Annotated in this window: 109 protein-coding genes, 4 tRNA genes, 2 pseudogenes and 1 riboswitch (2 of these 116 only partly in view); of the genes and pseudogenes, 46 read left to right on the top strand and 69 right to left on the bottom strand. The window is 72.7% G+C overall.

Going from position 1 to position 110312, the window contains the following annotated elements; all coding sequences use genetic code 11:
* The 6 genes from ACIP9H_RS05205 to ACIP9H_RS05180 form a co-directional block, all read left to right on the top strand.
* Positions 1–608 carry the 3' portion of an MFS transporter gene (locus tag ACIP9H_RS05205; protein ID WP_401583158.1) on the top strand. 805 nt of this gene lie to the left of the window's left edge, so the window shows 608 of its 1413 coding nt (coding positions 806–1413); its start codon lies off the left edge, out of view; it ends in the stop codon at positions 606–608.
* 31 nt (positions 609–639) lie between these two features.
* Positions 640–840, top strand: coding sequence for a hypothetical protein (locus tag ACIP9H_RS05200; protein ID WP_401583156.1), 201 nt, complete (start codon positions 640–642; stop codon positions 838–840).
* A gap of 17 nt (positions 841–857) precedes the next feature.
* Positions 858–1223, top strand: coding sequence for a type II toxin-antitoxin system death-on-curing family toxin (locus tag ACIP9H_RS05195; protein ID WP_401583154.1), 366 nt, complete (start codon positions 858–860; stop codon positions 1221–1223).
* Positions 1224–2068: 845 nt separating this feature from the next.
* Positions 2069–3871 (top strand): DEAD/DEAH box helicase, encoded by a 1803-nt coding sequence (locus ACIP9H_RS05190; protein ID WP_401583152.1) that lies wholly within the window; start codon positions 2069–2071, stop codon positions 3869–3871.
* Between the two features lie 297 nt (positions 3872–4168).
* Complete coding sequence (locus ACIP9H_RS05185; protein ID WP_360906141.1) at positions 4169–4834, top strand: helix-turn-helix domain-containing protein; 666 nt, start codon at positions 4169–4171, stop codon at positions 4832–4834.
* 58 nt (positions 4835–4892) lie between these two features.
* On the top strand, positions 4893–5681 hold the full coding sequence (locus ACIP9H_RS05180) for a S16 family serine protease (RefSeq protein WP_401583150.1): 789 nt from the start codon (positions 4893–4895) through the stop codon (positions 5679–5681).
* A gap of 10 nt (positions 5682–5691) precedes the next feature.
* Here the strand turns inward: ACIP9H_RS05180 and ACIP9H_RS05175 are convergent, their stop codons facing one another.
* From ACIP9H_RS05175 to ACIP9H_RS05145, 7 genes are all read right to left on the bottom strand, one after another.
* Positions 5692–6972, bottom strand: coding sequence for an MFS transporter (locus ACIP9H_RS05175; protein WP_401583148.1), 1281 nt, complete (start codon positions 6970–6972; stop codon positions 5692–5694).
* Between the two features lie 24 nt (positions 6973–6996).
* Positions 6997–7602: a helix-turn-helix domain-containing protein gene (locus tag ACIP9H_RS05170; protein ID WP_401583146.1), complete on the bottom strand. Its 606-nt coding sequence runs from the start codon at positions 7600–7602 to the stop codon at positions 6997–6999.
* 66 nt (positions 7603–7668) lie between these two features.
* On the bottom strand, positions 7669–8649 hold the full coding sequence (locus ACIP9H_RS05165; RefSeq protein ID WP_401583145.1) for a glycine betaine ABC transporter substrate-binding protein: 981 nt from the start codon (positions 8647–8649) through the stop codon (positions 7669–7671).
* Positions 8646–9512, bottom strand: coding sequence for an ABC transporter permease (locus tag ACIP9H_RS05160; RefSeq protein WP_401957566.1), 867 nt, complete (start codon positions 9510–9512; stop codon positions 8646–8648). Before ACIP9H_RS05160 ends, ACIP9H_RS05165 begins: the two co-directional genes overlap by 4 nt.
* The gene (locus ACIP9H_RS05155; protein ID WP_401583141.1) at positions 9509–10750 is read right to left on the bottom strand and encodes a betaine/proline/choline family ABC transporter ATP-binding protein; all 1242 of its coding nucleotides are present in this window, start codon (positions 10748–10750) and stop codon (positions 9509–9511) included. Before ACIP9H_RS05155 ends, ACIP9H_RS05160 begins: the two co-directional genes overlap by 4 nt.
* On the bottom strand, positions 10743–11390 hold the full coding sequence (locus ACIP9H_RS05150) for an ABC transporter permease (protein WP_360906134.1): 648 nt from the start codon (positions 11388–11390) through the stop codon (positions 10743–10745). The genes ACIP9H_RS05155 and ACIP9H_RS05150 overlap by 8 nt, the downstream gene beginning before the upstream one ends.
* 45 nt (positions 11391–11435) lie before the next feature.
* Positions 11436–11912 carry an Lrp/AsnC family transcriptional regulator gene (locus ACIP9H_RS05145; RefSeq protein WP_360906165.1) on the bottom strand — a complete coding sequence of 159 codons (477 nt, stop codon included), beginning with the start codon at positions 11910–11912 and terminating at the stop codon, positions 11436–11438.
* 146 nt (positions 11913–12058) lie between these two features.
* Between ACIP9H_RS05145 and hppD the strand changes: the two genes are divergently transcribed.
* A complete protein-coding gene (hppD, locus tag ACIP9H_RS05140) occupies positions 12059–13204 on the top strand; it encodes a 4-hydroxyphenylpyruvate dioxygenase (RefSeq protein WP_401583139.1) in 1146 nt (381 codons plus the stop codon).
* A 151-nt stretch (positions 13205–13355) separates the two neighbouring features.
* Complete coding sequence (locus tag ACIP9H_RS05135; RefSeq protein ID WP_401957562.1) at positions 13356–14723, top strand: FAD-binding oxidoreductase; 1368 nt, start codon at positions 13356–13358, stop codon at positions 14721–14723.
* 25 nt (positions 14724–14748) lie between these two features.
* Here the strand turns inward: ACIP9H_RS05135 and ACIP9H_RS05130 are convergent, their stop codons facing one another.
* Positions 14749–15240, bottom strand: a complete 492-nt coding sequence (locus ACIP9H_RS05130; RefSeq protein WP_401583136.1) for an SsgA family sporulation/cell division regulator — start codon at positions 15238–15240, stop codon at positions 14749–14751.
* A gap of 413 nt (positions 15241–15653) precedes the next feature.
* Between ACIP9H_RS05130 and ACIP9H_RS05125 the strand changes: the two genes are divergently transcribed.
* The 3 genes from ACIP9H_RS05125 to ACIP9H_RS05115 all read left to right on the top strand — a co-directional run bounded on the left by ACIP9H_RS05125 (position 15654) and on the right by ACIP9H_RS05115 (position 18363).
* Positions 15654–16916 carry an RDD family protein gene (locus ACIP9H_RS05125; RefSeq protein WP_401957559.1) on the top strand — a complete coding sequence of 421 codons (1263 nt, stop codon included), beginning with the start codon at positions 15654–15656 and terminating at the stop codon, positions 16914–16916.
* A gap of 63 nt (positions 16917–16979) precedes the next feature.
* On the top strand, positions 16980–17633 hold the full coding sequence (locus tag ACIP9H_RS05120; protein ID WP_401583133.1) for an RDD family protein: 654 nt from the start codon (positions 16980–16982) through the stop codon (positions 17631–17633).
* Between the two features lie 79 nt (positions 17634–17712).
* Positions 17713–18363 (top strand): RDD family protein, encoded by a 651-nt coding sequence (locus ACIP9H_RS05115; RefSeq protein ID WP_401583131.1) that lies wholly within the window; start codon positions 17713–17715, stop codon positions 18361–18363.
* A 79-nt stretch (positions 18364–18442) separates the two neighbouring features.
* On the opposite strand, the gene ACIP9H_RS05110 is transcribed toward ACIP9H_RS05115, so the two are convergent.
* Positions 18443–18718 carry a hypothetical protein gene (locus ACIP9H_RS05110; RefSeq protein WP_401583130.1) on the bottom strand — a complete coding sequence of 92 codons (276 nt, stop codon included), beginning with the start codon at positions 18716–18718 and terminating at the stop codon, positions 18443–18445.
* Positions 18719–19073: 355 nt separating this feature from the next.
* On the opposite strand from ACIP9H_RS05110, the gene ACIP9H_RS05105 reads away from it, so the two are divergent.
* Both ACIP9H_RS05105 and ACIP9H_RS05100 read left to right on the top strand, forming a co-directional pair.
* On the top strand, positions 19074–21392 hold the full coding sequence (locus ACIP9H_RS05105; RefSeq protein WP_401583128.1) for an immune inhibitor A domain-containing protein: 2319 nt from the start codon (positions 19074–19076) through the stop codon (positions 21390–21392).
* Between the two features lie 75 nt (positions 21393–21467).
* Positions 21468–21797 carry a hypothetical protein gene (locus ACIP9H_RS05100; RefSeq protein WP_360906125.1) on the top strand — a complete coding sequence of 110 codons (330 nt, stop codon included), beginning with the start codon at positions 21468–21470 and terminating at the stop codon, positions 21795–21797.
* Between the two features lie 14 nt (positions 21798–21811).
* Here the strand turns inward: ACIP9H_RS05100 and ACIP9H_RS05095 are convergent, their stop codons facing one another.
* Entirely contained in the window at positions 21812–22405 is a 594-nt protein-coding gene (locus ACIP9H_RS05095) for an isochorismatase family protein (protein WP_401583126.1), read from the bottom strand.
* Between the two features lie 71 nt (positions 22406–22476).
* Positions 22477–23811 (bottom strand): nicotinate phosphoribosyltransferase, encoded by a 1335-nt coding sequence (locus ACIP9H_RS05090; RefSeq protein WP_401583124.1) that lies wholly within the window; start codon positions 23809–23811, stop codon positions 22477–22479.
* A gap of 82 nt (positions 23812–23893) precedes the next feature.
* Here ACIP9H_RS05090 and clpS point away from each other — a divergent pair, with 82 nt between their 5' ends.
* The 8 genes from clpS to ACIP9H_RS05050 all read left to right on the top strand — a co-directional run bounded on the left by clpS (position 23894) and on the right by ACIP9H_RS05050 (position 29717).
* On the top strand, positions 23894–24205 hold the full coding sequence (clpS, locus tag ACIP9H_RS05085) for an ATP-dependent Clp protease adapter ClpS (protein WP_401583123.1): 312 nt from the start codon (positions 23894–23896) through the stop codon (positions 24203–24205).
* Between the two features lie 91 nt (positions 24206–24296).
* The gene (locus ACIP9H_RS05080) at positions 24297–24872 is read left to right on the top strand and encodes a DUF2017 domain-containing protein (protein WP_401583122.1); all 576 of its coding nucleotides are present in this window, start codon (positions 24297–24299) and stop codon (positions 24870–24872) included.
* A gap of 387 nt (positions 24873–25259) precedes the next feature.
* Positions 25260–26693 carry an amino acid permease gene (locus tag ACIP9H_RS05075; RefSeq protein WP_401957551.1) on the top strand — a complete coding sequence of 478 codons (1434 nt, stop codon included), beginning with the start codon at positions 25260–25262 and terminating at the stop codon, positions 26691–26693.
* An 84-nt stretch (positions 26694–26777) separates the two neighbouring features.
* Positions 26778–27203 carry a Mov34/MPN/PAD-1 family protein gene (locus tag ACIP9H_RS05070; RefSeq protein ID WP_401583118.1) on the top strand — a complete coding sequence of 142 codons (426 nt, stop codon included), beginning with the start codon at positions 26778–26780 and terminating at the stop codon, positions 27201–27203.
* 66 nt (positions 27204–27269) lie between these two features.
* Entirely contained in the window at positions 27270–27374 is a 105-nt protein-coding gene (locus ACIP9H_RS05065) for a putative leader peptide (protein ID WP_319664451.1), read from the top strand.
* Positions 27375–27492: 118 nt separating this feature from the next.
* Positions 27493–27780 (top strand): MoaD/ThiS family protein, encoded by a 288-nt coding sequence (locus tag ACIP9H_RS05060; protein WP_401583116.1) that lies wholly within the window; start codon positions 27493–27495, stop codon positions 27778–27780.
* Positions 27780–28730, top strand: coding sequence for a PLP-dependent cysteine synthase family protein (locus tag ACIP9H_RS05055; RefSeq protein ID WP_401583114.1), 951 nt, complete (start codon positions 27780–27782; stop codon positions 28728–28730). Before ACIP9H_RS05060 ends, ACIP9H_RS05055 begins: the two co-directional genes overlap by 1 nt.
* 234 nt (positions 28731–28964) lie before the next feature.
* Positions 28965–29717 carry an MBL fold metallo-hydrolase gene (locus ACIP9H_RS05050; protein WP_401583112.1) on the top strand — a complete coding sequence of 251 codons (753 nt, stop codon included), beginning with the start codon at positions 28965–28967 and terminating at the stop codon, positions 29715–29717.
* 85 nt (positions 29718–29802) lie between these two features.
* Here ACIP9H_RS05050 and ACIP9H_RS05045 read toward each other — a convergent pair whose 3' ends face one another.
* On the bottom strand, positions 29803–31056 hold the full coding sequence (locus tag ACIP9H_RS05045) for a PTS transporter subunit EIIC (RefSeq protein ID WP_401583110.1): 1254 nt from the start codon (positions 31054–31056) through the stop codon (positions 29803–29805).
* Positions 31057–31175: 119 nt separating this feature from the next.
* Positions 31176–32501, bottom strand: coding sequence for a PTS transporter subunit EIIC (locus tag ACIP9H_RS05040; protein ID WP_401957546.1), 1326 nt, complete (start codon positions 32499–32501; stop codon positions 31176–31178).
* A gap of 140 nt (positions 32502–32641) precedes the next feature.
* Here ACIP9H_RS05040 and ACIP9H_RS05035 point away from each other — a divergent pair, with 140 nt between their 5' ends.
* The 4 genes from ACIP9H_RS05035 to rdgB all read left to right on the top strand — a co-directional run bounded on the left by ACIP9H_RS05035 (position 32642) and on the right by rdgB (position 34800).
* Complete coding sequence (locus ACIP9H_RS05035; protein WP_360906114.1) at positions 32642–32875, top strand: PTS glucose/sucrose transporter subunit IIB; 234 nt, start codon at positions 32642–32644, stop codon at positions 32873–32875.
* An 88-nt stretch (positions 32876–32963) separates the two neighbouring features.
* A complete protein-coding gene (gene rph, locus ACIP9H_RS05030; RefSeq protein WP_401957543.1) occupies positions 32964–33710 on the top strand; it encodes a ribonuclease PH in 747 nt (248 codons plus the stop codon).
* A 57-nt stretch (positions 33711–33767) separates the two neighbouring features.
* Complete coding sequence (locus tag ACIP9H_RS05025) at positions 33768–34175, top strand: hypothetical protein (protein ID WP_401583106.1); 408 nt, start codon at positions 33768–33770, stop codon at positions 34173–34175.
* A 16-nt stretch (positions 34176–34191) separates the two neighbouring features.
* Complete coding sequence (gene rdgB / locus ACIP9H_RS05020; RefSeq protein WP_401583104.1) at positions 34192–34800, top strand: RdgB/HAM1 family non-canonical purine NTP pyrophosphatase; 609 nt, start codon at positions 34192–34194, stop codon at positions 34798–34800.
* 48 nt (positions 34801–34848) lie between these two features.
* Here rdgB and ACIP9H_RS05015 read toward each other — a convergent pair.
* The 5 genes from ACIP9H_RS05015 to ACIP9H_RS04995 all read right to left on the bottom strand — a co-directional run bounded on the left by ACIP9H_RS05015 (position 34849) and on the right by ACIP9H_RS04995 (position 39021).
* Positions 34849–34931: transfer RNA gene (locus ACIP9H_RS05015), tRNA-Leu, on the bottom strand.
* Between the two features lie 51 nt (positions 34932–34982).
* Positions 34983–35858, bottom strand: a complete 876-nt coding sequence (locus ACIP9H_RS05010) for an HNH endonuclease signature motif containing protein (RefSeq protein WP_401957540.1) — start codon at positions 35856–35858, stop codon at positions 34983–34985.
* Positions 35859–36434: an HNH endonuclease signature motif containing protein gene (locus tag ACIP9H_RS05005; protein ID WP_401957537.1), complete on the bottom strand. Its 576-nt coding sequence runs from the start codon at positions 36432–36434 to the stop codon at positions 35859–35861.
* A gap of 194 nt (positions 36435–36628) precedes the next feature.
* A complete protein-coding gene (locus ACIP9H_RS05000) occupies positions 36629–37486 on the bottom strand; it encodes a fumarylacetoacetate hydrolase family protein (RefSeq protein WP_401957534.1) in 858 nt (285 codons plus the stop codon).
* A gap of 227 nt (positions 37487–37713) precedes the next feature.
* Positions 37714–39021 carry a DUF445 domain-containing protein gene (locus ACIP9H_RS04995; RefSeq protein ID WP_401583098.1) on the bottom strand — a complete coding sequence of 436 codons (1308 nt, stop codon included), beginning with the start codon at positions 39019–39021 and terminating at the stop codon, positions 37714–37716.
* 178 nt (positions 39022–39199) lie between these two features.
* On the opposite strand from ACIP9H_RS04995, the gene ACIP9H_RS04990 reads away from it, so the two are divergent.
* Both ACIP9H_RS04990 and ACIP9H_RS04985 read left to right on the top strand, forming a co-directional pair.
* Complete coding sequence (locus tag ACIP9H_RS04990) at positions 39200–40513, top strand: SGNH/GDSL hydrolase family protein (protein ID WP_401957531.1); 1314 nt, start codon at positions 39200–39202, stop codon at positions 40511–40513.
* A gap of 64 nt (positions 40514–40577) precedes the next feature.
* Positions 40578–41690, top strand: coding sequence for an aminotransferase class V-fold PLP-dependent enzyme (locus ACIP9H_RS04985; protein ID WP_401583096.1), 1113 nt, complete (start codon positions 40578–40580; stop codon positions 41688–41690).
* 36 nt (positions 41691–41726) lie between these two features.
* On the opposite strand, the gene ACIP9H_RS04980 is transcribed toward ACIP9H_RS04985, so the two are convergent.
* Genes ACIP9H_RS04980 through ACIP9H_RS04970 form a run of 3 tightly spaced genes read right to left on the bottom strand, consistent with a single transcriptional unit; the run spans position 41727 to position 44299 of the window.
* Entirely contained in the window at positions 41727–42695 is a 969-nt protein-coding gene (locus ACIP9H_RS04980; RefSeq protein ID WP_401957528.1) for an ATP-binding cassette domain-containing protein, read from the bottom strand.
* 7 nt (positions 42696–42702) lie between these two features.
* Positions 42703–43506 carry an ABC transporter permease gene (locus tag ACIP9H_RS04975; RefSeq protein WP_401583093.1) on the bottom strand — a complete coding sequence of 268 codons (804 nt, stop codon included), beginning with the start codon at positions 43504–43506 and terminating at the stop codon, positions 42703–42705.
* A complete protein-coding gene (locus tag ACIP9H_RS04970) occupies positions 43499–44299 on the bottom strand; it encodes an ABC transporter permease (RefSeq protein WP_401583225.1) in 801 nt (266 codons plus the stop codon). The genes ACIP9H_RS04975 and ACIP9H_RS04970 overlap by 8 nt, the downstream gene beginning before the upstream one ends.
* A gap of 311 nt (positions 44300–44610) precedes the next feature.
* Between ACIP9H_RS04970 and ACIP9H_RS04965 the strand changes: the two genes are divergently transcribed.
* Positions 44611–46854 (top strand): transglycosylase domain-containing protein, encoded by a 2244-nt coding sequence (locus ACIP9H_RS04965; RefSeq protein WP_401583091.1) that lies wholly within the window; start codon positions 44611–44613, stop codon positions 46852–46854.
* Between the two features lies 1 nt (position 46855).
* Here the strand turns inward: ACIP9H_RS04965 and ACIP9H_RS04960 are convergent, their stop codons facing one another.
* The 3 genes from ACIP9H_RS04960 to ACIP9H_RS04950 form a co-directional block, all read right to left on the bottom strand.
* On the bottom strand, positions 46856–47176 hold the full coding sequence (locus tag ACIP9H_RS04960) for a DMT family transporter (RefSeq protein ID WP_401583224.1): 321 nt from the start codon (positions 47174–47176) through the stop codon (positions 46856–46858).
* 34 nt (positions 47177–47210) lie between these two features.
* Positions 47211–47272: riboswitch (guanidine-III (ykkC-III) riboswitch) on the bottom strand.
* A gap of 7 nt (positions 47273–47279) precedes the next feature.
* Positions 47280–47582: a GroES family chaperonin gene (locus ACIP9H_RS04955; RefSeq protein WP_389243518.1), complete on the bottom strand. Its 303-nt coding sequence runs from the start codon at positions 47580–47582 to the stop codon at positions 47280–47282.
* A gap of 46 nt (positions 47583–47628) precedes the next feature.
* The gene (locus ACIP9H_RS04950; protein ID WP_360906101.1) at positions 47629–47952 is read right to left on the bottom strand and encodes a DUF3618 domain-containing protein; all 324 of its coding nucleotides are present in this window, start codon (positions 47950–47952) and stop codon (positions 47629–47631) included.
* A 100-nt stretch (positions 47953–48052) separates the two neighbouring features.
* On the opposite strand from ACIP9H_RS04950, the gene bcp reads away from it, so the two are divergent.
* On the top strand, positions 48053–48520 hold the full coding sequence (gene bcp, locus ACIP9H_RS04945; protein ID WP_401583089.1) for a thioredoxin-dependent thiol peroxidase: 468 nt from the start codon (positions 48053–48055) through the stop codon (positions 48518–48520).
* Positions 48521–48551: 31 nt separating this feature from the next.
* On the opposite strand, the gene ACIP9H_RS04940 is transcribed toward bcp, so the two are convergent.
* The 13 genes and pseudogenes from ACIP9H_RS04940 to ACIP9H_RS04880 form a co-directional block, all read right to left on the bottom strand.
* Positions 48552–49196, bottom strand: coding sequence for a class F sortase (locus ACIP9H_RS04940; protein WP_401583087.1), 645 nt, complete (start codon positions 49194–49196; stop codon positions 48552–48554).
* A 3-nt stretch (positions 49197–49199) separates the two neighbouring features.
* Complete coding sequence (locus ACIP9H_RS04935) at positions 49200–50111, bottom strand: hypothetical protein (RefSeq protein ID WP_401957523.1); 912 nt, start codon at positions 50109–50111, stop codon at positions 49200–49202.
* Positions 50112–50219: 108 nt separating this feature from the next.
* Positions 50220–50999 (bottom strand): HAD-IIA family hydrolase, encoded by a 780-nt coding sequence (locus ACIP9H_RS04930; protein ID WP_360906097.1) that lies wholly within the window; start codon positions 50997–50999, stop codon positions 50220–50222.
* Positions 51000–51078: 79 nt separating this feature from the next.
* A pseudogene (locus tag ACIP9H_RS04925) lies at positions 51079–52621 on the bottom strand (alkaline phosphatase family protein).
* A gap of 123 nt (positions 52622–52744) precedes the next feature.
* A complete protein-coding gene (locus tag ACIP9H_RS04920; protein ID WP_401957519.1) occupies positions 52745–53863 on the bottom strand; it encodes a 2-aminoethylphosphonate ABC transporter substrate-binding protein in 1119 nt (372 codons plus the stop codon).
* Positions 53860–54657, bottom strand: coding sequence for an ABC transporter permease subunit (locus ACIP9H_RS04915; RefSeq protein WP_401583080.1), 798 nt, complete (start codon positions 54655–54657; stop codon positions 53860–53862). The genes ACIP9H_RS04920 and ACIP9H_RS04915 overlap by 4 nt, the downstream gene beginning before the upstream one ends.
* The gene (locus tag ACIP9H_RS04910) at positions 54644–55480 is read right to left on the bottom strand and encodes a 2-aminoethylphosphonate ABC transporter permease subunit (protein WP_401583078.1); all 837 of its coding nucleotides are present in this window, start codon (positions 55478–55480) and stop codon (positions 54644–54646) included. Before ACIP9H_RS04910 ends, ACIP9H_RS04915 begins: the two co-directional genes overlap by 14 nt.
* Positions 55473–56534 carry an ABC transporter ATP-binding protein gene (locus ACIP9H_RS04905; RefSeq protein ID WP_401957516.1) on the bottom strand — a complete coding sequence of 354 codons (1062 nt, stop codon included), beginning with the start codon at positions 56532–56534 and terminating at the stop codon, positions 55473–55475. Before ACIP9H_RS04905 ends, ACIP9H_RS04910 begins: the two co-directional genes overlap by 8 nt.
* Position 56535: 1 nt before the next feature.
* The gene (locus ACIP9H_RS04900) at positions 56536–57207 is read right to left on the bottom strand and encodes a phosphonatase-like hydrolase (protein WP_401957513.1); all 672 of its coding nucleotides are present in this window, start codon (positions 57205–57207) and stop codon (positions 56536–56538) included.
* Between the two features lie 5 nt (positions 57208–57212).
* Positions 57213–58334, bottom strand: a complete 1122-nt coding sequence (locus tag ACIP9H_RS04895) for a TIGR03364 family FAD-dependent oxidoreductase (protein WP_401957511.1) — start codon at positions 58332–58334, stop codon at positions 57213–57215.
* A 144-nt stretch (positions 58335–58478) separates the two neighbouring features.
* The gene (locus ACIP9H_RS04890) at positions 58479–59231 is read right to left on the bottom strand and encodes a GntR family transcriptional regulator (RefSeq protein WP_401583071.1); all 753 of its coding nucleotides are present in this window, start codon (positions 59229–59231) and stop codon (positions 58479–58481) included.
* Between the two features lie 138 nt (positions 59232–59369).
* Positions 59370–60401, bottom strand: coding sequence for a hypothetical protein (locus tag ACIP9H_RS04885; RefSeq protein ID WP_401957508.1), 1032 nt, complete (start codon positions 60399–60401; stop codon positions 59370–59372).
* A gap of 80 nt (positions 60402–60481) precedes the next feature.
* A complete protein-coding gene (locus ACIP9H_RS04880) occupies positions 60482–61600 on the bottom strand; it encodes an ROK family transcriptional regulator (protein WP_401957506.1) in 1119 nt (372 codons plus the stop codon).
* Positions 61601–61656: 56 nt separating this feature from the next.
* Between ACIP9H_RS04880 and ACIP9H_RS04875 the strand changes: the two genes are divergently transcribed.
* The gene (locus tag ACIP9H_RS04875) at positions 61657–62727 is read left to right on the top strand and encodes a Gfo/Idh/MocA family oxidoreductase (protein ID WP_401583068.1); all 1071 of its coding nucleotides are present in this window, start codon (positions 61657–61659) and stop codon (positions 62725–62727) included.
* Between the two features lie 801 nt (positions 62728–63528).
* Here ACIP9H_RS04875 and ACIP9H_RS04870 read toward each other — a convergent pair.
* The 3 genes from ACIP9H_RS04870 to ACIP9H_RS04860 form a co-directional block, all read right to left on the bottom strand.
* On the bottom strand, positions 63529–64077 hold the full coding sequence (locus ACIP9H_RS04870; protein ID WP_401957504.1) for a hypothetical protein: 549 nt from the start codon (positions 64075–64077) through the stop codon (positions 63529–63531).
* A gap of 133 nt (positions 64078–64210) precedes the next feature.
* Positions 64211–64594: an STAS domain-containing protein gene (locus tag ACIP9H_RS04865; RefSeq protein WP_360906086.1), complete on the bottom strand. Its 384-nt coding sequence runs from the start codon at positions 64592–64594 to the stop codon at positions 64211–64213.
* Positions 64595–64669: 75 nt separating this feature from the next.
* Positions 64670–65389, bottom strand: a complete 720-nt coding sequence (locus ACIP9H_RS04860) for an ANTAR domain-containing protein (RefSeq protein ID WP_401957502.1) — start codon at positions 65387–65389, stop codon at positions 64670–64672.
* Positions 65390–65559: 170 nt separating this feature from the next.
* Between ACIP9H_RS04860 and ACIP9H_RS04855 the strand changes: the two genes are divergently transcribed.
* A complete protein-coding gene (locus ACIP9H_RS04855; RefSeq protein ID WP_401583062.1) occupies positions 65560–66594 on the top strand; it encodes a glycoside hydrolase family 6 protein in 1035 nt (344 codons plus the stop codon).
* A gap of 39 nt (positions 66595–66633) precedes the next feature.
* Here ACIP9H_RS04855 and ACIP9H_RS04850 read toward each other — a convergent pair whose 3' ends face one another.
* The 6 genes from ACIP9H_RS04850 to ACIP9H_RS04825 all read right to left on the bottom strand — a co-directional run bounded on the left by ACIP9H_RS04850 (position 66634) and on the right by ACIP9H_RS04825 (position 74595).
* Positions 66634–68562, bottom strand: coding sequence for a galactose oxidase-like domain-containing protein (locus tag ACIP9H_RS04850; protein ID WP_401957498.1), 1929 nt, complete (start codon positions 68560–68562; stop codon positions 66634–66636).
* Positions 68559–70373: a glycosyltransferase family 2 protein gene (locus ACIP9H_RS04845; protein ID WP_401957495.1), complete on the bottom strand. Its 1815-nt coding sequence runs from the start codon at positions 70371–70373 to the stop codon at positions 68559–68561. Before ACIP9H_RS04845 ends, ACIP9H_RS04850 begins: the two co-directional genes overlap by 4 nt.
* A gap of 394 nt (positions 70374–70767) precedes the next feature.
* Positions 70768–71892 carry a PP2C family protein-serine/threonine phosphatase gene (locus tag ACIP9H_RS04840; protein WP_401957492.1) on the bottom strand — a complete coding sequence of 375 codons (1125 nt, stop codon included), beginning with the start codon at positions 71890–71892 and terminating at the stop codon, positions 70768–70770.
* Positions 71893–71950: 58 nt separating this feature from the next.
* On the bottom strand, positions 71951–74050 hold the full coding sequence (locus ACIP9H_RS04835) for a SpoIIE family protein phosphatase (RefSeq protein ID WP_401957490.1): 2100 nt from the start codon (positions 74048–74050) through the stop codon (positions 71951–71953).
* 153 nt (positions 74051–74203) lie between these two features.
* Positions 74204–74276: transfer RNA gene (locus ACIP9H_RS04830), tRNA-Lys, on the bottom strand.
* Positions 74239–74595, bottom strand: a complete 357-nt coding sequence (locus ACIP9H_RS04825; RefSeq protein ID WP_401583223.1) for a LuxR C-terminal-related transcriptional regulator — start codon at positions 74593–74595, stop codon at positions 74239–74241. The genes ACIP9H_RS04830 and ACIP9H_RS04825 overlap by 38 nt, the downstream gene beginning before the upstream one ends.
* On the opposite strand from ACIP9H_RS04825, the gene ACIP9H_RS04820 reads away from it, so the two are divergent.
* The 3 genes from ACIP9H_RS04820 (at position 74584) to ACIP9H_RS04810 (ending at position 76097) form a co-directional block, all read left to right on the top strand.
* Positions 74584–75219, top strand: coding sequence for a hypothetical protein (locus ACIP9H_RS04820; protein ID WP_401583052.1), 636 nt, complete (start codon positions 74584–74586; stop codon positions 75217–75219). The genes ACIP9H_RS04825 and ACIP9H_RS04820 overlap by 12 nt on opposite strands.
* 352 nt (positions 75220–75571) lie before the next feature.
* A complete protein-coding gene (locus ACIP9H_RS04815; protein ID WP_401583050.1) occupies positions 75572–75718 on the top strand; it encodes a hypothetical protein in 147 nt (48 codons plus the stop codon).
* 306 nt (positions 75719–76024) lie between these two features.
* Positions 76025–76097 (top strand) — tRNA-Lys (locus ACIP9H_RS04810).
* Between the two features lie 55 nt (positions 76098–76152).
* Here the strand turns inward: ACIP9H_RS04810 and ACIP9H_RS04805 are convergent.
* Positions 76153–76908, bottom strand: coding sequence for an IclR family transcriptional regulator (locus ACIP9H_RS04805; protein WP_401583048.1), 756 nt, complete (start codon positions 76906–76908; stop codon positions 76153–76155).
* Between the two features lie 219 nt (positions 76909–77127).
* Positions 77128–77287 (bottom strand): annotated as a pseudogene (locus ACIP9H_RS04800) (L-cystine ABC transporter ATP-binding protein YecC); the annotation flags it as partial.
* Positions 77288–77758: 471 nt separating this feature from the next.
* Between ACIP9H_RS04800 and ACIP9H_RS04795 the strand changes: the two are divergent.
* Positions 77759–79243 (top strand): NAD-dependent succinate-semialdehyde dehydrogenase, encoded by a 1485-nt coding sequence (locus ACIP9H_RS04795; protein WP_401583046.1) that lies wholly within the window; start codon positions 77759–77761, stop codon positions 79241–79243.
* 50 nt (positions 79244–79293) lie between these two features.
* Here ACIP9H_RS04795 and ACIP9H_RS04790 read toward each other — a convergent pair whose 3' ends face one another.
* Together ACIP9H_RS04790 and ACIP9H_RS04785 are read right to left on the bottom strand one after the other, a co-directional pair.
* The gene (locus ACIP9H_RS04790; RefSeq protein ID WP_401583044.1) at positions 79294–80385 is read right to left on the bottom strand and encodes an LLM class flavin-dependent oxidoreductase; all 1092 of its coding nucleotides are present in this window, start codon (positions 80383–80385) and stop codon (positions 79294–79296) included.
* 67 nt (positions 80386–80452) lie between these two features.
* Complete coding sequence (locus tag ACIP9H_RS04785; protein ID WP_401957484.1) at positions 80453–82405, bottom strand: putative bifunctional diguanylate cyclase/phosphodiesterase; 1953 nt, start codon at positions 82403–82405, stop codon at positions 80453–80455.
* A 423-nt stretch (positions 82406–82828) separates the two neighbouring features.
* Here ACIP9H_RS04785 and ACIP9H_RS04780 point away from each other — a divergent pair, with 423 nt between their 5' ends.
* The gene (locus ACIP9H_RS04780) at positions 82829–83989 is read left to right on the top strand and encodes a M6 family metalloprotease domain-containing protein (protein ID WP_360906069.1); all 1161 of its coding nucleotides are present in this window, start codon (positions 82829–82831) and stop codon (positions 83987–83989) included.
* A gap of 3 nt (positions 83990–83992) precedes the next feature.
* Positions 83993–85282, top strand: coding sequence for a M6 family metalloprotease domain-containing protein (locus ACIP9H_RS04775; protein WP_401957481.1), 1290 nt, complete (start codon positions 83993–83995; stop codon positions 85280–85282).
* On the opposite strand, the gene ACIP9H_RS04770 is transcribed toward ACIP9H_RS04775, so the two are convergent.
* The 7 genes from ACIP9H_RS04770 to ACIP9H_RS04740 form a co-directional block, all read right to left on the bottom strand.
* Positions 85283–85358, bottom strand: a tRNA-Lys gene (locus ACIP9H_RS04770).
* A gap of 73 nt (positions 85359–85431) precedes the next feature.
* On the bottom strand, positions 85432–85959 hold the full coding sequence (locus ACIP9H_RS04765) for a bifunctional DNA primase/polymerase (protein ID WP_401957478.1): 528 nt from the start codon (positions 85957–85959) through the stop codon (positions 85432–85434).
* 144 nt (positions 85960–86103) lie between these two features.
* Entirely contained in the window at positions 86104–86472 is a 369-nt protein-coding gene (locus ACIP9H_RS04760; RefSeq protein ID WP_401583036.1) for a hypothetical protein, read from the bottom strand.
* An 87-nt stretch (positions 86473–86559) separates the two neighbouring features.
* The gene (locus ACIP9H_RS04755) at positions 86560–87900 is read right to left on the bottom strand and encodes an AAA family ATPase (RefSeq protein ID WP_401583035.1); all 1341 of its coding nucleotides are present in this window, start codon (positions 87898–87900) and stop codon (positions 86560–86562) included.
* Positions 87897–89444 carry a hypothetical protein gene (locus ACIP9H_RS04750; RefSeq protein WP_401957476.1) on the bottom strand — a complete coding sequence of 516 codons (1548 nt, stop codon included), beginning with the start codon at positions 89442–89444 and terminating at the stop codon, positions 87897–87899. The genes ACIP9H_RS04755 and ACIP9H_RS04750 overlap by 4 nt, the downstream gene beginning before the upstream one ends.
* Positions 89435–90469, bottom strand: coding sequence for a hypothetical protein (locus ACIP9H_RS04745; RefSeq protein ID WP_401957641.1), 1035 nt, complete (start codon positions 90467–90469; stop codon positions 89435–89437). Before ACIP9H_RS04745 ends, ACIP9H_RS04750 begins: the two co-directional genes overlap by 10 nt.
* A gap of 115 nt (positions 90470–90584) precedes the next feature.
* Positions 90585–91514, bottom strand: coding sequence for a phosphatase PAP2 family protein (locus tag ACIP9H_RS04740; protein ID WP_401583031.1), 930 nt, complete (start codon positions 91512–91514; stop codon positions 90585–90587).
* A 243-nt stretch (positions 91515–91757) separates the two neighbouring features.
* Here ACIP9H_RS04740 and ACIP9H_RS04735 point away from each other — a divergent pair, with 243 nt between their 5' ends.
* Entirely contained in the window at positions 91758–92456 is a 699-nt protein-coding gene (locus tag ACIP9H_RS04735; protein ID WP_401583030.1) for a TetR/AcrR family transcriptional regulator, read from the top strand.
* Between the two features lie 119 nt (positions 92457–92575).
* Here ACIP9H_RS04735 and ACIP9H_RS04730 read toward each other — a convergent pair whose 3' ends face one another.
* The 5 genes from ACIP9H_RS04730 to ACIP9H_RS04710 all read right to left on the bottom strand — a co-directional run bounded on the left by ACIP9H_RS04730 (position 92576) and on the right by ACIP9H_RS04710 (position 96843).
* Positions 92576–94066 (bottom strand): cellulose binding domain-containing protein, encoded by a 1491-nt coding sequence (locus tag ACIP9H_RS04730; RefSeq protein ID WP_401583029.1) that lies wholly within the window; start codon positions 94064–94066, stop codon positions 92576–92578.
* Between the two features lie 144 nt (positions 94067–94210).
* Positions 94211–94456, bottom strand: coding sequence for a hypothetical protein (locus ACIP9H_RS04725; protein ID WP_401583027.1), 246 nt, complete (start codon positions 94454–94456; stop codon positions 94211–94213).
* Positions 94457–94467: 11 nt separating this feature from the next.
* A complete protein-coding gene (locus ACIP9H_RS04720) occupies positions 94468–94761 on the bottom strand; it encodes a hypothetical protein (protein WP_401583025.1) in 294 nt (97 codons plus the stop codon).
* A gap of 16 nt (positions 94762–94777) precedes the next feature.
* Positions 94778–96169, bottom strand: coding sequence for a sensor histidine kinase (locus ACIP9H_RS04715; protein ID WP_401583024.1), 1392 nt, complete (start codon positions 96167–96169; stop codon positions 94778–94780).
* Positions 96166–96843: a response regulator transcription factor gene (locus ACIP9H_RS04710; RefSeq protein WP_401583022.1), complete on the bottom strand. Its 678-nt coding sequence runs from the start codon at positions 96841–96843 to the stop codon at positions 96166–96168. Before ACIP9H_RS04710 ends, ACIP9H_RS04715 begins: the two co-directional genes overlap by 4 nt.
* 110 nt (positions 96844–96953) lie before the next feature.
* On the opposite strand from ACIP9H_RS04710, the gene ACIP9H_RS04705 reads away from it, so the two are divergent.
* Positions 96954–97520 carry a hypothetical protein gene (locus ACIP9H_RS04705; protein ID WP_401583021.1) on the top strand — a complete coding sequence of 189 codons (567 nt, stop codon included), beginning with the start codon at positions 96954–96956 and terminating at the stop codon, positions 97518–97520.
* A gap of 12 nt (positions 97521–97532) precedes the next feature.
* Here ACIP9H_RS04705 and ACIP9H_RS04700 read toward each other — a convergent pair whose 3' ends face one another.
* Positions 97533–98387 (bottom strand): spermidine synthase, encoded by an 855-nt coding sequence (locus tag ACIP9H_RS04700; RefSeq protein WP_401583019.1) that lies wholly within the window; start codon positions 98385–98387, stop codon positions 97533–97535.
* Positions 98388–98418: 31 nt separating this feature from the next.
* The gene (locus ACIP9H_RS04695) at positions 98419–98889 is read right to left on the bottom strand and encodes a hypothetical protein (RefSeq protein ID WP_401957468.1); all 471 of its coding nucleotides are present in this window, start codon (positions 98887–98889) and stop codon (positions 98419–98421) included.
* Between the two features lie 156 nt (positions 98890–99045).
* Between ACIP9H_RS04695 and ACIP9H_RS04690 the strand changes: the two genes are divergently transcribed.
* Entirely contained in the window at positions 99046–100389 is a 1344-nt protein-coding gene (locus tag ACIP9H_RS04690; RefSeq protein ID WP_401583017.1) for a tetratricopeptide repeat protein, read from the top strand.
* Between the two features lie 214 nt (positions 100390–100603).
* Here ACIP9H_RS04690 and ACIP9H_RS04685 read toward each other — a convergent pair whose 3' ends face one another.
* The 4 genes from ACIP9H_RS04685 to ACIP9H_RS04670 all read right to left on the bottom strand — a co-directional run bounded on the left by ACIP9H_RS04685 (position 100604) and on the right by ACIP9H_RS04670 (position 105865).
* A complete protein-coding gene (locus tag ACIP9H_RS04685) occupies positions 100604–102574 on the bottom strand; it encodes a hypothetical protein (RefSeq protein WP_401583015.1) in 1971 nt (656 codons plus the stop codon).
* A 23-nt stretch (positions 102575–102597) separates the two neighbouring features.
* Entirely contained in the window at positions 102598–103419 is an 822-nt protein-coding gene (locus tag ACIP9H_RS04680) for a nucleic acid/nucleotide deaminase domain-containing protein (RefSeq protein ID WP_401583013.1), read from the bottom strand.
* 51 nt (positions 103420–103470) lie between these two features.
* On the bottom strand, positions 103471–104043 hold the full coding sequence (locus ACIP9H_RS04675) for an SUKH-4 family immunity protein (protein ID WP_401583012.1): 573 nt from the start codon (positions 104041–104043) through the stop codon (positions 103471–103473).
* Positions 104044–104110: 67 nt separating this feature from the next.
* The gene (locus tag ACIP9H_RS04670; protein ID WP_401583011.1) at positions 104111–105865 is read right to left on the bottom strand and encodes a nucleic acid/nucleotide deaminase domain-containing protein; all 1755 of its coding nucleotides are present in this window, start codon (positions 105863–105865) and stop codon (positions 104111–104113) included.
* Between the two features lie 191 nt (positions 105866–106056).
* On the opposite strand from ACIP9H_RS04670, the gene ACIP9H_RS04665 reads away from it, so the two are divergent.
* The 6 genes from ACIP9H_RS04665 to ACIP9H_RS04640 all read left to right on the top strand — a co-directional run bounded on the left by ACIP9H_RS04665 (position 106057) and on the right by ACIP9H_RS04640 (position 109902).
* Entirely contained in the window at positions 106057–106827 is a 771-nt protein-coding gene (locus ACIP9H_RS04665; protein ID WP_401583009.1) for a GNAT family N-acetyltransferase, read from the top strand.
* A gap of 51 nt (positions 106828–106878) precedes the next feature.
* Positions 106879–107676, top strand: coding sequence for a Scr1 family TA system antitoxin-like transcriptional regulator (locus tag ACIP9H_RS04660; protein WP_401583008.1), 798 nt, complete (start codon positions 106879–106881; stop codon positions 107674–107676).
* Entirely contained in the window at positions 107673–107951 is a 279-nt protein-coding gene (locus tag ACIP9H_RS04655) for a DUF397 domain-containing protein (protein ID WP_401957462.1), read from the top strand. The genes ACIP9H_RS04660 and ACIP9H_RS04655 overlap by 4 nt, the downstream gene beginning before the upstream one ends.
* Before the next feature lie 54 nt (positions 107952–108005).
* Positions 108006–109034: a LacI family DNA-binding transcriptional regulator gene (locus ACIP9H_RS04650; RefSeq protein ID WP_401583004.1), complete on the top strand. Its 1029-nt coding sequence runs from the start codon at positions 108006–108008 to the stop codon at positions 109032–109034.
* Positions 109035–109154: 120 nt separating this feature from the next.
* Positions 109155–109343 (top strand): hypothetical protein, encoded by a 189-nt coding sequence (locus tag ACIP9H_RS04645; protein WP_360906048.1) that lies wholly within the window; start codon positions 109155–109157, stop codon positions 109341–109343.
* A gap of 55 nt (positions 109344–109398) precedes the next feature.
* Positions 109399–109902 (top strand): pyridoxamine 5'-phosphate oxidase family protein, encoded by a 504-nt coding sequence (locus ACIP9H_RS04640; RefSeq protein WP_401583002.1) that lies wholly within the window; start codon positions 109399–109401, stop codon positions 109900–109902.
* Between the two features lie 7 nt (positions 109903–109909).
* On the opposite strand, the gene ACIP9H_RS04635 is transcribed toward ACIP9H_RS04640, so the two are convergent.
* Positions 109910–110312 carry the 3' portion of an isocitrate lyase/phosphoenolpyruvate mutase family protein gene (locus ACIP9H_RS04635; protein ID WP_401583001.1) on the bottom strand. The gene runs 377 nt beyond the window's last position, so only the last 403 of its 780 coding nucleotides appear in the window; the start codon falls outside the window, past its right edge; it ends in the stop codon at positions 109910–109912.

Here is a 110312-nt window from a genome sequence, read left to right as displayed (position 1 = left end):
TCGGACTGCTGCCGCGCGGCACGTTCCGCGCGGCGCGCGGGCTGCCGTCGGTGGTCCTGCTGCGCGGAGTCGCCTCGGGCACCTTCCTCGGCGCCGAGACCTTCGTGCCGCTCATGCTCGTCACGCAACGGCACCTGTCGCCGACCCTCGCCGGACTCTCCCTCGCCTCCGGCGGCATCACCTGGGGCATCGGGTCCTGGATCCAGGGGCGCCCCCGCCTCGAACCGCACCGGGACCGCATGGTCGTCATCGGCATGTTCCTCATGGCCGCCGCCACGGCCGGCGTCGCCCTGCCGCTGATCGGCGCCGCCCCGGTCTGGAGCTCCGCCGCCGCGTGGGCCGTGGGCGGCCTGGGAGCGGGCCTGGTCATCTCCTCCCTGAGCGTCATCCTCTTCAAGCTCTCGCCGCCCTCCGAGGCCGGCGCCAACTCCGCCGCGCTCCAGGTCTCCGACGCGCTGGCCAGCGTCGTCCTGGTCGCCGCCGCGGGCACCACGTTCGCCGCCCTGGGCGGCGCGAGGGGCGCCTTCGCCGCCGTCTTCCTGCCCCTGGGCGTGCTCGGCCTCGCGGGCGTCGCCGTGGCGGCACGGCTCCGTCCGAAATCGGGGTGAGTCGAACCCGCCGGGCGGCTACCGTCGCGGTGTGAAAGAGCTGACCCTCGTCTTCACCGACGCCGAGTGGGAGTCCCTCGACGACCTGGCCGACGCGCACGGCGTCACGGTCGCCGAACTCGTGCGCACGGCCGTACGCGCCTACCAGGGGGCCGACACGGCCCCCGTCACGGCATCCGGGGAAGCCCTCGCGGACGCCCACGCGGAACTGCTGCGCAGGCTCGGGGAGTGAGTGTGCGCCATCTCACTGTGGCCGAGGTCACGGAGCTCGCCCGCCTCGCGTGCGGTGGCCTGCCGCCGGCCGTGCGCGAGCCGGGCCTGTTCGCGTCGGCCGTCCACCGGCCGCGCGCCCGCATGTTCGGCGTCGCCGCGTACCCGGACCTCTACGCGGGCGCGGGCGCCCTGCTGCACGGCATCGCCGCCAACCACCCGCTCGTGGACGGCAACAAGCGGACCGCGTGGCTGGCGGCGGCGGTGCTTCTGGATATCAACGGGGTTGATCTGCGGTCGGCTGACCAGGATGCGGCCTACGATCTGGTGATCGCGGTGGCGTCCGGCGCGGTCGCGGAGCCGGTGGTGATCGGGCAGGCCCTGCGGGGCTTGGCGGCTCGTTAGGTTCTTTCCCCGCCCTCCCGCCCGTGTGCCCTGTGAAGTCAGGGCGCCCCGACGCGCGTTGTGTGGGGGCCGGGTGCGGGCCCTCCGGGGCTGCCATTCTGGACAGCACATTTAGGTGCCTCAGGCACCCGGCCTGATCACCCCGGGCCATGCACCCAAATATGCTCCAGTGTCCAGAACGCCACCCCTCCGACCCCGCCCCCTCAGGTCTCGTCACGCGCCTGATCCCCGGTGGGGGGTGTAGACGGCACCGTGCCCAGGCCGCTCGTTGGCGCTGCGCGGCCGTCACCTGTCGGCACTTGGACCGCGCCGGATCGCCAATGCACCGGGAAGTGCCGCGAGAGGATCGCGAGGCCGCCCAGCGCTGCCGGCTGATCATCGACCGCAGCCGACCGTGCCGCACCGACGGGTGACCTGGCCGCCTTCCTACCCCCGCCGGGGATCGGGCGCGAGTGCCCACCTGCGGACACCCCTCGGCCGAAAGGCTGCTGGCCCGATTCCGTCGCGCTGACTGCGACCCGGGCCACGGCCGCCTCCATATCCACCACCGGGGATCAGGCGCTTGACAAGACGGAGGGGGCGGGGTCGTAGGGGTGGATGTTCTGGACGTTCGGCATATTTGTGTGCGGTATCCGGGGTGAACGATGGTGGGTGCTGGAAACGCACGTAAATATCCGGTCCAGGACGTGCAGCCCCGGAGGCCCCGGACCCGGCCCGCACACCACTTGCGCCGGGGCGCCCAGACTTCCTGGGGCACACGGGTGGGAGGGCGGGGAAAAACCCTGGACGCCGCCCCCGGGTAGGCTGTGACGGCCCCCCGACCCCCAACCCGTCACCCGGAGCCCGTGACTACCACCGCCCCGCACAGCGCCAGCGCCTCGCACCACCTCTCGCCCGCGTTCCCCGGACGCGCCCCCTGGGGCACCGCCGGCAAGCTGCGCGCCTGGCAGCAGGGCGCGCTCGAGCGGTACATCGAAACGCAGCCGCGTGACTTCCTGGCGGTCGCGACCCCGGGCGCGGGCAAGACGACCTTCGCGCTCACCCTGGCCTCGTACCTGCTCCACAACCACCTGGTGCAGCAGATCACCGTGGTCGCCCCCACCGAGCACCTGAAGAAGCAGTGGGCGGAGGCGGCCGCGCGGATAGGCATCAAGCTGGACCCGGAGTACAGCGCGGGCCCGGTGGGGCGGGACTACCACGGCGTGGCGGTGACCTACGCGGGTGTGGGCGTGCGTCCGATGCTGCACCGCAACCGGTGCGAGCAGCGCAAGACCCTGGTGATCCTGGACGAGATCCACCACGCGGGCGACAGCAAGTCGTGGGGCGAGGCGTGCCAGGAGGCGTTCGAGCCGGCGACCCGCCGGCTCGCGCTGACGGGTACGCCGTTCCGTTCGGACACCAATCCCATCCCGTTCGTGACGTACGAGGAGGGCAACGACGGCATCCGCCGTTCCTCCGCGGACTACACGTACGGCTACGGGAACGCGCTCGCGGACGGTGTCGTCCGCCCTGTGATCTTCCTCTCCTACAGCGGCAACATGCGCTGGCGGACGAAGGCGGGCGACGAGATCGCGGCGCGTCTGGGCGAGCCGATGACGAGGGACGCGATCGGGCAGGCCTGGCGCACCGCGCTGGCTCCGACGGGCGACTGGATCCCCAATGTGCTGCGCGCGGCGGACACCCGGCTGACGGAGGTCCGCAAGTCGATCCCGGATGCGGGTGCGCTGGTGATCGCCACGGACCAGGAGTCGGCGCGGGCGTACGCGAAGCTGATCCGGGAGATCACCGGCCACAAGGCGACCCTGGTGCTGTCCGACGACGCGAACGCCTCGTCCCGCATCGAGGAGTTCAGCGCGAGCGAGGACCGCTGGATGGTGGCGGTCCGCATGGTGTCGGAGGGCGTCGACGTGCCGCGTCTGGCGGTGGGCGTGTACGCCACGACGATCTCGACGCCGCTGTTCTTCGCGCAGGCCGTGGGCCGTTTCGTGCGGTCGCGGCGGCGCGGTGAGACCGCGTCGGTGTTCGTGCCGACGATCCCGATGCTGCTGGACTTCGCCAACGAGATGGAGGTCGAGCGCGACCACGTCCTGGACCGGCCGAAGAAGGAGGGCGAGGAGGACCCGTACGCGGAGTCCGAGAAGGAGCTCGCCGAGGCCGAGAAGGAGCAGGACGAGGAGACGGGCGAGCAGGACATGCTGCCGTTCGAGGCGCTGGAGTCGGACGCGGTCTTCGACCGGGTGCTGTACGACGGCGCCGAGTTCGGCATGCAGGCGCATCCGGGCAGCGAGGAGGAGCAGGACTACCTGGGCATTCCGGGCCTGTTGGAGCCGGACCAGGTGCAGATGCTGCTCCAGCGGCGTCAGGCGCGGCAGATCGCGCACAGCCGCAAGAAGCCGGACGCGGAGGCGGATCTGCTGGAACTGCCCGCCGAGCGGCGCCCGGTGGTCAGCCACAAGGAGATGCTGGAGCTCCGCAAGCGGCTCAACACCCTTGTGTCGGCGTACAACCACCAGAGCGGCAAGCCCCACGGGGTGATCCACAACGAGCTGCGCCGGGTGTGCGGCGGCCCGCCGAGCGCGGAGGCGACGGCGGGGCAGCTCAACGAGCGCATCAAGAAGGTCCAGGAGTGGGCCACCCGGATGCGCTGACCCCGGTTAGTGACGGGCTGTCAGGTGTGCTGTGAATCTTGCGGTGTGACGTGCCGTCGGCGGGAGGATTTGCGTTCGACGGGTCGGCACGCCCGGTCGCATGACCGGATTGTGGACGAAGTCTTCCGCTGAGCGGTACGCATCGCTACCGTTCCGGTCACCCAACGCGCCGTGGCCCGCAGCCTCGGGGCGCAGCCGGTACCGCCAGACCGACCGGTGGCTTCTCCGCGCCCTGCCGTGGGACCGGCATGCTTCCCGCCGTGAGAGAGGTGCCACCACTCACGAGAAGGGGGCGTCGTGACCGCGGAGACGTCTCAGACGCTCGACCGGGGCCTGCGGGTCCTGAAGCTGCTGGCCGACACCGACCACGGGCTCACCGTCACCGAGCTCGCCATGAAGCTGGGCGTCAACCGCACGGTCGTCTACCGCCTGCTGGCCACGTTGGAGCAGCACTCGCTGGTCCGCCGCGACCTCGGCGGCCGCGCCCGGGTCGGCCTCGGCGTGCTGCGCCTGGCGCACCAGGTGCATCCGCTGCTGCGCGAGGCCGCGCTCCCCGCACTGCGCTCCCTGGCCGAGGACATCGGCGCCACGGCCCACCTCACCCTGGTCGACGGGACCGAGGCCCTGGCCGTGGCGGTCGTCGAGCCCAGCTGGACCGACTACCACGTCGCCTACCGCACCGGATTCCGGCACTCCCTGGACCGCGGTGCCGCGGGCCGCGCGATCCTCGCCGGGCGCAACACGCAGCCGTACGAGCCCGACCCGCGCTGCGCGGAGGGGCCCGGCTACGTCCTGACCCACGGCGAGCTGGAGGCCGGCGCGAGCGGCGCGGCGGCCCCGCTGGTGGGCGTACCCGGGATAGAGGGGAGCGTCGGGGTGGTCATGCTCGCCGACTCGGTGCCCGAGCGGGTCGGGCCGCGGGTGGTGGAGGCGGCGGTGGAGGTCGCGGACGCCCTGCGGTAGCGGGTGCGGGGGAGGCCCGTGGCGCGTCCCACCCGGCGCGGTGAACTACATTCACCCCATGCCCTTCGCCACCGCCCGCAGCCGGACCCTCGCCGTGTGCGCGGCCCTCGTCGTCGCCCTGCTGGCGGTCGCCGGGTTCGCCCCCCTGCCGATCTCGATCGTCGTGCCGGGGCTGACGGCCGACGTGCTCGGCAGCGACCAGGGCCAGCCGGTGATCACCGTCAGCGGCACCCCGACGCGGGACACCTCCGGCCAGCTGCGGATGACGACGATCGCCGCGACGAACCCGGACGCCGTGGTGCGGTTCGGCGATGTGCTGAAGGCGTGGTTCGCCACCGACCAGGCGGCGATGCCGCGGGACGCGGTCTACCCGACCGGCGGCAGCGTCAAGGAGATCGAGAAGCACAACCAGGCGGAGATGACCGAGTCGCAGGACGCCGCGACCACGGCCGCCCTGGCGCACCTCGGGCTGTCGCCCTCCAAGGTGAAGGTCGGCCTCCATCTCGCGGACGTCGGCGGGCCCAGCGCCGGGCTGATGTTCAGCCTGGGCATCATCGACAAGATCAACGGCAACGGTCACGGCGGCGACCTCACCGGGGGCCGCCGGATCGCCGGTACGGGGACGATCACGCCGGGCGGCCAGGTCGGCGCGGTCGGCGGTGTCCCGCTCAAGGAGCAGGCCGCCCGGCGCGACGGGGCGACCGTCTTCCTCGTGCCGAAGGGCGAGTGTGCCGACGCCAGGGCCGAACTCCCCAAGGGGATGCGCCTGGTGCCGGTGACCACGCTCGACGGCGCGATCGACGCCCTCAAGGCGCTCGAGAGCGGCGGCAAGGTCCCCAGCTGCTAGGGCGGCGGCCCTAAGTGCGGCGGGCGTCCATCGTGCGCCAGGAGGGGAAGACCAGCGGGCACAGTGTCGCCGCGAGGTAGACCGCGCCGACGGCGAGCAGTGCGGCCGGCAGCCCGATGCCGTCCACCAGGAAGCCCGCCGCGAGGCCGCCCATCGGGGTGGTGAGCAGGACGCCGGCGCCCAGGGTGCCCAGGGTCCGGGTGCGCAGTTCGTCGGGGATGTGCTCGAACGTCACCGTGGACAGGATCGGGTTGAGCGCCCCCGCCGCCAGGCCGCCGATCAGCATCGTCGCGGCCAGGGCGCCCCATCCGGGCACCCAGGCGGCGACCGCGAACCGCGGCGCCCCGCACAGCAGGAAGCACACGGTGTAGACCGGCCACCGGGGCAGCCGGTGGCCGAGTGCGCCGTAGGCCAGCGCCCCGGCGAGGGCGCCGGCTCCGAAGAGGCCGGAGAGCAGGCCGAGTTGGACCGAGCCGCCGAGTTCCCGTTCGGCGTGCACGGGCAGCAGTACCGAACTCCAGCCCACGTCGAGGCCGTTGGTGACCATGACCATGAGCGTGATGGCGAGCAGCAGCCGGCTGCGGACGAGGAAGACCAGGCCTTCGCGCAGTTCGGCGCGGTAGGTGCGAAGGGAGGCCGGTGCCGCGTCCCGGGCCGGTTCGGCGCCGCGCAGACCGCGGATGCCGAAGGCGATCAGCAGGGCGGAGACTCCAAAGGTCGCCGCGTCCACCAGCAGCACCGCCTCCGCGCCCAGGACGGCGATGAGCACCCCGCCGAGCGAGGCGCCCAGCATGCGCGCCCCGCGTGAGGCGCCGTCGAAGTAGCCGGCGGCGCGCCCCAGCGGTGTCCCGGCGCGCTCGGCGAGCACGGGCAGCAGCACGTCGCGGGCGGTCTCGCCGGGGGCGTGGAAGAGCCCGCTGACCGCCATGAGCGCGCACAACTGCCAGAAGCGCAGCACCCCGGCGAAGTGCAGCAGCGGGATGGCGGCCACGGCGACCCCGCACACCGCGTCCGAGACCACCGACGTCCTGCGCCGACCGAAGCGGTCGATGACCGGTCCGCCGCCGAGCGCGGAGACCACGACCGGCAGTGTCCCGCAGAAGGCCGCCAGTCCCGCGCGGGCGGCGCTGCCGGTGGTCTGGAGCACGAACCACGGGACGGCGAGCACGGTGAGCGCGTTGCCGCTGATCGACACGACGTTGGCGGCCAGCACGAGCCGCAGCGGCCGTGGATCGGGTGCGGGCCCGGTGGCCCGTTCGGTGCCGTCGGATATGCCGGTTCCGGTGTCCATGCGGGTCCCCCGTGGTCGGTGCGGTCAGTCCGCGGCGCGCGGAAAGGCGTGCAGATGGACGTGGACGAGCGCGGCGTCGTCGCCGTCGGGCCGTTCGGTGTCCGTGTCGCGGTAGCGCTCCACCACGGCGTGCAGTTCGGCCCGCAGGGCGCGGGCCTGTGCGGGCGTGAGCCGCAGGGCGAAGTCGCTGAGGTCGAAGGCCTCGCGCCACTGCGGCGGCCAGTCGTCCAGGGTGTCGAGCCAGGTCCGCAGTTCGTCGGCGTGGGCCGCGGCGACCTCCCGGCCGAACAGGCCGATGGCGGCGCGTACGTCGGGGTCCTCGTGGGCGAGGAAGCCCGCCGCGTTGAAGCGGGTGCCGGTGTGCGCGGCCTTCCACCAGCGTTCGCGGGCGGTGCCGCGTCCGGGGTCCTCCTCCACGAACCCGTACGTCGCCAGCTGCCGCAGGTGGTAGCTGGTGGCGCCGCTGGACTCGCCGAGCCGGGCCGCGAGCCCGGAGGCGGTGGCGGGGCCGTACTCGCGCAGGGCGGCGAGCAGCCGGATGCGCAGCGGGTGCGCGAGTCCGCGCAGGGTGCGCGGGTCGAGGCTGATGACGTCGGGGCCGGGCGCGTCGGCGGTGGGTTCGTCGGGCACGCGTCCACCGTAGAGGGTGCAAAGAGTTCTTTGCAACGACTTCTTTGCGTCCCGCCGCGGGGCCGCTCAGCCCTCCGTGATGAAGCCCTCCTTCACCAGCCACTCCTTGGCGACCGCGCGCGGGTCCTCGCCCTCCACGTCGACCTTGGCGTTGAGCTCGCGTCCCACGGCCGTGGTGAGCCTGCGCGAGATCGGGTCCAGCAGGTCCCGGATCGCCGGCCAGCGCTTGAGGGCCTTGCTGTTGACGACGGGCGCGGCGTCGTAGTTGGGGAAGAAGTGCTTGTCGTCCTCCATGACCTCCAGGTGCAGGGAGGCGATCCGGCCGTCCGTGGTGTAGACCTCGCCGAGCAGGCAGGAACCCGGCTTCGGGATCTGGGTGTAGATGACGCCGGTGTCCATCTTGCGGATGTGGGAGGCGGGCAGGTTCATGCCGTACGCCTTCACCATGCCGGGCAGCCCGTCGTCGCGGGAGGCGAACTCGTTGTCCACGCACAAGGTGACGGCCGACGGCTTCCGGTGCGAGAGCGCGGCGACGTCGGACAGGGTCCGCAGGCCGTAGGGGCGGTTCTTCGCCCGGGTGGTGGCGAGCGCGTAGGTGTTGTCGAGGGTGGACGGCGGCAGCCAGGTGATGCCGTTCCTCAGGTCGGCGTCGTGGACGGCCTGCCACTGCGCCCGCGGGTCGGTGATCGGCTCGTCGTTGCCGAGGTAGGTGATCCAGGCGGTGCCGGTGTACTCGTACATGGCGTCCGCGTCGCCGGACCGGACGGCCTCGCGGGCCCCGATCGAGCCCTGGATGTTCGTACGGTCCACCACGTCGGCGCCCGCGGCCTTGAAGACCAGCCCGATCATCGAGCCGAGGACGATCTGCTCGCTGAAGCTCTTGGACGTCACCGTCAGCGTCGCGCCCTTCAGCGGCAGGCCCCGGCCGAGGCTGCCGGGACGGACGTCGTCGGCCAGCGGGCTGCCGCTCTTGAGCCCGCAGCCCGGCGCCGCGGCCAGCAGCGCCGCGCACGAGGCCAGGGCAACGGTCGTGCGGCGGCGGCTCATGTGTCCTCCAGGCCGCGCGGGCGCATCATCTGCTCGGCCAGCGAGGCGAGCCAGTCCACCAGCAGCGCCAGCACCACGGTCAGCACCGAGCCCAGGATCAGCACCGGCATGCGCTGGGTGACGATACCGGTGGTGATGATGTCGCCCAGGCCCCCGCCGCCGACGAAGGTGGCGAGCGTCGCCGTGCCGACGTTCAGCACCAGCGCCGTGCGCACCCCGGCGAGGATCAGCGGTACGGCCAGCGGCAGTTCGACCCGCGACAGGGTGCCCAGTGCCGACATCCCGATGCCGCGCGAGGCCTCGACGAGCGTCGGGTCGATCGCCCTGAGCCCCGCCATGGTGTTGGACAGCACCGGCAGCACGGCATAGACGACCATGCCCACCAGGGCCGTGCGTGGCCCGATACCGAGCCAGATCACCAGCAGCGCCAGCATCCCGATGGCCGGGGTCGCCTGCCCGACGTTGGCGACCGCGGTCACGACGGGCGCCGCGGCCCGCAGCCCGCGCCGGGTCAGGGCGGTGCCCAGCGGGATCGCGATGACCAGCACCCAGAAGGTCGACCAGGCGGTCAGCTCGACGTGCTGCCACAGCCGCACCCGGACGGTGTCGCCCGCCAGGGCGTTCGCGGCGATGGAGTCGAGGTGGACCGATGTGATCCACACATAGGTGGCGACGAGCACGGCGGCCAGCACGGCGGGGGTGACCACCAGGTGCCGCCAGGTGGGCCGCCGCCCGTGCGGGGCGCCGGGCGCGGACGGCTCCCCTGACTCGCCTGATTCCCCTGATTCACTGGGATCCCCACCCTCCTCCTGGGCGGCCGGCGGAGGGCCGGCGGCGTCCGCGGCGCCCCTGCGGCCCGTCATGCGCGGGCTCCCGGCTCGTGGTCGGCGCCCTCCTGCTCCGCCCGGGTCTGCGGGGCCCGCAGCTCCTCCAGGTCGTGCCGGTGCTCCAGCGCCGCCAGCCGGTCGGCCTCCAGCATCTCGTGGACGGAGTTGAGCAGCGTCTCCATGTCCACCACGCCGGTGAACTCCCCGCGCCGGCCGGTGACCGCGACCCGCCCGCTGCTGTCGGTCAGCACCGCCTCCAGGGCGTCCCGCAGCGTCGCGTCCCGGGTGACCGTGTCGCCCACGAGCGTCCCGGCGCGGGCGAGCGAGCCCTTGGCCCGCATGAGGTCGCCGCGCCGCAGCCACTTGTAGGGGCGGCCCTTGCGGTCCAGCAGCAGCAGTTCGTTGGTCAGGCTCGACGCCCGCAGCCGGTCGAAGATCGACTGCAGCGGGTCGTCCACGCTCACCGTCGGGAAGTCGGCGACGCCCACGTCGCGGACCCGGGTGAGGTTGAGCCGCTTCAGGGCCGCGCCCGCACCGACGAAACCGGAGACGAAGTCGTCGGCCGGGTTCGTCAGGATCGCCTCCGGGGTGTCGAACTGGGCGATGTGGGAGCGTTCGCGCAGCACCGCGATGCGGTCGCCGAGCTTGATGGCCTCGTCGAAGTCGTGGGTGACGAAGACGATGGTCTTGTGCAGTTCGTGCTGGAGCCGGATCAGCTCGTCCTGGAGGTGGTCGCGGGTGATCGGGTCGACCGCGCCGAACGGCTCGTCCATCAGCAGCACCGGCGGGTCGGCGGCCAGCGCCCGCGCCACGCCCACCCGCTGCTGCTGGCCGCCCGACAGCTGGCGGGGGTAGCGGCCCCGGAACTCGCGCGGGTCCAGGCCCACCAGGTCCAGCATCTCGGCGACCCGCTCCCGCACCCGGGCCCTGGACCAGCCGACCATCCGGGGGACGAGCGCGATGTTCTCCGCGACCGTCATGTGCGGGAAGAGCCCGGAGGACTGGATCGCGTAGCCGATCTTGCGGCGCAGCTTCACCGGGTCCATGTCGGTGACGTCCTCGCCGCCGATGCGGATGCGCCCGGAGGTCGGCTCGATCAGCCGGTTGATCATCTTCAGGGTGGTGGACTTGCCGCAGCCGGACGGCCCGACGAAGATCACCGTCTCGCCCGCCTTGATCTCCATGGACACGCTGTCCACGGCCGGTTCCGCGCTGCCCGGGTAGCGCTTGGTCAGCTGCTCCAGCTCGATGGTCGCGCCCGCCGCCTCAGCCACGGATCCCCCTCGGGATGGTCAGCCGCCCGATCAGCACATAGGCGGCGTCGAAGAGCAGCGCGAGGACGACGATGCCGATCGTTCCGGCCAGCACCTGGTTGAGGGCGTTGGCGCTGCCCAGCGAGGCGATGCCGCGGAAGATCTCGTTGCCGAGGCCCGGACCCGAGGCGTACGCGGCGATCGCGGCGATGCCCATCAGCATCTGCGTCGCCACCCGGATGCCGGTCAGGATCGGCGGCCACGCCAGCGGCAGTTCCACCCGGGCCAGCGCCGCCGGGCGCGACATGCCGATCCCGCGGGCGGCGTCCACCAGGGCCGGGTCGACCCCGCGCAGGCCCACGATCGTGTTGCGCACCACCGGCAGCAGCCCGTACAGCGTCAGCGCGGTGACCGTCGGCGGGACGCCGAGGCCCAGCCAGGGGATCAGCAGACCGATCAGCGCCAGGGAGGGAATGGTGAGGATCGTCGCGGTGGAGGTGACGGCCAGGCCCGCGGTCCAGCCGCGGCGGTAGCTGAGCACGCCCACCGCCACCCCGATCGCGGTGGCCAGCACCATGCACTGGAAGACCAGGCTGGCCTGCTGGTAGGCGTCGGCCAGCAGTTGCTCGCGGCGGCTGGTGAGGTACGCCCAGAAGCTCATCCGGCCTCACCACCTGCCTGCCTCGCCCGCCGCCGGCGGCGCCGGTCACGGTTCCGCGTCCCGTGCCGCCTGCTCGACCAGCGGGATGATCCGCAGCGGGACCGGATTCTCCATGACGATCGCGGTGGCGGCCCGCACGATGCCATCAAAGCCCACAACCCGGTCGATCACACGTTGGAGATCGGCGTTGGACCGGGCGACCAGGCGGCAGAGCATGTCCCCCTGGCCGGTCGTGGTGTGCAGCTCCAGCACCTCCGGCACCGCCCTCAAGTGCGCGCGCACATCGGGGCCTTGGCCCTGCTTGATCTCCAGCGTCGCGAACGCCGTCACCGGATAGCCGAGCGCCGCCGGGTCCACCTGCGGGCCGAAGCCCCGGATCACCCCATTGGCCTGAAGCCGGTCCAGCCGCGCCTGCACGGTGCCGCGGGCCACGCCGAGCCGCCGGGAGGCCTCCAGCACGCCGATCCGCGGCTCCCGCGCGAGGAGCGCGATCAGCCGGCCGTCCAGTCGGTCGATGCCCATGATGTCCCGCCGCCCTCGTGTGGTCGCCGCTGTGACAGTGGTCACTCTGTGCAGAATGCCGCCCGTTATGCCCGAACCGCTGTACAGATTGCTCACTCGTTCCTGGAACTATTGCGCACCTTGGCCCCCGGGGCGAGGCTGGCGCCATGACTGAGACCCTGGATCACACCCCCGGCACCGCAGGCGACGCCGACCCGTTCCCGGTCAAGGGGATGGACGCGGTCGTCTTCGCGGTGGGCAACGCCAAGCAGGCGGCGCACTACTACTCGACCGCCTTCGGCATGAAGCGCGTCGCCTACTCCGGACCGGAGAACGGCAGCCGCGAGACCGCGTCGTACGTGCTGGAGTCCGGCAGTGCCCGGTTCGTGTTCACCTCCGTCGTCCGGGCCGCGACCGACCACGGCCGCTTCCTGGAGCAGCATGTGGCCGCCCACGGCGACGGCGTCGTCGACCTGGCGCTGGAGGTCCCCGACGTCCGCGCCGCCTACGACTACGCCCTCGCGCACGGCGCGACCGGGCTGGAGGCGCCGCGCGAGGTCTCGGACGAGTACGGCACGGTCGTGCTGGCCGCCATCGCCACCTACGGCGAGACCCGCCACACCCTCGTGGAGCGCGGCGGCTACAAGGGCCCGTACCTGCCCGGCTACGTCGCCGCCGAGCCGATCGTGGAGCCGCCGGCCAAGCGCTTCTTCCAGGCGATCGACCACTGCGTCGGCAACGTCGAGCTCGGCAGGATGAACGACTGGGTCGCCTTCTACAACCGCGTCATGGGCTTCACGAACATGAAGGAGTTCGTCGGCGACGACATCGCCACCGAGTACTCCGCCCTGATGTCAAAGGTCGTGGCGGACGGCACGCTGAAGGTCAAGTTCCCCATCAACGAGCCGGCGATCGCGAAGAAGAAGTCGCAGATCGACGAGTACCTGGAGTTCTACGGCGGCCCCGGCGTCCAGCACATCGCGCTCGCCACCAACGACATCGTCGCCAGCGTGCGCGCCATGCGCGCGGCGGGCGTTGAGTTCCTGGACACGCCCGACTCCTACTACGACACCCTCGGCGAGTGGGCCGGCGACACCCGCGTGCCGATCGAGACCCTGCGGGAGCTGAAGATCCTCGTAGACCGGGACGAAGACGGCTACTTGCTGCAGATCTTCACCAAGCCCGTCCAGGATCGCCCGACCGTCTTCTTCGAAATGATCGAGCGCCACGGTTCGATGGGCTTCGGCAAGGGCAACTTCAAGGCCCTCTTCGAAGCGATCGAGCGCGAGCAGGAGCGCCGCGGCAACCTCTGATCCCTTCGCCGTGAATTCCGGCGCCGGACCGCCCCCCGCGGGGGAGGGCGTGGTCCGGCGCCGGCCGCGTCCCCGGTCCCGGGAGCCCGCCGCCGCGGGATCGCCGGTCGGCGTCCTTCCCCGCCGCCCCCGGCGGTGCGAGGCTGTGGGCATGGGTGATCTCATCGAACGGCTGCGCGCCGGGCTTCCCGCCGAGGCGATCCTCACCGACCCCGACGTCACCACCTCCTACGCCAACGACATGGCGAGCTTCTGCCCGGCCGGAGCGCCGGCCGTCGTCTGCCTGCCGCGGACCGTCGAGGAGGTCCGGCACATCATGCGGACCGCCACCGCGCTGCGGGTGCCCGTGGTGCCGCAGGGCGCCCGCACCGGCCTGTCGGGCGCGGCCAACGCGTCCGAGGGCTGCATCGTGCTGTCGCTCACCAGGATGAACCGTGTGCTGGAGATCGACCCCGTCGACCGGGTCGCGGTCGTCGAGCCCGGGGTGGTCAACGCCGCGCTGTCCCGTGCCGTCGCCGAACGCGGGCTGTACTACCCGCCCGACCCCTCCAGCTGGGAGCAGTGCACCATCGGCGGCAACATCGGCACCGGATCCGGCGGCCTGTGCTGCGTGAAGTACGGCGTCACCGCCGAGTACGTGCTCGGGCTGGACGTGGTGCTCGCCGACGGGCGCCTGATGCGCACCGGGCGCCGTACCGCCAAGGGCGTCGCGGGCTACGACCTGACCCGGCTGTTCGTCGGCTCCGAGGGCAGCCTCGGCATCGTCGTCCGCGCCATCCTCGCGCTCAAGCCGGCCCCGCCCGCCCAGCTCGCGATGGTCGCCGAGTTCCCCTCCGCGCAGGCGGCCTGCGCCGCGGTCTGCGACATCATGTCGGGCGGCCATGTGCCGTCCCTGCTGGAGCTCATGGACGGCACGACGGTGCGCGCGGTCAACGCCATGACCGCGATGGGCCTGCCCGAGTCGACCGAGGCCCTGCTGCTGGCCGCCTTCGACACCCCCGACCCGGCCGCCGACCTGGCCGCGGTGGGGGAGCTGTGCCTGGCCGCGGGCGCCACGCAGGTCGTCCCCGCCGAGGACGCCATGGAGTCCGAAATGCTGCTCCAGGCACGGCGGATGGCGCTGCCCGCGCTGGAGCGGGTCTCCACCGCCACGATGATCGACGACGTCTGCGTGCCGCGCGGCCGGCTGGGCGCCCTGCTCGACGGGGTCGCGGCCGTCGCCGCCGAGCACGAACTGACCATCGGTGTCTGCGCCCACGCCGGCGACGGCAACACCCACCCCGTCGTCTGCTTCGACGCGGCCGACCCGGAGGAGTCCCGGCGGGCCAGGGAGTCCTTCGACGCGATCATGGCGCTCGGGCTCGAACTCGGCGGCACGATCACCGGCGAACACGGCGTGGGCGTGCTGAAGAAGGAGTGGCTGGCCCGCGAACTCGGCCCGGTGGGCATGGAGATGCAGCGCGGCATCAAGGCGGTGTTCGACCCGCTCGGCATCCTCAACCCCGGCAAGCTGTTCTGAAGGCCGCGCCCGCACCGGCGCCCGGCTAGGCCTCCGGGGACTCGTCCAGCCCCGACCACGGATCGCGCAGCCACAGGTCGTCCCGCGGCTCACCGGCCGTGCCCGCGGTCGGGGCCAGCAGTTCGTCCAGGCGCTCGTCCATGGCCAGGTGGTCCAGCTCCGTCCCCGGCGGCACCACGCGCAGTGTGCGCTCCAGCCACGCCGCCACCGGCATGGACGCCGCCTCCAGCAGCGCGTTCCCGTCCGGTGAGCTCAGCGCCATGCAGATGATGCTGCGCCCGTCGGTCTTGGTCGGCCAGATCCGCACGTCCCCGTGGCCGCAGGGCCGGAACACCCCCTCGACGAGCAACTCCCGCGCGAAGGTCCAGTTCACCGGGGACTGCGACCCGATGTGGAAGGCGATGTGCACGGCGAAGGGGTCCTCGACCCGGTAGGCCAGCCGGGCCGGCACGGCGATGCTGCGCTCCGGCGACAGCACCAGGTTCATCTCCAGTTCCCGTTCCACCACGGTCTGCATGGCGTCGTCGTCCTTTCCTCGGCACAAGGCCCCTGGCGGTACTGCGCGGCGAGGTGCTGCGCGGGGCCCGCACCGGGAGAGAGCGCATTGGGCACTCACCATTACGCGGCTTCCCATGATCGGGAAGACTTTTCCCGAAGGTGTGACGGCAGTTGCATGCATGCGATACACACATGGTTCGCCGGTCGCGGCACGGCATGGCCTGACGACGGGTCACCCGCTCCCCTGGGCACCCGTCAAGCGGGAAGCGTAGCCGGTCCGGTGCGATGAAATGCCCTGGATTGCGGATCCTGGGCCGGGCCTCGTTTCTTTCTTCCGGATGGTGCGTTCTTCGTTAATGTCCTCCTTGGACCGCCGGGCGGCGGACCGGCCGAGCGCGTGGCCGTGACGGGACGTGATGGGAGTTGCCACCGATGACCTCCGGAATCAGCGGCGGGAGTGTGCCCGGCCCCGGGTACTACCCGGACCCGTCCATCCCGGGCTACATCCGGTACTGGAACGGTTCCTCGTGGGTCCCCGGCACGAGCCGCCCCGCGCCGCAGCCCGGTGAGAACCTCGCGCCGCCCACCGGTGCCCCGCTGCTCGTCCCCGGCCCGGCGGTGGCCGCCGCCCCTCCGGCACCCGTGGCGCCCGCCCCTCCCGCGCCGCCGGTGCGCCGCACCCCCGCGGTGGACGAGTCGGGCCCGATGTTCCTCGACGAGGACCCGCAGGCGCCCGCCGTCGAACGCGGGCCGTCCGTCTCGCAATGGGCGGCCGACCCGGCGCGGCAGGAGCCGTCCCCGCGGATCTCGTGGGGCGCGCAGGAGCACGGGGGCGCGCCCCAGGCCGCCGCGTCCGCCCCCGTCGCCCCCTCCGCCCCGACCCCCGCTCCCACCCCCACGTCCGCCTCCGTCTCCGCTCCCGCTCCCGCCCCGGCACCTTCACCGGTCCCCGCGCCCCCGCCGGCCCCCGGGCCGGCGCCCGCCCCGGCCATCGCCTCCGCGCCCACCGCGGGCGCCCCCGTGGCACGGGGCGCGAACCCCGTCCCCTGGGCCCAGCAGGTGCAGGAACTGGCCCGCCAGGGACAGCCCCAGGTGCCCGCGCAGAACGGCACCGCGGGCAGCGGCGGCGGGACCGGCGGACAGGCCCCCGGCACGCCCGCGCCGCGGCGGCCCGTCGCCGACGACCCGTTCGCCTCCGCGCGGGAACAGGCGCGTCCCGGCCCGCTCGGCAAGCGGCTGCTCGCCCGGGTCGTGGACTCGCTGCTCACGGGCGCGGTCGTCGCCGCGGCCGCCGTGCCACTGGGCACCGCCGCGTACGAGCACGTCCAGGACAAGATGGACGCCGCCCGGCTGTCCGGCGGGACGGTCACCGTGTGGTTCCTCGACGGCACGACGGCCACGCAGCTCGGCATCGTCCTCGGTGTCGCGCTCGTCGCCGGTGTGCTGTTCGAGGTGCTGCCGACCGCCAAGTGGGGCCGCACCCTCGGCAAGAAGCTGTGCGGCCTGCGCGTGCTGGACATCGAGGACCGGCACGCACCCGGCTTCGGCAGGTCGCTGCTGCGCTGGCTCACGCGCACCGTGCCGGCCGCCCTGCTGATCGGCTTCCTCGGCCTGCTGTGGTGCGCCTTCGACCGCCCGTGGCGCCAGTGCTGGCACGACAAGGCGGCGCGCACCTTCGTGGCCGCGGACCGCTGAGAACCGCCACCCGAACGGACCACGCCGGAGGCGTCCCCACGGCGTCCGGGTTTCACTCGGGGCATGAGCACCGACCGGCCCGAGGACCCGTTCGCGAAGCCTCCCGAGGAGCCGCAGCAGCCCTCCCCGCCGCCGCCGTCCGGGACTCCGCCGGCGAGCGGCGGGCCGTACGACCAGCCGCCCCCGGTCTACCCGGGCGGCCCCTACGGCGGCGCCCCGCAGGGCGGTCCGTACGACACCCCGTACGGCGGTGCGCCCACGCCCGACCCGCTCGCGGGGATGCCGCCGCTGGCGCACCGGGGCCGCCGGCTGCTCGCCCGCATTGTCGACGGACTGATCATCGGCATCCCCGTCTACGCGATCACCTGGGCGTTCTGGGGTGCCTACGACTACACCAGCGGTTACGGCAAGGGCTTCGCCGAGGGCGTGATCTACGCGGTGGTCTACCTCGTCTACCAGGTGCTGATGCTCACCCGCTACGGGCAGAGCCTGGGCAAGAAGCTGCTCAAGGTGCGGGTCGGCATGCTGGCCGACGGCACCAACCCCTCGACCCCGGCGGCGCTCAAACGCGAGGCGGTCTACTCCCTGGTGCCGGTCATCCCGTGCTGCGGCTCGATCTTCTGGATCATCGAGGTGCTGTGGTGCACCTGGGACAAGCCGTACCGGCAGTGTCTGCACGACAAAGCCGGGCAAACCGTGGTGGTCTCCGCGGCTTGAGACATCACCGCGACGATCGTCGCAGGGCCGTGACGTATTGCCACTATGCGACGTCATGCCCGGCTGATTTACTCACTCTATGAGTTCGAATCAACCGCCCGGTTACGGTTACCCGCAGGGCGGCTCGGGGGGTCAGGATCCGTACGGCCAGAATCCGTACGGCCAGCAGCCTCACCCTCAGGGCCAGAACCCCTATGACCAGCAGCAGCCGCCGCCGTTCCCGCAGCAGCCCGCGTCGCCCTACGGCTACCCGCAGGCGCCGCCCGCCGGTTACGGCCAGATGCCCGTGGACCCGGCCCTGGCGGGCATGCCGCCGCTGGCCGACAGCGGCCAGCGCTTCCTCGCCCGGCTGATCGACTTCGGCATGTTCTTCGTGGCGCTGATCATCCTCCTGGTGGTCACGGGCACGTCGGTCATGGACACCGGTGCCTTCCTCGTCATCGAACTGCTCGTCTTCGGCGGCCAGTTCGTCTACGAGGCGCTGATGCTGCAGTCCACCGGCCAGACCATCGGCAAGAAGGTCATGAAGATCCGCGTCGCGAAGCTCGCGGACGGCAGCGCGCCCGGCTCTGCGGCCTGGGCCCGCGCGGCGGTGTACTCCTTCATCGGCATCGTGCCCTGCGTCGGCGTCATCCTCTCGCTGCTCAACGTGCTGTCGCACCTGTGGGACAAGCCCTACCGCCAGTGCTGGCACGACAAGGCGGCCAAGACCGTCGTCGTCAAGGTCTGACCGACGGCAAGGACATGTACGACGGCCCCGGAGCGAAGACTCCGGGGCCGTTGTCGTGCCGGGGGGTGCGGCGAATCGCTCAGCGGTGCAGCGAGTGCTCCTCGACGCGCGGTTCGGCGGTGCCGCGCACCCGTGGGCGTGGGACCGGCGTGGCGGCCGGCGCACTGCGGGCGCGACGGCCGGCGGCCGGCAGGGGCGCCGTGACGGCGACCAGGACGCCGAGCAGCAGCCCGGCGGCCGCGATGACCGCGACGCCGGTGCCCGAACGTGCCTCGGACAGCAGCAGCATCGCCAGGGTCGAGAGCACCACGGTCGCGGAACCGTAGGAGATCTGGGCGGGGGTGGGACGCGGCATGGCAGATCCGTCCTCGTGTACGTCGATGGTGTCGAAGCGTCGGCCAGGGCGGTCTTTCGGGTGGCTCACAGGTGGCACGCCGTCCACCGACTCTACGTTTCGGGATGCCCGGACGGAACATCCGGTAAGCGTGACCTAACCCACGGTACGGAAGCATGGGGGGCGCAGGGGGTCGCATCGCGATCTTCGGAGGACCCAACTCTGTTCGCCGTTCAGCCGCTTGGGCAGCCCGGAACGTCCGCTATGCGCAACGGACCGGTCGCTCACCGTACTTGTCGGTCATGACCAAGTCAAGATCTGTCTTTTCTCACGTCACTCCGGTGCAATGGCCTCACCCTAGGGAGGTCAAATCACAGTGATAAGCCACCGACGGACCATCAGATCCGCCGCTCTGGCCGTGGCGATCGCCGCAATAGGTGCCGGCGCCTTCCCCGTCGCGGCAGCCCAGGCCGACTCTCAGGCCGGCGCCGTGCGGAAGGACCCGGCTCGGGCGGAGCGGGTCGCGCACGACCTGAAGGGCCCGCTGAGCGAGCGTCAGGCGTCCCAGCGCCAGCAGGCGATCGAACAGGTCATATCCGGCAAGTCCAAGGTCGAGGACCGCGGCGCCTCGGGCGTGGTGAAGCTCGGCAGGAACAAGTACGTCGAGCTCAAGCGCGAGAAGACCGACAAGATATTCGTGATCCTCGCCGAGTTCGGGGACAAGGCCGACCCCGCCTACGGCGGCACCACCGGTCCCGCGCACAACTCCATCGCCAAGCCGGACCGCCGCAAGGACAACAGCACGGCGTGGCAGGCGGACTACAACAAGCAGCACTTCCAGGACCTGTACTTCTCCAAGGCCTCCGGCAAGGAGTCGATGGCGAAGTACTACGAGAAGCAGTCCTCCGGCCGCTACTCCGTCGCCGGCGAGGTCGCCGACTGGGTCAAGGTCGACTGGAACGAAGCCCGTTACGGCAGCAACAAGTGCGACACCTGCACCTGGAACCTCGTCGCCGACGCGGTGAACAAGTGGGTCGACGCGCGCAGGGCCGCCGGTGACTCCGCCGCCCAGATCAAGGCGAAGCTGGCCGAGTACGACCAGTGGGACCGCTACGACTACGACGGCGACGGCAACTTCAACGAGCCCGACGGCTACATCGACCACTTCCAGATCGTGCACGCCGGTGAGGACGAGTCCGCCGGCGGCGGCGCCCAGGGCGAGGACGCGATCTGGGCCCACCGCTGGTACGCCTTCGGCACCGACGCGGGCGCGACCGGCCCGGCCGGCAACCTGCTCGGCGGCACCCAGATCGGCGACACCGGCGTGTGGGTCGGCGACTACACCGTGCAGCCCGAGAACGGCGGCCTCGGCGTCTTCGCCCACGAGTTCGGCCACGACCTCGGTCTGCCGGACCACTACGACACCACCAACACCGCCGAGAACTCCACCGGCTTCTGGACGCTGATGTCCTCGGGTTCCTGGCTCGGCACCGGCAAGGACGCCATCGGCGACCTGCCCGGCGACATGACCGCCTGGGACAAGCTCCAGCTGGGCTGGCTGAACTACGCCACCGCCAAGGCCGGTGCGAAGTCGACCACCACCCTCGGCGTCTCGGAGTACAACACCAGGAACAAGCAGGGCCTGGTCGTCACGCTCCCCGAGAAGACCGTGACCACGGAGCTCGCCACCCCGGCGGAGGGCACCAAGCAGTGGTGGAGCGGCAGCGGTGACAACCTGAGCAACACCCTCACCCGCACGGTCGACCTCACCGGCAAGTCCTCGGCGAGCCTGGCCCTCAAGGGCTGGTACGACATCGAGGAGAACTACGACTACCTCTACACCGAGGTGTCCACCGACGGCGGCGCCACCTGGAACGCGGTCGACGGCACCGTCGGCGGCGCCCCGCTCCCGCGCGACGCCAGCGGGAAGCCGGCCCTGACCGGCACCGCGGCCTCCTACCAGGACATGGTGTTCCCGCTCGGCGCGTACGCCGGCTCGTCGGTCAAGCTCCGCTTCCGCTACCAGAGCGACGGCGGCGTGGCCCAGAAGGGCTTCCTGGCCGACGCGATCACGCTGACCGCGGACGGCGCGACCGTGTTCAGCGACGGCGCCGAGAACGGCGACAACGGCTGGACCGCCGACGGCTTCACCGCCAAGGGCTCCACGTTCTCCTCGGAGTACCCGCAGTACTACATCGCCGAGAACCGCCAGTACGTCTCGTACGACAAGACCCTCAAGGTCGGCCCGTACAACTTCGGCTGGGCCGCGCCCAAGGACAACTGGGTCGAGCACTACGCCTACCAGAACGGCCTGCTGGTCTGGCTGTGGGACACCTCGATGAACGACAACAACGTCAGCGCGCACCCGGGCGCGGGCAAGATCCTCCCGATCGACGCCCACCCGAAGCCGCTGCTGTGGAAGGACGGCACGCTGCAGCGCAACCGCGTGCAGGCCTACGACTCCACGTTCACCACGTCCCGCACCGACGCCATCACCCTGCACAAGAACGGCGTCGCCACCCGGATCCCGAGCCAGCCCGGCAACCCGGTGTTCGACGACAAGAACACCTACTGGTCCTCCGCGAACCCGACCGGCGGTGTGAAGGTGTCCCCCACCAACACCCGCATCTCGATCGAGCACGAGGCCCGGGACGGCAGCACTATCACGATCAAGGTCGGCCCGTCCCACAAGTGATCGCACACCGCTCGAAGTGACCTGATCGGCCCCCGTCCCCTGGTGGACGGGGGCCGATCCGCAGATCATGTGCGTATGGCCAGCGGCGGGTTCACCAGGCTCCCGAGCGGCGACGTCATCGTCGCCCTCCGGCTGCCCTCGCCCGGCGGCTCACCCGACGACCACATACGGGTGATCGTCGTCTCCGCGAACCGGCAGCGCGCCCTCACCCGGCTGCGTAACCTGGGCTTTCGCACCGCCCGTCTCGCGGGCAACCTCGAACCGCCCACCGGCGACGAGATCAACGCCGTCCTGCACCACCCCGACGGCCTGGTCTGGCGCCGCATCCCCGCCGCCCCCGCCGAGCCCTGGCAGTCCATCGCGGCCCTGCTGGGCCCGACCGCCCGGCGCCCCGCCGCCCACTAGGACCGCGGCACGACCTACGCCGCGCCCACGACCGGCTTGCCCGTGAGCTCCGCGCCGGCGGCCCGCAGCTCGTCCGTCGCCCGGTCCGTCGTCTCCCGCATCACCCCGGCCGTCAGGTCCAGCAGCACCCGGGTGCGCAGACCCGCCCGGACCGCGTCCAGCGCGGTGGCCCGCACGCAGTGGTCCGTGGCGATGCCGACCACGTCGACCTCGCTCACCCCGTGCGCGCCCAGCCACTGCGCCAGTCCCGTGCCGTTCTCGTCGGCGCCCTCGAAGCCGCTGTACGCGCCCGAGTAGTGGCCCTTGTCGAAGACCGCGTCCACCGCGCCGGAGGCGACGGCCGGCGCGAAGTTGGGGTGGAAGCCCACGCCCTCGGTGCCGGCCACGCAGTGCACCGGCCAGGTGTGGATGTAGTCCGGCCGCTCGGAGAAGTGGTCGCCGGGTTCGATGTGGTGGTCGCGGGTCGCCACGACATAGCGGTAACCGGCCGCGGCGTCCCCGATGAGGTCGGTGATCGCGGCGGCCACCCCCGCGCCGCCGGCGACCGCCAGGCTGCCGCCCTCGCAGAAATCGTTCTGCACGTCCACGACGATCAGTGCCCGGTGCATCAGGGATCCGTCCTTCCGTTGCTCGCGGTCCATCGACTGTACGTACCGCGTCCCGTTCGCGGCAGGGGGCCTCACCAGCCGGCGTACTCCGTGGGCAGGGCCGGCTCGCCGCGGGAGAGCTGAGTCGCCGACAGGGGCAGACCGGCGCGCGCCTCGACGTGCCGCAGGCGCGCGGCCTCCAGCGGTTCCCGGGCGACGACCTCGCCGCCGGTCACCAGCGGCACCAGCAGCTGCCGGTCCGCCAGCGCCGCCGGCACCGGACCGGTGCCGACCACCTCGGCCTCCGCGACGCCGTCGGCGTCCAGCCGGCGCGCCGCCCACTTGCGGCCGCCGACGCTGGTCTTGCCGCCCATCGACTTCTTGGCGACCGGCACCAGGGGCGCGTCGGGGGCGTCGGAGGCGGCTCGGGCGACCAGTTTGTAGACCATCGAGCAGGTCGGGTGGCCGCTGCCGGTGACCACGGAGGTGCCCACGCCGTACGCGTCGACCGGCGCCGCCGCCAGCGAGGCGATGGCGTACTCGTCCAGGTCGGAGGTGACCACGATCCGGGTGTCCTTGGCGCCGAGGTCGTCCAGTTGCTGCCGCACCCGGTGGGCGAGCAGCAGCAGGTCGCCGGAGTCGATGCGCACCGCGCCGAGCTCGGGGCCGGCGATCTCGACGGCCGCGCGGACCGCCTCGGCCACGTCGTAGGTGTCGACCAGCAAGGTCGTGCCCCGGCCCAGCGACTCCACCTGGGCGGTGAAGGCGTCCCGCTCGCTGTCGTGCAGCAGGGTGAAGGCGTGAGCGCTGGTGCCGATGGTGGGCAGGCCGTACCGGAAACCGGCGGCCAGATTGCTCGACGAGACAAAACCGCCGACGTAGGCGGCGCGCGAGGCGGCCACCGCCGACAGCTCGTGCGCCCGGCGGGCGCCCATCTCCATCAGCGGACGGCCGGCCGCGGCCACGGCCATCCGGGAGGCGGCGGCCGCGATGGCGCTGTCGTGGTTGAGGACGGACAGCACGACGGTCTCCAGCAGGACGGCCTCGGCGAAGGAGCCCTCCACCCGCAGGATCGGCGAGCCGGGGAAGTACACCTCGCCCTCGGGGTAGCCGGCGACGTCGCCGCGGAAGCGGTAGTCCGCCAGCCACTTCAAGGTGGCGGCGTCGACGACCCGCTCGCGTTCCAGGAAGCCGAGGATGCCGTCGTCGAAGCGGAAGTTCTCCACCGCGTCGAGCAGGCGGCCGGTGCCGCCCACGACCCCGTACCGCCGCCCCTCGGGCAGCCGGCGGGTGAACACCTCGAACACCGAACGGCGGTCGGCCGCGCCGCTGCGCAGCGCCGCCTGCAGCATGGTCAGCTCGTAGCGGTCGGTGAAGAGCGCGGTGGAGGGGACGGCCACGGGCAGCCCCAGGTCTGCAGAGCTCATGGCGAGGATGCTACCCCCAACTCTCGTCAGAGTGACGATTTCTCGGGGGCCGGTTTCCCTGCGGGCGCGATCTGGTGACAGCATGGGACCCGTGAGTGTCGCCCCCGCAGAGATCGAACGGACCGAGTCGAGCGAGGCCCCCTTCGAGGCGCCGTCCCCGGACGTTCCCTGGGTGACCGTCGTCCACAACGACCCGGTCAATCTGATGAGCTATGTGACGTACGTCTTCCAGGCGTACTTCGGGTACCCGAAGGACAAGGCCACCAAGCTGATGCTCGACGTCCATCACAAGGGTCGCGCCGTGGTCTCCAGCGGCACCCGCGAGGAGATGGAACGCGACGTGCAGGCGATGCACGGATACGGGCTGTGGGCCACGCTCACCCAGGACCGCTGAGCACCACCGCACCGCTGCGCGGCACGACCGGACGCACCGCCGATCCCGCAGACCACCACCGCCGAGCACCATGAGGACGGCTGAGACACACATGCCCGGGTACTTCGAGTCCACGCCCGGTGGCACCGCCGCCGTCGCGCTCGACGAGGTCGAGATCTCCATCCTGCGCAACCTGGCCGTCCAGCTCCTGGAGCTGATCGGGCCCGGCGACGGCGACAGCGGCACCGGCGACGGCGAACCCGCCGACCCGTTCGCCGGCCTCTTCGAGGACGGCCCGACCAAGCCCCCGCAGGACCCGGCCCTGGCCCGGCTGTTCCCCGACGCCTACGAGGAGACGGCCGACTCGGCGGAGTTCCGCCGCTTCACCGAGAACGACCTGCGCGCCCGCAAGCGCGGCGACGCCCTCGCCGTGGTGCGCAGCCTCGACGCGCTGAGCCCGGGCCGCCGCGGGGGAGCGGTGCTGACCCTGACCGAGGCCGAGGCGCTGCAGTGGCTCGGGACCCTCAACGACCTGCGGCTGACGCTGGGGTCCCGGCTGGAGGTCACTGACGACGAGGAGAACGAGCTCTACCACCTCCCCGACTCCGACGAGCGCAAGCCGCTCGTCCTCGCCTACCTGTGGCTCGGCGGCCTCCAGGAGAGTCTGGTGGCCACCCTCCAGGTGTGATCGCGGAGCCCGCCGCCCGGGCTCCGCACCGCCCTCCCCCGGCACCCCCGCGTCGGCCCGCCGTACGCCCGTCGTCCGCCCTCCGTCCGCCCTCCGTCCGCTCAGAGGGCGCTCAAATCCGGATAACGATCGCGTCACCGCGGGCGGCCGCATTCCCGTTCGGCGCACCTTTTGTCCGCTTCTCCCTGAGGCGTATGACACATTTGCGCTGCGTGCCCGACGCCCGCCCCGTGATACGAATCCTCGACCACCGGCCGCGACGCCACCCCAAGTCGCGGTCGGTCGCGTGGCCGGTCGACCCCGGCGTGCACCTCCAGCCATCCGGGGGGATCGGAGCCCTGCCGAGCCGTACACGGCCGGCCGGGCATGGAGAAAGGCACAGCAGACATGACCTCGACGCAGGTCGAGCACGAATCCGGCAGCGGGGCCGAGGGGACCGCGACAGCGGAGGGCTACAAGCGGGCGCTGAACGCCCGCCAGGTCCAGATGATCGCCATCGGCGGCGCCATCGGCACCGGCCTCTTCTACGGCTCCAGCACCGGCATCGCGAACATCGGGCCCAGCCTCATCGCCTGCTACGCCGCCGCCGGCGTGGTGATCTTCTTCATCATGCGGGCCCTCGGCGAACTCCTCACCTACCGCCCCACTTCCGGCAGCTTCGCCGACTACGCCCGCGCGTTCTTCGGGCCCTTCACCGGCTTCGCCACCGGCTGGTCGTACTGGGCGCTGTGGGTCACCGCGTGCATGTCCGAGGTCACGGCCGCCGGCGCGTACATCAACTTCTGGTGGCCGGCGATCCCCGTCTGGTCCACCGCCGCCGTCGCCCTCGTGGTGCTCTTCGTCGCGAACCTGGTCTCCGTCAAGCTCTTCGGCGAGCTGGAGTTCTGGTTCTCCTGCATCAAGGTCACCGCCATCATCGCCATGATCGTCATCGGCGTCGGGGTGCTCACCTTCGGCTTCTCCTCCGCCGGCGACACCGCCTCGGTCACCCACCTGTGGGCCGACGGCGGCTTCGCCCCCCACGGCGCCTGGCAGGCCATGCTCGCCATGCAGGGCGTCATCTTCGCCTACCTCGGCGTCGAACTCGTCGGCATCACCGCGGGCGAGGCCGAGAACCCCAAGCAGACCCTGCGCAAGGCGATCAACACCCTCCCGGTGCGCATCGGCATCTTCTACGTCGGCGCGCTGATCGTCCTGCTGTCGGTCTTCTCCTGGACCAAGTACACCGCCGGCGTCAGCCCGTTCGTGCAGGTCTTCGCCCAGGTCGGCATCCCCGGAGCGGCCGGGATCATGAACTTCGTGGTCCTCACCGCCGCGCTGTCCTCGTGCAACTCCGGCATCTACTCCACCGGCCGCATGCTGCGCGGCCTGGCCGTCAACGGCGAGGCACCCCGTTCCATGGGCAACCTCAGCGGCCGGAGCCTGCCGCTGCCCGCACTTGTCGGATCGACCCTGGTCATGGGCATCGGCGTGATCGTCAACGTCGTCTCGCCCGACAAGGCATTCCTCTACATCACCTCGGTCGCCACCTGCGCCGGACTGTGGACCTGGACCATGATCCTCGCCGCCCACCTGCGGTACCGGGCCCGGGTCCGTGCCGGGCTGCTGCCCGCCTCCGACTTCCGGATGCCGGGCGCCCCCGTCACCAACTGGCTCGCCATCGCGGCCCTGCTGCTCGTCGTCGTCCTCATGGCGATCGACCCCGACACCCGGCTCGGCCTGTACGTGTGGCTCGTGTGGTTCGCCGTGCTCGCCGTCGGCTACCAGGCCGCCAAGCGGCGCACCCCCACCGACCAGCCACTGGCCTTCGCCCAGGAGTAGCCCCGACGGCCGGCCCCCGGGCCCGGTGTCCGGCAGTCGGTCTCCGTACTCCCGTACGGAGACCGACTGCATATCCTGACGACCATGCTGACCCTCACCCGTGCCCTGCACGACGCCCTCGTCGCCCACGCCCGTGCCGACCACCCCGACGAGGCGTGCGGCGTCATCGCGGGACCGGCCGGCAGCGACCGGCCCGAGCGGCACATCCCCATGCTCAACGCGGCCCGCTCACCCACGTTCTACGAGTTCGACTCCGGGGACCTGCTCAAGCTCTACCGCGACATGGACGACCGCGACGAGGAACCGGTGGTCGTCTACCACTCGCACACCGCCACCGAGGCCTACCCCTCGCGCACCGACATCTCCTACGCCAATGAACCGGGCGCCCACTACGTGCTGGTGTCCACCGCCGACACCGACGACGCCGGGCCCTTCCAGTTCCGTTCCTTCCGCATCGTGGACGGCCAGGTCACCGAGGAACCCGTCGAGATCGTGGACTCCTACGCCTGAGACGGCCACGTCCGCATCATGGGACGACCACCTCTGGCGGCCGGGGGGAATCGATACGATGACCCCATGGTTCTCCACGACGTGAGCGACAAGGCGCCGGGCACCCTGCTCGTGGCGCGGCTGTACGTCGACCTGTGCCGCCTCGCCGGCGCGGCATGTCCCCGCCCCTGACGCGCCGACCCCGCCCGCGCGCTCCGGGCCGCCCACCGGACCCCGTCCGCCGGGCCGCGCACACCGGGACGCCGCACCGCCGCCCGCACCACACGAGCCCTTCCGACTGGAGCCCCGCATGGCCATCGAGGTCCGCATCCCGACCATCCTTCGCAGCTACACCGGCGGCGCCAAGGCCGTCGACGGCAGCGGCAGCACGATCGACGAGCTCCTCACCGACCTCGACACCCGCCACACCGGCATCCGCGAGCGCATCGTCGACACCGCCGCCGGCGGCGACCTGCGGCGCTTCGTGAACGTCTACCTCAACGACGAGGACGTCCGCTTCCTCGACGGCATCTCCACCAAGCTGACCGACGGCGACAGCGTCACCATCCTCCCCGCCGTCGCGGGTGGAATGGCCTGATGCGGTACGACAGCCCGCTGGCAGCCGTCGGCAACACCCCGCTGGTACGGCTGCCGCGCCTGTCCCCGTCCGCCGAGGTCGGCGTCTGGGCCAAGCTGGAGGACCGCAACCCCACGGGCTCCGTCAAGGACCGCCCGGCCCTGCACATGGTCGAGCAGGCCGAACGCTCCGGACGCCTCACCCCCGGCTGCACCATCCTGGAGCCCACCTCCGGCAACACCGGCATCTCCCTGGCCATGGCCGCGAAGCTCAAGGGCTACCGCATGGTCTGCGTCATGCCCGAGAACACCTCCTCCGAGCGCCGCGAACTGCTCGCCATGTGGGGTGCCGAGATCATCCCCTCCCCGGCCGCCGGCGGCTCCAACACCGCCGTACGCGTCGCCAAGGAACTGGCCGCCGAGCACCCGGACTGGGTGATGCTCTACCAGTACGGCAATCCCGACAACGCCGGCGCCCACTACGCGACCACCGGCCCCGAGATCCTCGCCGACCTCCCCTCCGTCACCCACTTCGTCGCCGGTCTCGGCACCACCGGCACCCTCATGGGCGTCGGCCGCTACCTGCGCGAGAAGGTCCCCGGCGTGCAGATCGTCGCCGCCGAGCCGCGCTACGACGACCTCGTCTACGGACTGCGCAACCTCGACGAGGGCTTCATCCCCGAGCTCTACGACGAGTCCGTCCTCACCACCCGCTTCTCCGTCGGCTCCGCCGACGCCGTCGCCCGCACCCGCGAACTGCTCCAGCAGGAGGGCATCTTCGCCGGGGTCTCCACCGGCGCCGCCCTGCACGCCGCCCTCGGCGTCGCCCGCAAGGCCGAACGCGCGGGCGAGCGCGCCGACATCGTGTTCGTCGTCGCCGACGGCGGATGGAAGTACCTGTCGACCGGCATCTACACCGCCGAGTCCACCGAGGCGGCCGTCGCCGCCCTCCACGGCCAGCTCTGGGCCTGAACCCCGCCCGCACCCCTCAGCGGCGCCCCCGTCCCGGCGAAGTTCCGGCGGCGAGGGCGCCGTACTGGTGATTCCGCCCACAACGGGGCTCCGCAGAGGAGCACGGGCAGCCCGGGCGCCTTACGCTCAAGCACATGGCGGGTCGCACCCGCCCTCCCCCCATTCCCGTACGGAATGGGGCATCGTGGCGCGCCACCGCAAGACCCCCGGAACAATCCACGGAGGTTTCTGCACATGAAGCTCACCGTCGTCGGCTGCTCGGGGTCGTTTCCGTCCGCGGACTCGGCCTGCTCCAGCTACCTCGTCGAGGCCGACGGCTTCCGGTTGCTGCTCGACATGGGCAATGGCGCCCTCGGCGAGCTGCAACGCCACTGCGGTCTCTACGACCTCGACGCCGTCCTGCTCAGCCATCTGCACGCCGACCACTGCATCGACATGCTCGGCTACTTCGTCGCACGCTACTACCGCCACGAGGGCGGCCCCGCCCACGCCATCCCCGTCCACGGGCCGGAAGGCACCGAGCGCCGCCTCGCGAGCGCCTACGGGGACGTGCCCGACGAGAAGTGCATGAGCGAGGTCTTCGACTTCCGCACCCTCGAACCCGGTGCGTTCCGGCTCGGCCCCTTCACCGTCACCGCGGCAACGGTCAGCCACCCCGTCGAGGCCTACGGCTTCCGCATCGAGCACGCCGGCCGCACCCTCACCTACTCCGGTGACACCGGCCGCAGCGACGCCCTGGCGACCCTGACCGAGGGCACCGACCTCTTCCTGTGCGAGGCCTCCTTCACGCACGGCAAGGAGGACATCCCAGGCCTGCACCTCAACGGCCGCGAAGCCGGCGAGTACGCCGACCGCGCCGGCGCCGGACGCCTCGTCCTCACCCACATCCCGCCGTGGACCGACCCCCAGGTCAACCTCGACGACGCCCGCGCGGTCTACGACGGCCCGGTCGAGCTGGCGAAGGCGGGCGCGGTCTACGAGATCTGACGCCGCCGGTACGCCCCCGGCACGCACGGGGCCCCCGGAACCTGGTCGGTTCCGGGGGCCTCGTGCGTCTGCGCGGCCGCGGTCGCTAGGCCTTGGTGAGGTCCTCGATCTCCTCCTCGGGCTCGCGGCCCGGGGTGGGGAGATTGAACTTCACGATCGCGAAGCGGAAGACCACGTAGTAGACGACCGAGAAGCACAGGCCGATCGGGATGATCAGCCATGGCTTGGTCGCCAGGTTCCAGTTCAGGATGTAGTCGATCGCGCCGGCCGAGAACGTGAAGCCCGCGTGGACGCCGAGCGCCCAGGTGACCGCCATCGACACCGCGGTCAGCACCGCGTGGATGGCGTAGAGCAGCGGCGCGATGAACATGAAGGAGAACTCGATCGGCTCCGTGACGCCCGTGACGAACGAGGTCAGGGCGAGCGAGAGCATCATGCCGAGCACGGCCTTGCGGCGCTCGGGCCGGGCCGAGTGCGCCATGGCCAGGGCCGCGGCCGGGAGGCCGAACATCATGATCGGGAAGAAGCCGGACATGAACTGTCCGGCGCTGCCGTCACCGGCGAAGAACCGGGTGAGGTCGCCGTGCACGACGGTGCCCGCGGAGTTGGTGAAGTCACCGAGCTGGAACCAGGCCACCGAGTTCACGAACTGGTGCATGCCGATCGGGATCAGACCGCGGTTGATCAGGCCGAAGAGCGCGGCGCCGACCGAGCCGAGCCCGGTCATCCACTCGCCGAAGTTGCTGATGGCGTCGCCGATGGGCTCCCAGACCAGACCGAAGAAGACACCGACCAGGGTGCCGACGAAGGCCATGATGATCGGCACGAGGCGCCGGCCGTTGAAGAAGCCGAGCCAGTCCACCAGCCGTGTGCGGTGGTAGCGCTGCCACAGGACGGCGGCGAGCAGGCCCATCACGATGCCGCCGAGCACGCCCGGGTTGTTGTACGTGGCGGCGATGTCCGCGCCGCTCTGGACCTTCGCCTCGGTGACCGGGAAGGCCTTCAGGACGTTGTTGTAGACCAGGAAGCCCACGAGAGCCGCGAGCGCGGTCGAGCCGTCGGCCTTCTTGGCGAAGCCGATGGCCACGCCTATGCAGAACAGCATGGGAAGGTTGTCGAAGACGGCGCCGCCCGCGGTGGCGAAGACGGACGCCACCTTGTCCCAGCCGAGGCCGTCGGCCCCGAAGACATCGGGCTGTCCCAGGCGGAGCAGGATGCCCGCCGCCGGCAGGACGGCGATCGGCAGCTGGAGGCTGCGGCCGACCTTCTGCAGGCCTTGGATAAGGCCGGAGCCCCGCTTCTTTGCTGCGGGAGCCGCCGTCGGGGTGGCGGTCGTCATGGAGTTCCTCCTGGTCTGAACCACTCAGTGGTGTAGACCAGTCTTAACACGCACTTGACGCGCAGAGGAACGTTTGGCTCCGTGTGGTCTAGACCACATTTCGGAGCGTGGCGGCTCCGCTACGCCTTGAGGTTGTCCTGCGCCATCTCCTCCGCGACCTCCACCGGCTCCCGCCCCGGCGTCGCCAGGTCGAACCGCGTGATCACCAGCCGGAACAGCCCGTAGTAGACCGCCGCGAGCACCAGCCCGATCGGGACGACCAGCCACGGCTTCGTCGCCAGCGACCAGTTCACGACGTAGTCGATGAGACCCGCCGAGAAACTGAAACCGTCGTGCACCCCCAGCGCCCAGGTGACCGCCATCGAGACCCCCGTCAGCACCGCGTGGATCGCGTAAAGCGCCGGCGCGATGAACAAGAAGGAGTACTCCACCGGCTCCGTGATCCCCGTGACCAGCGAGGTCAGCCCCACCGACAGCATCAGGCCGCCGACCTCCTTGCGGCGCTCCGGGCGGGCGCAGTGCGTGATGGCCAGCGCCGCGGCGGGCAGCGCGAACATCATCACGGGGAAGAAGCCCGACATGAACTGCCCCGCCGTCGGGTCGCCCGCCAGGAACCGGTTGACGTCCCCGTGCGCCACCTGCCCGTCCGGCTTCGTGAAGCTGCCGAACTGGAACCACACGAACACGTTCAGGAACGTGTGCAGACCCACCGTGAGCAGCGCCCGGTTCGCCACCCCGAAGATGCCCGCGCCCCACGACCCCAGATCGCTCAGCCACTGGCTGAAGCTCGTCAGGCCGCTGCCGACCGGCGGCCACACCCACAGCGACAGCGCCGCGAAGGCGATCGCCACGAAGGACATGATGATGGGCACCAGGCGCCGCCCGTTGAAGAAGCCCAGCCAGTCCACCAGCCGCGTGCGGTGGTAGCGCTGCCAGAAGAAGGCGGTCAGCAGTCCGATCACGATCCCGCCGAACACCCCGGGATCCTGGTACGCGGCGGGAACCGCCGCCGACGGCGTGCCCGGTGGGACGCAGGCACCGCTGATCGCGCTCGCCTGCGTGAAGACCGTGCCGGGCGGGCAGTCCTGCGGGAACTGGTGCAGCACCCCGTAATAGACGAGAAAACCCACGACCGCCGCCAGGGCCGTCGAACCGTCCGCCTTCTTCGCCATGCCGATCGCGACACCCACCGCGAACAGCAGGGGCAGCCCCAGTGAGCCGTCCAGCAGCGCGCCGCCCGCGCCGTTGAACACCCTCGCCACGTTGTCCCAGCCCAGGCCCTCCGCGCCGAACACGTCCGGCTGCCCCAGCCGGTTCAGGATGCCCGCCGCCGGCAGTGCCGCGATGGGCAGTTGCAGACTGCGCCCCATCTTCTGCAGCCCCTGGAAGAGCGTGCCCGTCCACCTGCGGCCGGGGCGCGGACCTGCGGCGGCGTCCGAGCTCATGGTCACTACCTCCTGGCGGGTAATGTGGTGTAGACCAGTTGCGGCGCGGCTGTGTCAGAGATGCATCCCCGCAAATGCGGTCCACCCCTGCACTACCGTGTGAAATCGGACCGAACGGCCGAGACAACCAGGAGCTACAGATGGCCAGCAAGGCAGAGAAGATCGTCGCCGGGCTCGGAGGACTCGACAACATCGAGGAGATCGAGGGCTGCATCACCCGACTCCGCACCGAGGTCGCCGACCCCTCCCTCGTCGACGAGGCCGCGCTCAAGGCCGCCGGCGCCCACGGCGTCGTCAAGATGGGCAACGCCATCCAGGTCGTCATCGGCACCGACGCCGACCCCCTCGCCGCCGAGATCGAGGACATGCTCTGACCCCGGCCCCCCACAACTGATCACCCGCACGGGGCCCGTTCCGCAACCGGCACGGGCCCGCGGCGCACATACGACTAGGCTCGTCGCCATGTCTCGTATCGACGGCCGCACACCCGACCAGCTCCGCCCCGTCACCATCCAGCGCGGCTGGAGCAAGCACGCCGAAGGATCGGTACTCGTCTCCTTCGGTGACACCAAGGTCCTCTGCACCGCCTCCGTCACCGAAGGGGTGCCCCGCTGGCGCAAAGGCAGCGGCGAAGGCTGGGTGACCGCCGAGTACTCCATGCTCCCGCGCGCCACCAACACCCGCGGCGACCGCGAATCCGTACGCGGCAAGATCGGCGGCCGCACCCACGAGATCTCCCGCCTCATCGGCCGCTCCCTGCGCGCCGTCATCGACCACAAGGCCTTCGGCGAGAACACCGTCGTCCTCGACTGCGACGTCCTCCAGGCCGACGGCGGCACCCGCACCGCCGCCATCACCGGCGCCTACGTCGCCCTCGCCGACGCCGTCACCTGGATGCACGGCCGCAAACTCCTCCGCGCCAAGGCCCAGCCCCTCAACGGCACCGTCAGCGCCGTCAGCGTCGGCATCATCGACGGCGTCCCCATGCTCGACCTCCGCTACGAGGAAGACGTCCGCGCCGAGACCGACATGAACGTCGTCTGCACCGGCGACGGCCGCTTCGTCGAGGTCCAGGGCACCGCGGAAGGCCAGCCCTTCGACCGCAAGGAACTGGGCTCCCTGCTCGACCTGGCCGTCGCGGGCTGCGCCGAACTCGACGCCCTGCAGCGCGCCGCACTGGAAGAGCTCGAACAGACCACCAAGAACTGACCAAGAACAGGTCTGCGGAACGCAACCCGGGCGGCGGTCCGGTGCGTGTGTACTGACATGCACTCACGCACCCGCCGCCGCCTCGCCGCACTCGCCGCCGCCACCGCCCTCGGTGCCGCCGCCCTCACCGGCTGCGGCGCCGCCGACGCCATCGACGCCGTCGACAAGGCCCTCGACTGCGCCACCGTCGCCGCCCAGGTCGCCGGCGACGTCCAGAACCTCCAGAACGCGGTGAGCAACGCGGGCAACGACCCGCAAAGTGCCGCCACCGCACTCGACCAGATCGCCGACCACCTGGCCACCCTCGGCGACAAGACCGACAACGCAGACGTCACCAAGGCCGTCGACGACCTCCAGAAAGCCGTCGACAACGCCCGCGACGCCGCCGACGCCGGCCGGACCCCCGACGTCACTCCCGTCGCCGACGCCGCCGCCGGACTCACCAAGATCTGCGCCCCCGGCTGACCGGGATAATCGGACCATGCCGCACACCCGTCTGGTCCTCGCCACCCGCAACGCCCACAAGGTCGCCGAGCTCCACGCCATCCTGGCCGACGCCGGACTCGGCGTGGAACTCGTCGGCGCCGACGCCTACCCCGAGATCCCCGACGTCAAGGAAACCGGCGTCACCTTCGCCGAGAACGCCCTCCTCAAGGCCCACGCCCTCGCCCAGGCCACCGGCCTGCCCGCCGTCGCCGACGACTCCGGCCTCTGCGTCGACGTCCTCGGCGGCGCCCCCGGCATCTTCTCCGCCCGCTGGGCCGGCAAGCACGGCGACGACCGCGCCAACCTCGCCCTCCTCCTCGCCCAGCTCTCCGACATCGACACCCCCCACCGCGCCGCCCACTTCATGTGCGCCGCCGCCCTCGCCCTCCCCGACGGCACCGAACACGTCGTCGAGGGCCGCCTCCTGGGCACCCTCCGCTTCACCCCCGAGGGCACCGGCGGCTTCGGCTACGACCCGATCCTCCAGCCGCTGGGCGAGTCCCGCACCTGCGCCGAACTCACCCCGGCGGAGAAGAACGCCATCAGCCACCGCGGCCAGGCCTTCCGGGGGCTGGTGCCGGTGGTGCGGGAACTGGTGGGGTGAAAAGGCGAAGGGCCACGTCGGAGCGACCGACGTGGCCCTTTCTGGAGGTGTGGCCGGTGGGATTCGAACCCACACGAGCGAAGCTCACCCGGACCTAAACCGGCGCGCGTCTGCCATTCCGCCACGGCCACCAGCCGCCTATATGGTACTGGCTCGGCGTCTCCACAGCCGTGCCGTTGACCTCACATCTGCTGGTCCGGCATCCGCCCCACGGTCGCCCGAGGGTCGCGCCCGGCAAAAGTTGCGGTCTGGCTGTGGCAGGAGGGGCACAGGTACCGGAGATTGCCGATCCGGTTGTCGAGCCGGTCACCGTTGACGTGATCGATCTCCAACGCGATGGGCAGGCCCTGCCACACGGGACCCGTGCCGCAGGCGCCGCACACGTAGGCCAGGCCCACTTCCTGCAATGCCCTGTGGAGCTGGCGACGGCTCGTGCGTGGACTGCCGGCGTCGAGCCGCCGCAGGATGTCCTCCGCGGGCTTGCGCCTCTGCGACGGGATGCCGCGGGCGTGCGCCTGCCCCGTGAAGTGCGCGGTGGACAGCCCGTGTTCCGCGATGGCGCGTTTGATCCTCCTCCTGCACGTCCCGTTGTCGGGCAGGCCGAGGCTCCGGATGATGCCGGCGAGGCTCGTCGACCCGTTGACCGCCGCGCGGAGTTCGTCAGAGCCGATCACTCTGGGCCCGCTCGTCGCGGGCTGAGAGAAATGGGAGGTGTCCACGCCGAAATGGGCGAGCCTGCGGGCGATGTGCCGGTAGGCGCTGTCGTACGGGGCCACGTCCAGGTGCTCCAGGATCTCCCGGATGGAACCGCAGCGGGACGTGGCATCCTCGAGGATCTCCTTTGTGTACCTGCGGGGCTGCTTGCGGGGCAGCGGTTCGTCGACGAAATGGCTCGTGTCGATGCCGTAGTGCTTCAATCGCTCCCGCAAATAGGCCAGAAGACCGCTGCCGAGCGGCTGAGCGAGCCGCCGGAGCATGTCGACGAGACTGGTGGACTCCGCCGCACAGCGCGAGAGGGAGGCCCGGGTGTAGCCCGGGCTGTCGTAGAGGCGCGACATCTACCGGACCGCCCCCGGACGCTTTCGGCCGCGATAGGTGTCCGTGGCCGCATGGCAGTTGGGGCAGAGGAGCCGCAGGTTCCCGGGGCGGTTGTCCCACCAGTCCCCGTTCACGTGGTCGACCTCCAGACGCAGGGGCCGGCCGTTCCGCTCGGGTCCGGTACCGCACATCGCGCATCTGTCCCGGACGCCGCTGCTGAGCAGATACCGGTGCAGCCGGTGGCTGGCGATGCGTCCGTCCACCGGCGTGCCGAGCACCAGCCGATCCGCCAGCCGAACCCGCGGACGGCGTGGCCCGGCGTTCGGCGTGAAGTGCGAGGTGTCGATGCCCAGTCGGGCGATGCGGCGTCCGATGTGTGCCTGGTTGCCGCCGACCGGGCTGATGCCGAGCCGGCGCACGACGTCCGCGATGCTCGTCGACTCCCGGACGACGGCTCGTAGCCGCTGCTCGGTGTGGCGGACCCCTTCCTGCTCGAAATGCGTGCAGTCGATCTCCCAGGTGGCGAGCAGCTTGCGCAGGTAGGCGCGGCTGCCGTTCGTGGGTGTCCCGCCGAGCGCGGTGATCGTCTCCGACAACGACCGGCAATCCGCGACCGCCCGTTCGACGAGCTCCCGTGTGTACCTGACTGCCACATATCCCCCATGCGATCTGGTGTTGCACTTTCGCACGGAATAACGACCCGTTCGTACGACGGTTACGCCGTCCGGGAAAGGCCGAAGGGCGCCCGGCGCACATCGCGCCGGGCGCCCTTCGGGGAGGGCCGGGAGGGCTACGCGTCCTTGAGGACCTGGCGCTGGCGGCCGAGGCCGTCGATCTCGAGCTCGACGACGTCGCCGGCCCGGAGGTACGGCTTGGGCTCGGGGCGGCCGAGGGCGACGCCGGCCGGGGTGCCGGTGTTGATGACGTCTCCGGGGTAGAGGGTCATGAACTGGCTGAGGTAGCGGACCACTTCGGCGACCGGGAAGATCTGGTCGGCCGTGGTGCCGTCCTGCTTGAGGTCGCCGTTGACCCACAGCCGCAAGGCCAGGGCCTGCGGGTCGGGGACGTCGTCGGCGGTGACGAGCCAGGGGCCGAGGGGGTTGAAGGTCTCGCAGTTCTTGCCCTTGTCCCACTGGCCGCCGCGCTCGATCTGGAAGGCGCGTTCGGAGACGTCGTGGGCGACGGTGTAGCCGGCGACGGCGGCGAGGGCCTCCTCGGGGGAGGCGGCGTAGCGCAGTTCGCGGCCGATGACGACGGCGAGTTCGACCTCCCAGTCGGTCTTGAGGCTGCCGCGGGGGACGAGGACGGTGTCGTCGGGGCCGACGACGGTGTCGGGGGCCTTCATGAAGAGGATCGGCTCGCTGGGGATGGCGGCGCCGGTCTCGGTGGCGTGGTCGTGGTAGTTGAGGCCGATGCAGACGATCTTGCCGATGCCGGCGAGCGGGGGGCCGGTGCGCAGGTCGTCGACGTCGAGGGCGGGCAGGGTGCCGGCTTCGGCGGCCTCGCGGATGCGGTCGAGGGCGGCGGGGTCGGCGAGGAGGGTGCCGTCGATGTCGGGGGTGAGGGCGGACAGGTCGCGCAGGACGCCGTCCTGGTCGAGAAGGGCCGGGCGTTCGGCTCCGGCGGGGCCGACTCGCAGCAGCTTCACGAGACTCTCCGGTGGGTCGAGGGAGGGCGGATGGTTCGTTTCCGATGGGGACGGTCATCGGAGGTCTTGGGTGATCCTCCAGCGGAGGGGGTGCCGCCCGCAACCCCCTGCCCAGGGTGCGAACGGTGCGGCCGGGCATGCTCGGCGGTGGTCCAGGTGGTGGAGCGTGCGGCGTGTGGAACTCCGAGGCAATGGACCCCGGGGATTCCTCCGATGTCTGGCTGTCGCTATCCCGCGAGGACTCGCGACACCGTGTAGATGACCAGGCCCGCGAGCGCGCCGACGACCGTGCCGTTGATGCGGATGAACTGCAGGTCGCGGCCGACGTTGGCCTCGATCTTGCGGGTGGTCTGCTCGGGGTCCCAGCCGGCGATGGTGTCGGTGATCAGGGCGGTGATCTCGTCCCGGTAGGTGGTGACGACGTAGGTGGCGGCGTCCTCCAGCCAGCCGTCGATCTTGGCGGTGAGCCGGGGGTCCTCGGTCATGCGTGCGCCCAGCGACAGCAGGGACGCGCGGGCGCGCATGCGCAGTTCGCTGTGCTCGTCCTCGGCCGCGGCGACGATCATGCCGCGCACCGAGCCCCATGCGGACTCGATGAGGTCCTGCACTTCGTGGCGTTCGATGAGGTCCTTCTTCAGTCGTTCCACGCGCCTGCGGGTGTCGGGGTCGGACTGGAGCTCGGTGGCGAAGTCGGCGAGGAAGGTGTCGAGGGCGCCGCGTGCCGGGTGTTCGGGCATGTCGCGCATCTCGGCGGTGAAGCGCACCAGTTCCTTGTAGACGCGTTCGCCGACCTTGCGGTCGACGAAGCGCGGGGTCCAGCCGGGCGCGCCGCCCTGGACGGCGTTCATGACGGAGTCGCCGTGCTCGGTGAGCCAGTCGTGGGCGCGTACGCAGACGAGGTCGACCATCCGGCGGTGGCCGCCGTCGGCGACGATGCGTTCCAGCATCTTCCCTATGCCTGGGGCGATCTCCTGGGCGTCGGCGCGGCGGGTGATGGCTTCGCCGACGACGGCCTGGACGTCGGAGTCGCGCAGTACGGTCAGGGCGCCGCGCAGGGCGGCCGCGCCCTGTTCGGTGACGCGTTCGGCGTGTTCGGGGTCCTCGAGCCAGGTGCCGAGGCGGTGGGCGATGCCGACTTTGCGGAGCCGGGTGCGGACGACGGTCTCGGACAGGAAGTTCTCGCCGACGAAGTCGCCGAGGGTGCGGCCGAGGGCGTCCTTTTTGGTGGGGATGATGGCGGTGTGCGGGATGGGCAGGCCGAGCGGCCTGCGGAAGAGGGCGGTCACGGCGAACCAGTCGGCGAGCGCGCCGACCATGCCGGCCTCGGCGGCGGCGGCGACGTAGCCGCTCCAGGCGCCGGCGCCGGCGGATTCGGCCCATTTGGCGAGGCCGTACACGAGGGTGGCGGCCAGCAGCAGGCCGGTGGCGATCACCTTCATGCGGCGGACGCCGCGCCGCCTGCCCTCGTCGGCGGGGCTGTAGGAGAACGCCGGAGTCGCGTTCTGGCCCGTTCCGGTCACCGGAGTCCTCTCCATCCGTTGCCCTCGTTTCCCTTTTGCGTATTGCGCACGCCACACTCACCAGTTGGAACGAACAACGGGTTCCCGCCGTCCGACAGAGCAGACGGGCAGGTCCGGCGTTCTCCATGGGATCATGAGTGGGGGCGGATCGCGCCGGTTTCCGATACCCCCCTGCCCAGGAGTTGAGCACTGCGTGGCCAGAACGACCGGTTATGCCCTGCTCGCCGCACTCGCCGCCCTGGTGGTGGTCGTTTCGACGGCGATTTTCGTCATCGTCGGCCGTGTGGACGTCTCGGCGCGTACGGGGCGTCCGTCCCTGGCGGCCGGGGGCGCGGGGACCGCCGCGCCTGCGGCCGCGGGTTCGTGGGTCGGTACGTGGTCCGCGGCTCCGGCCGACGGGGAGCCGGGTACGGCGGACGGATACCCCGGATGGTCGATCCGCAACGTGGTGCGCACCAGCGTCGGCGGTGTCTCGGTGCGGGTGCACCTGTCCAATGCGTTCGGTGCCGCGCCGCTGGTGTTCGCGCACGCGAGTGTGGCGCGGTCCGCCGGGGGCGGGGCGGCGGCGGTCCGGGGCACGATGCGGGCGCTGACGTTCGCCGGGCAGGAGTCGGTGACGGTCCCGGTGGGCGGGGGTGTTGTCAGCGACCCGGTGCAACTGGCGGTGCCGGAGCGGGCCGATCTGCTGGTCACGACGTATGCGGCGCTGCCGTCGGGGCCGGTGACGTTCCATCCGGAGGCGCGGCAGATCTCGTTCATGGCGCGGGGGGAGCACACCGGGCAGGTCTCGGGCCGGTCGTTCAGGACGCCGAGCCCGTACTGGCGGTATGTCAGCGCGGTGGACGTCCTCAACGCGCGGGCGGCGGGTTCGGTGGTGTTCCTCGGCGATTCCATCACGGACGGGTTCGCCTCTTCGGTCGGCGCGAACCACCGCTGGCCCGACTACCTGGCGGACCGTCTGTCGGATGCGGCGGATCCGCGGCTGCGGCTGGGTGTCCTCAATGAGGGCATCAGCGGCAACCGGGTGCTGCGCGACGGCTTCGCCGGGTCGGGGCAGGGCGCGTTGCGCCGGCTGGAGCGTGACGCGCTGTCCCAGACGGGGGTGCGCACGATGGTGGTGGAGCTGGGCATCAACGACATCATCCGGCCGCCGCAGCAGGGCAGCGCGGACGCCGTGGTCGCCGGGCTGCGGGAGATCGTGGCGCGCGGTCACGCGCGCGGGATCCGGGTGATCGGCGGGACGCTGCTGCCCTTCGAGGGCCACGGGATGTACGGTCCGGCGACGGAGGCCGTGCGGGAGCGGGTCAACGCGGCGATCCGGGCGGGCACGGTGTACGACGCGGTGATCGACTTCGACAAGGCGCTGCGTGACCCGTACCGTCCGACGAGGATGCTGCCCGGCTACGACTCCGGTGATCATCTGCACCCCGGCGACGCGGGCTACCGCCGGATGGCCGAGGCCGTCCGGCCGGCGCTGCTGCGGGGTTCCGCCGCCACGAAGGTGTGACGGGGGGAGGCCCGGGGGCGGGGCGGGGTGTGCACGGACTTCACGAGCAATTCAAAGGACGGCGATGACGGATCTCGCGGGCGGTCTGCCCGGTTACGCCGAGCGTTTCACCGAGCCCGAGGGCTATCTGGACTTTGCCCGCTACGGGCCGCCTTCGCGGGATGTGCTGGCGGCGACGGCGGCGGCGCTGGCCGAGTCCGCCGAGGCGGATCACACCACCGTCAACGAGCTGATGCGGGCGGAGCCGCGGGCGCGGGCGGCGGCGGGCCGGCTGGCGGGTACGGACGCGGCGCATGTGGCGCTGCTGCCCAATGCCTCGACGGGGTTGTTCCACGCGGCGTTCGGTCTGGCGGGGGGCGCGGTCCTGGTGCCCGCGGCGGACTTCCCGGCGAACCACTATCCGTGGCGGCGCAGTGCGGCCCTGGGCCGTGCGGTGCCGCGCTGGCTGGATGCGGCGCCGACCGCGGACGCGGTGCGGGCGGCCCTGACGGACGAGGTGGTGGCGGTCTCGGTCAGTGCGGTGGACTTCCGTACGGGCTACCGCGCCGATCTGGCGGCGCTGCGCGAGGTGATCGGCGACCGGCTGCTGATCGTCGACGCCATGCAGGCGTTCGGTGTCGCGGAGCTGCCGTGGCAGGCGGCGGACGTCGTGGTCGCGGGCGGCCAGAAGTGGCTGCGGGCGAGCTGGGCGACGGGTTTCGCCGCGTTGTCGGACCGGGCCCTGGAGCGGCTGGAGCCGACGCTCTCGGGCTGGACGGGCGTGACGGACGTCGCGGTCTTCGACGATGTGGAGCATCCGCCGGCGCCCGACGCGCTGCGTTGGAGCATCACCAATCTGAGCCCGGTGACGGCGGCGGCCTTCGCGGTGGCGCTGGAGCTGGTGGAGTCGTCGGGGGTCGCCGCGATCGAGGCGCATGTGGCGCGGCGGGTGGACGAGCTGATCGAGGTGGTGCGCGCGGCGGGCGGCGAGGTGCTGTCGCCGGTGGCGCGGGAGGAGCGGGCGGGCATCGTGTCGTTCGCGGTGCCCGGCACCGATCCGGAGCGGATCGCGAAGGCGCTGCACGAGCAGGGGGTCACGCCGTCGGTGCGGACGGACTCGGTGCGGTTCTCGGCGCACGCGTCGACCACGTCGGGCGCGGTGGAGCGGGTGCGGGCGGCGCTGGGTTCGCTGCGCTGATCCCCCTGGGCTCCCCCTGGGCGGTTGCCGGCGGCGTCACACGGGGGCGCCGCCGGTGGCGTACATGCGGGCGATGACGTCCTCGATGGCGGGTTCGCGCACCGACAGGTCGACGACGCCGTGCCGGGCGGCGAGTTCGGCGACGAGGGGTGCCGCGCTGGCGGTGGCGGGGAAGGCGATCCACTGGCGGGGGCCGTCGACGCGGGCGCAGCGGGCGCCGGGGAGTTCCACGGGCGGCAGTTCGTGTGCGAAGTCGACGACAAGGGTGCGTTCGCTCTCGCCGATGGCGTGCAGTCCGGCGAGGCCGCCGTCGTACATCAGGCGGCCGTGGTCGATGACCATGACGCGGCGGCACAACTGCTCGATGTCGGTGAGGTCGTGGGTGGTGAGCAGGACGGTGGTGCCCTGCTCGGTGTTGACGTCGCGGAGGAACGCGCGGACCTTGGCCTTGCTGACGACGTCGAGGCCGATGGTGGGTTCGTCGAGGTAGAGCACTTCGGGGTCGTGCAGCAGGGCGGCCGCGATGTCGCCGCGCATGCGCTGGCCGAGGGAGAGCTGCCGCACCGGTACGTCCAGCAGCGGGGCGAGGTCGAGCAGTTCGACGCAGCGGCCGAGGTTGCGGCGGTAGCGCGCTGCCTCGATGCGGTACATACGGCGGACCAGTTCGTAGGAGTCGCGCAGGGGCAGGTCCCACCACAAGGTGGTGCGCTGGCCGAAGACGACGCCGATGCGGCGGGCCAGGCGGGCGCGTTCGCGGGAGGGGTCGATGCCGGCGACGCGCAGTCGGCCGGCGCTGGGGGTGAGGATGCCGGTGAGCATTTTGATGGTGGTGGACTTCCCGGCGCCGTTGGGGCCGATGTAGCCGATCATCTCGCCGGCGGGGACGCGGAAGGTGAGGCCGTCGACGGCGCGTACCTGCCGGCGTTCGCGGCGCATCAGGCCGGTCTTGCGGCGGACGTCGAAGACCTTCTCGACCTGGTCGAGTTCGATGACGGGGGTGGTCATGGCGGTATCAGCTCCCGGTGCTCCGGTACGAACGCAGGGCGGTCCGCCACAGGGCGCCGGCGAGCGCGCAGCACGCGGCGGCGACCAGGGGCGGGGCGAAGTCGACCCAGCCGGGCAGGTCGAGGGGGTCCTGGCGGCCGAGGACGCGCAGGGCGGGCAGCCAGTTGACGAAGGCGAGCGGCACGACGAAGGTGACGCCGCGCACGAGGTCCTTGGCGAAGACGGAGGGCGGGTACTGGAGCACGGTGTTGCCGCCGTAGGTGAAGGCGTTCTGCACCTCGGAGGCGTCGCCGGCCCAGAACTGGAAGGCGGCGCCCGCGATGAAGACCGCGGCGAAGATGGCGGCGCCGCTGAGCACGCTGACGGGCAGCAGGACGATCGTCAGCGGGGTCCACGCGATGTCGAGCCGGGCCAGCGCCCAGCCGAGCACGAGCAGCCCCTGGACGACGCGGCCGATGCGGCGCAGCGCGAACCGGTCGGCGGCGACCTGGGCCAGGACGGGCACGGGCCGTACCAGCAGGGTGTCCAGCGTGCCGTCGCGGATGCGGCTGCCGAGCCGTTCCATGCTGCCCATGGCCAGGTCGGCCAGGCCGAGGGAGGTGCCGGCGGTGCCGTAGAGCAGGGCGATTTCGGGGAGGCTCCAGCCGCCGAGGCTGTCCACTTGCGAGAACATCAGCAGGATGACGACGAAGTCCAGTGCGGTGGCGGCGAAGTTGCCGAGCGCGGTCATCACGAAGGACGCGCGGTAGGCCATGGTGGAGCGGATCCACATCCCCACGACGAGTCCGTAGGTGCGCAGTGCCTCAGCCACCTTGGACCACCACCTTGCGGGTCGCGGCGGACTGCAGGAGCCGGCCGGCGCCGAGCAGGGCCACCGCCCAGCCGGCCTGGAAGGCCAGGCTGCCGGCGAGTGCCGTGCCGGTGCTGCGGCCGAGCAGGATGTCGGCGGGGACCTGGAGGAGCGAGGAGAAGGGCAGCGCGCGGGCGACGGCGCCCAGGGCCGCGGGGAAGGCGTTGAGCGGCAGCAGCATGCCGGAGAAGAACATCGTGGCGAGCGAGGCGACGGTGACCACGCCGCTGCCGTCGAGCAGCCAGAAGGCGCTGAGGACCACCAGGTAGCGCAGGGCGAAGCTGACGACGGCCCCGAGGAGCACCGACAGCAGGAAGAACGCCCAGGTGAGGGGTGAGGTGGGCAGGGCGAGGCGGAAGGCGAGGGCGCCGCAGGCCATCGGTACCACGCCGCGGGCGAGCAGTTGGTGGGCGGCCCGGCCGAGGTCGGCGGCGAGCCACCAGGCCTGCAGGTCGGCGGGGCGGGACAGGTCGACGGCGACGTCGCCGCTGCGGATGCGGTCGATGAGTTCGTCCTGGAAGCCGCCGCCCAGCAGTGCGCAGGCGGCGATGAGTGCCTGGCCGGTCCAGACGTACGTCAACGCCATGGACTGGTCGTACCCCCCGAGGTGGGGTCGTTCGTCCCAGAGGGCGATGTAGGTGTAGGCGATGACGAAGCCGTAGACCGTGTTGGTGAAGATCCCGGCCACGGTCGCCGTCCGGTAGGTGGCGTGCCGGCGGAAGCCGCTCGCCGCCACGGCGGCGTACAGGCGCATCCTGCTCCCGACCTTCCCGTTCGTGCCGTTCATGCTGTTCGTGCTGTTCTTGCCGGGCCCGGTCCGTGCCGTCCGGAGCGGGCGCAAGCGCACGACGCTACCGGCCGCCGTCACGCGCTGCCACGGGTTTTTCACTCCGTGGTGGGGTCCGCGGTGTGCTCCAGAGCTGTCACAGCCCTGTCACGGACGCGCGCCATTGCACCGTTTTGTCCCGAAGGTGCGTGAGTGTCCGCCGGGTCGTACGGCACGATTGACCCAAGATGTTCCGCCGCGGCACAACCCTCGGCGGCCGCGGAGGAGTCAGTACAGACATGAGCAGCAGCAACGCTTCCCCCGGCGGCGGGGGAACCGCGCCGTCCGGAAAGAAGCCGAAGCGCACCGGAATCCGCAGACTGATCCCTGGCTGGAAGACGGTGGTCGGCACCTTCCTGCTGGTCGTGCTGGCCTGCGCCGGGGCCTTCGTCATCGGGTACCAGCTGGTGGAGATCCCCAAGGCCAACGCGGGGGCGGTCGCCCAGAGCAACGTGTACCTGTACTCCGACGGCAGCCAGCTGGCACGCGACGGCCAGGTCAACCGGGAGAACGTCGACCTCGGCCAGATCGCCAAAACCGCCCAGTACGCCACGCTCGCCGCGGAGGACCGCAACTTCTACAACGAGTCCGCGGTCAGCCCCAAGGCGATGATCCGCGCGGCCTGGAACACGGTCACCGGCAAGGGCAAGCAGTCCGGTTCGACCATCACCCAGCAGTACGTGAAGAACTACTACCTGAACCAGGACCAGACGGCGGTCCGCAAGGCCAAGGAGTTCTTCATCGCGATCAAGCTCGACCGCGAGAAGAGCAAGAGCGAGATCCTCCAGGGCTACCTCAACACCAGCTACTACGGCCGCAACGCCTATGGCATCCAGGCCGCCGCCCAGGCCTACTTCGGCAAGGACGCCGACCAACTCGGCACGGCCGAGGGCGCCTACCTCGCCACGCTGCTCAACGCCCCCAGCGAGTACGACGTGATCGCCCACCCGGAGAACCGGACGCAGGCGCAGGCCCGCTGGAACTACGTCCTGGACGGCATGGTCAAGGAGGGCTGGCTGAGCGGGACCGAGCGCGCCTCGCTGAGGTTCCCGACCCCGCTGAAGGCCAAGCCCGCCACCAGCCTGTCCGGCCAGCGCGGCTACCTGGTCGAGGCGGTCAAGGACTACCTGGCCTCGGCGCACATCCTCGACGAGGAGACGCTGCGCTCCGGCGGCTACCGCATCACCACGAGCATCGACCGCAAGAAGGAGGACGCCTTCGTCAAGGCGGCCGAGGAGCAGCTCCTGGACAAGCTGGACCCCAAGGCGCACAAGACCGACCAGTACGTGCGGGCCGGCGGTGCCTCGATCGACCCGGCGACGGGGAAGGTCGTCGCCATGTACGGCGGCATCGACTACACCAAGCAGTTCGTCAACAACGCGACGCGCCGCGACTACCAGGTCGGCTCCACCTTCAAGCCGTTCATCTTCGCCTCGGCCGTCCAGAACGACTCGACCACGCAGGGCGGCCGGCGCATCACGCCGTACACGACCTACGACGGCACCAACAAGCGCGAGGTCGTCGGCCCCAACGGCCGCACCGGCTACGCCCCGGCCAACGAGGACGACGTCTCCTACGGGCCGATCACCGTCACCCGCGCCATGGACAAGTCCGTCAACGCCGTCTACGCCCAGATGGCGCAGGACGTCGGCGCGGACGACGTCAACAGCACGGTGCGGGCGCTCGGTGTCCCCGAGCAGGTCAAGCTGGTCAGCACCCCGGCGATGGCGCTCGGCACCATGGAGGCCAGCCCGCTGGACATGGCCCAGGCCTACGCCACGCTCGCCAACCACGGCCGGTACATCCCGTACACCATGGTGGTGAAGGTCACCAAGAACGGCGAGGACCTGAGGCTGCCCGAGCGGGCGCCGCGGCAGGCGGTCAGCCGGGAGGCGGCCGACACCACGACCTCGATCCTGCGCTCGGTGGTGCAGGGCGGCACCGCCACCGCCGCCCAGGCCTCCGGCCGCCCCGCCGCGGGCAAGACCGGCACGGCGGAGGAGGACAAGGCCGCCTGGTTCGCCGGGTACACCCCGAACCTGGCCACCGTGGTCGCCGTGATGGGGCAGGACTCGCAGACCGGCGCCCAGAAGCAGCTGTACGGCACCACCGGCCTGGACCGGGTCAACGGCGGCGGCTTCCCGACGCAGATCTGGGCGCAGTACACCGCGGGCGCGCTGAAGGGCACCCCGGTGGAGGGCTTCCACCTGCGGCTGGAGCCCGGCGCCTCGGAGCCCCCGGCCACCTCGGCCCCGCCGGCCAGCTCCGCCCCGCCGTCCTCCTCGGAGCCCCCGCAGACCCCGTCCGAGCCGCCGGCCACGACCAGTGGGCCGCCGACCTCGTCGGAGCCGCCGCAGTCCCCGTCCGAGCCGCCGGCCAGCAGCTCCCCGCCGCCGAGCGAGGGCGGCCCCGGAGGCGCCGAGCTGCCGATCGGCGGCCCGGTCGGGGGGGACGACGGAGGCGGCGGGGGCGGCTTCCAGTAGCTCAGTGACCGGAGGTCGCCTTCAGCCCGACGACGGCCACCAGCAGCAGGCAGATGAAGAAGACCCGGGCGGCGGTCGCCGGCTCACCGAGCACCACGATGCCGAGCACCGCCGCCCCGGCCGCCCCGATCCCGACCCACACCCCGTAGGCGGTGCCGATCGGCAGCGTCCTCGCCGCGTACGACAGCAGCAGCATGCTGGCGACGATGCCGAACCCGGTGCCCAGGCTCGGCCACAGCCGGGTGAAACCGTCGGTGTACTTCATGCCGACCGACCAGCCGACCTCCAGCAGGCCGGCCAGACACAGCAGGACCCATGCCACGACGAGCACCTCCGTGATCATTGAAGACTCAGGCGGTGCGTCGTCTTTGCATGGGCCCTGGTACGGCGCGTCTCGTCAGGGGGATGAGAGCGACGATAGCAAATCAGAGGTAAAGACCGGTGGAGTCCTCCGAGCCCTGGAGCCGCTCGGCGGCCACCGCGTGCAGGTCCCGCTCCCGCATCAGCACGTAGGCCGTGCCCCGCACCTCGACCTCGGCGCGGTCGTCCGGGTCGAAGAGCACCCGGTCCCCGACCTCCACGGTGCGCACGCTCTGGCCGACGGCGACCACCTCGGCCCAGGCCAGCCGCTTCCCGACGGCCGCCGTGGCGGGGATCAGGATGCCGCCGCCGGAGCGGCGCTCCCCCTCGGGGGTGTCGGAACGGACCAGCACACGGTCGTGGAGCATGCGGATCGGAAGCTTGTCATGCGATGGCGAACTCACAGGTACGACGTTACCGGCGTCGTCTGCGCAGCGAGAGGCCGGCCACCACAGTGACCAGTGCCACGGCCGCCACCGCGACCGGCACGATGCGCTCCACGCGCGGCGCGCCCTCCTCGGTGACGAAGTGCCCCCGGATCTCCGTCACGCCCCGGTTGACCGCCACGTACGCCCGTCCGGCGGTGCGGTCCACGGCCGACGCGACCTTCGCCTTCGTGTCGGCGGCGATCGTCGCCGGGTGCACCCGCACGGCGATCTCGTCCAGGGTGGCGGCCAGCTCCCGCCGCTTCAGGGCGATGTCCGCCTCGATCTGAGCCGGGCTCCTGCCATCCGACACCGTGCAGCCTCCATCGTTGTCTCGACCGGTACCGTGCAGACAGTCTGTCAGTCCGCTCGTGCCGGCGCCCGTCGGCACCCCGAACCGGAGAACTGCACCCATGAGCGAGCGCCTCCAGCCCGGCGACACCGCACCCGCCTTCACCCTGCCCGACGCCGACGGCAACGAGGTCTCCCTCGCCGAGCACGCCGGCCGCAAGGTCATCGTCTACTTCTACCCCGCCGCGCTCACCCCGGGATGCACCAAGCAGGCCTGTGACTTCACCGACAACCTCGACGTCCTCGCGGGCGCCGGCTACGACGTCATCGGCGTCTCGCCCGACAAGCCCGAGAAGCTCGCGAAGTTCCGCGAGAAGGAGTCGCTGAAGGTGACCCTGGTGGCCGACCCCGACAAGTCGGTCCTGACCGCGTACGGCGCCTTCGGCGAGAAGAAGCTGTACGGCAAGGTGGTGACCGGCGTGATCCGCTCCACCGTCGTCGTCGACGAGCACGGCAAGGTCGAGCACGCCTGGTACAACGTCAAGGCCACCGGGCACGTGGCCAAGCTCATCCGCGACCTGGGCGTCTGACGCCCCCTCGGGCCGCCGCGGCGCCACCGGCTCAGGCCCGGGTGTGCGAGCCGGTCAGTGCCGCGTAGACCACGACGTTGGCCGAGTAGCTCTGGGTCGCGCGGTCGAAGGTGCCGCCGCAGGTGATCAGCCGCAGCTCGGGGCGGACGCCCGAGCCGTACACCCGCTCCGGGCGGAAGCCCTCCTTCGGGACGATCTCCACGCCCTCGACGGTGAACTCCGCGACCGAGCCGTCCGAGCGGTTGACCTCCACCAGGGTGCCGGGCGTGACGGTGCTGAGGTTGTAGAACACCGCGGCCCGGGTGCGGGTGTCCACATGGCCGACGACGAGCGCCGCGCCCGCGTCGCCGGGCGCCGGGCCCGCGCCGAACCAGCCCGCCACCCCGGGCGAGGTGAACGGCGGCGGGTCGACGGCCCCGTCGGCGGTGAGCCCGCGCACCACGAGCGGGGCGTCGATGCCGGCCGAGGGGATGCGGATGCTGAGCGGCCGGGCGTGGTGGAGCGGGGTGTGCGCGGCGTAGACCGGGGTGGGGCGCCCGTCCGCCCCGGGCGCGGACGTGGCGGTGACCCCCGGGGCGCCCATGGCGTCCCCGGGGGCCGGGTGGACGTAGCCCTTCAGCCACGCCGCGAAGAGCACGACCGCGGCCGTGGCGGCCGCGACGGTCCGTCCCTGCACCGCTCAGTCCCGGCTGCGGCGCCGGTGCATCACCAGGCCGGCCGCCCCCGCCACGGCCAGCACACCCGCGGCCACGGTGCCCGGCACCCCGGCCGGCTGCGGGGCGGAGGCCGCGTGCCGTGCCACGCCGGCGGCCATGGCACCGCCACCCGCGGGGACCGGTGCGGACGGGAAGCCGCCGTCCCCGGTGCCCTCGCCGACCTCGATCTGGCCCTCGTGCGACTGGCCGTTGCACTCGATGGAGACCTTGTACGAGCCGGACGCCAGCCCGGAGCGCACCACCGCGGAGGCGTACATGCCGCCGTCCGAGGCCGGGGCGAGCCGTACGGGAGCGACGAAGGCGGAGGAGCTGACGGTGCCCGACTGGGCGCGGTCGCACTCCTGGGTGCGGACGTCGACGTCGCCGCCCGGGCCGACGGAACCGGGGTTGACGGTCACACCGCCCCCGCCGACGACACCGCCGCCGCCGACGACGACACCTCCTCCCCCGCCCCCGCCCCCGCCCCCGCCGCCTCCGCCGCCCCCGCCTCCGCCGCGGCCGCCTTCACCACCGTCGTCGTCACGTCCGCCGTTGTCGCGGCCGTTGTCGTCCCGGTTGCCGTTGTCCCGGTTGTTGTCGCGGCCCCCGTTGTCCCGGCTGTTGTCGCGGCCGTTGTCGTCCCGGCCCCCGTTGTCGCGTCCGCCGTCGCCCCGGTCGCCGTTGTCGCGTCCGCCGTCCTGCCTGCCGAAGTCCTGGCGGTCGCCGCCCTGGGCTCCGCCGCCCCCGCCGGCCGCGCGCTCCCACAGCCGGCTGGTGGCGTCCCCGCTCCCGGCCGGGCCGTCGTCCGCGACGGCGACGGGACCGCAGACGGCGATCACCGCCACCGCCGCGGCGGCGCACAGGGGAATGCGGGCGGCGTCCCTGACAGAGCCCATGATGAAAACCTCCACTCACCCGGGCTCACGTTGTCGGATCGGTCGGCCCCGGTACTTCGAAGGTCTCTTTTCTGACGGGCCGCCGCATGCGGGGCTGCTCCGGTCGGGTCAGACGAGGTCCACCAGATCGGCGATGGACTCCACCACACGCGAGGGCCGGTAGGGGAAGCGGTCGATGTCGGCGGGCCGCGTCAGCCCGGTGAGGACCAGGAAGGTCTCCATACCCGCCTCGAGGCCCGCCAGCACGTCGGTGTCCATCCGGTCGCCGATCATCGCGCTGGTCTCGGAGTGCGCCTGGATGGCGTTGAGCCCGGCGCGCATCATCAGCGGATTGGGCTTGCCGACGAAGTACGGGTCCTTGCCGGTGGCCTTGGTGATCAGGGCGGCGACCGAACCGGTGGCGGGCAGCGCGCCCTCGGCCGAGGGGCCGGTCTCGTCGGGGTTGGTGGCGATGAACCGGGAGCCGTTGTTGATCAGCCGGATGGCCTTGGTCAGCGCCTCGAAGCTGTAGGTGCGGGTCTCGCCCAGCACCACGTAGTCCGGCTCGACGTCGGTCAGCACGTAGCCGATGTCGTGCAGCGCGGTGGTCAGGCCCGCCTCGCCGATGACGTACGCGGTGCCGCCGGGCCGCTGCTCGTCCAGGAAGCGGGCGGTGGCCAGCGCGGAGGTCCAGATGTTCTCCACCGGGACGTGCAGGCCCATGCGGGTCAGCCGCGCGTGCAGGTCGCGCTGGGTGTAGATGGAGTTGTTGGTGAGGACCAGGAACGGCTTCCCCGACTCCTTGAGGCGCTTGAGGAACGCGTCGGCGCCGGGGATCGGGGTGCCCTCGTGGATCAGGACTCCGTCCATGTCGGTGAGCCAGGACTCGATCGGCTTGCGTTCTGCCATGGGACGGACTCCTGCGGTGCGGCGGGGTGCTGAGGTGAGGGGGCGCCGGCACGTCGTCGTGCCGGCGCCCCCAGCCTAGTCAGGCGGTGGAGACCTTGACCCCGTCGATGACCCAGTACCAGTTGTTGGCCCCGGTGTAGCGGAAGCGGAAGCTCACGCTGGAGGCGTCCGCCGGGACGGCGACCGTCACGGACTGGGGCTGCGAGACCACGTCGGAGGTGTAGCTCTTGACGGCGGTGGGGGTGCCGCCGTTGAAGGAGGCCAGGATCTGCGCGGTCTGGGCGCCCTCCTGGCGGTAGAAGGTGGTGAAGGACAGCGTGACGCTGCTCCTGCCGGTCACGGCGTACGCGGGGGTGACCAGCGTGGAGTCGTAGCCGCCCGAGTGGGACGTGTCGTCCCACTCGTCGGAGTCGGCGACGGCGAACACCCCGCGGGAGCGGACGTTGAGCTCGCGCCACTGGTCGCGCTGCGAGCGGGACCAGAACTCGTCGGTGGCGAAGGACCAGCCCCGCCACTCGGTGACACCGCCGGTGCCCATCGCGTTGTTCACCACCGACCAGCCGCTGGGGGGCGGTGTGCGTGAAGCCCAGGACGGAGGCCGGGATGCCGGTCTCGTCGACCCGGCCGCCCAGCGCGGGCAGCAGCGCGTCGAAGGGGTCGGTGGAGCGCTCCTGCACGGGCTTGCCGTCCAGGCCCCACGCGGGGTCGGGGACGATGCCCAACTGCTGGAAGACGGTGGCCGCGACGTCCACGAGCCGGGTGTCGGCGGGCCGCGCGCCCGCGGCGATCCCCGGCCCCTGCGCCAGGACGAAGGTGCGCCGCTCCTCGACGGTGCTGCCGCCGTGGCCGCCCGCGTCGAGGTGCCCGTGGTCGGTGGCGACGATGACGGTCCAGCGCTCGGAGGCGTACGTGGGGCGGGCCTTGACCGCCGCCAGCAGCCGGCCGACGTAGCCGTCCTGGACGTCGATGGCGTCCAGGTACGTGCTGCTCGCGGCGCCCACCGCGTGCGCGACGACATCGGTGTTGCCGAAGTAGACGAAGGCGACGTCCGGGTTCTGGTCGCGCAGCACGCGCTCGGCGTCGTCGGCGATGTGGGCGTCGTGGAGCGGGTAGCCCTCGGCGTCGCCGTCGTAGACGTTCTTGCCGTCGGCGCCCGCGGTGACGGTGCCCTCGGTGTCCAGCGGCTTCCAGTCGACGGCCGCGTACGTGGACAACTGCGGCCGCACCTGGGCGAGGCGGGCCAGGAAGCCGGGGTAGCGGGTGTAGTTCTTGCCGGCGAAGGTGTTGTCCCTCACCCCGTGCTTGTCGGGCCACACACCGGTGGAGACGGTGGACCAGCCGGGGCCGGAGGACGTGGCGGCCATCGGGGAGGCGTAGAGCAGGCTGAGCCCGTAGGTCCCGTTCGCCATCAGGGACTTCAGGTGCGGCGCCTTGGCGGCGTCGATCCGGTCGTGGCGCAGTCCGTCCATGCCGATGACCAGCACCTTGTCGGAGCTGGTGCCGTTCGGGAGGGTGGGGGCGGCCGCGCGGGCGAGCCCGGCGAGCGGGCCGCCGGCGGCGACCAGGGCGGCGCCTGCGGCGGAGGCGGTGAGCACGGTGCGACGGGACATGCCGTTCGGCATGACGGTCCTCCAGACGAAGGGTCGTGCACGTCGGATGCGGACAGCCGAACGCCCCTGGCGGGGCAGGGGCGTCCGGGTCGTGCTGTGCGTGCTGTGCGTGGTGCCGGGGGGTGCCGCGGTCGGTCAGCTGCCGGTCGCGTCCTGCCAGGCCTTGACGTAGGTGTCGAGGTTGGTGTCGATGTCGGCCCAGTCCGGCTGGAAGACCTCGACGCCCTGGAGGATCCCGGCCAGCGCCTTGGCGTTGGCGTCGTCGGCCTTCACGTCGGAGCGCGCGGCGAAGCCGCCGCCGATGGAGCTGACCTGCTTCTGGGCCTCCTCGCCGAGCATGAAGTCCAGCAGCTTCTTGCCGTTCTCCGAGTGCGGGGCGCCCTTGACCAGGCCGCCGGCGTACGGCAGCGCGAAGGTGGTGGGCTTGCCGCCCTGGGCGGCCGGGAACCAGATGCCCAGGTTCGGCATCGACTTGGCCTGGGCGAAGTTCATCTGGACGTCGCCGTTGGCGACCAGGATCTCGCCCTTGTCGACCTTCGGCGCCAGCTTGCCGGTGGAGGAGGACGGGCCGACGTTGTTGGCCTGGAGCTTCTTGAGGTAGTCCATGGCCTGGTCCTTGCCGCCGAAGTCGTGCATCGCCTTGATGACGACCGCGGTGCCGTCGCCGGCGACGCCCGGCGTGGAGTACTGGAGCTTGTTCTTGTACGTGGCGTCCAGCAGCTCGTCCCAGGTGGTGGGGGCGGTCTTCAGCTGCTGCTTGTTGTAGACGAAGCCGAAGTAGTTGTTGACGACCGAGGTCCATGTGCCGTCCGTGGACTTGTCCGGGGCGGCGACCGTGTCGGCGCCCTTCGGGGTGTACTTCTCCAGGAGGCCCTTGGCGTCGGCCTGCTGGATGAAGGGCGGGAGGGTGACCAGGACGTCGGCCTGGGTGTTGGACTTCTCGCGGACGGCGCGCTGCATGACCTCGCCGGAACCGCCCTCGACGTAGCGGACCTTGATGCCGGTCTGCTTCTCGAAGTCCTTGAAGATCTGGTCGTACCAGCCGTCGCCGTTCTCGCCCTTGAGGCCGTCGGCGCTGTAGACGGTGACCTCCTTGGCGTCGGAGGCGGAGGAGTCGCCGCCGCAGGCGGTGAGGGCGCCGCCGAGGACGAGGGAGGAGGCGAGGACGGCGATCGGGGCGCGCAGGGCGCGACGGGGGACGCGGGTGACGCGGGGGACGGAGGACATGGCGGGACTGATCTCCTTGAGGGTCATCGGTAGGAGGCTTTGGTGCGGATGCGGGAGAGAGCGAGCAGGACGAGCAGCGTCGTGCCCATGAGGACCACCGCGAGGGCGGAGCCGGTGAACGGCGAGCCGCGGTCGGTGGCGCTGAAGACGAGGACCGGCAGGGGCAGCCAGTCGGGCGGGTAGAGCATCATCGTGGCGCTCAACTCGCCCATGGACAGGGCGAAGCAGAGCCCGGCCGCCGCCCCCAGGGAGGGCAGCAGCAGCGGCAGGCGGACCCGCCACAGCACGTACCAGGGGCGGGCGCCGAGGCTGGCCGCGGCCTGTTCGTAGGCGGGGTCGAGACGGCCGAGGGCCGCCGTCACCGACTGGTGGGCGAAGGCCGTCACCAGGACGGTGTGGGCCAGGATCACGATCGTCCGGGTGCCGTTGAGCAGCACGGGCGGCTTGCTGAAGGCGACCAGCAGCGCGAGTCCGGCGACCACCGAAGGCACCGCGACCGGCAGCATGAACAGCAGGTCCATCACCCGCCGGGCCCGGCGGCCCAGCGCGTGCGCGGACAGCGCGGCCCAGGTGCCCGCGGTCAGCGCCAGGACGCTCGCGGCGGCCGCGGTGGCCAGACTGGTCGTCAGGGCCTGCAGCGACTCGCCGCGCACGGCGGCGTCGTAGTGGTCCAGGGTCGGGCCGGACGGCAGCGCGCCGCTCCAGTGGCCCGCGAAGGACGCGGCCACCAGCACCAGCAGCGGCAGCGCGAACAGCGGCAGGAAGAGCAGGGCGAACAGCGCCCACGCGGCCCAGCGGCCGCCGCGGCTATGCACCAGCACGTCGGCTCACCGCCCGGTAGATGCCGTACAGCGCCAGCGAGACGGCGACGTTGACGGTGGCGACGACACAGGCCGCCGGGTAGTCGGACTCCAGGATCGCCTTGGTGTAGACGAGCATCGGCAGCGTGGTGACGCCCTTGGCGCCGGTGAAGAGCACGATGCCGAACTCGTTCAGGCACATCACCAGGACCAGGCTCCCGCCGGCCGCCAGCGCCGGCAGCGCGTCGGGGAGGATCACCTGCCGCACGATGCGCGGGGCGCGGGCGCCCAGCGAGGAGGCGGCCTCGATCTGCGCGGGGTCCAGCTGCCCGAAGGCGGCCAGCAGGGGGCGCATCACGAAGGGCGTGAAGTACGTGACCTCCGCGAGGATCACGCCCCACGGTGTGGTCAGGAAGGCGAACGGCCCCTCGGCGGCGCCGGTGGCGTCCGTCCACAGCCCGTTGGCCATGCCCGCCGACCCGTACACGAAGACCAGCGCCAGCGTGATCAGGAAGGACGGGAAGGACAGGAAGACGTCGACGAAGCGGGCGACCGCGCGGGCGCCGGGGAACGGCACGAAGGCGATCACCAGGGCGAGGACGAAGCCCAGCAGCAGGCAGCCGGCCGTCGAGGCGGCCGCGATCCACACGGTGTTGCCCAGCGCCCGCCGGAAGACCTCGGAGCCGAAGACGTCGCCGTACACGGCGAAGGAGTGCCCGCCGGTGTCGGGGGACACCGACTGCCACACCAGCAGCACCAGCGGGTACAGGAAGGCCGCCGCCAGTGCCGCGACGGGGACGCCCGCCCACAGCAGGCGGGGCGCCCAGGGGCGTGCCTCAGCCATCGCGGTCACCGCCCCCGGTGCCCGCGGGCAGCAGGACGGCGTCGTCGGGCGCGAAGTGCACGGTGACGGTGTCGCCGGGGGCGGGCGGGTCGCGCAGCTCGGTGACGTCGGCCATCAGCTGGTGGCCCGCGGTCTCCACCAGCAGGCGGTGGGTGGCGCCGCGCCACTGGATGCCGGTGACGGTGCCGGGCAGCGGGTTGGGCCCGTCGCCCAGGCCCACGGCGTGCGGGCGCACGCAGAGCGTGGCCTCGGCGCCGGGGGCCGCCTCGCCGGTGGGGGCGAGCAGGTCGTGCTCCGCGAAGCGGACCGCGCCGTCCTTGCCGACGGTGACCGGCAGCAGGTTGGCGTTGCCGACGAAGGACGCGGTGAACTCGGTGCGCGGGCGCCGGTACAGCTCCTGCGGGGTGCCGACGTCCCTCAGCCGGGCCCGGTCCATCACCGCGATGCGGTCGGCCAGGGTCAGCGCCTCGATCTGGTCGTGGGTGACGTACAGCATGGAGACGTCGGGCAGTTCGCGGTGCAGGCGCGCCAGTTCGGCCAGCATCCCCGAGCGCAGTTTCGCGTCGAGCGCGGACAGCGGCTCGTCGAGCAGCAGCACCCGGGGGCGTACGGCCAGGGCGCGGGCGATGGCGACGCGCTGCTGCTGGCCGCCGGACAGCTCGCGCGGGTAGCGCCGCGCGAACTCGCCGATGCCGGTCAGCTCCAGCGCCTCGGCCACCCGTTGGGCGGTCTCGGCGCGCGGCACTCCCTGCGCCCGCAGCCCGAAGCCGACGTTCTTGTCGACGCGCATGTGCGGGAAGAGGGCGTAGCTCTGCACGACCATGCCGATGCCGCGCTTGTACGGCGGCAGCTTCGTCACGTCGCGGCCGTCGATCCACACCCGCCCGCGGGCCGGGGTGACGAAGCCGGCGACGGCGCGCAGCGCGGTGGTCTTGCCCGAGCCGGAGGGGCCGAGCAGGGCCATCACCTCGCCGGGTTCCACGGTGAGGTCGAAGGAATCCAGGACGGTGGTGCGGCCGTAGGCCACCGTCACGTCCTCGAACCGTATGCCCATCTCAGACCTTCGCCAGCAGGGCGGGAAGCGCGGCGACGGAGTCCAGGACGTGGGTGGCGCCCGCCTCGCGCAGCGCCGCCTCGTCGTGGGCGCCGGTCAGCACGCCCGCCACGACGAGTGCGCCGGCGCGGACGCCGGAGAGCATGTCGTACGCCGTGTCGCCGGCCACCGCGATCTCGCGGACGGAGTCGGCGGCGCGGGTGCGCAGCAACGCGGTGAGCACCATGTCCGGGTAGGGGCGGCCGCGGCCGCCCGCGTCGGCCGGGCTCAGGGTGAGGTCGGCGATGTCCTGCCAGCCCAGGGCGGCCAGGATCGCGTCCTGGGTGGTGCGGGAGAAGCCGGTGGTCAGCACCACGGTGCGGCCCTGCTCGCGCAGGGCGGCGATGGCCTCGGCCGCGCCGGGCAGCGGCGCGCAGGCGCCCGAGTCCACGAGGTCCGCGTAGGCGAGCTCGAACTCGGTGTTGGCGCGCTGCGCCTGCTCCTCGGTGCCGAACAGGGCGCGGAAGACGGAGATCTTGGACTCGCCCATGGTGCGGCGGACGTAGTCCAGGTCGGGCTCGGCGCCCAGGCGTTCGGCGGCCCGGACGAAGGCCCGCTCGACCAGGCCGTCGTCGGCGACGGTGGTGCCGGCCATGTCGAGCACGACGAGCGTGGGGGAAGTGCTGTCGGTCATTGTCGTTACCAGCCGATCTCGTTGGCGGTGTCCTCGCCGATGGCGGGGGAGCAGGTCATGCCGCGGCCGCCGGGTCCGGTGACCAGCCACACGCCGTCGGCGACGTGCTGCCGGTGCACCACCAGGGACGGGTCGGTGCACTGCGCGTACACCCCGGCCCAGCGGCGGCGCACGCGCGGCAGGGGGCGGCCGAGCAGCGCTTCCGCGGCGGCGGTGAGGTGGTCGTAGGGGTCCTCGGTGACGTCGAAGGCGAAGGGCTCGTCGTACTCGTGGGTGTCGCCGATGGTCAGCCCGCCGTCGAGGCGCTGCACCATGAGCAGTTGCATGCGGTGCTCGGCGGCGACCGGCGGCTGGGGCTGCCCGGCGCGCAGGGCGTCGAGCGCGGTGCCGGCGTAGGCGGGGTAGTAGCGGAAGCTGTCGGCGTCGGCGACCGAGGTGGTCAGCGGCTCGTCCAGCGGGTCGGTCTGCGCCATCTGCAGGCGGACCCGGCGCACCGGCAGTCCGGGGCCCGCCAGTTCGCGGACGAGTCCGGTCAGGTGGGCGCCGGTGGCCAGCACGACGGTGTCGCCGTGGTGGGTGTCGCCGTGGTCGTCGCGGACGGTGCCGGGCGCGACGTCGCGGACCTCGCGGCCGGGCAGGAAGGTGTAGCGGCCGGTGGCGGCCAGGTGCGCGCGCAGCGCGGGGAGGGCGACGCGGGACTCGACGGCCGCGTCACGCTCGCACAGCAGGGCGCCGGTGAACTCGCCGCGCAGCGCCGGGTTGCGGTGCCGGACCTCGGCGGCGTCGAGCCACTTCAGCCCGCGCGCGGCGGCCTCGGGGGAGGCGAGGACCTGATCCGCGACGGCGCGCTCGGCCTCGGTGCGCACCACGGTCAGCGAGCCGTTGGCGCGGAAGCCGACGCCGGGTACCCGCTCGCCGATGCGCTGCCACAGCTCGCGGGCGCGCTGCGCCGTCTCCAGTTCGGCGCCGGAGGCCCGGCCACCGACCCAGACCAGGCCGAAGTTGCGGACGGAGGCGCCGCGGGCCTCGGTCTCCCGTTCCAGGTGGACGACTTCGTGTCCGCGGTCGACGGCGTGCCAGGCGTGAAGGGTGCCGAGTGCTCCGGCACCCACGATCAGGACTCTCATGCGGACCACAGTCGTGCGGCCGGCGGGCGCGGTCGGGTCCGGTTTCTGAACCGGTCGTGAACGGACCCGCAATCTTGGACTAGACCCGTTATCTTTTCGTGACTTTATAGGCCCTCTGGAGGAGGGTGCAAAGGGTTCTCCGTGTTACGTACGGGACAAATGGGTCGTGAAACTGAAGCGGTCCCCGCGGTACAGCGACCGGACCCGCTCCAGCGGCGCACCCTCGGTGTCCCGGCTGTGGCGGTGCAGCAGCAGCATGGGCAGCGCGGGAGGGGTGCCGATCAGCAGCGCCTCGCGCGGGGTCGCCAGCACCGTCTCGATCCGCTCGTCCGCGTCGCCGAACTCCACGCCCACCCGCTCGCGCAGATACGCGTAGAAGGAGGAGTCCGGGTCGAACTCCACGTCCAGCCGCGGCACGCGCTCCACCGCGACATAGGTGCTCTCCAGGCCCACCCGCTCCTCGTCGGCGAGCAGGACGCGCTCCATGTGCCACACCGTGCCGCCCGCGGCGATGCCCAGCTGCCCGGCCAGCACCTCGTCCGCCGCGATCCGGTCGAGCGCGGTCAGATTGCGGCCCGGCACCCGCCCCTGGCGGCGCACGCCCTCGGTGTAGCTGGCCAGCGACAGCGGCTGCTCCAGCTTCGGGCCGGCGACCACCGTCGCGCGGCCGCGGCGGCGCAGCCGCCCCTGGATCAGCAGCTCGCGCAGCGCCTGCCGCACGGTCTCCCGTGCCACGCCGAACCGGGCGGCGAGCTCCCGTTCCGTCGGCAGCGGCACCCCCTCGCCGAGCTCGCCGAGCAGCTCCTCCAAGCGCGTCTTGACGACGAAGTACTTGGGAAGCCGGCCGTGCTCGGGGATGCCGGCGCGGGCCGGCGCACCCGCCTGGGTGTCGTTCACACGGCGAATCCTCGCAGATCGGAGCGGGGCGGACGGCCGCCGGTACCGGGCGCGGAAGGCGGCAGGGGGCGCCGCGCCGGGCGGCGTTCACCGGCCGATCACCCACCGGGGGGCGGGAGTTCGCGGCCGGTGCGCCGGTCACCTCCGGCGGCCGACCCTCAGCACGACCCCGCCCGCCAGCAGCAGCGCACCGGCGCCGATGAGGAGCAGGGCGGGCCTCGGGTCCTGGGCGGGACCGGTGTCGGCCAGGCCGGGCGGGTGGGTGCGGGTGCGCGGCCCGGCGGAGGCGGCGGGGGTGTCCGGAAGCCGGCTGCCTGCGGTCTCCCGCGGGCCGGGGTCCCCCTCGTCGCCCTTGCCGGTGACCGCGCCGCCGGGGCGGCCGGGGGTGGTGCCCGGGCCCGCACCGCCGCCCGCGCCGGGGCTTGCGCCGGGGCCCGCGCCGGGACGTTCGGCCGGGTGTCCTCCGGGCCCCTCACCGGGGCGTACGCCGGGGTGTTCCCCGGCCCCCGGATGCCCGCCGCCCGCCCCAGGGGCCGTCCCGGTGCCGCCCGGCGCCGGGCCGCCGGCGGTCTCCCGGGGAGTGCCCGGGGCTGTCGGCGGCACGGCTCCGGAGCCGTCCCCCGGCGGCGCGACGGTGAAGCGGTACGGCGCCGACTCGCCGACCCAGTCGCCGTCCGCGCCGCGTCGCTGCACGACGGTGGCCGAGGCCTCGACCGGCCCCGGCGGCGCGTCCGGGGTGAAGCGCAGCCGCAGCGCGACACGTACCGTGCGGTGCGCGGGCAGGACCACGCCGGGGTCGTGCTCGCCCACCACCGCGATGTTCTCGTCGTTGCCGGTGTGCGCCACCGGCACCGGCCGCCAGCGCGCCCCGCCGGACCGGCCGGCCCCCTTCGCGCCGCCCGTCGCGGACGTGCGGTACTCCAGGCGCACCTGGCGTGCGGTCAGCTTGCGGTCGCGGTCGACGAGGACGATGACCGGGTGCACGTCGCGCCGGGCCCGCCCGGTGGTGTTCTCCAGCTCCACACGGAACTCCCGCGCCGCGGCGCCCGCCACGAAGGCCGGTGGGCCGTCCTTCAGCCGGGCCCGCACGGGGAAGGGTTCACCGGTCGCCTGGGCCGAGGCCAGCACGACCGAGGCCGCCGCCATGGCAAGAGCGCTGCGCCACCTCATGGGCAGCGAAGCTCCCACGTTCGTACGCTCATATGCGTGTACGACGCGGGGCGGTCCCCGGCGGCTACCCGTACGGGCGGTCAGCCGCCCGCCGTCTGGCCGAACAGCGGGGCCAGGGCCAGCAGCGCCGCGCCCCGGGCGACCGCGTGCGCGCCGTCCGGGACGAGGGAGACGGGGACGGTACGGCCCGCCGACCGCCGCGTGCGGGCGTCCATGGCGGCGCCGACCTCGCGCCGGAACAGCTCGGGCCGCGCCAGTACGGTGCGCCCGCCGAGGACGACGCGGTCGATGTCGAGCAGCGAGACCAGGTTCGCCGCGCCGAGCCCGAGCAGCCGGGCGGCCCCGGCGTGGTCGCCGCGGCCGACGGCGGCCAGGCAGAGCGCCTCCAGGCAGCCGCGGTTGCCGCAGGCGCACCGCGGCCCGTCGAGGGCGACCGCCTGGTGCCCGAACTCCCCGGCGCCGGTCCGGGCGCCGCGGTGCAGCGCGCCGCCGAGGACCAGGCCCGCGCCGAGCCCGCTGCCCAGGTGCAGGCAGCCGAAGGAGTCCCCGGCGCCGGTGCGGTCCGGCGGCGACAGCACCGACAGGGCGGCGGCGTTGGTGTCCTTGTCCAGGACGACGGGCAGCCCGAGGCGTTCGGCGAGCGCGTCGCGCAGCGGGTAGCCGTCCCAGGCGGGGAAGCCGGTGATGCGCAGCAGCGCGCCCGTGCCGTGGTCCAGCGGTCCGGGGGAGGCGACCCCGGCGCCGAGCGCCGCGCCGTCCGCGCCCGGGGTGTCCGCGACGGTGGCGTGCACCAGGCGGGCGACCGCCCGCAGCACCTCGTCGGCGGGCCGGCCGAGGTCGAGGGGGGCGGTGCGGGCGTCGGTGGTCTCTCCCGCCAGATCGGCCAGGAGCACGGTGACCTCGTCGCGGTCCAGGTGCACCCCGACCGCGTACCGGGCGCGCCGGGCCAGCCGGAGCAGGGTGCGCGGCTTGCCGCCGGTGGGGGCGCCGCGGCCGGCCTCGTCGACCAGCCCGTCCGCGCGCAGCCGCGCCACGATCTTGCTGACCGCCTGCGGGGTGAGGCCGGTGCGGTCGGCGAGCTCCAGCCGGCTGATCCCCGCGCCGTCGGCGACGGTCGCGGTGCGGAGCAGCCCGAGCACCAGCGCGGTGTTGTGGCTGCGCAGCACCGGCAGGTTGGCTCCGGCGGTTCCGTTGTTCACCTGCCCATTGTCGGGCACGCTTGCGCTTTCGCAACAGCGTTGCTTAAGTGGGGCGCATGGCTTCCGCACCCCTTCGCGTCGCACTGGTCGGCTACGGCCTGGCCGGCTCGGTCTTCCACGCCCCGCTGATCTCCGCCACCGACGGCCTCGCCCTCGACACCGTCGTCACCAGCGACCCCGAGCGCCAGGCGCAGGCCCGCGCCGCGTACCCGGACGTCCGCCTCGCCGCGTCCGCCGACGAGCTCTGGAAGCGCGCGGACGAGCTGGACCTGGTCGTCGTGGCCTCGCCGAACAAGACCCATGTCCCGCTCGCCACGGCCGCGCTGGAGGCCGGGCTGCCGGTCGTCGTCGACAAGCCGCTCGCGGCCACCGCCGCCGAGGGGGACGCGCTCGCCGCCCTCGCCGCCGACCGCGGACTGCTGCTGTCGGTGTTCCACAACCGCCGCTGGGACAACGACTTCCTCACCCTGCGCGGACTGCTGGAGCGCGGCGAACTCGGCGAGGTGTGGCGCTTCGAGTCCCGCTTCGAGCGGTGGCGGCCGAACCTCAAGGGCGGCTGGCGCGAGTCCGGCGACCCCGCCGAGGTCGGCGGTCTGCTCTACGACCTCGGCAGCCACCTGGTCGACCAGGCACTGACCCTCTTCGGCCCCGCCGAGAGCGTGTATGCCGAGCGGGACGTGCGCCGTGCCGGCGCCCAGGCCGACGACGACACCTTCGTCGCCCTCACCCACGCCGGCGGGGTCCGCTCCCACCTGTGGATGACCGCCACCACCGCCCAGCTCGGCCCGCGCTTCCGGGTGCTGGGCAGTACCGCCGGTTACGTCAAGCACGGCCTCGACCCGCAGGAGGCCGATCTGCGCGAGGGCGCCCGCCCCGCCCCCGGCGGCGTGTGGGGCACCGAGCCGGAGTCCGCGTGGGGCCTGCTGGGCGCCGGCGACGACGTCCGTCCCGAGCCGACGCTCCCCGGCGACTACCCCGCGTACTACGCGGCTGTCGCCGCCGCCCTGCGCGACGGCACGGAGCCGCCGGTCACGGCGGCCCAGGCCGCCGCGACGCTGGCGGTCCTGGAAGCGGCCGCCGTCTCGGCCCGCGAGGGCCGCACGGTGCGGCTCGCGCCCCGCGCCTGACGGGGGCGCCGGTGGGGCGGCGCCTGCACGCCGTCCGGGACGGCATGTGTACCGCCGCTCACCGGGGCCCGGGCCGCCACGAGGCCACCGGTGCTCGTGAGGGGGGAGCCCTCACTGACGGGCCCGCGGGCTGGACGCGCAGCGCCCGGGGGCGGCGCCTGTACCTGCGCGCGCGGTCGAGCAGTCGTTCCTCCCCGGGTTGCCGTCACAGCCGGGTGGTTCCGTCGGTGCTCCGATTGCCCGGCCCGCGGTGCACCCCTCACGGCCGCCGGCCGGGTGCGGACAGCGGACAGGTCGGCGGGTGGCGTTGTCGGCGGTGTGGTGCACTTGCGCGTCGTTCAGCGGTTGTTCGTCCCCGGCACGCCGCTGTGCGCGACGGCACCGGGCCGGAGGCCGCAGCGGCGCCGGCGCTGCCCTCGTGGCCGCCGGTCGGGCGGAAGCGGACGAGGGCGAGGGTCGCGCCGACCAGGGACGGCTCCGGGTTGCTGGTCGCTGTGGCGCGGGCGACCGTGATGCCGGGTGTGTCTTGGCCCGGGAGGGCTGCGGGGTGCGGGTCGCGTCCCGCGGTTGAGGCGGGCGTCCGCGAGCTGCGGTTGCTCGCTGCTGTGCGCGACGGCTCCGAGATGCCGATCGCCGCGGCGCAGGCCGCGGCGACGCCGGGGGCGCTGCCCTCGTGGCCGCCGGACCGTGGTGGCGCTGTCTGCGCACCGTCCGGGGGCGTCAAGCGAGCCCCGCGGTTGACGGCGGCCCGGTCGCCCGGCCTGCGGCGCGCTCCCCTCGCGGCCGCCGGCCGGGCGCTCCTCACCCTCGGGTGCCCGGACCGCGGGAGTGGTCCGGCGCGTCCGGGGGAGAACGATGGGCCGGCGGCGTTCCGCCCGGTTCGGGCAGGCGGGTGCGGAAGCGGACCAGGACGGCGCCGTCGGCGGTGTGGTGCACCTGCACGCCGTCCAGCGGTTCCTCGTCCCCGGCGCCCGCGAGCTGCCGGCACAGCCGGGTGGTCTCGGCGGAGGACGGCGGTTCCGGCGGCGCCCCGCCGTCGTGTGCGGACGGCTGGTCGTAACCGGTGTCGGTGACGCACACCGAGCAGTGCCCGTCCTCCACGCCGAGCGTGACGCGGAAACGGCGTGCCCGGCCGTGCGTGACGACATAGCCGCAGGCCACCAGTACGGCCTGGGCGATCCGGGCGCCGGCCGGGCCGCAGGAGAGGGTCTCCAGCGCGGCACGGCTCAGGCGTGCCGCGAGCGCGTCGCTGCCGGGTGTGCGGCGCAGCGAGCAGGTCCAGGAGACGTCGAGGGCGGATCTCTTCGGATCGGACAGGGACAGTCGTGAGGAGGCCGCGAGCTTGGCCATGGCCGGACCACGTCCTGTGGGCGTAGGAGGCTGCTCTGCCGGCGACCGGGGTCCCGGGCCGCCCTTTCCGCCAGGCTAGAACAGCCGATCTCGGCCCTGCCAGGGCGCGTTGGGGGCGCGGACGGGGCGCGCCTCAGGCCCCGGGACCCGTCGGTCCCGTCCCGTCCGGCCAGTCCGGCAGGATGGTGAAGTACTGGGTCAGCCGCGTCGTCCGCAGCGTCCGCAGGGTGAACCCGTCCCGGCACACCAGCCGTACGCGCCCCTGCTGCTGCTCCGCGCGGCGGCGCGCGCGCACCAGCGCGGACAGTCCGCTGCAGTCGATGAAGTCGACCGGCCGCAGGTCGACCACGATGTCGGGGCGGTCCGTCCCGGTGAGCAGGTCCAGCGCGGCGGAGACCCGCGGTGCGGTCAGCACGTCCACCTCGCCGTCGAGGGTGACCACCGTGCTGTCGCCCTCCGCGCGGCGGCGGACCGAGGCGATGGACGGGGTGCTCGTCAGGAGGGAGGTGTCGGACATGGGCACCACCCTAGGGCAGACGGACCGTCAGCTTCCCCCTTATGGCCAGGGCTTGACAATCGGCGACCGGGCGGGTCAGGGCGTGCCGTCCCGCAGCCGGTCGGTGTCGAAGCCGCCGGCCACCACGCGGGTCGCCAGCTCCGCCACGCGCATCCGGTGGCTGCGGGCGTACCGGCGCAGCGCGGCGAACGCCTCGTCGACGCCCACACCCCACCGCTCGGCGAGCAGCCCTTTGGCCTGCTCGACCGCCACCCGGCTGTCGAGCGCCCCTTGCAATTGCTCTGCCAGCAGCGTCTGTTCACGCCGGGCGCGGTGCTGGAGCACTCCGACGGCCGCCGCGTCCGCGAGCGCGCGGGCCAGTTCCACGTCCTCCTCGGGCGGCTGCCCGGGGCCCGCGCGCAGCACGCCCAGCGCGCCTATCACCTGCGGGCCCCGGCGCAGGGGCACCGCGTACGCCGCGTGCAGACCGGCCTCGCGGGCGCGGGGCGCGAAGCGCGGCCACAGCTCGTCGCAGCGCGCCAGGTCGGGTACGACCGTCGTGGCCGCGCACCGGTAGCAGTCCAGGCACGGCCCTTCCTCGTCGAGGGCGGGCAGCAGGTCCGGGACCGCGCCGGAGGCGGCGGCGCGCAGCGTGCCGTCCGGGCCGGCGAGCAGCGCTCCCGCCGCGCTCGCGTCCAGCAGTTCCACGCAGGCCGCGGCCACGCGCCCGAGGTGCGCGTCCAGGTCGAAGTCACTGCCCAGGGTGTCGGCGAGCCCCACCAGGACTTCGGCGAGGCGGTGCGGGTGTTCGGTCACGACGTGCTCCCGCCATCGTCGGCCACGGCTCCGCCGGGATTCTGCCATGCCGGAGACCCGCGGCATTCGACAGGGAAAACGGCAACTGCCCTGTTCTGAGGGCACTTTGACGGCGCGGTATGTCAGGATTGACGCAGACCGGTCCCGTCCCGCCATCCAAGGGGGAGTGGATGCACGGAACCTCCACCGGCCCGTCGCGCAAGGCCGCCCGCGCGGCGTTCGCCGCCGGGCTGCTCGCGGCGGCCCTCGCCGGCTGCTCCCGCGGCGACGATCCCGCGGGGGCCGGACGGGACGAGCCCGCACGCCGCGGCACCCCCATGGCCGGCGCGCCCTTCTGGGTCAACCCGGACACCTCCGCCGCGCGTCAGGCCGGCCAGTGGCGCGCCGCCGGCCGCGCCGCCGACGCCGCCCTGCTGGAACGGATCGCGGGCCGGCCGGTCGCCGAGTGGATCGGCCCCGACGACCCGCGCGGCCGGGCCGAGGGCCTGACGCGCGCCGCCGAGGACGCAGGCCGCACCCCCGTGTTGGTCCTCTACAACATCCCGCACCGCGACTGCGGCCAGTACTCCAGCGGCGGCGCCGCCGACGCGGAGGCGTACCGCACCTGGGTGGACGAGGTCGCGGCCGGGATCGGCGACCGCGAGGCCCTGGTGGTCCTGGAGCCCGACGCGCTCACGCACCTGGTCGACGGCTGCACCCCCGGACGCTTCGCGCGGGAGCGCTACGCCCTGCTCGGCCACGCCGTCGACGCCCTGGGGGCACTGCCGCACACCGCGGTCTACCTGGACGCGGGCAACGCCGGCTGGGTGCGCGACCCCGCGCGGCTGGCCGATCCGCTGCGCCGGGCGGGCATCGGGCGGGCCGACGGCTTCGCCCTCAACACCTCGAACTTCTACACCACCGAGGCCAACACGGCCTACGGCACGCAACTGTCGGGACTGCTCGGCGGCAAGCACTTCGTCATCGACACGAGCCGCAACGGCCGCGGCCCGTTCGACGGCGGTCACGACGAGGCCTGGTGCAATCCGCCCGGCCGGGGTCTGGGCACCCCGCCGACCACCGACACCGGCAGCGAACTGGTCGACGCCTATCTGTGGATCAAGCGCCCCGGCGACTCCGACGGCACCTGCAAGGGCGGCCCCAAGGCCGGCCAGTGGTGGCCCGAGTACGCCCTGGGACTGGCCCGGCGCGCGGCGTCGTCCTGAGACACCGCGCGCCGGGCCGGCCGCCACCGGCGGATGCGGTCAGGAGACCTTGACCCAGCGCGCCGCGGACGGCGTGCCCTCCTCGTCGGTGACCACGACCATGTACCAGCCCGGCGGCACCAGCGACGGGTCCTGCGGCACGGTCAGCCGTACCGATCCCTTGCCGCGCGCGATGTCCAGCGCGATCGACCGCTGCTCGGTGTCGGTGGCGTGGGTGACCGCGCTCGGCCGGATGAGCCGCGCCGTGTCGATGTGGTCGGCGTACCGGGTCGGGAAGGTCATCGAGCCGCCGCGCTCCACCGACCGCGGGCCCTCGCCCAGCGAGGGCTTGGAGTCCCGGTGGAGATAGGGCGGGGTGTAGATCTCCACGCGCTGCTCGAAGAAGCCCGGCGTGGTGTCGGCCGCGTCCCCGTACAGCGGGTTCGAGCCGAAGACCGCCACCCGGCCGTCGGGCAGCAGCAGGGCCTCGGCGTGGTAGTCGCGTCCCACGGCCGGGTCGGCGGCGTCCTTGAAGACGTTGCGCACCGGGTCGTAGATCTGCGCCGTGAGGATGTCGCTGCCGCCGCGCCCCCGGTAGTCGCGGGAGCCGCCGGTGGTGAAGACGGTGTCGTCCGGCAGCAGCACGCTGTTCAGGTAGCGCGTGGGCTCGGGCAGGTCGGGGCCGTCGGTGTACGCGGGTCGGACCGCGTTCAGGTCCACCACGGCGGTGCGCGCGGTCGAGGACCGGGACTCGCCGACCCCGCCGCCGCCCAGCACCATCACCTTCTGGTCCTGCGCGGGCGCCAGCAGCACCGAGGCGGCCGTCTCCAGGTCCCCCGGGTCGCGGAGCCCGGCCACCGGGGTGAAGCGGTTGGTCCGCAGGTCCCACAGGCCCGGGACGCGGCCCTGGTCGGCCGGGCCGTAGCCGGCGTTGGCCCCCGAGTAGAAGATCTTCTCGCCCTGCATGAGGAAGAGCGCCGGGTAGGTCGGGAAGTAGCGCGTGGTGGTGTAGCTCCATGTGCGCGTCCGGGGGTCGTAGATCTCGTTCTTCCCGGGGACGACCTGGCCGATGTCGTCGAGGCCGGAGACCGACAGCACCCGCCCGTCGGCGAGCGTGACCAGGGTGGGGTACCAGCGGGCCTCGTTCATGGGGTCGACCGGGATGTAGCGTTCGACGACCGGGTCGAACTCGTAGGCCTCCTTGATCCCCTGGAAGTCCTTCTTGTCCAGGCCGAGTTTGGTGGCCAGCCCGTAGAGGTTGTCCCGGTCCCGGCCCTCCAGGCCCCGGATCCCGTACTGGGCGGCGGTGTTGACGATCCCCGCCTCGCCCTTGACCAGCGACTGGACGAAGACCCGGACCTCGCTCGCGGTGACCGTGACCTTGCCGGTGCGCCTGTCGGTGGTCTTCTTCGCCCGCGGCACGGTGACCGGGAACTCCGAGCGGAAGGTGCGGCCGTTCTCGTTGTTGACGAAGACCGTGCCCTGCGGGAACGTCCGGGGCGCGTCCGGGTTCTCGTTCTTGATCAGCATGGCGCCGCCCGCCCGGTCCACGGCCTCCTTCAGCTTCTCGTAGCGGGCGGTGCCGCCGGCCACCAGCAGCCGGCCGTCCGGCAGCTGGGTGTGGCCGGCGCAGAACATGTCCTTGGGGGTGTCGATCTCCTTGAAGGTGTTCTTCACCGGGTCCCACAGGACGCTCTTGAACGACTTGGCCCCGAAGTTCGTCTCGTCATTGCCGGAACCCGCGATGAGCAGCACTTTCCCGGTGTGCAGCAGCGCGGCGTGGATGGCGTTGATCCGGTACTTCCTGGGGACGTCCAGCTGCTCCCAGTGGCCGTACGCGGCCTTGTACTCCGGCTGCTCGATCTTGTAGTCGTGGTAGGTCGAGGTGGTCCAGCCGTAGAGCGCGGGCGCGTTCATCCCGGCCAGGACGCTCACGGCGGTGCTCCCGATGGCGATCTTCCGCAGTCGGCGGCTCGGTCGGTAGGTCATCGGGCGGCGCTCCTGGTACGGGCGGACGACAGCCACCAGACGGCGACCGGCGCGGCGGCGAGCAGCAGCGCGAGCACCGCCCAGGTGCGCATCGCGGCGTGGGTGTGGCCGTTGAAGAAGCTCGCGGCCAGCGACCCGCCGAACACGAGCGTCCACAGGATGTGGGTGCGGAAGGTGGTCAGCAGCCGGTCGGGGCTGGCCGAGTCGCCCTTGGGCGTGACCACGAAGCGGCTCTTGCGGCGCAGCACGGCGTCGATCAGCGAGCGGGCGTAGATCGGCGCCGACAGCGCCGACATCACCATGCCGGCCGCTCCCGAGGAGCCCTCGGGCTCGTGCGGGCTGACGTTGTGCCGCCGGTTCCACACGTACAGGCCGATCTGGAGGGCCGCGGCGTCGCTGTAGAGCATCATCCAGACCTCGGAGTCGATCTGGACGCCGGAGGCGCCGAGCCCCAGGAACAGGGCGCAGCTGAGACCGCCGAGCATCCAGTTGACCGCCGTCATCGGGTAGTAGACGACCATCAGCGTGTAGTTGAGCAGCCTGCCCGGGGACAGGGCGAAAGGCAGCCGCCAGAACTGCTTGATCAGCGTCTCGTAGGTGCCCCGGCTCCAGCGCAGCTGCTGGGTGAAGAAGTCGGTCCAGGAGGACGGGCCCTCCCCGACGGCGAGCACGTCCGGGGTGTAGACCGAGCGCCATGTGCGGCCGGTGGCGGGATTGCGGTGGCGGTGCAGTTCGAGGCCGGTGGCCATGTCCTCGGTGATCGAGTCGTACAGACCGCCGATGCCCTTGATGGCGCTGATCCGCACGGCGTTGTTGGTGCCCACGAACATCGGGGCGCCGTAGGCGTTGCCGGCCCGCTGGATGAGGGCGTGGAAGAGGAACTGCTGGCTCTCGGCGGCCTTGGTCACCGCGGTGTCGTAGTTGCCGTACACCTGCGGGCCGACGACGAAGGCGACGTCGGGGTCGCGGAACCAGCCGAGCATCCGCTCCAGGAAGTTGGGGAGCGGGACGTGGTCGGTGTCGACCGAGGCGAAGAACGTGTAGTCGTCGCCGTGCGCGTCCAGCCAGGCGTTGTAGTTGCCGTGCTTGGTTCTCGCGCGGAAGGAGCCGGTGGGCCGGTTCCACTTCTCCACGCCCTTGCGGGAGAAGTGGTGCACCCCCAGCCGGTCGCACAGCCGCCGGACCTCGGGGTCGTCGCCCTCGTCGAGCAGCCACACGTCCAGCGTGCCGCGGTGGCGCAGCCGGATCGCGGCCTCCAGGGTGGCCCGCACCATCTCCAGGGGCTCCTTGCCCGGGACGAAGGTGGTGAGGAAGGCGACCTTGGTGCCCTCCTCGGGGACCACGGGCACCGGGTCGCGGGCGACGAGGGTCGCGTGCGCGTTCGACGTCACGTTGATCAGCCGGAAGAGCTCGATCAGGCCGATGGATATCAGCATCACCGTGTCGCAGGCGGTCATCCAGCCCGGCGCGTGCTCCCGGCGGGTCCAGTGCGCCGGCTGCAGCAGCCAGGCGAGCAGTACCGCGGAGAGCACCGGGGCCGCGCCGAGCAGCAGCGCCGCGCGGATCCGGTGCGGCTCCTCGGCGAGCAGGCTGCGGTAGCGCACCCGGTAGGGGACGCCGGGTTCCGGCTCGGTGAGCGGGCCGGCGAGTCTGCTGTAGTGCTCGTAGTCGTACCGGGGTGCCACCGCGCCGGGCCTCGGCCGGGACGGGCCCGGGCGGGTCTGGTGCGGGATGACGGGCGCGGTGCCGGGCGCGCCGGTACCTGGGTGGTCGGTGGTGTACTGCTGGGCGCCGGTCGGTGTCGGCGGCATGGGAATGCTCCCCCCGAAGCAACTGCGCCGCTCGCGCGGCGATGATGTCCCGGGCGTTGCGGCCCCCCGCCCCCCGGGGTGTACACGCGTGTGCGGTCCGCCGCCGGTCCCGCGATGCCGCTACGGCTCGTCGCGGAGGCGACCGCGCTGGGTCACGCCGGTGGCCCACCCCCCTCGCCGGGGCCGTCTCCCCTTGGCCCCGCTCGGTCAAAGGCGCCGAAACGGACCTCCGTCCTCCCGTTTCGGGCAGATAGATTCCGTTTGGCGCTTAGATGTCGTGCGCCCCCAGCCTTCCTGAATGCCCGTCTTGATCGCAAGGTGGGAATAGAGTCGCTAACCGGCCAAATGAGCGATTTGGGACGTCTGTTCGGTCGTTCGGCCGCTCGGGCGACGCTCAGGAGCGGGCGACCAGCATGAGCAGCGCGTCGTCGGAGAGGCCGCCGCCGGTGTGCCGCAGCAGGTCCGCGTAGAGCCGTTCGACGGCCGCCTCCAGGTCGCCGGCCGAGTCCGCGGCCAGCCGCGCCGCGCGCTCGGCCAGCGGGTAGAACGAGCCGTCCGCGACGCTGCGCGCCTCGATCACCCCGTCCGTGCACAGCACCAGGACGTCGTCCGGGCCCAGCGTCTCCTGCCAGGGCCGGGGCGGCAGCCCCGTCGCGAACTGGGACAGCCCGAGCGGCACCCACGGATCGGGCGGGTCGAGCGAGGTGACCGTGCCGTCCGGGGCGACCCGCAGCGGGGGCACATGGCCGTAGTGCAGCAGTCCCACCTGCCCCGGGTCGTTGAACTGGAGGAACAGCGCCGTGGTGAACTCACCCGGGGCCATGTGCCGGGCCACGCTCGCGTCCACCCGCTGCGCGACCCGGGTCAGCGTCTCCTCGTCGTACGCCGCCTCCCGGAAGGAGCCCAGCGTGACCGACGCCGTCTGCACCGCGTCCAGCCCTTTGCCGCGCACGTCGCCGATGAGCGCGCGCACGCCGTGCGGCGTCTCCACCACGGTGTACAGGTCGCCGCCGATCTGCGCGGTGTCGGCCGCCGAGACGTAGCGCACCGCCAGCCGCAGGTCCCCCACCACCGGCCCCGGTGGCAGCAGCAGCGCCCGCTGCGCGGCCTCGGCGACCGAGTGGACGGCGGCGAACACCCGCCGGCCCTGTTCGTAGCGCCATGCGATGTAGGTGCCGAAGAGCGAGACCACGACATAGGCGACGAGCTGCGCCCGCAGCAGCGTGCCGGTGTCCGGCAGGCGCACCTCGTCGTACGGCAGCAGCGCCAGCTGCGCGACGAGCCCGGCCGCGCCGACGCCGAGCGTGCGCCGCCAGGTCGTGGAGACGCTCGCCAGTGCGGGCGCCATGACCATCATCGGCGCGAGGTAGATCTGCGGGCCGCTCAGCCAGTCGCTCAGCGAGATGCCGATGATCAGCAGCAGGGGCAGCAGGATTCCGCTGCCGACCGGTACGACCGAATCGAGGACCCGCAGAGCGGGTCCGCCGCTGTAGGGCTTTCTCCTGCGTGACGACCTCACCTTTCGAACATAGACAGACAATGCGGGCAGTGGGAAACCCGGGCGGCGGCTGCCGCCGTCACGGCACGGGCGCGGCGACCGGGCCCATCCGGGCCAGCAGCAGGGCGATGTCGTCGTCCGCCGACTGCTGCAGGGTGCCCAGCACCAGGTCGCAGGTGTCCTCCAGGGACCGGTGGCGGGTCTTGAGCTTGAGGACGCGCATCAGCGCCCGCAGCCCCACGTCCAGGGACTGCCGGCGGTCCTCCACCAGCCCGTCGGTGAACAGCGCCAGCACGGCCCCCTCGGCGAGCTCCCGCTCCACCATGCGGAATCCGATTCCGCCGACGCCCAGCGGCACCCCGTTCGGGATGTCGATCAGCTCGGCACGACCGCCGGGCGGCACCAGCACCGGCGGCAGGTGCCCCGCGGTGGAGAACTGGCAGCGGCCGGTCCCCGGGTCGCACACCGCGTAGACGCAGGTGGCGATGAAGTCCCCCTCGGCGCTGCCGATGATGTCGTCCAGGTGCCGCAGCAGCTCGTTCGGCGCCAGGTCGAGCTGGGCGAAGGCCCGGGTGGCGGTGCGCAGCTGCCCCATGATCGCGGCGGCGCGCAGGCCCTTGCCCATCACGTCGCCGACGATCAGGCCCACTTTGCCGTCCTTGAGCGGCAGGACGTCGAACCAGTCCCCGCCGACCTCCCGGACCGCGGGTATGTAGCGGGTGGCCATCTCCATCCCGTCCACCGTCGGCGGCTCGTGCGGGAGCAGGCTCCGCTGGAGGGTGAGGGCGGCCAGCCGCTCGCCCGCGTACAGCCGCGCGTTGTCGATGGATATCGCGGCCCGGGCCGCCAGCTCCACCGCCAGGGTGCGGTCCTGGTCGTCGAAGGGCTTCTGGTTGCGGGTGCGGTAGAGGCCGATCACACCGAGCACCTCGCCGCGCGCTATGAGCGGCGTGGCCAGGTACGAGTGCACCCCGGCCCGGCGCAGCAGCGCGGCGGCCCGGTCGTCGCGGGCGATCCGGCGCAGCATGCGGCTGCTCACCCGGTGCACCACCACCGGCTGCCCCTCCCGCACCGCCCGGGTGATCAGCCGGTCGGTCGGGTACGAGGCCGGCTCGCCCACCGGGTCGACGGCCCCGATCGCCTCGCCGGCGTCGGCCGCGGTGACGGCCAGGGCCCGGAATTCGGCGGTCTCGCCGGAGGCCACCCGGGACACCGTCTCGCCGCGCATCACCGAGTCCAGCACGTCGACGGTGGCGATGTCGGCGAGCATCGGCACCACGACCGAGGCCAGTTCCTGCGCGGTCTGCTGGAGGTCCAAGGTGGTGCCGATGCGGGTGCCCGCCTCCGCGATCACCGCCAGCCGGCCGCGGGCGGCCGCGATCTCCTCGGCGGCGTGATGCCGCTCGGTGAAGTCCGCCACCGAGGTGGCCAGGCCCAGCACCCGCCCGGTGGGGTCCTCGATCCGGTAGTACGAGATCGACCACGCGTGGTCCCGCCCCAGGTCGGCGTAGGTGCGGCCGACCGTCTCCAGGTCCAGCAGCGGCTCCCCGGTGTCCAGGACGCGCCGCATCGCCGCCTCGATGCCCACGGCGTCGATGCCCGGCGAGACCTCGCGCATGGTGCGTCCGAGCATCGACGCGGCCGACAGGCCGTACATGCCCTCCAGGGCCTCGTTGACCCGCACGATGCGCAGCTCGTTGTCGAAGACCGCGAGCCCGATGGGCGACTGGTCGACCAGGCTGCTCGACAGGCCCATGTCCGTCTCGACTCGGCGGACGGTCGTCAGATCGGCGCCGAGCCCCAGCGCGAAGACCCCGCCGTCGACGTCGAGCATGCGCATGTTGCGGAACTCGATGTCACGGACCGTGCCGTCGGCGTGCACGATGGGAAACACGCCCTGCCACACCGCACCCGCCCTGACCTGCTTGAACAGCTCGGTGACCAGTTCCAGCTTCGCGGGCTCCACCATGAGCAGCCCGGCGTTCTGGCCCAGCGCGTCGGCCGCGCTGTAGCCGAACAGCCGCTCGGCCTCGGGGCTCCACAGGACGATCCGGCCGTGCCGGTCGAGGACCATCGCCGCGACCCCGAGAAGGTCGAGCAGGCCTCCGGGCGAAGGGGTCCCGGGAGCTGGCCGGGCCTCCCTGTCCGTACCGGGCGGCGTTGCGTCGTGTGCGTGCATGGCCTCCTCGTAGGCCCGCTGGAGCCCCCACTGGAGCCCCTGCCTCGTCGTTACGGCATATTTTCGCACCGAGTCCCCGAGGATGCCGCCTGTTGGTTCGCGGGCACGACGAACGAAGGCGCCCCTCCCGGAGGAGGGACGCCTTCATGTCTGTGCGCCGCCAGGGACTCGAACCCCGAACCCGCTGATTAAGAGTCAGCTGCTCTGCCAGTTGAGCTAGCGGCGCTCACCGACAGAGAGGATCCTACCTGACCACCGGGGGTGCCCCCGACCACGTCCTCCAGCAGTGCGGGGTCGTCGTCCAGCCACCCCAGGCGGACCATCTTCACCCCGGCCTGGAAGCGGCTGTCGGCCCCTATCTGCTGCATCAGCTCCGCCACGATCCGCCGTACCGTCCGGTCGGACAGCCCCAGCTTGCGGCCGATCGCCTCGTCCGTCAGCCCGGAGGCCAGCAGCCGGACGACCTCCCGGTGCCGGGCGGCGGGCGCCGCGCCCACGTCGTCGGTGAACAGGTCCGACGCGGACGCCCAGCAGTGCTCGAACATCTGCCGCAGCACGCCGACCATCGCGGGGCTGCGCAGCACCATGGCGGAGCCGCCGGCGCGGTCGTCCGGCCCGAGGGCCGGCACCACGGCGAGCGCGTGGTCCACGATGATCATCTTCATGGGGAGGGTGGCCGCGGTGCGCACCTCGCCGCCGTCGTTCACGAAGGTCCGCAGGTGGGTGCGTATGTTCGGCACCGCCGCCGCGGTGGCGAGGTAGATGGAACGCTGGCGTACGCCGCGGCCGAGCGCCTCGCGGTTGCGGTCGTCGCCCAGGTGCTCCTCCTGCACACTCGCGTGCATGGAGAGGATCTCGGTGGTCACGGTGCTGGCGGCCTCGTCCAGGATCGCCGCTATCTGCGCGGGCTGTGCGGCGACCTCGATGCGTGCCTCGGCCAGTTGCCGGATGTGGACCGGTTGGAATTCGGCCGCCAGCTGACTCAGCGCGAGATGGGTGTCGGTGATGGCGTTCACCAGTTCATCGGTCCGGCGCCGGCCGCCCTCGATGAGTTGTGCCATCGCCGTCGCGGGGGAGTGCACCGACCAGCCGCTGCGCGCACCGGGGAACTGCGTGGCCAGGCCCAGGGCCGCCAACGAGTCCAGCGTCGCGTCCAGTTCGCCCTGTGACCAGCCGGTGAGCGCACAGACGCTTTCTGGTGTCCAGTCGGCGTCGGCGAGCGCCAGAGCGTAGAGTTCCTGCGCCCGGGCGCGCAGAAGGTCGTCGGTCACTGCTCGCACCCCCAATGCTTCACGTCACCCCCGGCTTCGATCAGGTTAAGGGTCGGCGCTCGCGTATGGACCCATCGGGGGCCATCCGGTCCCATGTGTCCGCATAGGGCCATGTCCGAATCCGGAACGTGAAAAGTGGAGACCCGTGGCTCGGCGTCCGACAGAATTCAGTCAGTCGTACGGTTCCCCCAGACCGGACCGACACCCCCTAAAGCACCACCCCAGCTCACACCCCCAGGACAGGCCTGCCATGACTAGCTTCCGTCGCAACGCCCTTCGTGCAGTTCTGGGCGTCGTCGCCGCCATTACGTTGGGGCTGATCGGCGCGACAACTGCCTCCGCGCAGCCTGCTCCAGGCGACATCGTCTGGCACACCGCCAACGACATCGTCTGGTAGCACCCTGGGCCGTCCCACAAAGACAACACCCCCCCAAGCGCAACAAACCCCCCAAGAGCAGTACCCCGCAACACCCCCCAAGTGCTACACCCCTCCCCCCACGCTGATGGGCCCGGCATACCTCCCCCCTCTTGCCGGGCCCTTCAGCACGCCCCGGAAACAGGGCGACCGCGGGCACCCGCCGAGGTGCCCGCGTTTTGGCGCGATGTCGTCGGTGCCGCACAGCCGTGTGCCCCCGCGCCTCGCGGTCCGGAGGGAGTGGTCATGAGCACCCTCTCCGACCCCGTATGATTGTCCCGTTCGCACGCGCCGCTAGCTCAACTGGCAGAGCAGCTGACTCTTAATCAGCGGGTTCGGGGTTCGAGTCCCTGGCGGCGCACAGCACAAGGGCGCCCCTCCTCCGGGAGGGGCGCCCTTCTGTGTCCCGTCGGACGTCAGAGCGCGAGCGAGAGCAGCACGGGGGCCGCCCGCTCGTTCAGGGTGTCGGCGGCGCCCTTGAGGCGGTGGGCCTGGGTGACGGGCAGGGAGAGCGCGAGGCAGCCGACCGTCGCCCCGATGGTGACCGGGATGGCGGCGCAGACCGTGCCGATCGCGTACTCCTGGAGGTCCAGGGTGGGCGCGGTGGCCGGCTGGCTCTCCAGCTTCGTCAGCAGGATCTTCTCGCTGATCGTGGTCTTCGAGGTCAGCCGTACGGTCTTGTGCCGCGACAGGTGGTCGCGGCGGCCGTTGTGGTCGAGCTGGGTGAGCAGGCACTTGCCGACCGCGCTGGCGTGCGCGGCGGAGCGGAAGTCGACCCACTCGTTGACCTTCGGCGCCGCGGGGCCGTCGGCGAAGTCGACGATCTTGACTTCGCCGTCGTCGTACCGGCTGAAGTAGACCGCCGCGCCGACCTCGTCGCGCAGGGTCATCAGCACGTTCTTGATCTTCTCGGCGAGCGCCGTGTCGCGGCTGGCGCTGCCCAGCAGGACGAGCGATTCACCGACCGCGTACCCGCCACCGGGCAGGGCGTTGAGATAGCGCTCCCGATTGAGCATGGCGAGCAGTTGCGAAAGATATCCGATGGGCACGCCGATTTCGCGGGCGAGCTGCTCGGCGCTGACGCCGTGCCGGTGCTTGTCCACGGTCTCCAGCACGCGCAGCGCGTGCTGGACGGCGTAGACCGGCGCGACCTGTCGGTGCTCAAGCGCCACGGTGTCCCCCTACAGGTGTGACCGTTTGCGTCCTTGCTGTGGCTGCTGGTCACGGCCACCGCGCACGACGGACGGGACCCGGCAGCCGGGCCGCATTCCACGATAGCCTCAAAGCGGTTTCGAGTAGAGCCCGTTGAAGCTTTGTCTGAACGCCTTCGGACGTATATGCAGGAACGCGCCACTCTGGCATATGCCCCGGGCACGGACCACTTTCTCTCGGAGCACCGCACCGAGGAATTCCCGGGTCCTGCGGTGCTCCGGGGAGCCGAAAATCCGCTCCGGCGCACCCGACTCCACCACCCTCCCGCCGTCGAACATCAGCACACGGTCGGAGACGTCCCGGGCGAACCCCGTGGGTGACGCACAGCAGGGAGATGTCGCACCGCGGGCGCGCGGGCGGACGGCCACCCGCCGCTGCCGGCCGCCGGAGAGCGCCCGGCGGCGCTCGCCGCCGTCGGCGCCCAGGCCGTGCACGGCTGACGTCCGCAGGGCTCGGGGCGAAGGAGACGACAAGCCGAACGCGCCCGGCCCCTGCGGAAGGTGAGGCCGCGGACGGCGATCGGCGACGTCGGCGGGGTGGCCTTCGGCAGCCGCATCCGCTGCCACAGCGTCATGTCCGGTGTGACGGCGGCCGCCGCCCGCCCCTTCGGCACCGCCTCGATCGCGCCGCGCGTACGACCGCCGAACCGTACGCCTCCGCCCGGGTGGTGTCGCTGCGCTCCGGTAGTTCGTCGCCGTGCGGTACCCGACCGCACGAGGGCCGCGCCTACCCCGGCGCACGGGAGGCATTCATGCGAGTGTGGAGGGGTACCCGACTGCGCGGACCGTTCGCGAGAGGCAGGGAGCCGCGATGAGCGACAGCACCGACATGAGCGCCAAGCGCGAGCAGCTGGTCGTGGAGCGGGTACCGAAGGGGCTGCTGATCGGCGGCCGGTGGCGGCCGGCGAAGGACGGCCGGGAGTACGAGGTGGAGGACCCCTCGACCGCGCAGCCGCTGTGCGCCGTGCCCGACGCCGGTGCCGAGGACGCGCGTGCCGCGATGGACGCGGCCGCCGCCGCCCAGGCCGGCTGGGCGGCCACCGCGCCGCGCGAGCGCGGGGAGATCCTGCGGCGCGCGTACGAACTCATCGTCGAGCGGCAGAACGATCTCGCGCTGCTGATGACGCTGGAGATGGGCAAGCCGGTCGCCGAGTCCCGCGGCGAGATCCTCTACGCCGCCGAGTTCTTCCGCTGGTTCGCCGAGGAGGCGGTCCGCATCGACGGCGGCTGGGCGACGGCGCCGGACGGCAACGGCCGGATCTGGGTGATGCGGCAGCCGGTGGGACCGGCGCTGCTCATCACCCCGTGGAACTTCCCGATGGCCATGGGCACCCGCAAGATCGGGCCCGCCGTCGCCGCCGGCTGCACGATGATCGTCAAGCCGGCCCATCAGACGCCGCTGTCGATGCTGGCCCTGGCCGAGATCCTCGGCAATGCCGGGCTGCCCGACGGCGTGCTGGGCGTGCTGACCACCTCACGGCCCGGCGAGGTGTCCACCCCGCTGCTGGAGGACCCGCGGCTGCGCAAGCTCTCCTTCACCGGCTCCACGGGCGTCGGGCAGAAGCTGATCGGGCAGAGTGCGACGGGCGTGCTGCGCACCTCCATGGAGCTCGGCGGCAACGCCCCGCTGATCGTTTGCGCGGACGCGGACCTGGAGAAGGCGGTGGAGGGCGCCGCGATCGCCAAGATGCGCAACATCGGCGAGGCCTGCACCGCCGCCAACCGCATGTACGTGCACCAGGACCTGGCCGAGGCGTTCACCGGGCGGCTGGCCGAGAAGCTGGGCTCCATGGTCGTCGGCCGGGGCACCGAGCCGGACGCGCAGGTCGGCCCGCTCATCGACAGCGCCGGCCTCGGCAAGGTCGACCGCCTGGTGCGCGACGCCGTGGGCACCGGGGCCCGCGTGATCACCGGCGGCGAACCGCTGTCCGGCCGGCCGGGTTACTTCTACCCGCCGACCGTGCTGGCCGACGTCCCCGCCGACGCGGCGATGCTCCGCGAGGAGATCTTCGGGCCCGTCGCGCCCGTCGTCACCTTCACCGACGACGACGAGGCGATCCGGCTCGCCAACGACACGGTCTTCGGCCTCGTCTCCTATGTCTTCACCGAGAGCCTGCGGCGCGGCATCCGCTACGCCGAGCAGCTGGAGACGGGCATGCTCGGCCTCAACAAGGGCGTGGTGTCCACCCCCGCGGCGCCCTTCGGCGGCGTCAAGCAGTCGGGCATCGGGCGCGAGGGCGGTTTCGTCGGTATCGACGAGTACCTGGAGATCAAGTACGTCGCCGTCGACGTGTGACGCGGGCCGCCGGGCCGGGGTACTGCCCCCGGCCCGGCCGGCGCCGGTGGTCAGGCCGTGGGCAGTCCGTAGGCGTCGGCGACCAGTTCGTACGAGCGCAGGCGGGCCTGCGGGCTGTGCGCGTTCACGGTCAGCATCAGCTCGTCCGCCCCCGTGCGCCGCACCAGCGCGTTCAGCCCGTCGCGGACCTGCTCGGCCGTGCCGTGCACGATGTTGACCAGCCAGGAGTCGACGAACTCCCGCTCGGCGGGGCTGAACTCGTACGCCTCGGCCTCCTCGGGCGTCGGGACGAGGCCGGGGCGCCCCATGCGCAGCCGCAGCATCGACAGCGCGCCGGTGAGCACCTGGCGGGCGGCCTCCTTCTCGTCGTCCGCCGCGAGGGCCGCGACGCCGATGAGGGAGTACGGCTTGTCCAGGACCGCGGACGGCCGGAAGGACTCGCGGTACAGCTCCAGCGCCGGCACCGTGTTCGCCGCGGAGAAGTGGTGCGCGAACGCGAAGGGCAGGCCGAGGGCGCCCGCCAGCCGGGCGCTGAAGCCGCTGGAGCCCAGCAGCCACACCGACGGCCGCGCGGGCGACTGCACACCGCCGGGCGAGGTGCCCTGCACGGGGCCGGGGATGGCGTGGATGCGGGCGTACGGGTGGCCGCTCGGGAAGTCGTCGTCCAGGAACCGCACCAGCTCGGCGAGTTGCTGCGGGAAGTCGTCGGCGCTCTCGTTCAGCCGGTCGGTGCGGCGCAGCGCGGCGGCGGTCGCGCCGTCGGTGCCCGGCGCGCGGCCGAGTCCGAGGTCGACCCTGCCCGGGGCGAGCGCCTCCAGCGTGCCGAACTGCTCGGCGATGACCAGCGGGGCGTGGTTGGGCAGCATGACGCCGCCCGACCCCAGGCGGATGCGCTCGGTGTGCGCGGCGAGGTGGGCGAGGATCACGGCGGGCGAGGACGAGGCCACCCCGGGCATGGAATGGTGCTCGGCGACCCAGTAGCGCTCGTAGCCGCGGGCCTCGGCGAGCCGGGCCAGTTCGACGCCGGTGCGCAGCGCGTCGCTCGCGGTCAGGCCCGCGCCGACGGTCGCCAGGTCGAGCACGGACAGGGGCACGGGTGCGGTGCCGAGGGCGCTGCCTCGCACGGGGTCGTTCGTCTCCACGGCGGTCGGTCGCCTCCTGGCCGGTCGATGCTGCGTACGGGCAGGCACAACCGGAGAGCGGCTCCGCCTATTCCCCCGGTTCTCCCCGGTCGCCGCTCGCCCGGTCCCCGCCGCCGTCCCGCCGCAGCTCGGCGATCCGCTCCGGGGGGACGGGGCGCGAGTACAGCCAGCCCTGACCGGTGTCGCAACCGATCCGCCGCAGCCGCTCCGCCTGCTCGGCGTTCTCCACGCACTCGGCGGTCACGGTCAGCCCGAGCCGGTGGGCGAGCTGCACCAGCGCCTCGACGATCGTCTCGTCGGCGGGGTTGGGGTGCAGGGTGTCGCGGAAGCCCCGGACGAAGGTGCCGTCGAGCTTCAGCGTGGAGACCGGAAGCCGGCTCAGGTAGGCCAGGTTGGAGTAGCCGGTGCCGAAGTCGTCGATGGCGATGTGCACGCCCATCTCGTGCAGGGCGTGCAGGGCCTGCAACGGCCGGCCCGCCGAGCCCATCACCGCCGACTCGGTCAGCTCCAGTTGCAGCAGCTCGGGCGGCAGCCCGGTGTCGTCCAGGATCTCCGCCACGTCCGCGACCAGGTCGGAGTCCCAGACCTGGCGTACCGCCACATTGACGCTGACGAAGATCGGGTCGTCCGGGTGGTCCTTCTGCCACTGCCGTGCCTGGCGGCACGACTCGGCGAGCACCCAGCGGCCCAGCTGGACGATCGAGCCGTTCTCCTCGGCCAGCGGGATGAACCGGTTCGGCCCAAGCAGCCCGAAGTGCGGGTGCTCCCAGCGCACCAGGGCCTCGACGCCGCGCAGCGTGCCGCTGCCCAGCTCGACCAGCGGCTGGTACTCCAGGACGAACTCCCCGCGCTCCACTGCCTGCCGCAGCGTGCTGGACAGCGCCTGCTTGGTCATGCGGTGCGCGTTGCGCTCGGGGTCGAACAGCGTCCAGCGCGCCTTGCCGTCCGCCTTCGCCCAGTACAGCGTGGTGTCGGCGGCCTGCATGATGCCGGTGGCCGTGGTCCCCGACGCCTCCCGTTCGACCACGCCGATGCTCGCGGAGACCGCCAGCCGGTGCCCGGACAGGTCGAACGGGTGCTGCAGCGCGGTCAGTACGGACTCGGCGAGGGCGGTGGCCTGCCCGGTGCCGGTGGAGTCCTCGACGAGGACGGCGAACTCGTCGCCGCCGAGCCGGGCGACGAGCGTCCCGCTGCGGCCGAGCCGTGCAGCGCAGTCGGTCAGCCGTTCCGCGACGGCCTTGAGCAGCCGGTCGCCGGTCCGGTGGCCGAGAGTGTCGTTGATGGCCTTGAAGCCGTCGAGGTCGAGGTAGCACAGGCCGATCCGGCCGGTCCGGCTGCCGGCACCCTCCAGCGCGGTGGCCAGGCGTTCGAAGAACAGCTGGCGGTTGGGGAGTCTGGTGACCGGGTCGTGCATGCGCAGATGCCGCAGCTGCTCGCGCAGTTCGTGCCGTTCGCCGAGGTCCTCCACGGACAGCAGCCCGCCGCCGGGGACGGGCACCACGACGACCTCGGCCCACACGGTGCGGCCGTCCGGCCCGCGGACCGGCCGTGTGCGGCGCAACTCCTCGCGGCGGCCGGTGAGTACGGCCTCGTACTCGGCGTACTCCGCTCTCGCCGCGTTCGCGGGGCCTTCGGTGTCCTCGGGGCTCTCGGCGGACTCGGCGGACTCGGTGGACTCGACGTGCCTCGTGCCCTCGGCGTGCCCGGTGTGCTCCGCCGGTCGTGCGTGCTCTGTCTGCGGGGCCGGCGGAGCGCCCCCCGCGAGGCCGACCAGTTCGGCGGCGGTGAGCGCGGTGAGCCGCACCGGGTCCGCGCCCAGCAGCTGGCCGAGCGCCGGATTGGCCTCACGGACCCGCCCGTCGGGGCCGATCAACGCCATCGGCAGTCGCGCCACGTTGAAGGCGGCGCGGTAGTCGTGGGCCTCGGAGGCTGACCGTTCCGGGGCCGGAGCATGACACTGAGTGACTGTGGGGGCCGTCGTCTCGGGGTCGAGGTCGGGGCCTCCCGCGGGTCCGCCCATCGCTGACTCCCGTATTGCTGTCGTCTCGCACACATGGCCGTGGAGGGATCGGATGTCCGCCAAGGGGCGGTGTTCATGCTGGAAATGTGCCGATCATAGAGGTTTCCCGAATGGCGCGGCCACCGCCGTCGCGGTGATTCTCGAAGTGCGGAGTGTGGCGTTGGTCATTTCTCATCGCGTCGTGAATTGAATTGATCGTTTTTCGTCACTCATTACGCACTGTAGTGATCGGACGGTAACCCGGGCGGAGCAGCACAAGGGGGCGAACCACCGCAAAACATAGCAGCGTGATGTGGGTGTCCCGACACCGTCCGGGAGGTCCACGTGCCGCTGCCAGGGCTACCCATACGTGCGCATCGGCGTGTTCGCAGGAGTGACTCCCGGCGCGCCGACCGTCGCGCACTGCGGGCCGCCGTCGCGGCGATGAGCGTGTTCGCCGCCGTGGTCGCCTGGACCCTGGTCACCGGACCCTCCGCGGGGGGTGCCGGCGGCGAGGTGTGCGTACTGCCCCGGGGCACCGCCCACCACTCCGAGGGCGTGTCGTCCAGGGACCCCTCCTATCCGCGGGCCCACGGGGACGTCGACGCGGTGATGATCTTCCTGTCCTTCCCCGACGCGCGGCCCAGCCTCACCCCGGACCAGCTGGCGGAGGACCACTTCCCGGCCACCGCCCAGTACTTCGAACGCGCTTCCTACGGTGCCTTCCGGCTGCGGCCGCACGTCGTGCCGGTCTGGCTGCGCATGCCGCTGCCCTCCACCGCGTACGCGATAGCACGCGACTGGGGCTCCCCCGTGCGCTCGCGCTTCCTCACCGACGCGGTGGCGGCCGCAGACCGGCGCGTGGACTTCCGCCGCTACAAGGTCGTCTACCTCGTCGCCGACCCCGACGCCCCCGGCGTCGACCCGGACGCCACCAAGGTGGTCAGCCTCGGCTCGCCGCTGCACGCGGACGGCGTGGAACTGCGCCGCTTCGTCACCGTCTTCGAGAGCCACCCGCCGGACGTCAACGTGCTGGCGCACGAGACCGGCCACGCCTTCGACCTGCCCGACCTGTACTACCGGCCGCCGGCCGGCAGCCGTGCCGACTGGGACACCCACGTCGGGGACTGGGACATCATGGGCAGTCAGTTCGGACTGGCACCGGACCTGTTCGCCTGGCACAAGTGGAAGCTGGGCTGGCTGCGCTCCTCGCAGGTCCACTGCGTCGTCGACAGCGGCACGCACACCTACCGGGTCACCCCCGTCGAACGGGCGGGCGGCACCAAGCTCCTCGTCGTGCCCGCCGGGCTCAAGTCCGTCGTCGCCGTCGAGGTCCGCGCGGCCACCGGCAACGACCGGCTGACCTGCACCGAGGGCGTCCTGCTGTACCGGGTCCGGGCCGACGTCGCCTCCGGGGACGGGCCGGTGGACGTGATCGACGGCCACCCGCGCACCTCCCGCTGCTCGCCGGTCTCGGTGTACCCGCCACTGGCCGACGCGCCGCTGCGCGCGGGCGAGGGGTACCAGGTCGGCTCCGACTCCCGGATCGACGTCATCGCCCGCCACCAGGACGGTTCCTGGACCGTCCGGGTCACGCAGGGCTAGGCGGTGCGCGGATCGAGGGCGCTGGCCGTGACGGCCTGCGTGCTGCTCTTCGCGGCGGGCAGCAGCGCCGTCACCCGGAGCGGTACGGCCGCCGGCCTGCCGCCCGCCGACCGTCCCTGCGCCCTGCGCGCGGCGCCGGGCACGGCCATGTCCGAGGGCTTCGGCGACGGCGGGCACGACTTCGCCGCCGCCACCGGCGACGTGCGCGCCCTCACGCTCATGGTCGACTTCCCCGACAAGCGCGCCCCCTACCCCGCGGAGGAGCGCTACCGCGAGTTCTTCCCCGCGGTGCGGCAGTGGTTCCACCGGGCCTCGTACGGCAGGCTGCGCTACGCCTCCACACCGGTGCTCCGCTGGATCCGCATGCCCCGCCCCTTCTCCGCGTACGGCATAGGGCGCGGCTACGGCTGGAACGCGCACACCGCGATGATGCGCGACCTGCTGCGGGTCGCCGACAAGTCGATCGACTTCTCCGGCTACAGCCTGGTCAACGTCCTGGTCACGCCCAACGCGGGCCCGCCCGCCGACCAGGCGGTGCTGTCCGTCACCTGGACCGGCGCCGCCGCGGCCACCACCGACGACGGAGCCCGCCTGGACCGGGTGTCGCTGATATACGGTCACGACCAGTCGGGCGCGCGGGTGCTCAGCCACGAGAACGGCCATGCCTTCGGGCTGCCCGACCTGTACTCCGTCGACGCGTTCGGCCGCACCGACCGCCTGGCCGGCCAGTGGGACAGCATGTCCCTGGACTGGGGGCTCCAGGGCGACCTGTTCGCCTGGCACAAGTGGCGTCTGGGCTGGCTCGACGACGCGCAGGTCCTGTGCGTCCGCGACGCCGCGACGCACCTGGTGCGGCTCTCCCCGGTCGAGGTCGCCGGCGGCCGCAAGGCGGTGGTCGTCCCGCTCGGCCGCACCAGTGCCTACGTGGTCGAGGCCCGTGCCGCCCGGGGCAACGACGCCGAGGCGTGCCGTGAGGGCGTGCTCGTCTACCGGATCCGCACCGACGTCGACTCCGGCCACGGTCCCGTCACCGTCCGCGACGCCCACCCGGCCACCACGGCCTGCGAGTACAGCAGCGCCTCGTTCAACTCCCTGAACGACGCGCCGTTCCGGCCCGGCGAGCACTTCGCCGACCCCGCCTCCGGGCTCACCGTCGAGGTCCTCGCCCACGACCCGGACGACGACGGCTGGACGGTGCGGGTCACCAACCGCCACCCGTGGCGGACGGAGAAGGCGCGGGCCGCCGCGCACACGGCGACGGGCGCCCTCCGAAGGGAGGACGCCCGTCGATGATGGTGCGCCGCCAGGGACTCGAACCCCGAACCCGCTGATTAAGAGTCAGCTGCTCTGCCAGTTGAGCTAGCGGCGCTCGCTCACGTCGTAGAGATTAGCATCCGCTTGCGGGCCGGTAAAAATCGATATTCGGATGCCCGTCCGGCCGGTCAGCAGGCCGCCCGTACGCAGGCCCACAGCACCTCGGCGGCGCCCGGGAGCCAGGGGCGGCGGGTGTCGGGGGCGACGAGCCAGCGGGAGCGGGCGGTGGAGCAGTCGGCATAGGGCGGGGGCAGGGACACCGAGTCGCCCTCCCCGTGGCAGAGCAGGGGCGGCACGGGTCTGCCCCACTCCTCCCAGGCGAGCAGGGCGGGCAGCCGCTGCGCGGCGCCGGGCGCGACGAGCAGCAGGATGCGCCCGCGGCACTCGGCGGCCGGCCCGGAGCCCGGGCCCGCGGACCACAACTGCTCCAGCACCCGGCGGCCGAGGAGCGCGGGCAGGTTCACCACGTCGAAGGCCGTGCCGCAGGGCAGCACGGTGGGAGCCGTGGGCCGGGCGGACCACAGCGCCCGGACGCTGCGCGGGAAGGAGCTGGCGGAGGCCAGCCATTCGGCCCCGTCGGGGGTCACGTACTGCGTGTGCCGGTACGCGGCGGGGGCCGCCGCGTCGGGTACGCCTGAGGAAGCAGAATCGATCATGCCCCCCGGCCATGTATGCCACTGCCCATCACTCATGACATATACAACTACCGTGCGTGAACGTTTCGTTACGCCAATCCGGTAGAAGGAGGGACACGCGGGCCGCAGGTCGGGTACCGTGCCCCGACCGCATATATGCGTGCGTTACGAGCCGCTGGAACCGCCCTGCAGCAGGCCCTGGCCGAACTCGATCATCCGCTTGGCGTAGTCCTCCGACCAGCCCGCCTGCTCGGCGATCGCCGCCGGCACCAGCCGGTCGAACCGCTTGGGGTCGGCGAGCTGCGCCGCGGCCATGGCCTGGAACTCGGTGGCGCGGTCAGCGGCCGCCCGGAAGGCGAGGGCCAGCTCGGTGGAGCGCGCCAGCAGCTCCCGGGGGTCCTCCATGGACTCCAGGTCGAAGAAGTGCTCCTCGTCCTCGGCGATCGCCGCCGGTTCGAAGATCAGCTGGGCGGGTTTCAGCCGAGGGGCGGGCGGCTTGCCCGCCGCGTTGTGAGCCGGCTGCGGCTCGGACATGTACGTACCTCCAGGTTCGTCGGCGCCTTCCATTGTCCCGCCTCGCGCAAGAGGACCTCCGTGAGGCGGGGAGCGGGCGGGGGCGCGTCAGGAATGCCAGGTCACACGGTGCTCGGCGAGGTGGGAGAGGACCGCGTGATGGGCCTCCCAGCCGTCCGGGAACTTCACCGTCACGCCGAGCTGCACCGGCTCCGTCGACGGGTGCTCGTCCAGCAGCTCCGGAACGCCCGCCCGGCACACCACCACGCACGCGTGGCGGTGCCGCGAGGCCAGCACGCACAACCGGCCGGTCTCCAGGTGGAAGGCCGTGGCGTCGGGCCGCCCGGACAGCGGGTGCAGCACCACGGTGACGTCGAACTCCCGGCCCTGGAGCCGGTTGGCCGTGTCCACCGTCACACCCCGGACGCCGAGGTCGGCCAGCGCCGCCCGGACCGCCGCCGCCTGGTCCCGGTGCGCGGTGCCCACCGCGATCCGGTCCGGGCCGACCGGGGCCGTGCCGCGTTCGGAGTGCGCCACCCCGCCGCGGTCCAGCAGCCGCCGCGTCACCAGCGCGACCGCGCGCACCGCTTCCGGGTCCGTGCGCGGGGTGCGGCGGGCCGGCAGCTCCAGCAGCCCCCAGCCGGACAGCGCCGCCTCGTCCAGCACGCGGTCGGGGCCGGAACCGTCGCCGGACACGCCGAAGGACAGCCGCCGCTCGCCGGGCTCGGTGCCGCTGCGGAACGGGGTGTACGGGTAGAAGGCGCCGGAGATCAGCGGTGCCGCCGAGGCGGGCAGCCGCCACGACACCGGCAGCCGGTGCTGCGGCAGCCCCGGGTTGTGGGCCAGCAGGGTGACCACCGCGCTGGCCGACGGGTCGTAGCTCAGCCCGGCCCACTGCTCCGAGCCGACCACGCTGAACGGGTCGAGCTGCCCCGGGTCGCCCACGAACAGCGCCCGCTGGAACAGCCCGGCGACCTGGAGCAGCGCGTCCGAGCGCATCTGGTACGCCTCGTCGACGATCGCGTGCCGCCAGGGCTCGACGTCCTTGGCGGCCGCGGTGAACGCCCACTTCGCCGCGGTGGCGATCACCACCTTCGCCCCCCGCAAGTCGGCGGCCTTGGTCGACTTCAGCACCGACGCGTGCCGGTCGAGCACCGGGTCCGGCGGGGAGTCGCTGCCGTGCAGCCGCCCGACGGGCAGGCCGGGGTCGGCCGTCGCGAGCCGGTCCACGAGGTCGTCGACCTGGGCGTTGGTCTGCGCGACCACCATCAGGGACTCGCCCGCCGCCACCAGTTCCCGGGCGGCGCGCACCACCAGCGTGGACTTGCCCGCGCCGGGCGGGGAGTCCACGACCACGCCGCGGTGCGTGCCGTGGAGGGTGTCGTGCAGGATCCGCTCGGTCGCGGCGTCGGCGGCGCGGGCCGCCTCGTTCACCGGGCTCGGGCTCACAGGTAGTCCTCCGCGGTCGCGGGGTCGGCGCTCTCGGCGAGCACGGCGGGGGTGCCGGCGGCAGCGGCGGTGCCGGCCGCCGCGCCCGGCGGCCCGCCGTGGGTCCACGGGGTGTCCTCCGGCTCGGGCAGCGCGGCGCCGCCGCGCGGGGCGTGCTCGAACAGCGTCCAGCACACGGCGTCCCCGGGCTCCGGCACGGTGCCGGGGTCGGGGACCTTGGACCGGCCCATGCCGTTGACGACCCGCAGCAGCACGGCGCCGGGCCCGGCCCACTCCACGAACTGCGCCTGCTGGGTACGCCCGTCCGGCAGGGCGCGGTAGACCTTGGCGTCCGGGTCGAGATGCGGCCGGTCCCCGGTCGTCACGGTCACCAGCGGGCGCGGCTTGGGGATCTTGCCCTCGCTCATCGCCATCAGCACGTCCGTCACCTCGCCCGCGAACGCCTGGCCGGACAGCCGCCGGCCCGCCATCTCCAGCGGGTCGTCCAGCGCCTCCTGCGCCTCCAGCCGCACCTGGGCGGTCTCCCGCCCGGCCAGCTTCTGCGCCGCGGAGACCGCGTCGTCGCGGCGCGGCTGCGGCGGCTCCCCGGCCCGTACCCGGTCCCGGTGCGAGGTGTACGACCAGCGGTCGCGCTTCCACCGCTCCTCGACGTGCGCGCCCTCGGGGAGTTCCCGCAGCAGGTCGACGCACGTCCAGATCGCGTCCCACGTCGGCCGCATCTGGCCGTCCAGCAGCGCGGCGATCTCGTCCGCCGAGCCGCGGATGCCCGCGTCGAAGCGGGCGGTGGCGGGCGCGAGCACCGTGTTGTCGAACACGGGGTCCGTGGCGGGTCCGGCCGGCGGGCACTCCAGCAGCCCGTCGGCGCGGCGCCCGCTCTCCGCGCGGCGCGCCGCCTCGGCGCCCGGTACGCCCTCGGGCGGGGCGATCCAGGCCAGCAGGGCGCCCAGGTGCTGGTCCTCCAGATTGCTCTGGCCGGTGGCCCAGTGCCGGGTCAGCAGTTCGGTCGCCGACAGCAGCAGCGAGGAGCCGGGGGTGCGGGCGCGCTCCCCGTAGTGCGTCAGCCACCGGCCGAGCAGCGGCACCCGGGCGGGCACGGGGTGCGGTTCGTCCGGGTCGTCCTCGGCGGTGCGGCGGAAGCGGGTGGAGCGGCCGAGCAGCCGGACGTACTCCACGGCCGCGGAGTTGGCCACCAGCAGCTGGGGCGCGTCCGCGCACACCTCCGACTCTTCCCGGTTGCGGGTCGCGGGTTCGGTCTCGGTGTCGTCGGCGAAGCTCTCCAGATAGGGCAGCACGATCTGGGCGAGTTCGGCGAGGAAGGCGAAGCGCAGATCGCGGTCGCGCGGCTGCGGCACGGTCAGCAGCCGGGGTTCCGCGCGCTCGGTCCCGACGAGCGCGCCCAGGGGCGCGCCGACCTCGCCGGCCGTCGTCAGCGGCACCAGGACCAGCGGCCGGTCCGACAGATGGCGGTGGCGCACCGTCGCGAGCGGGGTCGCCCGCCCGGTCGCCATCGCCTCCGCCCTGGCCAGTACGGAGATCAGCGACATCCCAGCGCCTCCGCACGGAGGGCAGCGGCCCGGCGCAGCGCGGCCACCGCGGGGTCGTCGGGACCGGCTTCGGCGCCGCTGTCGCCGAGCGCGGCAGCCAGCACCTGCTCGACATCGGTGAGCGAGCCCAGTTCGGCGCGGACCCCGCGGCCCAGTGCCTCCACGGCGCCGCAGGCCCGGGCCTGGTCGCGGCAGTGGAAGGACAGCTCGCAACTGGCCAGGCATTCGGGGGCGTACGCCGCGGGCAGCAGTTCCACCGCGGCGCGCAGGTCCGCCGCGGAGCGGGTGGGGGTGCGCCGGTCGTCGGCCAGCCGCAGGTCGAAGGTCGTGCCCTCGGGCAGGGTGTCGGCGATCTCCTCGATCCGGGTGAGCCGGGCGAGCTGCCGCCGGGTGACCGACAGCTGCTTGCGGACGTCGACGACCTCGGCGACCGGGAGGTTGGAGAAGTCCTTGGGGCACACCAGCAGCACCCGGTGGTCCGGGGTGCCGAAACCGAGCCGTTCCAGGGCCAGGACGTAGACCGCGGCCTGCCGTGCGGCGGCGCCGACCTTCACCGCGTCCGCCGAACCGTCCAGGATCGGGAAGGACTTGACCTCGATCACCGTCCACGACCCGTCGGGGCGCACGGCGATCGCGTCCGGCTCCAGGTAGACCGGCGAGTCGGCGACCTCGAGGGCCAGCAGCGGATGGTCGAGCACCGTCCACCGGGCCGCCGCGGTGGCCTCCTTGAGCGCGAGGCGGGTGCGCGCCACGCGGCCCTCGGGACCGGGCGCGGTGAGGTCGGGCAGCGCGACCTCGCTGTCCTCGGGCGCGCCCAGCAGGCGCAGCAGTTCGGCGCAGCCGTTCCCCTTGACCCGGGCCTCGAAGGCGTGGCCCCGGATGAACGCGAACTGCGACTGCCCGAACGGCGCCGGATTGCCCAGCACGCCGGCCACGGCCGCCTTGTCCACCCCCGCGGCGTCCAGCAGCGCCCGGCGCCGGCAGCCCGGGTTCGCCGCCAGCGCCGCCAGTGCCCGTGCGTCCATCGGGCGCGGGTCGGTACCCGGGCCGCGCAGCCCCGCCAACCGCTCTCGCAGATCGTGCGTAGTGCTCACCCGCGCAAGTCTCGCACTCCCCACCGACAACGGGGGCCACCGCGGTTCAGCCGTGGGATTCCCGTGCGGGTGGCCGGGCCGCGCGCTGGGCCGGGACGGCCGCGTGACCGGCCGGGTGCTCCGCCGCGGGCTCCGCCGGGGCGGCGACGCGCGAGGAGGCGACGACGGTGGAGGTGACGGGTCGCGCGGGACGGGCGAACCGTGCGGTGACCGCGTCCCGCAGGCCGTCCACGGCACGCAGGAAGGGCCGCGTCAGCAGGTGGCCCAGGCCCATGACCGCCGCGCCGGCGACCGCGTCGAGGAAGTAGTGGTTGGCGGTGCCCATGACGACGAGCGCCGTGCCGAGCGGATAGGCGATGCCGAGCGCGCGGACGAAGCGGGTGCGCCCGTGGCGCCAGAGGACGATGCCGCACCACAGGGACCAGCCGACGTGCAGGCTGGGCATGGCCGCGTACTGGTTGGTGAGCCCGCCGAGGCCGCGCGGGGCGCTCGCGTCGCCGCCCCACCAGCCGTAGGAGCCGTACTGCGCCATGGTGTCGACGAAGCCGTGCCCCCCGGCCAGCAGTCGCGGCGGGGCGGTCGGCGCCAGGGTGAAGCCGATCAGCCCGATGAGGGTGGAGGTCATCAGCCAGGTGCGGGCGAAGCGGTAGACGGTCGGCCGCCGCCGCCAGAGCCAGATCAGCACGGTGGGGGTGACCAGGTAGTGCAGGGAGGCGTACCAGAAGTCGGCGGGAATGCCGAGCGCCCGGTAACGGCTGAAGAGGGTGTTGAGCCAGCGTTCGGGGTCCAGGGTGAGTGCCGTCTCCAGGTGGAGTATGGCGATGCCGTGGTCCACCGCCCGCGCCACGTCCCCGCGGACCAGGAGGCGTCCCGTCGTGTAGAGGCCGTACACCACCGCGATCAGCGGCAGCTCGGTCCACCAGCGCAGGCCGCCCCGGTAGGCGGCGGCTCGTGGCGCGGTGGTGGTCATGGTCATCGGGCCGTTCTCCCCGTTCTCTCCTTGTGAGAGGTCATGCGGAATACCGTACGACGTACGCTAGGCAACCTGAACACCACCCCCGCCTATTCCGGTAACTCCTGGTTCGTCCGAGGTTCAACTATGTGTGCTCGTGAACGCGTGCGAAAAGACGCCGCGCGACCGTCATGGGTTGCCTGTGAACGCGGGAGAATCAAGGAAACCGCTCACCGACCGCTCCCCATGACCGGACACGCATCCCTCATGACTGTCACCCCGCCGGCCCGCTCCCCACGGCGCCGCGTCCCCCGCAACACGCTCAACCCCGACCGCATCCTCGACGCGGCCGTCGCGCTGCTCGACCGTGACGGGCCCGAGGCCTTCACCATGCGCGCGCTCGCCCAGGAGTTGGGCGTGGGCACGATGGCCGTCTACTCGCACTTCAAGGGAAAGGAGGAGATCAGCGACGCCGTCAACGAGCGGCTGCTCGGCGAGATCGAGATCCCCCCGGACACCGGTGCGCCCCGCGAGCAGCTCATCGAGCTCTGCGTGGGGGTGTACCGCCTCTTCAGCGAACATCCCGCCGCCCTCCAGCTGCTGGCGAGCCGTCCGCTGCGCGGCGACGAGGCGCTGTCCGTCATCGACCGCATGCTCTGCCTGCTGCGCTCCGCCGGCCTGGAGCCCGCCGCGGCCGCCGCCGGCCAGGTCGCACTCATGCAGTACACGGTGGGCTCCGCCATGTGGGCCGTGCGCCGCAAGCGCGCCATGTGCGACGAGGAGGTCAATCTGCGCGAGCAGATCCGCGAGCGCCTCGCCGAACTCCCCGCGGAGAGCTACCCGTCGCTGACCGGCCTGGCCCCCGAGCTCAGCGCCGCGCAGGAGTCGGGCCGAGCGCAGTACGAGGCCGGGCTCGCCGCGCTCCTGGACGGACTGCTGAACGGGCCCGCGCGGCCGCGCACATGAGAAGAGCGCCCCGGCCGGGGCGGATGTGAACTGCCGGCCGGGGCGCTCGTGTGGGGGGATCGGGAGATGGCTGGTGAGGGGGCGGTGGCCCCCGGAGGAGCCGGCGTGATCCCGCGGGATCAGCCGTTGTAGGCGGCGAAGGCCCTGGAGAACGCGCTCGCGTCCTGGACGACCGAACTGCACGTGGGGTCAGCGGAGTTCTTCGCGCCGCCGGGGCACTGCCGGTCGCGGGTCGCGGACCACATCGACAGCCAGGCCAGCCCCTTGGACTTGGCGAAGGCCACCAGCTGCGAGGCGTCGTCGACCCTGAAGACCTCGGTGCTGACGTCGTTCACGCCGATCATCGGCGTCACGGCGACCGCCTTCCAGGCGGCCGCGTCCGACAGCCCGAGCACACTCCTGACCTGCGCCTGGGTGGCCGTCGCGGCGTCGATGGCGTAACCGCCCATGTCGCCGCTGAAGGAGGCGCCGTAGTCCATCGCCATGATGTTGACGGCGGCGACGCGCACCCCGTTGGCCTTGGCGTCCGCGAGCAGGTTGACGCCGTCCTGGGTGAGGCCGGTCGGCATGACCGGCAGGGTGTAGGAGACCTCCAGGCCGCTGTGGCCCGCCTGGAGCTGCGCGATCGCCTTGGCACGCCGGGAGTTGGCGGTGGCGTTGGCGATGGCGCCGCCCTCGACGTCGAAGTCCACCTTGGTGAGCTTGAAGGTGTCGACGACCTTGCCGTACGCGGCGGCCAGCGCCGAGGGCGAGGAGCAGGTGGTCGCCAGTTCGGAGCCGGACGCGCCGCCGAAGGAGACGCGGACGTCGCCGCCGGCCTTGCGGAGGTCGCCGATCTGGGCGGCCACCGCGTCGGCCGCCACGTCCGTCACACCGCCCCACTTGGGGGTGCAGCCGCCGCCGTCCGTGATGAACGCCAGGGTGTACTGCTTCACACCGGTCGACCTGGAGTGCGTGAGCAGATCGAACGCCGGGTACAGCGAGGTGTCGACGTACGGGGCGAAGCGGGCGGTCGTGCCGGAGGCCGGGGGCACGGTCGCGGTGGGGGTGGCCGTGGGGGTCGCGGTCCGGGTCGGGGTCGGCGTCGCCGTCGCGGTCCGGGTGGGGGAGGGGGAGGGCGTTGCCGTCGGAGTGGCGGACGCGGTGGGGCGGCCGGAGGGGGAGGCGGGCGCGCCGTCGTCCACGGAGCACTTCGCGCCGTTGATCCGGCAGTTGAGGGGGTTGCCCGCCGTCGCCGAGGACTTCGTGACGAAGCCCACCTGCGCCGACTGCCCGGCGGCGATGTCCTTGTTCCAGTTCGCGGGCCGCACGGTCACGTGCTGACCCGACGCCGTCCAGGTCGCGTTCCACAGCGAGCTGATGCTGGTGCCCGCCGGGAGGTCGAACGTCAGCGTCCAGTCGGACAGCGTCGATCCCGAGGAGTTGCTGATCTCGTACTGGCCGGTGTAGCCCGTGGTCCAGTCGCTGGTCCTGCTGTACGCGGCACCGACGGTGGCGGCCTGCGCCGACCCCGCGAGAGCGAAGGCGCCGGCCGCGACGACCGCGCCCGCGGTGAGGCCCCCGAGAAGGGCGGCCTTGCGCGTGGGGCGACGACGATGTGAGTTCCTCATGAACCGGCACGCTACCGAGGGGTATTCGGACAAACGCCCCGAGCTGGGCGTGAGTTCGATTTCTTATGACGCGCTTAAGGTGCGGCTAAGCGACGCCTGAGGCAGCTGGTCCCTGAGGTGGCCGCGGTGGCCGCGGTGGCGGCGTCAGCGGAAGCTCCACTCCTGCGCCGGGACGGTGTCGAACAGGGTGTCCGCCCAGTCGTCGTACCCGGCGGTGAAGAACGCCCGCGTCAGAAGGCGGTCGCGGGCCCGCTGGGGGCGGATCACCAGCCCCAGTTCCTCCGAGGCCGGTTCGCCGTCGGTGGCGATGTTCACCGCGAGACCGCCGCCGTGCGCGTACGCGTAGAAGCGGTCCTCGAACTCGGACGGCACCTGCCCGACGAACGACATGCCGGCGAAGCTCACCTGCGGCCCGCGAAGGGCGTCGACCGCGACGGAGGCCAGTGCGCCCGACTGCCTGAAGTAGGCGGTGGCCGCGAGCTGATGGAGGTGCCGCCCTTCACGCGGTAGTGGACCCGCTGCGTCAGGGGCCCGTGCCGGAACGGGATGTCCGGTTCGGCCTCGAAGCCGCCTGCGTCCATCACCGCGGTCGCGTCCTCGGGGCTCATCCCGAACCGGAGCGGTCCGACGCTTGTGAACGGCACGAGCGTCCACCGCGCACGGTCGGCGTCGTCCACGACCGACCAGATCTCCATGTGCCCCTCCACCGGCTCAGCCGGTGGGCCGGGCGCCCGCCGGGCGGCGGCCGCGGCGGCGGCGGACGACGCGGTGGGTGCGCTTGCCGGCGGAGGCGTAGGGGCGCAGGGCGATCCAGACGCGGATCTCGGCGCCGCCCAGCACCGAGGAGCCGATGCGGACGTCGCCGCCGGTGGACTCCGCGAGGCGGCGCACGATGTCCAGGCCGAGTCCCGTGGAGCCGTCGCCGCCCGCGCCCTGGCCGCGACGCATCGCGGCGGAGGGGTCGTTGATGCCGGGGCCCGCGTCGGAGACGAGGACGATCACGGCGTCCTCACCGCTGTGCACGTCCACCGCGAAGGCGGTCCCCTCCGGGGTGTGGCGGAAGACGTTGCCGAGCATCGCGTCGAGCGAGGCGACCAGGTCGGCGCGGGCCACCGGGACCCGTACCGGGCGGTCGACGCCGGCCGTGCGGGCCTCGCGGCCCTGGTCCTCCGCGAGCGCCGACCAGAAGGCCATCCGCTCGCGGATCACGGCGGCCGCGTCGCAGCCCACCGCCACCGGCTTGTCCTGCGCCTGCTGGGCGCGCGCGGTGCGGATGATCTGGTCGACCTCGCGCTCCAGCTGGGCGACCGCGTGCCGGGTCTGCTCGCCGGCCGGGCCGTCGCCGAGCGAGGCGGCGTTGAGCCGCAGCACGGTGAGCGGGGTGCGCAGGCGGTGGGAGAGGTCGGCGGCCAGTTCCCGCTCGTTGGCGAGCAGTTGCACGACCTGGTCGGCCATGGCGTTGAACGCGACGGCGGCCGAGCGCAGTTCGGGCGGGCCGTCCTCCGGGACGCGCACCGTCAGGTCGCCGCGGCCGAGTCCGTTGGCCGCGTCCGCGAGCCGTTTGGCCGGGCCGACCATCCGGGTACCGAGCCGGTCGGCCACCGCGACGGCCCCGATGATCAGCCCCACGCCGACGGCAGCGAGCACCGCCCAGGCGGTGGTGACCCCGCGGGTCACCTCGCCGTCCGGGACGTAGACCTCGACCACCGCCACGGATCCGGAGCCGACGGCGGTCGGCTGGAGCAGCGCGTAGCCGCCGGGCACCGGCACCGTGGCGGCCCGGCCCAGCCGGGAGGCCCGCTCCACGTCGGCGTCCGGGGCGTGCGGGCGGCCGATGCGTACGCCGTCGGTGCCCTCCGTGGCCGGCACGCTCACCGCGATCCGGCCGTCGGCGCCCGCCTGCGTGGAGGCGACGGCGCGTTCCAGCTGGACCCGGTCCGTGGTGATCGCCAGCGCCGGGCCTATGGCCGCGGCCTGGCGTTCGGCGTTGCCGATCGCGCGGTCCCGCGCCATCTCCTTGACCGTCAGTCCCAGCGGCACCGCGAAGGCCACCACGACCATCGCCGTGACCGCGACGCAGACCTTGACCAGGGCCCATCTCACAGCGGCGGCTCCAGTTTCACGCCCACCCCGCGCAGGGTGTGCAGGTACCGGGGGCGGGCGGCGGTCTCGCCCAGTTTCCTGCGCAGCCAGGACAGATGGACGTCGATGGTCTGGTCGTCGCCGTACGACTGCTGCCAGACCTCGGACAGCAGTTCGCGCCGCGCCACCACCACCCCGGGCCGGGCCGCCAGGAAGGACAGCAGGTCGAACTCGCGCCGCGTCAGGTCCAGTGGTGCGCCGTCCAGGACGGCCTGCCGGCGCAGCACGTCGATCTGCAGCCCGCCGACCCGCATCACCTCGGCGGCCTCGCGGGCGCGCGAGCGGCGCAGCACGGCCGCCATGCGGGCCGACAGGTGCTCGACCGAGAACGGCTTGATCAGGTAGTCGTCGGCACCGGCGTTGAGCAGCCGGACGATCTCCGACTCGTCGTCCCGCGCGGTCGCGATGATCACCGGTGTGTCCGTGATGCCGCGCAGCATCTTGAGCGCCTCGGCCCCGTCGAGGTCCGGCAGGCCGAGGTCGAGGATCACCACGTCGAAGCCGACCTGCGCCACCTCGCGCAGCGCCTCCAGGGCGGTGCCCACGCTCCGTACGGAGTGCGTGGCGTCGGTGAGGTGCCGGATGAGGGCGGAGCGCACGAACTGGTCGTCCTCGACGACGAGCACACTTGCCATGGCCCGCAACTTAGCCCATCCGGGGGACGCCCCGGGCGGGTCCGAGCACGTCCGGGCCGCGCGCGCAACCCTCAACTCCCCGGAAGGGGCGCGTCCGGCAGTATGGGCGCATGCGAAGAGGACTGGCGCACGCCGGAGCGTGGACATTGGCGACGAGCGCCGCCGTCGCGATGTCCTGGTTCGGCGTCCACCATGTGCTCGCGGGCACCGCGTACGACCCGCCGCGCGCGCTGCCCCTGGCGGAACCGGCGGCCGCGTCGGCGCCTCCGCCGCCCTCGTCCCCGCCGCCGTCCGCGCCCTCCGACTCCGCCTCCCGGCGCCGCGAGAGCCCGGCCCGCCCGCCGGCCGCCACGGATCCGGGCACGCCGCCCGCCGTGAAGCCGTCGGTCTCCGCGCCCGCCCGGCCGCCGGGCACCCCGACGCCCGCGTCCTCCGCCACCGGCAATGTCCACAGCTACCCGGTCGAGGGCGGCCGGGTCGTGCTCGACCTGGGCGACACCTCGGCCACCCTGGTCTCCGCGACCCCCGAGGCCGGTTGGGAGATGAAGGTCTGGAACGAGTCCGCGTCCGCCTGGATCCGGGTCGACTTCACCTCCGGCGGCACCACGTCCTCGCTGTTCTGCACCTGGAACGGGCACCCGCCGACCGTCGAGACGTACACGGCCGGGGGCCGGTAGGGCAGGGCGCCGCTAACGGAACACGGACTCCGGGGGAGCCGGCGACGCCGCCGCCGTCGCGTCCGTGACCGGCACCGCGCCGCCCGCGAAGGCGTCCAGCTCCCGCCCGTGCTCGACCCGCCCCGGATGCGGGTCCGAGGCCACCCGGCGGGTGAACTCCGCGACGGGCAGCTCCCCGTCGCCCGCCACCAGGATCACGTTCCCGAACCGCCGCCCGCGCAGCACCGCGGGATCCGCCGCCAGGCAGGCGTGCGGGAAGCAGGCCCTGACGGTGGCGACCTGCCCGCGCAGGAACTCCAGCCGGCCCCCGTCGGCCGCGTTGGCCGCGTACAGCCCGCCGGGTGCCAGCGTGCGGCGCACCTCGGCGAGGAACTCGGTGCTGGTGAGGTGGGCCGGGGTGCGCGCCCCGCTGAAGACGTCCGCGACGACCAGGTCGGCCCAGCCCTCGGCCACCTTCGCCAGACCCGCCCGGGCGTCCCCGCCGCGCACCTTGATGCGCCACGTGCGGTCCCAGGGAAGCTCCCGCCGGACCAACTCGACCAGGGCGGTGTCCACCTCCACGACCTGCTGGGTCGAGCGCGGCCGGGTGGCGGCGGTGTAGCGGGCCAGCGTCAGCGCGCCGCCGCCGAGGTGCAGCACCTTGAGCGGGCGGCCGGGCGGCGCGGCGAGGTCGATCACATGGCCCAGCCGGCGCTGGTACGCGAAGTCCAGATGGCCCGGGTCGTCCAGGTCGACGTGCGACTGCGGGGCGCCGTCGATCAGCAGCGAGCGGCCGCGCGGCCGGTCCCGGTCCGGTACGAGTTCGGCGAGACCTCCGCCGACCTGCTCGCGTATCCCTTCCGGGTCCTTCGTCCTGCGCTGCGCCATGCACCCAGTATGGGCGCGGTGCCGCCGCCGGTCAGAACCGGTCCGCGAGCTCGATCATCCGGGCCGCCTCGCCCAGCGCGGCGCGGAGCACCGCCGGGTCCGTGACGGGGGCGTCGTTCTGCGGCGGCACCAGCCAGTCGGTGCCCGTCACCGGCGGCTCACGCAGTTCCCCGGGGATCGCGAAGCCGCGTCCCGAGGTCTGGGTGCAGGCGCTGCCCGGCACGTCCCAGCCGGCCGCCGTGCCCGGCGGCACGAGGAAGCCCAGGCTGTCGCCCGAGCTGTCGTGCAGCACGGGCCCCAGACCCGGCACCGGGCCGGTCCGCAGGCGCAGGATGTCCACGGCTTCCAGTCCCTGGCGGGCCGGGACGGTCACCAGGTCCCATGGCTCGTCCAACAAGGCGGGTCCTCCTAGGAGTCGGACGCACGGTTGGTTGCCTGTTGTCCAACGCGCCCACCGCGTCAACGGCAACGCCCTTGTGACGCCGGGAGGGTGGCGTTTCATGGCGGATGGTGGGTGAGATATCCCTTTTGTAGCCAAACCGGTGCTCTGCCCCTCCCGGTACCGAGTACGGTCGCCCCTGCCGCTACGCTCCGCTGCCGCACGGCGGCGCACCGCGACAAGCACCGCTCCGCACCGACCGCTCCCGGGAGTCAGGCGATGCCCTCGTCACCTTCCACCCCCACCACACCCAACGCCGCCTTCCGGCTGCTGCGCGCGGACCGGTCGCCCGGTGAGTTCGCCGCCGCCGTCCGCCGCGCGGCCCGGGAGATCGGCGAGCAGGTCAGCTGCGACGCCCGCTACATCGGACGCGTGGAGTCGGGGGAGATCCGCTGCCCCAACTACGCGTACGAACGGGTCTTCCGGCACATGTTCCCCGGACTCGGCCTCGCCGACCTGGGCTTCGAGCCCCGCGAGTCCGTCCGCGGCCGGCGTGCGGCCGGCCCCCCGGCACCACAGCTCGCGGTGGCGGCCGGCCCCCGCGAGCCCGAAACCGATGAGGAGAGCGACGTGCTGCGTCGCGCGTTCATGACCGGCGGCCCGGCCGCCATCGCCACCACGTGGGTGCTGGGGCCGCCGGCCGCGGCGGAGCCGGTGCGGCGGGTCGGCAGATCCCAGGTCCGCGCGGTGCAGGACGCCGTCCGTGAGATCCGGCTGCACGACGACCGGCACGGCGCCGGGGCGCTCTACCGCCAGGCAGGCCACTCGCTCGGCGCCGCCTACCGCCTGCTGGACGAGGGCAGTTACGGCCAGGCCGTCGCCGACGACCTGCACGCGGGCGCCGGCGAACTGGCCATCTCCGTCGGCTGGCTCGCCCACGACTCCGGCCGCCACGCCGAGGCCCGCTCCTACTACGGCGAGGCCCTCGCCACCGCCCGCATGGCCGGCGACCAGGCCCTGGAGGCGCACGCCTTCTGCAACGCCTCCTTCCTCGCCCGCGACGCCGGCCGCCCCCGCGAGGCCGTCCGCGCCGCCCAGGCCGCCCAGGAGGCCGCCCGCGACCTGGGCTCGCCGCGGCTGCTCTCCCTGCTGGCCCTGCGCGAGGCCGGCGGCCGGGCCGGGCTCGGCGACCGCTCCGGCTGCGAACGCGCCCTGCTGCGCGCCCAGTCGCTCTTCGGCCGCGGCTCCCGCGACGCCGATCCGCAGTGGATGACCTTCTACGGCGAGGCCGAACTCGCGGGCCTGGAGGCCCAGTCCTGGGCCGCGCTCGGCGACCACCACCGCGCGGTGGAGCACGCCCGCCGCGCCATCGGGCTCCAGGCCCCCCACTTCACCCGCAACATCGCGCTCTACACCGCGGAACTCGCCGGCAACCTGGCCTGCGCGCACCGCGTCGACGAGGCCGCCGTCACGGGCGCCCGCGTCCTGGACCTGCTGGGCCGCGTCCAGTCCCCGCGCGTACGGGGCATGCTCGCCTCGGCCGCCCAGACCCTCCAGCCGTACGCCCGCCGCCCGGACGTCGCCGGGTTCCTGCGCCGCCAGGCGGAGTCGCGCACCGCCTGAGGCACGCGGCCGGCAGCGCCCCGCGGGCCAAGCAGTCCGTACGTGTGCGGGAACGCCGCGGCGGCAGGCGGGGTGAGCGGGAAGCCCTGGCGCTCGGCGCTCCTCGGCCGGTGGGCGAGATGTTCGCCGATCCGGTCGCGGACGTCCCGCCCGGCGTACCAGCCGTGTTCCTCCAGCCACTGCCGGACCGCCGCCGCGTACGCCTCGGCCACCGCTACGCCCACAGCCTGTCGAGGTGGAGCCCGAGCGCGTAGGTGCCACCAGGACCCGTGGCGGTGAGCAGGCCGTCCGGTCGCAGGCCGAGCGCGTCCGCCCGGTGCGGGAGGGGCACGGGCCGCACCCGGGCGTCGAGGAGGTTCCAGACACTCGCCCGGCCGTCGGACCAGGCCGCGACGGCGACGGGACCGTGGGAGGGGGTGTCGGCGGCGGCCAGGGCGGTGATGACGCGGTCGCGCCGCTCGACGGGGGCCTGCATGGGTTCGTCCGGGGCCGCCCACAGGCGCAGCGTGCCGTCCAGCCCGCCGCTGAGGCAGAACGTCAGGTCGTGCCGCGCCGAGCGGACCACGGCGACCGCGGAGACGGGAGCGTTGTGCAACGGTCGGCTCAGGGGCTCGGGGTCGTACGCGGGGGAGCGCCAGAGGTGGACACGGCCCGCGGTGTCACCCACGGCCAGGTGACCGGTGGCGGGCAGCGCGGCCAGGGCCGAGGGGCCCTGCGGGTTGTGAAGGTATGCGGCCTCGCCGAAGGCCGGCGTGTCGGCGGGGGACAGGTGCAGGACCTGCTCGCGGTCGAGGAGCAGCAGGCCGTCGCCGAGGGCGGCCAGGGCGAACGGCCGAACGGCGGCGGGGGAGGGGACCCGGTGCAGTTCCGCACCCGTGGCGGGGTCGAGGGCGTGCACCCGGCCGATCGCGTCCGCGGCGAGCAGCGCTCCTTCGACGGTGCCGGTGCTGCTGCCCGTGCCGGGTCCGAGGGCGGTGAAGGACCGGCCCGGGTCGAACCAGACGGCTGTCCAGGCGTGCCGTTCGGCCACGGGGCGCAGCAACGCGGCCATGGGCGGCGCGTCGGCGAGCGCGACGCAGTGCAGGAGGGCGGCGCGCTCGGGGTCGCTCATGCCCGGGGCGCTCAGTACCGGTGCCGCGCGGCGCCACAGAGGGGCCAGCACCGCGGGGGCGGCCCTCGCGGTGTCCGGGTCCGCCAGAGCCGCGGCCACGGCGGCCGCCGAGCCGTGCACGAGGAATCCCGCGTCGCGCAGCAGTCGCTCCGCGGTGCCCGCGGCGAGGGCGTGGCCGAGCACATGATCGCGGGCATATGCGCTGGTGAGGGCCTCGGACTTGAGGATGTCCACGATGCGCGCGTCCGCGCCCTCCACGAGGGGGCCGCCCGGCGGTACCTCGTGGACGGTTCCGCGGGGCAGGCGCGCCACGGCGGCCCCGACGGCCTCGCCCGGCGCGGGGTCCCCGGTCAGGCGCGCGTGCACCAGCTCCCAGACGTCCGCGGGAACCGGTCCGCGCAGCGCGGCGAGCGTCTGCAGCGCGGGTCGGGCGGCCTCCGGCAGCCGCTCCCACCACACGGCCGCCACGTCACCTCGCGCGGGCGGTCCGGGGATTGTCGCGGCGAGCCGGGCCGCCGCCGGGTGCGGGAAGACCTGGTTCGCGGTGAAGGCCGGTGCGGCGGGGGCCTGTTCGCCGTACCAGGCGGCGAACTCCGCCTGATCGGTGAACGTCGGGTCGTCCAGGTCGACGACGACGGCGCCGTCCGGAACGTATCCGGTCCCCGCCGTCTCGAGCAGCAGACGTACGTGGGGGAAGCCGAGCAGGGGCTCCACCAGGGCCTCGTGGCAACCGGGCCGCGCGCGGTGCAGGTCGGCGAAGCCGAGGGTCAGCGGGCGCCGGTCGGTCCGTATCCGCTCCAGCAGCCCACCCGGGGAGAGCGGCCCGTAGCCCAGTTGCCGGCCCAGTTCCCAGGCCACGGCGTCCGCGGTCAGACCGCGGGCGGGGGCGAGCCCGTGCACCGTCGTGGCGGGGTCGTGCTGTCCACCGGTCACCCACCAGGCCAGCAGATGACTCTTGCCGGACCCGGCGGAACCGGACACCACCAGCGGCGCCCCGCCGCCCGAAACCGCCCAGTCCAGCACGCGCCTGCCGGCGGGCCCCCGGCCGGCCCCGAGGAGAGGCCACTTCGCCATGCCCGGTTCCCCCGTCATGTTCCTCAGTCCTCCTGTGCCGCCGCCTCGCGCAGTTTCCGGATCCCGGCGGCCCGCGACTCGGCGGTGTCCCCGTAGGGGAAGTTGTGCGTCGAGGCGGCGTCCGGGAAGAGCCTCTCGAGCGTCATCGAGCAGTAGTGGCCCGGCATGAAGCACGGCTCGAGTTCGGTGTGGACGCGCCGGACCTGCTCCGGTTCCACCCCGGACGCCGCCAGGTTGGCCCACAGCCGTTCCTCGGGGTGCACGCAGATCCCGCCCGAGGAGGTCAGGATCCTCGCCTCCCCGCCGGCGTCCACGACCTCGAACGCCGCGAACCACTCCGCGCTCGCGGTGTCACGGATGTCGTCCAGTACCTGCGGCCACCAGTCCTCCCGGTCCGCGAACGCCGTCGCGTCCTGCTCCCGCAGCCGCGCCTCCAGCGCCGCGAACGACTGCGCCGCCGTCCCGGGCCGGTCGGTGCCGGCGATGGCGGCGAGGGTCTCGTCCAGCGCCACAAGGCCCTGGACGAACGCGTCCAGGGAGCCGTTCACATGCCGTTCCGGCTCGTCGTAGCCGGCCAGGACACCGCGTACGTCGCCGCTCGGGGAGAGGCAGATCTCGTAGCCCCGGTCGCTGCCCAGGCGCAGGTACTCCAGCGTCCGCTCGGGCAGGCCCAGCTCCAGCGCCTCGGCGAAGTCGGCCAGGGCCTCCGGCTCCCCGGGGGACGTCGTCCAGTACGGCCCCACCTGGAGCGGAACGACCACGTCGGGCGCCGTCACGAACCGCCGGACCCCGCCGTCGCCGAACCGGGCCACGACGCGGGCCGCCGGTGCCTGATGGTCAGTCATGGGTCCCTCCCGACGGGGCCGCGTCGCCATGTGCGTGGACGGACGTCTCACTCACTCCGGGATCGCCTCCCGCACGTACCCCAGCACGCGCTGCCAGGTCCCCTCGGGCCTGTCGACGGACGTCGGGTCGAGGCGGGTGAACTCCTCGGCCAGGCGGGCCGCCGCCGCCTCGGGGTCGGCGATGCCGCCGGCCACCGCGAGATCGTAGTTCGGCCGTTCCCTCTCCAAGGCGCACAGGAACGCCGCGAAACTGTGGATGTCCTTGTTCAGCGGATAGATCTCCGACGACCCGTCCGGCAGGCACCAGACGGTCCCGGTGGTGTGGTCCACGGCGATGTCGTCGTACGGGATCGCTCCCAGGGAGATCCAGTCGAGGCCCCCCTCGGGAAGATTTCCGTAATGGGCCCCGACCTCGGGGTAGATCTCGCCGAGCCGCACATCTCCCTCGGAGAAACCCTCGTCCAACTCGAACCACTTGTCCGTCTCGTCGGGCAGGCCGACGTCGACCAGAAAGGCGCGGGTCGCGGCGTGGGGGACACCGGAGACCGTGTCCTCGTCCAGAGTGACGAGCACGTCCGGTCCGAAGGCCGCTTCCATGACGGAGCGGTCGACTGCGTGCGGCATGGGAAGGATCAGTCCGTTCGCTCATCGGTCGTCGTTGTCGTGCGGGGCATCGTACCGGGCGCTCCGGTCAGCGCAGCTGCTGGAGGCCGTTGAGGTAGGACTCCATCGCCGAGTTGCCTCTCACCTGCGACTCGGGTGTGTCGCCGTATTCGACGCTGTGCGAGACGTTCACCGAGTCCGGCAGGTAATGGTGCATCCAGGCGGAGCAGTTGACGCCGGTGGAACAGGGTTCGCGCTCTGTGTAGAGTTCCGTTATCCCGTCGTGGCTGTCATTCCTGAGGAACGGAATTCCCAGAGCCCTTTCGGAATGCACGGGATTGCGGCTGCGTCCGACCAGGATGAAACCGTCGTCGTCCCCTTCGTTCCCGTAGCGGACCGCCGCGTAGTTGTTGCTCTGGAACACCTTCTCGTCGGAGTCCTTGGACTTCTTGTAGTAATTCCCGTAGCTGTTGTCCGCGTGCCGGGCGAGCTGGGTGGCCTTCGCCAGGGGACTGCCGCCGAGCGGCACCTCGGCCGAGTCCTTCCGGGGGCGCGTCTTCCCCTTCTCGAGCTCGGGCAGCTTGTACTTCCCCTTCGGCCGTCGCCCCACCGAGTCCTTGCCGTCGAGCCTCAGGGCAATGCGGTCCCGGTCGGCCTCCGTGAGGGGGATGTGCCCGTCCGCGGTCAGGCGGGTGATCGTCCCGTCGTCCGCCATGTGGTAGACGTCCGTCGAATCGCCGAACGAGCGCAATTGCTCCTGCGAGTGGAGCTTGTGGAGGCCGTCCAGCTCCGTGGCGGTCCTGTCGTCGTTGTCGCGGTGGTTGCGGTGCATCTCCTTGAGGCCCTTGCGCATGTCACCGCGCACGTGGCCCACGGCCTTCTCGGCCGCCTCGCCGATGCCGTCCACGATCTTCGTGGCGATCGGCATGATGTGCGCGGCGATCTCGCCCCCGCCGGTGGTGCGGCCCTTGGCGTTGCGGGCGCGGCTCATGTGCCCCCGGGACTTGCCGTGCAGGGAGCCGGTGATGCCGTCGAGCCGGCTGTCGACACGGTCGAAACTGTCGCCGTCGCTCTGGAAGTGGCCGCTGCCGCCGGTTCCCCCGCCGCTTCCGCCTTCTCCGGTGCCACCGCCCCCGCCTCCGCCTCCGGCGCTGGCCAGGACGAAGCCGTCGGCCTGCTTCTTGGCACCGTCGACGCCCTCACCGAAGCCCTCCTTGCCGGCGCCGACGGTCCGGCCGAGGTCGACGCCCTTCTGGAGGCCGAGGGCGTTCGAGCCGACCTGGATGACGAGATCGGCGGCCATCGACTCCAGTGCCGCGTACACCGGGGCGGTGGCGATGGACATCAGCTGATCGACGACCTGGTCGATCACCTCGCGGAAGATCTTCTTGACGATCATCCGGGTGGCCTGGGTCCCGGCCGCCCCGGCCAGGCTCGACAACCCGAGCGTGAAGGGCGCGGACGCGATGGCCGAGGCGATCTCCACCGCCAGGATGCCCAGTTGGACGATCGCGGCACCTTTGGCGACCTCGATGGCTATCGCCACCCCGTCGAGCGCGAGGGCGCCCATCCGGGCGGCCTCGCCGAGATTGGCCAGATGCGTGCCCTTGACCCTGCCCCAGTGCGCCTCGAAGGCGTCCATCGCGGCGCCCGCGTTCGCGCCCAGCAACTCCTGCACGGCGGCGTTCGCGTCCATCGCGCCACCGTCGATGTCGCTCGCGAAGTCCCGTAGCGACGTGGCCATTTCGCGGTAGTCGTCCTCGTCCACGTTCGGCCAGGACACGCCGATCAGGTCGAGTACATAGGCCAGCTCGTCGGGCAGGACGACACCCACAGCGGGCACCCCCGTGTCTCTACTGGTACGTGGCAGCAGAAGTATTGACGGTTCGTGAGCATATCGGGTTCCGCGCCGAAGCCGGTTTCCATCGGATTTGATCAATTCTGGTTGCGGTGCCCCCTCGTGAAACCGCCCCCGGCGTCCCGCAGTTGTCACGGCCCGGCACACGCCGGCGCGGCCCCGCCTAGGCTGCAGCCATGTCAGGACCGGAACTGCGGCAGATCCGCGCCTTTCTCACCGCCTTCGCCCGCCGCCAGGCGGTCCGCACCGTCGAGCTGCCCGGCGGCTTCGCCGCGCTCGACGACGCCTTCGCGTTCTCCCACGGCAACAACCGCGTCGTCGTCGACGGCGCGCCCGGCGACGTCGACCCCGAGGCGCTGCCCGCCCTCGCCGACGACGCGCTGGCCCATCTGAAGCACCGCGCGATCACCGTGCTCGACGACGCGACCGGCACCGCCTGCGCCGGACCCCTGACCCGCGCCGGCTACAGCCACTCGGCCGAGCTCGTCATGCTGCACACCGGCCCGGTACCGGACGGCGGCCCGGCGGAGGAGGTGGATCTCGACGCCTTCCGCGTCCCCCTCGCGCGGCGCTGGCGCGGTTTCCTCCCGGCGGCCGACGACGATGCCGTCCGGCAGCTCGTGGACCGCCGCGAGACCCGGCGCCGCGGCGCGGACTCCGTCGGCTTCATCGGTGCCCGGACGGCGGAGGGCGACGTCGCGTCCTGGGCCGATCTCTACATGGACCCCGTGGCGGGCATCGCCCAGATCGAGGACCTGATCACCTCCGAGGACCACCTCGGCCGCGGCTACGCCGACGCCGTCCTGTCCACCGCCCTGCGCCGGGCCGTTGACGCGGGCTGCGCCACGCGCTTCCTCATCGCCGACGCCGACGACTGGCCGCGCTACTGGTACGGCCGTCGCGGCTTCACCGTCATCGGCCGTTTCCACAGCTTCGCCCGCGACTGACGGTGCCCTTCCGTAGGCTGGTGACTACGGAGCGTGCGGGGATGTGTGCGGATGACCGGCGAGGTGACCCAGCCGCCGATGGCGTGGCGGTACTGCGGCAACCAGGTCAAGCTCTGGCGTGAGCAAGCGGGCGTCACGCGCGAGCGGTTGGCCGACGAGGCGGGCTACGGCATCGAGACGGTGCGCTCCATGGAGCTCGGGCGCCGGCGTCCGATGCTGCGCCTGCTCCAGGTGGCGGACCACTTGTGCGGCGCGGGCGGCAAGCTGGTGGCGGCCCAGGAGTTCCTGAAACCGGAGAAGTTCCCGGAGCGCACGCGGGAGTTCATGCAGGCGGAGGCCGAGGCCGTCGCACTGTACGGCTGCGAGCCACTGCTGATCCCCGGCCTGTTGCAGACCGAGGCCTATGTCCGCGCCCTGATCGGCAACAGCTGCCCGCCTCTCGACGACGAGACCATCGAGGAGCGTGTCACGGCTCGCATGGCACGTCAGGAAAGACTCCGGCGGAAGCCGACGGTGCTGTTCGGCTTTGTCATCTATGAGGCCGCCCTGCATTCCGGGGTGGGTGGCCCCGAAGTGATGCGGAGCCGAATGCACCACCTGTTGGCGGTAGGAGCCATGCGCAACGTCGCTGTCCAGGTACTGCCGGTCGACCGTGCCGCCTATCCCGCGCTCAGCGGTTCGCTGGTTCTGCTCGAGACGGAGGATCACGAGCACTACGAGACCAGCGCGCTGTACTCGGAGCCCGCAAGGGTCAGCACGCTGTCCCAGCGCCATGGCATCATCCGCATGCAGGCCCTTGGGGTCGAGGAGTCCGCGCAGTTCATCGGGCGAGTGGCGGAGGCGATGTGAGCGCACAGTTCGTGTGGTTCAAGTCCAGCTACAGCGACGACCAGGGCGGGAACTGCGTCGAGGTCGCCCTCTCCTGGCGCACGTCCACGTACAGCGAGACCGAGGGCAGCGACTGCGTCGAGGTCGCACCGACCGTCGACGCCGTGCACGTCCGGGACTCCAAGGACCCGCAGGGTCCCACGCTCGCGTTCGCGCCCGCCGCCTGGGCGGAGTTCGTCGCCGCCGTCGCGGCGGGGGGCGGCTTTGCGGGTATCGGCCTGCCGGGCCCCGCCTGAGGGGAGCCGACGCTTTAAGGTGGCGCCGTTGCCACTCGTGATGGGGAGACCGCAATGGTGATGGGCGGACGGCGCAGCGGCAGGCCGACGCTGGAGGAGGTCGCCGCGCGGGCCGGTGTGGGCCGCGGCACGGTCTCGCGGGTGATCAACGGGTCGCCGCGGGTCAGCGAGCACACCAAGGCCGCCGTGGAGGCCGCCATCGCCGAACTCGGCTATGTGCCCAACCGGGCGGCCCGTGCCCTGGCGGCCAACCGCACCGACGCCATCGCGCTGGTCATCCCGGAGGAGGAGACCCGGCTCTTCGCGGAGCCGTACTTCTCCGACATCATCCGCGGTGTGGGTGCCGCACTGGCCGACACCGACATGCAACTGCTGCTGACGCTGCTGCGGACCCCCAAGGAGCGGCAGCGCTTCGCCCAGTACCTCGGGGCGCACCGGGTGGACGGCGTCCTGCTGGTGTCGGTCCACGAGAACGACCCGCTGCCCGACCTGCTGGAGCAGATGGCGGTGCCCACGGTGCTCAGCGGCCGCCGCTCGGACCGGGAGTCGGTGGCGTACGTCGACTCCGACAACGTCGGCGGCGCCCGCTCGGCGGTGGAGCACCTGCTGGGCCGCGGCTGCCGGGCGGTCGCGACCATCACCGGGCCGCCGGACATGTACGTCGCCCGCTGCCGGCTCGACGGCTACCGGCAGGCGATCGGGGACGCCGGGCTGGTCCCGGACGACGACCTGGTCGCCCGCGGCGACTTCACCGAGGAGGGCGGCCGCGCCGCGATGCGCGCCCTGCTGGAGCGGCGGCCGGACGTCGACGCGGTCTTCGCCGCCTCGGACGTCATGGCGAGCGGTGCGTTGCAGGTGCTGCGCGAGTTCGGCCGCCGGGTGCCGGACGACGTGGCGCTGATCGGTTTCGACGACTCCGCCGTGGCCCGGCACACCGATCCGCCGCTGACGAGTGTGCGCCAGCCCATCGAGGAGATGGGCCGCACCATGGCCCGGGTGCTGCTGGAGGAGATCGGGGCGGACACCGCGCCCCGACGGCACGTCGTGCTCCCGACCGAGCTGGTGCGGCGCGAATCGGCGTGACGCCGGGGCCGGTTCCCCGGAAGTGACCCCCGCCACAGTGAGAAGGGTCACGGTGTGATATCGCCCGGTGGGGGGCTCGGCCGGGGGTCGCTGTCGGACCCGGCCGATAACATCACGGGTATGTCACCGACCGTTCTGGACCGCCGATCCGTCGAGGCCGCCAACGAGGCCATACGGCGGTATGTGGCGGGCCGGCGTACCTGGTCGCGCGCCGAACTGGCCGAGCTGGACCGCCTGCGCGCGATCTGGCAGGCCGCCCGTCAGGGCCACGGCCGCGGCCGCACGCAGGGCCGCAAGGGCGAGGAGTAGGAACTCCCCGGCAATGCCGACACAAGATGTCGGGTATGCCGGGGAGCATCGTCGTATGACGACACGCTGGGCGGACTTCGAGGCCGCGGAACCCGGTCTCGCACAGGCCGTGACCACACGATTCAGCCCCTACAAGCACCATGTGCTCGCCACGCTGCGGGCCGACGGCTCCCCGCGGGTGACCGGTATCGAGGCGGAGTTCCGGCTCGGGGAGCTGTGGTTCGGCATGATGCCGAACTCGCGCAAGGCCCTCGACCTGCGCCGCGACCCGCGTTTCTCCCTCCATGTGAACCCCGGTCCCGGCACTTCCATGGACGGCGGCGACATCAGGATCAGCGGCCGCGCCGTGGAGGTCACCGACCCCGCGGCCGTCGCCCGCTTCACCGGTGAGGTGACGGTGCCGGAGGGCCCGTTCCACCTCTTCGCCGCCGAACTGGACGAGGTCGTGCGGACGTACGTCGACGACCCCGACATCGTGCTCCAGGTCTGGCGGCCGGGCCGCCCCGTGCGCACCCTGCGGCGCGGCGCCGGCGACGGGCCCCCGCGCGAGGGGGACTGAGTCCCGGTCAGCCCGCCGCGAAGGGGCTGCCGCCGTCGCGCACGACCGCGACGAGGTCCGCCAGGTGCCGCAGGGCCGCGGTGTGGAGCTGAGGGCCGTAACTGATCCGGGCGACGCCCAGCTCCGCCAGCCGGGGCGTCGCCGGACCGCCGGGCCGGGCAAGGACGTTGACGGGGCGTCCGCCGGCGGCGGCGACCAGGGCCGCCGTGGTCTCCTCGTCCAGCCGGCCGAAGGGGTACACGCAGTCCGCCCCCGCCTCCAGGTACAGCCGGATCCGCCGGGCGGCCTCCGCGGGCCGCTCGTGCGCCGGTGCCGGCTCCCGCACCAGGGCATCGGTGCGGGCGTTGATCACCAGGTCGGGATCGGCCGCGCGGACGGCGGCGAGGAAGTCGGCCTGCTCCCCGGCGTCC

The sequence above is a fragment of the Streptomyces sp. NPDC088732 genome (genome assembly GCF_044751205.1).
Lineage (GTDB): Bacteria > Actinomycetota > Actinomycetes > Streptomycetales > Streptomycetaceae > Actinacidiphila.
Note: the sequence above shows the minus strand (reverse complement) of the source record. Positions and strands in the feature narration are given on the sequence as shown.

What these genes read in the sequence shown, in the direction of transcription:
- clpS (WP_401583123.1), top strand. Translation starts at nt 23,894, where the DNA reads ATGGGACCCGTGAGTGTCGCCCCCGCAGAGATCGAACGGACCGAGTCG.
- ACIP9H_RS04980 (WP_401957528.1), bottom strand. Translation starts at nt 42,695, where the DNA reads ATGACCACCCCCGTCATCGAACTCGACCAGGTCGAGAAGGTCTTCGAC.
- ACIP9H_RS04900 (WP_401957513.1), bottom strand. Translation starts at nt 57,207, where the DNA reads ATGACCGACAGCACTTCCCCCACGCTCGTCGTGCTCGACATGGCCGGC.
- rdgB (WP_401583104.1), top strand. Translation starts at nt 34,192, where the DNA reads ATGCCGCACACCCGTCTGGTCCTCGCCACCCGCAACGCCCACAAGGTC.
- ACIP9H_RS04865 (WP_360906086.1), bottom strand. Translation starts at nt 64,594, where the DNA reads ATGTCCGACACCTCCCTCCTGACGAGCACCCCGTCCATCGCCTCGGTC.
- ACIP9H_RS04705 (WP_401583021.1), top strand. Translation starts at nt 96,954, where the DNA reads ATGCGAAGAGGACTGGCGCACGCCGGAGCGTGGACATTGGCGACGAGC.
- ACIP9H_RS04970 (WP_401583225.1), bottom strand. Translation starts at nt 44,299, where the DNA reads ATGCGCCTGTACGCCGCCGTGGCGGCGAGCGGCTTCCGCCGGCACGCC.
- ACIP9H_RS05165 (WP_401583145.1), bottom strand. Translation starts at nt 8,649, where the DNA reads ATGAGCCGCCGCCGCACGACCGTTGCCCTGGCCTCGTGCGCGGCGCTG.
- ACIP9H_RS04920 (WP_401957519.1), bottom strand. Translation starts at nt 53,863, where the DNA reads ATGACCCTCAAGGAGATCAGTCCCGCCATGTCCTCCGTCCCCCGCGTC.
- ACIP9H_RS04740 (WP_401583031.1), bottom strand. Translation starts at nt 91,514, where the DNA reads ATGACCATGACCACCACCGCGCCACGAGCCGCCGCCTACCGGGGCGGC.
- ACIP9H_RS04870 (WP_401957504.1), bottom strand. Translation starts at nt 64,077, where the DNA reads ATGGCCAAGCTCGCGGCCTCCTCACGACTGTCCCTGTCCGATCCGAAG.
- ACIP9H_RS04850 (WP_401957498.1), bottom strand. Translation starts at nt 68,562, where the DNA reads ATGACCTACCGACCGAGCCGCCGACTGCGGAAGATCGCCATCGGGAGC.
- ACIP9H_RS05130 (WP_401583136.1), bottom strand. Translation starts at nt 15,240, where the DNA reads ATGCAGACCGTGGTGGAACGGGAACTGGAGATGAACCTGGTGCTGTCG.
- ACIP9H_RS04680 (WP_401583013.1), bottom strand. Translation starts at nt 103,419, where the DNA reads ATGACTGACCATCAGGCACCGGCGGCCCGCGTCGTGGCCCGGTTCGGC.
- ACIP9H_RS04815 (WP_401583050.1), top strand. Translation starts at nt 75,572, where the DNA reads ATGACTAGCTTCCGTCGCAACGCCCTTCGTGCAGTTCTGGGCGTCGTC.
- ACIP9H_RS05160 (WP_401957566.1), bottom strand. Translation starts at nt 9,512, where the DNA reads ATGACGGGCCGCAGGGGCGCCGCGGACGCCGCCGGCCCTCCGCCGGCC.
- ACIP9H_RS05060 (WP_401583116.1), top strand. Translation starts at nt 27,493, where the DNA reads ATGGCCATCGAGGTCCGCATCCCGACCATCCTTCGCAGCTACACCGGC.
- ACIP9H_RS05075 (WP_401957551.1), top strand. Translation starts at nt 25,260, where the DNA reads ATGACCTCGACGCAGGTCGAGCACGAATCCGGCAGCGGGGCCGAGGGG.
- ACIP9H_RS04780 (WP_360906069.1), top strand. Translation starts at nt 82,829, where the DNA reads ATGAGCGTGTTCGCCGCCGTGGTCGCCTGGACCCTGGTCACCGGACCC.
- ACIP9H_RS04645 (WP_360906048.1), top strand. Translation starts at nt 109,155, where the DNA reads ATGTCACCGACCGTTCTGGACCGCCGATCCGTCGAGGCCGCCAACGAG.
- ACIP9H_RS04745 (WP_401957641.1), bottom strand. Translation starts at nt 90,469, where the DNA reads ATGGACGCACGGGCACTGGCGGCGCTGGCGGCGAACCCGGGCTGCCGG.
- ACIP9H_RS04750 (WP_401957476.1), bottom strand. Translation starts at nt 89,444, where the DNA reads ATGTCGCTGATCTCCGTACTGGCCAGGGCGGAGGCGATGGCGACCGGG.
- ACIP9H_RS05045 (WP_401583110.1), bottom strand. Translation starts at nt 31,056, where the DNA reads ATGACGACCGCCACCCCGACGGCGGCTCCCGCAGCAAAGAAGCGGGGC.
- ACIP9H_RS04985 (WP_401583096.1), top strand. Translation starts at nt 40,578, where the DNA reads ATGACGGATCTCGCGGGCGGTCTGCCCGGTTACGCCGAGCGTTTCACC.
- ACIP9H_RS04685 (WP_401583015.1), bottom strand. Translation starts at nt 102,574, where the DNA reads ATGGCGAAGTGGCCTCTCCTCGGGGCCGGCCGGGGGCCCGCCGGCAGG.
- ACIP9H_RS04995 (WP_401583098.1), bottom strand. Translation starts at nt 39,021, where the DNA reads ATGGAGAGGACTCCGGTGACCGGAACGGGCCAGAACGCGACTCCGGCG.
- ACIP9H_RS04855 (WP_401583062.1), top strand. Translation starts at nt 65,560, where the DNA reads ATGCACGGAACCTCCACCGGCCCGTCGCGCAAGGCCGCCCGCGCGGCG.
- ACIP9H_RS04725 (WP_401583027.1), bottom strand. Translation starts at nt 94,456, where the DNA reads ATGTCGTTCGTCGGGCAGGTGCCGTCCGAGTTCGAGGACCGCTTCTAC.
- ACIP9H_RS04710 (WP_401583022.1), bottom strand. Translation starts at nt 96,843, where the DNA reads ATGGCAAGTGTGCTCGTCGTCGAGGACGACCAGTTCGTGCGCTCCGCC.
- ACIP9H_RS05150 (WP_360906134.1), bottom strand. Translation starts at nt 11,390, where the DNA reads ATGAGCTTCTGGGCGTACCTCACCAGCCGCCGCGAGCAACTGCTGGCC.
- ACIP9H_RS04835 (WP_401957490.1), bottom strand. Translation starts at nt 74,050, where the DNA reads ATGCACGCACACGACGCAACGCCGCCCGGTACGGACAGGGAGGCCCGG.
- ACIP9H_RS04930 (WP_360906097.1), bottom strand. Translation starts at nt 50,999, where the DNA reads ATGGCAGAACGCAAGCCGATCGAGTCCTGGCTCACCGACATGGACGGA.
- rph (WP_401957543.1), top strand. Translation starts at nt 32,964, where the DNA reads ATGTCTCGTATCGACGGCCGCACACCCGACCAGCTCCGCCCCGTCACC.
- ACIP9H_RS05050 (WP_401583112.1), top strand. Translation starts at nt 28,965, where the DNA reads ATGAAGCTCACCGTCGTCGGCTGCTCGGGGTCGTTTCCGTCCGCGGAC.
- ACIP9H_RS05125 (WP_401957559.1), top strand. Translation starts at nt 15,654, where the DNA reads ATGACCTCCGGAATCAGCGGCGGGAGTGTGCCCGGCCCCGGGTACTAC.
- ACIP9H_RS04650 (WP_401583004.1), top strand. Translation starts at nt 108,006, where the DNA reads ATGGTGATGGGCGGACGGCGCAGCGGCAGGCCGACGCTGGAGGAGGTC.
- ACIP9H_RS04935 (WP_401957523.1), bottom strand. Translation starts at nt 50,111, where the DNA reads ATGGGCTCTGTCAGGGACGCCGCCCGCATTCCCCTGTGCGCCGCCGCG.
- ACIP9H_RS05180 (WP_401583150.1), top strand. Translation starts at nt 4,893, where the DNA reads ATGCCCTTCGCCACCGCCCGCAGCCGGACCCTCGCCGTGTGCGCGGCC.
- ACIP9H_RS04730 (WP_401583029.1), bottom strand. Translation starts at nt 94,066, where the DNA reads ATGAGGAACTCACATCGTCGTCGCCCCACGCGCAAGGCCGCCCTTCTC.
- ACIP9H_RS05040 (WP_401957546.1), bottom strand. Translation starts at nt 32,501, where the DNA reads ATGAGCTCGGACGCCGCCGCAGGTCCGCGCCCCGGCCGCAGGTGGACG.
- ACIP9H_RS04765 (WP_401957478.1), bottom strand. Translation starts at nt 85,959, where the DNA reads ATGATCGATTCTGCTTCCTCAGGCGTACCCGACGCGGCGGCCCCCGCC.
- ACIP9H_RS05055 (WP_401583114.1), top strand. Translation starts at nt 27,780, where the DNA reads ATGCGGTACGACAGCCCGCTGGCAGCCGTCGGCAACACCCCGCTGGTA.
- ACIP9H_RS04665 (WP_401583009.1), top strand. Translation starts at nt 106,057, where the DNA reads ATGTCAGGACCGGAACTGCGGCAGATCCGCGCCTTTCTCACCGCCTTC.
- ACIP9H_RS04875 (WP_401583068.1), top strand. Translation starts at nt 61,657, where the DNA reads ATGGCTTCCGCACCCCTTCGCGTCGCACTGGTCGGCTACGGCCTGGCC.
- ACIP9H_RS05070 (WP_401583118.1), top strand. Translation starts at nt 26,778, where the DNA reads ATGCTGACCCTCACCCGTGCCCTGCACGACGCCCTCGTCGCCCACGCC.
- ACIP9H_RS05065 (WP_319664451.1), top strand. Translation starts at nt 27,270, where the DNA reads ATGGTTCTCCACGACGTGAGCGACAAGGCGCCGGGCACCCTGCTCGTG.
- ACIP9H_RS05120 (WP_401583133.1), top strand. Translation starts at nt 16,980, where the DNA reads ATGAGCACCGACCGGCCCGAGGACCCGTTCGCGAAGCCTCCCGAGGAG.
- ACIP9H_RS04795 (WP_401583046.1), top strand. Translation starts at nt 77,759, where the DNA reads ATGAGCGACAGCACCGACATGAGCGCCAAGCGCGAGCAGCTGGTCGTG.
- ACIP9H_RS05095 (WP_401583126.1), bottom strand. Translation starts at nt 22,405, where the DNA reads ATGCACCGGGCACTGATCGTCGTGGACGTGCAGAACGATTTCTGCGAG.
- ACIP9H_RS05035 (WP_360906114.1), top strand. Translation starts at nt 32,642, where the DNA reads ATGGCCAGCAAGGCAGAGAAGATCGTCGCCGGGCTCGGAGGACTCGAC.
- ACIP9H_RS05175 (WP_401583148.1), bottom strand. Translation starts at nt 6,972, where the DNA reads ATGGACACCGGAACCGGCATATCCGACGGCACCGAACGGGCCACCGGG.
- ACIP9H_RS04760 (WP_401583036.1), bottom strand. Translation starts at nt 86,472, where the DNA reads ATGTCCGAGCCGCAGCCGGCTCACAACGCGGCGGGCAAGCCGCCCGCC.
- ACIP9H_RS04905 (WP_401957516.1), bottom strand. Translation starts at nt 56,534, where the DNA reads ATGGGCATACGGTTCGAGGACGTGACGGTGGCCTACGGCCGCACCACC.
- ACIP9H_RS04660 (WP_401583008.1), top strand. Translation starts at nt 106,879, where the DNA reads ATGACCGGCGAGGTGACCCAGCCGCCGATGGCGTGGCGGTACTGCGGC.
- ACIP9H_RS04700 (WP_401583019.1), bottom strand. Translation starts at nt 98,387, where the DNA reads ATGGCGCAGCGCAGGACGAAGGACCCGGAAGGGATACGCGAGCAGGTC.
- ACIP9H_RS04955 (WP_389243518.1), bottom strand. Translation starts at nt 47,582, where the DNA reads ATGCTCCACGACCGTGTGCTGGTCCGTTCCGACACCCCCGAGGGGGAG.
- ACIP9H_RS04675 (WP_401583012.1), bottom strand. Translation starts at nt 104,043, where the DNA reads ATGCCGCACGCAGTCGACCGCTCCGTCATGGAAGCGGCCTTCGGACCG.
- ACIP9H_RS05100 (WP_360906125.1), top strand. Translation starts at nt 21,468, where the DNA reads ATGGCCAGCGGCGGGTTCACCAGGCTCCCGAGCGGCGACGTCATCGTC.
- ACIP9H_RS05090 (WP_401583124.1), bottom strand. Translation starts at nt 23,811, where the DNA reads ATGAGCTCTGCAGACCTGGGGCTGCCCGTGGCCGTCCCCTCCACCGCG.
- ACIP9H_RS04895 (WP_401957511.1), bottom strand. Translation starts at nt 58,334, where the DNA reads ATGAGAGTCCTGATCGTGGGTGCCGGAGCACTCGGCACCCTTCACGCC.
- ACIP9H_RS05025 (WP_401583106.1), top strand. Translation starts at nt 33,768, where the DNA reads ATGCACTCACGCACCCGCCGCCGCCTCGCCGCACTCGCCGCCGCCACC.
- ACIP9H_RS05145 (WP_360906165.1), bottom strand. Translation starts at nt 11,912, where the DNA reads ATGGGCATCGACCGACTGGACGGCCGGCTGATCGCGCTCCTCGCGCGG.
- ACIP9H_RS05010 (WP_401957540.1), bottom strand. Translation starts at nt 35,858, where the DNA reads ATGTCGCGCCTCTACGACAGCCCGGGCTACACCCGGGCCTCCCTCTCG.
- bcp (WP_401583089.1), top strand. Translation starts at nt 48,053, where the DNA reads ATGAGCGAGCGCCTCCAGCCCGGCGACACCGCACCCGCCTTCACCCTG.
- ACIP9H_RS04825 (WP_401583223.1), bottom strand. Translation starts at nt 74,595, where the DNA reads ATGTTCGAGCACTGCTGGGCGTCCGCGTCGGACCTGTTCACCGACGAC.
- ACIP9H_RS05115 (WP_401583131.1), top strand. Translation starts at nt 17,713, where the DNA reads ATGAGTTCGAATCAACCGCCCGGTTACGGTTACCCGCAGGGCGGCTCG.
- ACIP9H_RS05110 (WP_401583130.1), bottom strand. Translation starts at nt 18,718, where the DNA reads ATGCCGCGTCCCACCCCCGCCCAGATCTCCTACGGTTCCGCGACCGTG.
- ACIP9H_RS04885 (WP_401957508.1), bottom strand. Translation starts at nt 60,401, where the DNA reads ATGAGGTGGCGCAGCGCTCTTGCCATGGCGGCGGCCTCGGTCGTGCTG.
- ACIP9H_RS04640 (WP_401583002.1), top strand. Translation starts at nt 109,399, where the DNA reads ATGACGACACGCTGGGCGGACTTCGAGGCCGCGGAACCCGGTCTCGCA.
- ACIP9H_RS05135 (WP_401957562.1), top strand. Translation starts at nt 13,356, where the DNA reads ATGGGTGATCTCATCGAACGGCTGCGCGCCGGGCTTCCCGCCGAGGCG.
- ACIP9H_RS05080 (WP_401583122.1), top strand. Translation starts at nt 24,297, where the DNA reads ATGCCCGGGTACTTCGAGTCCACGCCCGGTGGCACCGCCGCCGTCGCG.
- ACIP9H_RS04690 (WP_401583017.1), top strand. Translation starts at nt 99,046, where the DNA reads ATGCCCTCGTCACCTTCCACCCCCACCACACCCAACGCCGCCTTCCGG.
- ACIP9H_RS04720 (WP_401583025.1), bottom strand. Translation starts at nt 94,761, where the DNA reads ATGGAGATCTGGTCGGTCGTGGACGACGCCGACCGTGCGCGGTGGACG.
- ACIP9H_RS04845 (WP_401957495.1), bottom strand. Translation starts at nt 70,373, where the DNA reads ATGCCGCCGACACCGACCGGCGCCCAGCAGTACACCACCGACCACCCA.
- ACIP9H_RS04695 (WP_401957468.1), bottom strand. Translation starts at nt 98,889, where the DNA reads ATGAAACGCCACCCTCCCGGCGTCACAAGGGCGTTGCCGTTGACGCGG.
- ACIP9H_RS04910 (WP_401583078.1), bottom strand. Translation starts at nt 55,480, where the DNA reads ATGGCTGAGGCACGCCCCTGGGCGCCCCGCCTGCTGTGGGCGGGCGTC.
- ACIP9H_RS04735 (WP_401583030.1), top strand. Translation starts at nt 91,758, where the DNA reads ATGACTGTCACCCCGCCGGCCCGCTCCCCACGGCGCCGCGTCCCCCGC.
- hppD (WP_401583139.1), top strand. Translation starts at nt 12,059, where the DNA reads ATGACTGAGACCCTGGATCACACCCCCGGCACCGCAGGCGACGCCGAC.
- ACIP9H_RS04965 (WP_401583091.1), top strand. Translation starts at nt 44,611, where the DNA reads ATGAGCAGCAGCAACGCTTCCCCCGGCGGCGGGGGAACCGCGCCGTCC.
- ACIP9H_RS04785 (WP_401957484.1), bottom strand. Translation starts at nt 82,405, where the DNA reads ATGGGCGGACCCGCGGGAGGCCCCGACCTCGACCCCGAGACGACGGCC.